Raw genomic sequence first — 110568 nt, 5'->3', positions numbered from 1 at the left:
CAATGAGGGCGATGGTGCGGTTGCCGCCGCTGACGACGATGCCCGTCGCGGAGTCGGCCAGAACACGCGCGTCCTCGCCGAGGATGGCGAGGTCCGAGCGGAGTCCGCTCGAGTGCAGCTTCGCGATCGAGGCGAAGTCGCCCACGTCGTCCCAGGAGAAGTGGCCGGGCACGACGGCCAGCTTGCCCGCGGCCGCGGCCGGCTCGGCGACGGAGTAGTCGATCGCGATCTTCTCCAGGCCCGGCCAGATGCGGTCGACGACCGCGCCGCGCTCCGGGGTGTCCCACGCGGCGGCGAGCTCGAGCAGTCCGGCGAGCAGCTTCGGCTTGGCGCGGCCGAGCTCCTCGAGGAGGCGGTCGGCGCGGGCGATGAACATGCCCGCGTTCCAGAGGTACTGACCGCTGGAGAGGTAGGCGCGCGCGGTGTCGGCGTCGGGCTTCTCGACGAAGGAGTCGACGGCGAGCGTGTGCGTCGCCCCGTCGATCCCGAGGTGCTTCCCCGTGCGGATGTAGCCGAAGCCCACGGCAGGCTCGGTCGGCGTGATGCCGATGGTCGCGATGTAGCCCGCGTCCGCCGCGACGACGGCCTCGGCGACCGCGTCGTGGAACAGCTGCTGACCGCTGATGACGTGGTCGGCGGCGAACGAGCCGATGATCACGCCGGGCTGGCGGCGCTCGAGGATGGCGGCGGCCAGGCCGATCGCGGCGGACGAGTCGCGCGGCTCGCTCTCGAGGACGACGTTGAGGTCCTCGAGGCTCTCGAGCTGCTCCTCGACGGCGGCGCGGTGCGCGCGGCCGGTCACGACCATGATCCGGTCGGCGCCCGAGATGGGCGCGAGGCGGTCCCAGGTGTCGCGGAGGAGGGTCTGTCCCGACCCCGTCAGATCGTGCAGGAACTTCGGGGCGTCGGCCCGGGAGAGCGGCCACAGCCTCGAGCCGATCCCGCCGGCGGGGATCACGCTGTAGAAGCGGTCGAGCGGGGCGCGGCCATCGGTCTCAGGTGATGTCATGTCCGCAGGATACAAGGGAGCCCGAGCGCGACCGTCCGTTCACCCGGGCGCGCGCCGCCGTTCATCCCGCCGCCGTAGCGTCCGGGGCGTGAGAGTCGCGGTCGTCACCGAGAGCTTCCTGCCGTCGTTGAACGGCGTGACCACGAGCGTCCTGCGGGTGCTCGACGAGTTCGCGGAGCGCGGGATCGAGGCGCTCGTCGTCTGCCCGGCCGCGGGGGCGCCGGGCCACTACGCGGGCCACCGCGTCGTGGAGCACCCGGCGATCGCCTACCGCGACTTCCCGGTCGGAATCCCCACGCTCGCCCTCACCCGGGAGCTGGCCGACTTCGAGCCCGACGTGGTGCACGTCGCCTCGCCCTTCCTCCTCGGCGCCCGCGCCATCGCCTCGGCCGGCCGGCTCGGGGTGCCGAGTGTCGCGATGTACCAGACGGACGTCGCGCGATTCGCGGCCCGCTACGGCATCCGCGGCGCCCGCGCCCTCGCCTGGCGGGTGATCCGCCAGATCCACGCCGGGGCGGACCTGACCCTCGCCCCCTCCACCAGCGCCCTCGACGACCTCGCCGCCGCCGGCATCGAGCGCACCGCGCTGTGGGGCCGCGGCGTGCAGAGCGAGCGCTTCCACCCGCGCCGCCGCTCCTCCCCCTACGCGCAGGCCGTCCGAGCCGGACTCGGCGCCGATGACGCGCTCGTCGGCTACATCGGGCGCCTCTCCCCCGAGAAGAGGGTGGAGCGGATGGCGGCACTCGCCTCCCTCCCGCACGCGGAGCTGGTCGTGGGCGGCTACGGCCCCTCCTCCGCCCGGGTCGCCGCCGCCCTCGGCACGGCGGCGCGGATGCTCGGCCGGCTCGACGGCGACCGGCTGCCGGCGGTCTTCGCCGCGCTCGACGTCTTCGTGCACACCGGCACGGAGGAGACGTTCGGCCAGACGGTCCAGGAGGCGCAGGCGTCCGGCACCGCCGTGGTCGCGCCGCACGCGGGCGGCCCCACCGACCTCATCGAGCACGGCGTGGACGGCCTGCTCTACGCGCCCGAGAGCGACTCGGACCTGCGCCGGCAGGTGGAGCGCCTGGTCCGAGATCCCGCACTGCGCGCCCGGCTCGGCGAGGCGGGCCGCCGCCGCGTGCTCCACCGCACCTGGAGCGCGCTCACCGACGAGCTCCTCGCGCACTACGCGACCGCGGGGGCGCCCGCCCTCGCCCTGCCCCGCAGCTAAGGCTCGCCTAAGCCGCGCCCGCCTGCGAGCGCGCTTAGAATCGGAGGGCGAGTTTCTCGTCGCTCCCCGCCCCGTCCCCGTCCACGCGACGTGGGAACAGGTCAGGCCGTCGGAGCACAACCAGGGAGGGTTGTTCGTGTCAGTTCAAGCTGCTCAAACCCTCGCACCCCGGAAGCAGGGGAAGATCCGGCGTCCGGCCGGCACCCTGTACCGCGGTCGCGAAGGCATGTGGTCATGGGTGCTCCACCGGATCACCGGTGTCGCCATCTTCTTCTTCCTCCTCGTCCACGTCCTCGACTCCGCTCTCATCGCCGTGAGCCCCGAGGCGTACAACGCGGTCATCGGCACGTACAAGAACCCGATCATGGGACTCGGCGAGACCGGGCTCGTGGGCGCCATCGCGTTCCACGCGCTGAACGGCCTGCGGATCATCCTGGTCGACTTCTGGAGCTGGGCGACCCGCAACCAGCGCGTCCTCTTCTGGGTCGTCATGGGCCTCTGGGTCGTGCTGATGCTCGGCTTCGCGCCGCGCCACCTGATCAACGTCTTCAGCGAGGGGGGTGCGCATTGAGCACCGTCGCCGCACCGCGGACCCCGCACACCCCGACCCGCTCCTCCGGCACCAACTGGGAGAAGTGGGGCTGGATCTACATGCGCGCCTCCGGCGTCGTGCTGATCGTCCTGATCTTCGGGCACCTCATCTACAACCTGCTGCTGGGCGACGGCATCAAGGCCATCGACTTCGGCTTCGTCGGCGGCAAGCTGGCGAACCCGTTCTGGCAGTGGTGGGACGTCCTCATGCTGTGGCTCGCGCTGATCCACGGCGGCAACGGCATGCGCACGCTGGTCAACGACTACGCGACCTCGCCCCTGCTGGCCAAGGCCTTCAAGGGCGGCATCCTCGTCGCCGTCGTCGCGCTGATCGCGCTCGGCACCTGGGTCGTCTTCGCGTTCGACCCGTGCCCCGCCGGCACCGCCGCGGACCTGCTGCCCTCCTTCTGCGCAGCGTGACCACGGTGCCGCGGATCGGAGAGGGGCCCGCGCCCCTCCCGGTCCGCGGCACCGCGTCCCGGCACCTCCCCCTCCCATCCCCGTACGACGGAGCACCCACCCCGTGAGCACACCAGGCCACTCCCACACCGGCGCCGACCAGAGCGCCTTCGCGCAGACCGTCGGACCCGACGGCGTCCACTACCACCAGTTCGACGTCGTCATCGTCGGCGCCGGCGGTGCCGGGATGCGCGCGGCCATCGAGGCCGGCCCGAAGGCGAAGACGGCCGTGATCTCGAAGCTGTACCCGACCCGCTCCCACACCGGAGCGGCGCAGGGCGGCATGGCCGCCGCCCTCGCGAACGTCGAGGAGGACAGCTGGGAGTGGCACACCTTCGACACCGTCAAGGGCGGCGACTACCTCGTCGACCAGGACGCGGCCGAGATCCTCGCGAAGGAGGCCATCGACGCGGTCATCGACCTCGAGAACATGGGCCTGCCCTTCAACCGCACCGAGGAGGGCAAGATCGACCAGCGCCGCTTCGGCGGCCACACCCGCGACCACGGCAAGGCGCCCGTCCGCCGCGCCTGCTACGCGGCCGACCGCACCGGCCACATGATCCTGCAGACGCTGTTCCAGAACTGCGTCCGGCTCGGCATCAACTTCTACAACGAGTTCTACGTCCTCGACCTGGTGATGACCGAGGTCGACGGAGTGGCCAAGCCCTCCGGCGTCGTCGCCTACGAGCTGGCCACGGGCGAGCTGCACGTCTTCCAGGCGAAGGCGATCATCTTCGCGACCGGCGGCTTCGGCAAGATCTACAAGACCACCTCCAACGCGCACACCCTCACCGGCGACGGCGTCGGCATCATCTGGCGCAAAGGCCTCCCCCTGGAGGACATGGAGTTCTTCCAGTTCCACCCGACCGGCCTCGCCGGCCTCGGCATCCTCCTCACCGAGGGGGCGCGAGGAGAGGGTGCGATCCTCCGCAACGCCTCGGGCGAGCGCTTCATGGAGCGCTACGCCCCCACCATCAAGGACCTCGCGCCGCGCGACATCGTCGCCCGCTGCATGGTCCAGGAGGTGGCGGAGGGCCGCGGCGCCGGACCGCACAAGGACTACGTGCTGCTGGACTGCACCCACCTGGGCGCCGAGGTCCTCGAGACCAAGCTCCCCGACATCACCGAGTTCGCCCGCACCTACCTGGGCGTCGACCCCGTCGTCGAGCCGGTCCCCGTCATGCCGACCGCGCATTACGCGATGGGCGGCATCCCGACCAACGTCAAGGCCGAGGTGCTCTCGGACAACACGACCGTCGTCCCCGGCCTCTACGCCGCCGGCGAGTGCGCGTGCGTCTCGGTGCACGGCTCCAACCGCCTCGGCACCAACTCCCTCCTCGACATCAACGTCTTCGGCAAGCGCAGCGGCAACAACGCCGCCGACTACGCCAAGACGGTCGACTTCACCCCCCTGCCCGCCGACCCGGCCGGCGCGATCCGCGACATGCTCGCCTCGCTCCGCTCCGCGACCGGCACCGAGCGGATCGCCTCGATCCGCAAGGAGCTGCAGGACGAGATGGACAAGAACGCCCAGGTGTTCCGCACCGACGAGTCCCTCGAGGCCGTCACCGGGACCATCCAGCGCCTGCGCGACCGGTTCCGCAACATCTCGGTGCAGGACAAGGGCAAGCGCTTCAACACCGACCTCCTCGAGGCCGTCGAGCTGGGCTTCCTGCTCGACCTCGCCGAGGTCGTCGTCTACTCGGCGCGCAACCGCAAGGAGAGCCGCGGCGGCCACATGCGCGACGACTTCCCGAAGCGCGACGACGAGAACTACATGCAGCACACGATGGCGTACCTCTCCGGTGACGCCCACTCCTCCGACGCCGGTGACCACATCCGGCTCGACTGGAAGCCCGTCGTGATCACCCGGTACCAGCCGATGGAGAGGAAGTACTAGCCATGTCGACCGCTACCCTCGAGCAGCCGCCCGCCGCCCCCGCGGCCCCGGAGGCGTTCACCGTCACGTTCATCATCCGCCGCTTCGACCCCGAGGTGGACGCCGAGCCGCGCTGGCAGGACTTCGACGTCGAGATGTACTCGACCGACCGCGTCCTCGACGCCCTGCACCGCATCAAGTGGGACCAGGACGGATCGCTGACCTTCCGCCGCTCGTGCGCGCACGGCATCTGCGGATCCGACGCGATGCGGATCAACGGCCGCAACCGCCTGGCCTGCAAGACGCTGATCAAGGATCTCGACATCTCGCAGCCGATCTACATCGAGGCGATCAAGGGACTGCCCCTCGAGAAGGACCTCGTCGTCGACATGGAGCCGTTCTTCGCCTCCTACCGCGAGGTGCAGCCGTTCCTGGTCGCCAACACCCCGGCGCCCAAGGGCAAGGAGCGCGTGCAGTCGGTCGCCGACCGCGCCCGCTTCGACGACACCACGAAGTGCATCCTCTGCGCCGCGTGCACGTCGTCCTGCCCCGTGTTCTGGACCGACGGGCAGTACTTCGGCCCCGCGGCGATCGTGAACGCCCACCGCTTCATCTTCGACTCGCGCGACGACGCCGGTGGAGCGCGCCTGGACATCCTCAACGACAAGGAGGGCGTGTGGCGCTGCCGCACGACCTTCAACTGCACGGAGGCGTGCCCGCGCGGCATCCAGATCACGCAGGCGATCGCCGAGGTGAAGCAGGCCGTCATCCGCGGCCGCGCCTGATCCTCCCCCTCGCGAACGCGTCCGGCCCGCCGGGATCCTCGGATCCGGCGGGCCGGACGCGTTCCAGCGTGCAGGCGGGCGCGTGCACGGGAGCGCCGCGAGGCCTCAGTACGCTGGAGGAATGACCGAGGCGGCCGACACTCCCCGCGGGATCCCGGGCCTGTTCGAGCGGGTCATGCGGACGCGGCCGGTGCGGGTGATGCTCCACTACTCCGAGACCGGCGGGCCCCTCTTCGCCTCCGGACTCGCCTTCCAGGCCCTGTTCGCGGTCTTCGCGGCGCTCTTCGTCTTCTTCGCCGTCTTCGGCTTCTGGGTGCGCGACGACTCGGTGCTGCGCGACTCCCTCCTCGACCTGGTGACCCGCTCCGTCCCCGGCCTGATCGGCGGGAAGAACGCCCTCGTGTCGGTCGACGACCTGCTCGACTCGTCGATCCTCGGCTGGACGGGTGCGATCGCGGCCGCCGGCCTGCTCTGGACGGCGCTCAACTTCCTGGGGAGCCTGCGCCAGGCGGTCCGGCTGCTCTTCTCGCTCCCCGGACCCACGACCCTCTTCGTCCTGCTCAAGCTCAAGGACGCGGGGCTCGCCCTGGTCTTCGGGGCGGTGCTGCTGGTCTCGGCCGGTCTCTCCGTGTTCTCGACCTCGCTGGTGGACGTGGCGTTCGGCTTCCTCGGGATCGGCAGCGAGTCGATGCCGGCCCGTCTCGCCGGCAGCGCGGTCGGCCTGCTGATCATGCTCGCCCTGGACACGGGCACCCTGGCCGGCTCCTTCCGCATCCTCTCGGGCATCTCGATCCCCTGGAAGAACCTCTGGGCGGGCTCGCTGCTCGGCGGGATCGCTCTCGGCGCGCTCAAGGTCCTCGGGACGCAGCTGCTGGGCGGCGCCTCCCGCAATCCGCTGCTCGCCTCGTTCGCGGTCCTCATCGGTCTGCTGATCTGGTTCAACCTCGTCTGCCAGGTGATCCTGATCGCCGCGTCGTGGATCTCCGTCGGGATGAGCGACGCCGGGATCTCGGCGCGCAAGCTCACGCCGGAGGAGCGCGAGAAGGAGCGGGAGGAGCAGCTGCGCACCGCCCGCCGCACCCTCGCCGAGGCCGAGCGCGAGCGGCTTCGCGCCGCGCTGCCGGAGGCGTCCCTCCTCAAACGACGGCGCCTGGAGCGCCAGCTCGCGCAGCTCGAGGAGGAGCTCGAGCAGCTCGCCGCCTGACCCGGCGGTCCGCTTCCCGGTCTTCCCGGCGTCGCCGCGCCCGATTCCGCCTGCCGATTCTGTCCGTTTCTGTTGACTTCCCTCCTGAACGGGTCTAAAAAGAGGTAAACGCAGATCCGAGGTCGGAAACGACACCGCGGATCCGGCGCACCACCCACGGCGAGACGACGGAGTCCACATGTACGCACCGGAGCGGCACCAGGCGATCCTGGACCGCGCCCGCACCGACGGGCGCGTCGAGGTCCGCGACCTCGCCCTCTCCCTCGCCGTGACGCCGGAGACGATCCGCCGCGATCTCACCAGCCTCGAGAAGCGGGGCCTGCTGCGCCGTGCGCACGGCGGCGCCATCCCCGTCGAGCGGCTGGGCATCGAGCCCGAGGTCGCCGCCCGCGAGGGACACCTCGCCGGCGAGAAGGACCGCATCGCCACCGCGGCCCTCGCCGAGGTGCCCGACGGCGGCTCGATCGCCATCGACGCCGGCACCACCACGGTGCGGCTGGCGGAGCTGCTCCCCCTGGACCGCCGGCTGACGGTCGTCACCCACTCCCTCCCCGTCGCGATGGCGCTCGTCGGCCGGCCCAACATCGACCTCCACCTCATCGGCGGGCACCTGCGCGGAGTCACGCAGGCCGCCGTCGGGCCGTGGGCCGCCCAGGCCCTCTCCACGGTCTCGGTGGACGTCGCCTTCATCGGCACGAACGGCCTCAGCCTCGAGCGCGGGCTCACCACCCCCGATCTCGACGAGGCCGTCGTCAAGTCCGCGATCATCGCCTCCGCGCGCCGGGTCGTGGTCCTCGCCGACCACTCGAAGTTCGGCCGGCAGGACTTCGGGCACGTCGCTCCGCTGTCCGCGGTCGACACCGTCATCACCGACGCCGATGTCGACGACGAGCTCGCCGACGACATCGAGTCGGCCGGCCCGGAGGTCGTCCGCGCATGATCGTCACCGTCACCGCCAACCCGAGCATCGACGTCACCCTCTCCACGAGCGGCTTCGCCGTCGGCGAGGTCAACCGCGCGCACGACGTGCGGCGCGACCCGGCCGGCAAGGGCGTCAACGTCGCCCGTGCCCTCGCGCGCAACGGCGTCGAGGCGACCGCGGTCTACCCGGCCGACGCCTCCACCGGCGTCGACCTGTCCACGATGCTCCGGGCCGCCGGAGTCCGCTCGGCCAGTGCGGCGATCGCCCACCCGATCCGCACCAACATCACCGTGGTCGACGACCGGACGGGCCGCACCACCAAGATCAACGAGCCCGGCCCCGCCGTCACGGAGGAGGAGGCTCACGCCCTCTCCGAGCTGATCGGCGAGCACGTCTCGGCCTCGCCCCGCTGGCTCGTCGCCTGCGGCAGCGTCCCCCCGGGATTGGGAGCGGACTTCTACCCCGCCCTCGGCCGCCTCGCCCTGCACTTCGGCGTCCCCCTCGCCGTCGACACCTCGGGAGCCCCCCTGACCGCGATCATCGCGGCCGGCACCGCCACCCTGGTGAAGCCCAACCTCGAGGAGCTCGAGGAGCTCCTCGGCCGCTCCCTGACGACGGTCGGAGACGTCGTCGCCGGAGCCCGTGAACTCCTGCAGCTGCCCGACGCGCGAGCGCTCGTCAGCCTCGGAGAGCACGGCGCCCTCCTCGTCACGGCGCACGCGTCGTGGTGGGCGGGCGCCCCCGCCGTCGTGCCCCTCAGCACCGTCGGCGCCGGCGACAGCACGCTCGCCGGCTACCTCTCGGCCGTCGACGCCACGGAGGCGGAGCGCCTCGCGACAGCAGTCGCGTGGGGTACCGCCGCCGTCCAGCTCCCGGGCAGCGAAGCCCCGGGTCCCGACTCCCTCCGCCTCGACGACGTCTCCGTCGTCGAGAACCCCGACCCCACCCTCCCGATTGGAGAACTGAGCGCATGACTGCTCTCACCGAGGCGTCGACGGTCATCGTCGACCTCACCGCCGCCACGAAGGACGAGGCCACCGCGCAGCTCGCGAAGACGCTCGCCGACGCCGGCCGCGTCACCGACCTCGACGGCTTCCTCGCCGACGTCCGCGACCGCGAGTCGCAGATGGCGACCGGCATGCCCGGCGGCATCGGGATCCCCCACGCCCGCTCCTCCCACGTCGTCTCGCCCAGCGTGGCGGTCGGCATCGCGAAGCAGGGCGTCGACTTCGGCGCCCCCGACGGCCCGGCCGACCTGATCTTCCTGATCGCGGCTCCGGACGGCGCCGACCAGGCGCACCTCAAGATCCTCGCCCAGCTCGCCCGCAAGCTGATCCACGAGTCCTTCACCGGTTCCCTCCGCGCCGCCGCCAGCGGCCAGGAGGTCGCGGACATCATCGCCCGAGAGGTCGTCGTCTCATGAGGATCGTCGCCGTCACGAGCTGCATCGCCGGCATCGCGCACACCTACATGGCGGCCGAGGCCCTCGAGCAGGCCGCGAAGAAGAAGGGGTACGAGATCCAGGTCGAGACCCAGGGCGCCGCGGGGTCCGATCCCATGTCGGACCGGACCATCGCCGACGCCGACGTCGTGATCCTCGCCGCCGACCTCGAGGTCCGCGGCAAGGAGCGCTTCGCCGGGAAGCCCACCCTCGAGGTGGGCACGTCGGAGGCGCTCGCGAAGGCGGCGGACGTCATCGACCGCGCCGTCGCGAAGGTGCAGGACGCGCCCGCCGCGAGCCCCGCCTCCGGCCCGCGCTTCGTCGCCGTGACCAGCTGCATCGCGGGCATCGCCCACACCTACATGGCCGCGGAGGCGCTCGAGCAGGCCGCGAAGAAGCGCGGCTACCCGATCCACGTCGAGACCCAGGGCGCGGCCGGCTCGGACGAGATGACCGCGGCCGACATCGCCGCCGCGGACGTCGTCATCCTCGCCGCCGACCTCGAGGTCCGCGGCAAGGACCGCTTCGCCGGCAAGCCGATCCTCCAGGTGGGCGTCGCCGAGGCCCTGTCCAAGCCGGACGAGGTCCTCGACCGCGCTCTGGCCCTCCGCGGCTCCGGCTCCGCCGCGTCCGCCCCCGCCCGCTCGACTCCGGCCGCGGCCCCCGCCGCGCCGAAGAAGGTCGGCGTCGGCACGCGCATCCGCCAGAACCTGATGACCGGCGTCTCCTACATGATCCCGTTCGTCGCGGCGGGCGGTCTGCTGATCGCGCTGTCGTTCCTGTTCGGCGGCTACCGCATCGTCGACTTCACGGCCCAGCAGATCATCGACGACGGCTTCAACGTCGCGAACATCACCGACTGGGCCGGAGTGATGTTCCTCATCGGAAGCGCGACCTTCGCGTTCCTGGTGCCGGTGCTCTCGGGCTTCATCGCCTTCGGCATCGCCGACCGTCCCGGCATCGCGCCGGGCTTCCTCGGCGGCGCGGTCGCGGTCACCGTCGGCGCGGGCTTCCTGGGCGGCCTCGCCTCCGGCTTCATCGCCGGCTACGCGGCCCTCTACATCTCGCGGATCAAGCTCCCCGCGGCGTTCAAGTCGCTGATGCCCGTCGTGATCATCCCCCTGATCGCCACCTTCATCACCGGCTTCCTGATGTTCGTGGTGCTCGGAGCGCCGCTCCGCGCACTGAGCGAGGGCCTGTCGTCCTGGCTCTCGGGCCTCTCGGGCGGCAACCTGATCATCCTGGGGATCATCCTCGGCCTCATGATGGCGTTCGACATGGGCGGTCCGGTCAACAAGGTGGCCTACGCCTTCGCGACCACCGGCCTCGCCTCCGTCCCCGCCGACGGCGACCCGAACTCCGTGCAGTTCAAGGTGATGGCGATCGTCATGGCCGCCGGCATGACCCCGCCGCTGGGTCTGGCCCTCGCCACGACGCTCCGCAAGCGCCTGTTCACCGACGCCGAGCGCCAGAACGGCAAGGCCGCCTACCTGCTGGGCGCGTCCTTCATCTCGGAGGGGGCCATCCCGTTCGCCGCGGTCGACCCGCTGCGCGTGATCCCGTCCGCCATGGTCGGCTCGGCCGTCACGGGTGCGCTCGTCGCGCTCTTCGGCTCCACCCTCCGCGCCCCGCACGGCGGCGTCTGGGTCACCGGGCTCGTCGGGCAGCCGATCCTCTACCTGGTCGCCATCCTGGTGGGCATGGTCGTCACGGCCGTCTGCGTGATCATCGCGAAGAGCATCAAGCGCGCCCCGGTGGTCGCCGAGGTGCCCGAGCCCGCCACCGCGCAGGCCGTCCCCGCCTGATCCCCTCCGACCGACCGTCCTGAGCGGTCCCGCCGGCGGTCGCCTCCGCGCTCCTCCCCCTCTCCGAGGGAGTGGCGCGAGGCGGCCGCCGGCTTCCGCGTTCCGGGGTGCGAGCGCGGCCGGGCGGCCCGCTCCGCGGCTCCGAATAGACTGCTCCGGTGACTCGCAGCACCCTCCGCATCGCCTCCGTCAACGTGAACGGCGTCCGCGCCGCCTACCGCAAGGGGATGGGAGACTGGCTCGCCGCCCGCGACGTCGACGTCCTGGCCCTGCAGGAGGTCCGCGCCTCCACGGACGACCTCACGGGGCTCCTCGGGGACGAGTGGGACGTGCTGCACGACGAGGCGACCGCCAAGGGGCGCGCCGGAGTCGCTCTCGCCTCGCGCAGGCGCGCCACGATCCACCGCGTGACGTTCGGCGCCGACGACTTCGACTCGGCCGGACGCTGGCTCGAGGCCGACTACGAGGTCGGCGGCCGCTCGCTCACCGTCGTCTCCACCTACGTCCACTCCGGCGAGGTCGGCACCCCCAAGCAGGTCGAGAAGTACCGCTTCCTCGACGCGATGGAGGCGCGCCTGCCCGAGATCCAGGCGCACAGCGAGCTCGCCGTGGTGATGGGCGACCTCAACGTCGGCCATCGCACGCTCGACATCAAGAACTGGAAGGGCAACGTCAAGAAGGCCGGCTTCCTCCCGGAGGAGCGCGCCTACGTCGACCGCTTCGTCGGCGCCGAGGGCGACCCGGACTACAACGCCGGTGCCGGACTGGGCTGGGTCGACCTCGGCCGCCGGTTCGCGGGCGAGGTGCCCGGGCCGTACACGTGGTGGTCGCAGCGCGGCCAGGCCTTCGACACCGACACCGGCTGGCGCCTCGACTACCAGCTCGCCACGCCCGCGCTCGCCGACCTCGCCCGCAGCTACGAGGTCGACCGCGCCGCCTCCTACGACACCCGCTGGTCCGACCACTCCCCCGTGGTCGTCGACTACGAGCTCTGACCCTCTCCCCCGCGAACCGACCCCTCGAGGCCACCTATGACTCCCAGCACCCCGGGCGCCAAGCCCGTCATCTTCTCCGGCATGCAGCCCTCCTCCGGGTCGCTGCACCTCGGCAACTACATCGGCGCGCTGACCCAGTGGGTCGCGATGCAGGAGGACTTCGACGCCTACTTCTGCGTCGTCGACCTGCACGCGATCACGGTCCCGCAGGACCCGCAGCAGCTCCGCGAGCGCACCCGCGCGACCGCCGCGCAGTACATCGCCGCGGGCATCGACCCCGCGCGCTCGACCCTCTTCATCCAGTCCCACGTGCCCGCTCACGCCGAGCTCGCCTGGGTCCTCAACACCCTGACCGGCTTCGGCGAGGCCAGCCGGATGACGCAGTTCAAGGACAAGTCGGCGAAGCAGGGCGCTGAGGCCGCCTCGGTGGGCCTGTTCACCTACCCGATCCTGATGGCGGCCGACATCCTGCTGTACCAGACGGACGCGGTGCCGGTCGGCGAGGACCAGCGCCAGCACCTGGAGCTCACCCGCGATCTCGCCGCGCGCTTCAACTCGCGCTTCGGCGAGACCTTCGCCGTGCCGGAGCCCCACATCGTGCGCGAGACCGCGAAGATCTTCGACCTGCAGAACCCGGGCGCCAAGATGTCGAAGTCGGCGGAGTCGGATGCGGGCCTGCTCAGCGTGCTCGACGAGCCGAAGGCGACCGCGAAGAAGATCATGCGCGCCGTGACGGACACCGAGTCGGAGGTGCGCTTCGACCGGGCGGCGAAGCCCGGCGTCTCGAACCTGCTGACGATCTACTCGGTCCTCGCCGACCGCTCCGTCGAGTCGCTGGAGCAGGAGTACGCGGGCCGCGGCTACGGGGACCTCAAGAAGGGCCTCGTCGAGGTGGTCGCCGCCACCTTCGACCCGATCCGAGCGCGGACCGCGGAGCTGCTCGCCGACCCGGCCGAGCTCGACCGGGTCCTCTCCCTCGCGGCCGACCGCGCGTCCGAGACCGCGGAGCGCACGCTCGCCGCCGTCTACGACTCCGTCGGCCTCCTCCGCCGCGTCCGCTGAGGCGGCCGTGCTACGGCTCGCGCTCTTCGACCTCGACGACACCCTCTTCGCCCATGCCCGCGCTGTGCGGGAGGGGATCGTCGCGTACGCCGCCTCGCTCGGCGCCGCCTACGCCGGCGAGCCGGCCGACGTGCAGCGCCGCTGGCACCTGCTCGAGGAGGAGCACTACCACCGCTACCTCGCGGGCGAGCTCGACTACGAGGGCCAGCGCCGGGCGCGCGCCACGGACTTCGCCGCGGAGGCCGGAGTCGGGCTGACTCCCGAGGAGGCGAGCTCCTGGTTCCGCGGGTACCTCGAGCACTACGTCGCCGCCTGGACCCTCCACGACGACGCGCTGCCCGTCCTCGACCGGCTCGACGCCGCCGGAGTCCGCCTCGGCGTCATCACCAACGGCGTGCTCGACTTCCAGCGGGGGAAGATCGAGGGCACGGGCCTCTCCGGTCGCTTCGAGCACGTGATCGCCTCCGGCGACGTCGGCGTCGCCAAGCCGGACGCGCGGATCTTCGCGATCGCCTGCGAGCGGTTCGGGGTCTCTCCGGAGGAGGCCCTCTACGTCGGCGACCGGCTCGGCACCGACGCCGTCGGAGCGGCTGCTGCGGGCCTGCGCGGCGTCTGGCTCGACCGCGTCGGCGGTCCCGAGCACGGCCGCGAGCTGCCGCCCGAGGCGGTCGAGCTGGGCGTGCGCCGGATCGACTCCCTGGACGCGCTGGACGCGCAGCTGGGGCTGTCGGCGGACTGAGGCCCCGCCCGGTCCGGGTCTCGATAAGCCGCCTGCAGCGACTACGCGACCAGCATGCAGGTCCGAATTGCCGGGTCTCGATGAGCCGTCTGCGGCGACCACTCGACCAGCATGGGTGTCCCCGAACCACCCCGTTGCGATTCCCGTTGCGCCGTCGTCGGAACGACGAAGCGCCCCACCCGACCCGAGGGTCGGACAGGGCGCTTCACCGTGAACGGACTCACGCCATCCGCTCGTCGCGCAAGGCGAACGGGGAGGACGCGTGTCAGCGTCGTCCCCTAGCCGGACGCGACCCGCTCCCCGAGACGCGACCACCTCGATGAGCCGACCGCGCCGAGGCAGGCAGGGACTGCCGCGGAGAAAACTACTGCACGTCCTCGTCGATCCAGTCGAAGGTCTTGGTGACGGCCTTCTTCCAGAGGCGGTACTGGCGGGCGGCCTCGTCCTGGTCCATCTGCGGGGTCCAGCGCGAGTCCTCCTGCCAGTTCTGGCGCAGGTCGTCGAGGTTCTCCCAGAACCCGACCGCGAGACCGGCCGCGTAGGCCGCTCCGAGCGCGGTGGTCTCCGCGACGACCGGTCGGACGACCGGGACGCCGAGGATGTCGGCCTGGAACTGCATGAGCAGGTTGTTGGCGATCATGCCGCCGTCGACCTTGAGCTCCTGCAGGGGGACGCCGGAGTCGGCGTTGACCGCGTCCAGGACCTCGCGGGTCTGGAAGGCGGTCGCCTCGAGCGCGGCGCGGGCGATGTGGCCCTTGTTGACGTAGCGGGTGAGGCCGACGAGGGCTCCGCGGGCGTCGGAGCGCCAGTAGGGGGCGAACAGACCCGAGAAGGCGGGGACGAAGTACGCGCCTCCGTTGTCCTCGACCGTGGCGGCCAGCGCCTCGACCTCGGGGGCCGAGCCGATGAGGCCCAGGTTGTCGCGCAGCCACTGGATCAGCGAGCCGGAGACCGCGATCGAGCCCTCGAGCGCGTAGTGCACCTCGCCGTCGCCGAGCTTGTAGCCGATGGTGGTGAGCAGACCGTTCTTCGAGTGGACGATCTCGGTGCCCGTGTTGAAGATCAGGAAGTTGCCGGTGCCGTAGGTGTTCTTCGCCTCGCCCGGGTCGAACGCCGCCTGGCCGAAGGTCGCGGCCTGCTGGTCGCCGAGGATGCCGGCGATCGGGACCTCGCGCAGCAGCGACGACGACTCGACGTGGCCGTAGACCTCGGAGGAGGAGCAGACCTCGGGGAGCATCGACTTCGGGACCCCGAAGGCCTCGAGGATGTCGTCGCGCCACTCGAGGGTCTCGAGGTCGAGGAACAGGGTGCGGGAGGCGTTGGTGACGTCGGTCTTGTGGACGCCGCCGTCGATGCCGCCGGTCAGGTTCCAGAGGACCCAGGTGTCCGTCGTGCCGAAGATCAGGTCGCCCGCCTCGGCCTTCTCGCGAGCACCCTCGACGTTCTCGAGGATCCAGACGATCTTGGTGCCGGAGAAGTAGGTCGCGAGCGGGAGGCCCACGATCGACTTGAAGCGGTCAGCGCCCTCGTCGCCCGCGAGGCGGTCGACGATCGACTGGGTGCGGGTGTCCTGCCAGACGATGGCGTTGTAGACGGGCTTGCCGGTCGTCCTGTCCCAGACGACAGCGGTCTCGCGCTGGTTGGTGATGCCGACGGAGGCGATGTCGTGGCGGGTCAGGTCGGCGCGGGAGAGAGCCTGGCCGATCACCTCGCGGACGTTGTTCCAGATCTCGATCGGGTCGTGCTCGACCCAGCCGGCGCGCGGGAAGATCTGCTCGTGCTCCTTCTGGCCGGTGGAGACGATCGATCCCTTCTTGTCGAAGATGATCGCGCGGGACGACGTGGTCCCCTGGTCGATAGCGATGACGTAGTCAGCCATGAATGATTACTCCTTCGTAACGGGGGTGAAAGGAAGCGCGGCGGTCTAGAGGACCGGGAGCAGCACGAGCGAGGCGAGGCCCGCGAGCACTCCACCGACGATCGGGCCGGCGACGGGCACCCAGGCGTAGCTCCAGTCGCTCGAGCCCTTGCCCTTGATCGGCAGCAGCGCGTGCGCGATGCGGGGGCCGAGGTCGCGGGCGGGGTTGATGGCGTAGCCGGTCGGGCCGCCGAGGGAGGCGCCGATCGCGATCACCAGGATGGCGACGGGCAGCGCGCCGAGCGCGGCCAGACCGCCGTCGCCCTGACGTCCGCCGCCGAAGCCGATGACGACGAAGACGAGGACGAAGGTGCCGATGACCTCGGTGACGAAGTTCCAGCCGTACGAGCGGATCGCCGGGCCGGTCGAGAAGACGCCGAGCTTGTTCGCCGCGTCGGGCTCCTCGTCGAAGTGCTGCTTGTAGGCGAGCCAGCAGAAGACGGCACCGAGGATCGCACCGATCATCTGAGCGAGGATGTAGACGAGGATCGAGACGATGTCGACGGGCACGCCGGATCCGAACTCGGTCGCTCCGCTCGCGACGAGGCCCAGGGTGACCGCGGGGTTGAGGTGCGCCCCCGAGTTGTACGAGACGATCACACCGGCGAAGACCGCGAAGCCCCAGCCGATGTTGACCATGAGGGTTCCGCCGTTGAGACCCTTGCTCTTCACGAGCGCGACGTTGGCGACGACACCGCAGCCGAGGAGCACGAGCATGGCCGTTCCCACGACTTCGGCGAGGAAGACCACTCCGAGATTGTCCACGTTGACCTTTTCCTTTTCGTAAGACGGACGCGCACCGGCGTCCGCGGCGGGCTTCGATGCCCGACGGTGTGAAGTTATCGGCGCCCTGTCCTAGCGACAAGGAACGGCGCGTGCACGTTTGTGCGTTGTCACGACGGAAGCCCCGGTCGAGGTGGTCCTCGGTCCGGGGCTTCCGTCGATCCGCGCCTGATCGCCGATCAGGAGGCGGGCACGGCCGTCGGGGTCTGCACCGAGGTGCCCCCGACGTCGACGCCGTTGTACTCCTTGAGGTGCGCGATGGTCGCGTCGACCTCCGACGCGCGGGCGGCGTCGTCCCAGCCCAGCACGGCGCCCGTGTGCTCGGCGAGCTCCTCGAGGAGCTCGCGGCTCAGGCCGCCCGTGAAGGCGTGGTTGGTGCGGCGCATCACCAGGTCGATGAGGTGCACCACGCTCTCGCGCTGGGCGAGGTAGCGGATCTCACCGGTGGTGAAGTCCTTGTCGAAGTCGAGCGCCTCGTCGTGTCCGTCGGCCAGGGCCTCGATGACCTCCTGCGCGCGGGTGCCGTAGCGCTCGAGCAGCTGGCCCGTGCGGGCCGAGGAGAGCCCGGAGCGGTGCTGGCTGATCCACTGCGCGCGGGACGCGTCGGTGCGCGGGAAGCCCTTGCCGCCTCCGATGGGGGTCTTCACGGTGGAGACGCGACGGGTCACGCCGATCCGCTTGAAGACCTCGTTCGAGAGGTGCTCCGACAGGGCGCGGAACGTCGTCCACTTGCCGCCGACCAGGCTGAGCACGGGCGAGCCGTTGCCGGGGAGCGTCGAGGGCTCGATGCGGTAGTCGCGGGAGACGAAGCCCGGGGCCTCGTCGTCGTGGCGGGGCAGCGGGCGGATGCCGGAGAACTTGAAGACGATCTGCGAGCGGTCCACGCGGATGGCCGGGAAGACGTGGTTGACGAGCTCGAAGAAGTAGTCGATCTCCTCCTCCGTGCACACCGCCGGCTTCGTGGGGTCGGCGTCGATGTCGGTCGTGCCGACCATCACGCGGCCCTTGAGCGGGTAGATGAGGACGATGCGTCCGTCGCTGTGCTCGAAGAACATCTCGCGACCCTCGCAGGCCTCGACCAGCTCGGGGTTGTCGAGCACGATGTGCGAGCCCTTGGTGCCGCCCATGAATTTCGTGGACGTGCCGAGGGCCGTGTTGGTGAAGTCGGTCCACGGTCCGGAGACGTTGACGACGACGTCCGCCGCGAAGGTGAACTCCTCGCCGGACTCGCGGTCGCGGAGGACGACGCCCTTCTCGTCGGCGCCGACGGCCTCGACGTAGTTGGCCGCGCGGGCCTTCCTGCCGCCGATCAGCGCGTCGTGGAGCACGTCGAGCGCGAGGCGCTCGGGCTCGTGCACGGAGGCGTCGAAGTAGGTGGCGGTGTACTTGATCTTCGGGTCGAGCTTGGGGAGCTCGTTCAGCGAGCGCTTGCGCCCGTGGAACTGGTGGCGCGGGACCGTGCCGCCGTCGCGGGAGAAGAAGTCGTACATCGTGAGGCCGACCTTGATCAGCAGCGCACCGCGCTCCTGCGGCTTGCCCGACTTGTGGGTCAGGAAGCGCAGCGGAGCCGCGAGGATGCCCGAGAACGTCGAGTAGATCGGGATCGTCGTCTGCAGCGGCTTCACGTAATGGGGAGCGATCTTCAGCAGGCCGTTGCGCTCGTGCACGCCCTCGTTGACGAGTCGGAACTCGCCGTTCTCGAGGTAGCGGATGCCGCCGTGGATCATGTGGCTCGAGGCGCTCGAGGCACCGGAGACGTAGTCGCCGCGCTCGACGAGGGCGACGTCGACGCCGTTGAGCGCGAGCTCGCGGAAGGTCCCGATGCCGTTGATGCCACCGCCGATGACCAGGACCGTGGCGCGGGGGTTGTCGCGGAGAGCAGCGACGCTCTCGCGCAGAGCGGAGTTTCCGGGAGTTCCGTCGGACTGTGCCACTTCGTACTCGCCTTCGTGTCGTAGGGGTGTCGTCGAGGCCTCCGCACCAGCGTGCACCGGGGAGATGACCGATTGATTTCGCGGAGGAATACAGCCATCCTTGACCCGACAACACATCCGGTCAAGACGGGTGGAAATCCGTGCAGGGAGCGCTATGACCCCGGTGAGACCGGTCGTCGAACTCGACGAGACGACCCACGCGACCCATCCCGACAAGACGCGGGACGCGCTGCGTGCGGCCCAGCTGTACTACATGCAGGATCTGACGATGGACGCGATCGCGCACGAGCTGCACACGTCGCGCTCCTCCGTCTCGCGCCTGCTCTCGCACGCCCGCGCGACCGGCCTGGTCGACATCCAGATCCGCTCCCCCCTCGACCGGGCGAGCGCCCTCTCGGCCGAGGTGCGGTCCCACTTCGACATCACGGCGCACATCGTGCCGGTGCCGGACCACACCAGCGAGATCGACCGGCTCGAGCGGGTCGCCCTGTCCGCAGCGAGGATCCTCGGGCAGTTCATCGACTCGAACATGATCGTCGGCATCGCCTGGGGCTCCACGATGAGCGCGATCAGCCGCCACCTGATCGCCAAGGAGACGCACAACACGCAGATCGTGCAGCTGAACGGCGCCGGCAACACCGAGACCACGGGCATCAACTACTCGAGCGAGATCCTCCGCCGCTTCGGTGACGCCTACGCGGCGAAGGTCCAGCAGTTCCCGGTGCCGGCGTTCTTCGACGACCCGACCACCAAGCAGGCGGTGTGGCGCGAGCGCTCCACCCGACGGGTCCTGGAGCTGCAGCAGCGGATGGACGTGGCGCTGTTCGGGCTCGGGTCGCCGTTCGCGGCGGTCCCCTCGAAGGTCTACATCGGCGGCTACCTGGAGCCGAGCGACTTCACCTCGCTCAGCGGCTCCGGGGTCGTCGGCGACGTCGCGACGGTGTTCTACCGGTCCGACGGCAGCTGGGACGACATCCCCATGAACGAACGTGCAAGCGGTCCGGACCTCTCCACGGTGCGCCGCGCGTCGCGCCGGATCTGCGTCGTGTCGGGCGCCTCGAAGCTGCCGGGCCTGCGCGGCGCCCTGGCGGCCGGCCTCATCACCGACCTCATCCTCGACGAGGGAACGGCCCGCGCCCTCATCTCGGACTGACGACTCCCGCCCTTCCGCGGGCGCGCTCGGGTACGCGGCACGCCGACCCAGGCGCACCGGAGCGGCGTCTCGCGGGAGCGGTCAGGACTCGCGAGCGTGCGCGTCGAGGAACTCGTAGACCTCGGCGTCGTCGATGCCGGGGAAGGTCCCCGACGGCAGCGGCGCGAGCACGTGCGCGTGCAGGCGCGCGCTCGGCCAGGCGTTGCCGTCCCAGCGCGCGGCGAGCTCCGACGGGGCGCGCCGGCAGCAGGACTCGTCGGGGCAGCGGGAGAGCTCGCGGCGGTCGGTGTCGCGGCCTCGGAAGAAGCGGGCCTCGGCGAACGGGACGCCCACGGTGATCGAGAACTCCTCGGTGGCGGTCGTGCCGGTCTGCGACGCCGACCAGAAGGTGCCCGCCGGAGTGTCGACGTACTGGTAGTACTCCGTCGTCCGGTTGGTCCGGGTGAACGCGGAGCGCGCCGACCAGTAGCGGCAGACGACCTGGCCCTCGACGGCCCCGGTGACGTCGGTCGGCAGCGGCAGCCCGTCGTTCTCGTAGGCCTTCTGGATCGAGCCGTCTCCCAGCACCCGCAGGAAGTGCATCCGGATGTCGAGGTGCGAGGTGAGCAGGTTCGTGAAGCGCAGGGCGGCGGCCTCGTGGGTGACGCCGAAGCCGTCGCGGAAGTCCTCCACCGAGATGTCCCGCTCGCGCTTCGCCTCCTGGAGGAACGCGACCGCCGGCTCCAGCGGCATCAGGCACGCGGCGGCGAAGTAGTTGATCTCGAGGCGCTGGCGGAGGAAGTCGGCGTAGGTCACCGGCCGCTCGTGCCCGAGGAGGCGGTGCGCCATCGCCTGCAGCGCCAGCGCCCGCAGGCCGTGCCCCCCGGGGATCGAGGCGGGCGGGAGGTAGATCCTGCCGTTCGCGAGGTCGATCACCGAGCGGGCGGAGTGCGGCAGGTCGCCGACGTGGATGATCTCGAAGCCGAGGTGCCGGGCCATCTTCGAGACGGAGCTGTGGGTCAGTGCTCCTCCGCGGTGCCCGACGGTCCGGAGCATCTCGCCCGCCACCTCCTCGATCTCGGGCAGGTAGGAGCTGCGCTCGCGCAGCTGGAGCCGCTGGGCGGTGTTGGCCCGGCGCGCCTCCTCCGGTGTGGCACTCGCCTCGCTCCGGCGACGGGCGAGCTCGCGGTAGACGCCGAGGAACGCCTCCAGCACGGGCGTGCTCAGCCCCTTGTTGACCTTGAACTCGGGCAGGCCGAGCGAGCGGTACAGCGACCCCTTCTGCACGCGCGCCAGCTCGATCTCGAGCGCGGCCCGCTCGCTCGGCGGCTCGTCCGAGAGCAGCGCCGCCAGCTCGACGCCGAGCGCGGCCGCGAGGCGCTGCAGGAGGGAGAGGCGCGGCTCGCGGCGCCCCGTCTCGATCAGCGAGAGCTGGCTCCCCGACACGTCGACGCGCTCGGCGAGCTGCCCGAGGGTCAGTCCGCGCCGGGTGCGGAAGTGGCGCAGGCGCTGCCCGAGCAGCACGGCGTCGGAGCCCGGGGCGGGCGTCGAGGGATCGGTCACGGCGAGCTCCAGCGATCGGTTGTGACGGAAGCGCAAAAAGGTGGTTTCTTGACCGCCTGAGCGCCGGGAATACCTCCCGATCCTCCTCCATCCTGGCTTCAGGCGCCACTGAGCGCCCCTCCCGGCCCGGCCGGCCTCTTCCCGGCTGCGGCCGGCGACTCCCCACCCCCGTCGACGACGACCACCGAAAGCGGAGCCAGCATGAGCATCTACAGCAACACCGTCCGACTCGAGCCGAGCACCATGACCGCGCCGACGTCCGTCCCCGCGCCCGTCGTGCCGCCGGCGCCCCTCGCCCTCCGCCGCTGGGTGCGCGAGACCGCCGCGATCCTCAAGCCCGACGCGATCGAGTGGAGCGTCGGCTCCCCCGCGGAGTGGTACCGCCTGACCGAGCGGCTCGTCGCCTCCGGCACGCTCCTCCCGCTCAATCCGGAGTGGCGGCCCGGCTCGTTCCTGGCCCGCACCGACCCGGACGACGTCGCCCGGGTCGAGGACCGCACCTTCATCTGCACGACCGACGAGGCCGACGCGGGACCGACCAACAACTGGCGCGAGCCCGCCGCGATGAGGGCCGAGCTCGCTCCCCTCCTCGACGGAGCGATGCGCGGACGGACGATGTACGTCGTCCCGTTCTCGATGGGGCCCGTCGGCGGTCCGCTCTCGCAGCTGGGCGTCCAGGTCACCGACTCGGCCTACGCGGTGCTGAACCTGCGGATCATGGCGCGCGTGGGCTCCGAGCCGCTCGCCGCCTTCACCGAGGAGACCCCGTTCGTCCGCGGCGTGCACACCGTGGGGCTGCCCCTCCGCGACGCGGACGGCGTCTCCCGCGAGGACGTCGCCTGGCCGTGCAGCCCCGTGAAGTACATCACCCAGTTCCCGGAGACGCGCGAGATCGTCTCGTACGGCTCCGGCTACGGCGGCAACGCCCTGCTGGCGAAGAAGTGCTTCGCCCTGCGCATCGCCTCGGCGATGGGGCGCGAGGAGGGCTGGCTCGCCGAGCACATGCTGCTGATCCGCATCGTCTCGCCCGAGGGACGGCGCTACCACGTCGCCGCCGCCTTCCCGAGCGCGTGCGGCAAGACCAACCTCGCGATGATGCAGCCCGCGATCCCCGGCTGGCGGGTCGAGACGCTGGGCGACGACATCACCTGGATGCGCCGCGGGGAGGATGGACGCCTCTGGGCGATGAACCCCGAGACGGGCTTCTTCGGCGTCGCTCCCGGCACCGGGGAGACCTCGAACCCGAACGCCGTGCAGACGCTCTGGGGCAACACGATCTTCACCAACGTCGCGCTCCGCGAGGACGGCGACGTGTGGTGGGAGGGCCTGACCGACGAGGTCCCGGAGCGGCTGACCGACTGGCTCGGGCACCCGTGGACGCCGGCGTCCGGCACGCCTGCCGCGCACCCCAACTCCCGCTTCACCGCGCCGGCCGCGCAGTGCCCGTCGCTCTCCGCCGACTGGGACGCCCACGAGGGCGTGCCGCTGGACGCGATCGTCTTCGGGGGCCGACGGGCGAGCAACGTCCCGCTGGTCACGCAGGCCACCTCGTGGCAGCACGGCGTCTTCCTGGGTGCGACCGTCGCCTCCGAGAAGACCGCGGCCGCGGAGGGCACGGTCGGGGAGCTGCGCCGCGATCCGTTCGCGATGCTCCCCTTCTGCGGCTACAACATGGCCGACTACTTCGCGCACTGGCTCGCGATCGGCGCCGAGCTCGGCGATGCGGCGCCGGCCGTGTTCCAGGTCAACTGGTTCCGGAAGGACGCGGACGGCGAGTTCCTCTGGCCCGGCTTCGGCGAGAACGCGCGGGTGCTGCAGTGGCTCGTCCGCCGCCTGGAGGGGCTGGCGGAGGCGCGGCGGAGCCCCCTCGGCGACCTGCCGGTCGCGATCGACACGCACGGGCTCCGGCTCTCCGCGGCCCAGAAGGAGGAGCTGTTCTCCGTCCCGGTCGAGGCGTGGCTGGAGGAGTGCGCGCTCACGGAGGAGTTCTTCACGCGGTTCGGCGACCGGCTGCCGCCCGAGCTGTCCGCCGAGCTCCAGGCCCTGCGGCTCCGGCTCCTCGCCGAGAAGCTGCCGCTGGCGGCCTGATCCCCCTGACCGAGCCGGCTCCTGCCGGACACCCCTGTGGCCCGCGGGCGGATCATCCCCCTTTCCTCGCACCCCCGCGGGTCCACTCCCCCCTTCCGCTCCCACGACGACGGGCACCATGACCGACCGCATCACGCTCCGCTTCCTCGCCGCCCCGCAGGACGCCACCGCCGACGGCCGCAGTGCCCAGGCCGGCCGCGTCCTCGAGTGGATCGACAAGGCCGGCTACGCCTGCGCCGTGGGCTGGAGCGGCGGCTACTGCGTGACGGCGTACGTCGGCAACGTCCACTTCACCCGGCCCATCTCGGTCGGCAACCTGATCGAGGCGACCGCCCGCGTCATCCACACCGGGCGCACGAGCATGCACGTGCTGGTGCAGGTCGCGCAGGCGGATCCGCGGACCGGCCTCTACGAGGACGCCACGCACTGCCTCCTCGTGTTCGTGGCCGTCGACGACGAGAAGAGGCCGCGGTCGGTCCCGGAGTGGCGGCCCCGCTCGATCGAGGACCTGTCCCTCGCCGAGGGCGCCGCCGCGCGCATCGAGGGCCGCCGGAGGCTGCACGACGTGATGCGCGCCCAGGAGTACACCGAGGAGGGCACCGGTCCGCGGATCGTGTTCCGCTTCCTCGCGGCACCGGGAGACGTCAACTGGGGCGGCAACGCCCACGGCGGGATCGTGATGCGCTGGATCGACGAGGCGGCCGACGCGGTCGCGCAGCGCTGGACCGGCCGCGACTCTGTGGCCGTCTACTCCGGGGGGATCCACTTCTACCGTCCGGTGCGCATCGGGCATCTCGTCGAGGTGGAGGCGCGCCTCATCCACACGAGCGCCCGGAGCATGCACCTGGCGGTGCACGTGCGCTCCGGGGACCCGCGGACCGGCGAGCTGGAGCTGACCACGCGGTGCCGGAGCGTCTTCGTGGTGCGGGGCGCCGACGGGGCGGCCGAGCCGGTCCCGCCTCTCGAGCTGCGGACCGAGGAGGACCGGCATCTGGACGCCCATGCGCGCGAGCTGATCCTCCTGCGCGCGGCGCTGCCGCCGCTCCCGCTCGCGGGGACGGCCGGCGCTAGGGTCGGAGCGTGAAGCTGCCGATCCTCGTCCTCAACGGCCCGAACCTGAACCTGCTCGGCACCCGCGAGCCCGAGCTCTACGGCTCGGACACCCTCGCCGACGCCGAGGCGCTGGCGGCGGAGGCGGCCGAGCGGCACGGCTTCACGGTCGAGACCTTCCAGAGCAGCTCGGAGGGCGCGATCGTCGACCGGCTGCACGCGGCTCGCGGCTCCGTCTCGGGAGTGGTGCTCAACGCCGGGGCGTACACGCACACGTCGATCGCGATCCGCGACGCCGTCCTCGCGACCGAGCTGCCGATGGTCGAGGTGCACGTGAGCAACGTGCACCGGCGTGAGCCGTTCCGGCAGCACTCCTACCTCTCGGACGTCGCGATCGCCGTGATCGTCGGCGCGGGCATCGCCGGCTACGGCTACGCGGTGGACGTGCTCGCGCGAGCGGCGGAGAAGCGATGAGCGGCCTCGGACGCTCCTTCGGCAGCGCGGTCGACGCCTACGACCGCGGGCGGCCCGGCTACCCCGACGACGCCGTCGACTGGATCGTGGGGCACGCCCCCGCGCGGGTGGCGGGCGCCTTCGTCCCGGAGCGGGCCCGCGCGGCGGGAGCCGACGCCTCCGATCGGCTGCGCGCCGTGGACCTCGGCGCGGGAACGGGCAAGTTCACCGCGTCGCTCGCGTCCCGCGGCCTCGACGTGACCGCGGTCGAGCCCGACGCGGAGATGCTCGCGCGTCTCGCCTCGAATCTGCCGGGGGTCCGCCCCGAGGAGGGGACGGCCGAGGCGATCCCCGCCGCGGACGCCTCCGCGGAGCTCGTCACCGCCGCGCAGTCGTGGCACTGGGTCGACGCCGAGCGCGCGGGAGCCGAAGTCGCCCGCGTCCTGGTGCCGGAGGGCGTGCTCGCGCTGGTGTGGAACATCCGCGACGAGTCGATCCCCTGGGTGCGCCGGCTCGGCGAGGTCGCCGGAGCCTCCACCGCCGAGCGCTTCGAGACGCTCCGGCCGCCGCTCGGCTCCGCTCTCGAGCGGGTGGCGTTCGCGGCCTTCGAGTGGTCCTTCGAGCTGGACCGAGCCGGGGTGCGGGACATGTTCGCGTCCCGCAGCTCCGTCATCGCGATGCCCGAGGAGGAGCGCGCCGCGGTCCTCGCGGCGGTCGACGCCGTGGTGGACGAGGAGTCGGGCGGGAGCGGGACCGTCGCGATGCCGTACTCGACGCGCGTGACGATCGCGCGCCGCTCCTCCTCCGCCTGACTCCGCGCCGCGCGCCGCGGACCGCCCCGCCCGCCGACTACCCTCGGAGGGCGCCGCACCGGCGCGAGCACCGAGAGCACGAGGAGAGACGCACGTGAGCATCATCGCCGCCGCAGACGGGTCCGCACTGGGCAACCCCGGCCCCGCCGGCTGGGCCTGGTACGTCGACGACGAGCGCTGGGCCGCGGGCGGCTGGTCGCACGGCACGAACAACATCGGCGAGCTCACCGCGGTGCTCGAGCTGCTGCGCGCGACCGCGCAGGAGGAGGAGCCGCTGCACATCCTCTGCGACAGCCAGTACGCCATCAAGGCCTGCACCGAGTGGCTGCCGGGCTGGAAGCGGAAGGGCTGGCGCAAGGCCGACGGCAAGCCGGTGATGAACGTCGAGATCATCAAGGCGCTCGACGAGGAGCTGCAGGGCCGGGCCGTCACCTTCGAGTGGGTGAAGGGGCACGCCAACCACCGGATGAACGAGGCCGCCGACGTCCGCGCCCGGAGCGCCGCGACCGCCTACCAGCGCCGGCAGCCCGTCGACGCCGGACCCGGATGGCCGACGGCCGCCGCCGCGCCCGCCGCGGCCGCCGCGCCCCCCGTCGAGGACTCCGCCACCCTCTTCTAGCCGCGTTCCCCCTGGGGCAGCCGCAGCAGCCCCGTCGCCACCAGCTCGCGCACCCGCGGCAGCACCGAGTCGGACACCGCCTCCTCCTCGACCTGGAGGAGCGAGGCGACCGCCGCCGCGATCGCCGCCACCGAGAGCTCGCCGTCGCAGGCGCCGACCACGGCGGCGAGCGCCGTTTCGACCTCCTCGACCCGGGCGAACCCGCCGCCCTGGCGCAGCCGCAGCACCGTCGGATCGTCGTTGCCCGGCCAGTAGTGCCGCTCCTCCGTGACGTCTCCGGCGACGACCAGGGCGAGACCCGCCAGAGCGCGATCGTCGATCGACGCGAGGGCCTCGGCCGCGTCGAGGCAGGCGGCGAGGTGGCCGCCCAGGCCCGCGGTCGCGACCGGCGTGGTGATCCGCTCGAGGCGGCGGATCGGCGGGCGGGGCTGCTCGGGCAGGCGGAGCGTGACGTAGCCGAAGCCGACGCCGGTCACCCCGCGCCGCTCGAAGTCGGTCAGCCAGGCGTCGACCAGCGCGTCGAACGCGGGGCCGCGAGTCGTGCCGCCGTCCCGGATCCAGGTCTCGGCGTAGACCGCCGGATCCTGACGCTCGCGCTCCACGACCCAGACGTCCAGAGGAGAGGCGGTCCCGCCCATCCAGGCGTCGAGCCCCTCGGGCCCCGCCTCGAGCGCCTGCTCCAGCGGGCTGCGGGCGTCGGCGAGCCAGTCCGCGATCCGGTCGAAGGCGTCCGCGCCCTCCCGGTACTCCCAGTTCCCCAGGAGCTGCGCGACACCGCCGGGCACCAGGTGCTCGGCTGCTCCGAGGATCACGCGGCGCACGATCTCGTCGCCCTCCAGCCCGCCGTCGCGGTACTCGTAGGAGGGGACGCCCTCGACTCGCGGCGTGATGACGAACGGCGGGTTCGTGACGATGTGGTCGAAGCGCTCCCCCGCGACCGGCTCGTAGAGGCTGCCGAGGCGGAACTCGATGTTCTCGATCCCGTTGAGCGCCGCGGTGAAAGAGGCGAGCGCGAGCGCGCGCTCGGAGATGTCGGTGGCGACCACCTGCTCGGCGTGGCGGGAGGCGTGCAGCGCCTGGATCCCGCAGCCGGTCCCCAGGTCGAGCACGCGGCCGACGGGCCGCTGGATCATCAGGCCGGTCAGCGTGAGGCTCGCGCCGCCGACGCCGAGCACGTGGTCCTCGTCGAGCGCGCGGCCGAGGGCGAGCTCCCCGAGGTCGGAGGCGATCCACCAGGAGGCAGCGCCGCGCTGGTCGACCACGTCGTAGGGGCGCAGGTCGAGGGCCGCGGTGACGACGGCTCCGGCCTCGACGCGCACCAGGCCGAGCTCCACCGCCCCCTCCAGCGCGAGAGCGCCGAACGCCTCGTCCGCGTCGTCGGCCGAGACGGGATCGGCCAGGAGGAACAGGCGGGCGAGGGTGGCCAGCGCGTCGTGGTCGCCGCTGCGCTCGAGGGCGCGGCGGGCGGGGACCCGGTCGCCGCGGTGCAGCGCCTCGGCCGCTTCGTCGCCCCAGAGCCCCCGCACGGCGTCCACGCCGTAGCGGGCGCGGATCAGGTCGTCGCGCAGGAGGGCGATACGGGCTCGGTCGAACGGGTCTGCGGAGAACACCGCTCCATCCTCCTGCACACGGGTCGGCCACCGGGGCCGCCGCGGCCGTACGATCGGAGGCATGCCGCTGACCGGAGAGTACGAACCCAGCACGTCCGAGTGGGCCCGCGAGCAGGCGGAGCTCTACGAGCGGACCGGCGGAGCCGAGGGGAACCTCCTCCGCGGCCGCCCCATCATCGTCCTGACCACCGTCGGCTCGAAGAGCGGGAAGCTCCGCAAGACCGCGCTGATGCGCGTCGAGCACGAGGGCGAGTACGTGGTCGTCGCGTCCAAGGGCGGCGCGCCCGAGCACCCCGTCTGGTACGGCAACATGCTCAAGGAGCCGCACGTCGAGCTGCAGGACGGGCCCGTGAAGAAGGACTACGCCGCGAGCGTGCTCGAGGGCGATCTGCGCGCGGCCTGGTGGGAGCGCGCGGTCGCCGCGTGGCCGGACTACGCCGAGTACCAGACGAAGACCGAGCGGCAGATCCCGCTCGTGCTGCTCACTCCCTGGTCCTGAGCGCGGCGGGCGGCTCGGCCCGTCGCTGAGGCGGCCGTCCTCCGGTCGAGGTCGCGCCGCACGGCAGGCGCCTCACGCGGGCGGCGAGCCCAGCGGATCCGGTCCGGCCTCAGACCCGGGCCGCGATGAGGTCGAGCACCTTCGGGCTCGAGAGCAGCGCGAAGTGGCCGACCACCGAGACCGCGATGTTCTCGTGCGCCCCGGCGAGGCGGCTCCCTCCGGGGATGTACTGGTCGCGCATCCCGTAGATCGACGTGATGCGCGCGTCGGCCTCGCGCTCGGCCAGCAGGGTGCGGATCAGCGGGCGGTGGGGCGCGAACTCCCGGAGCGCCCGCGCCGGGGCGATCCGTGCGAGCGACGAGCCGTTGAACGGGGTCGAGACGGCGATCATCCGCTCGATCCGCCCGTCCTCGCGGTCGTCGACGACCATCATGTGCTTGCCGATCAGGCCGCCCTTGCTGTGCGCGACGACGACGACTCCGCGCAGATCGTGCTCGCGCAGGTAGTCCTGGCCGAGTCCGGCCGACGCGACGATCGGCCGCGTGTTGTAGCCGAGCGCTGGCAGCACGTGGATCGGATGGCCCGCCGCGTGCAGCCTCTCGGCGATGGGCCGGAGGAACTGCCACGTCTCGTAGATCCCGGGGATGAGCAGCACCGGAGCGCCGTCGCCGGACGCGTACCGCGACACGTCCCAGCCCTCCCGCAGGTGCACGAAGCGCGAGCCGTAGGCGTAGCGGTAGTCGCGGAGGTACGCGCGCCGCAGCGAGGTCGAGCGGCGCGGGCGGGCGGAGTCACGCGCCGGCATGGGCCCGCTCCAGCTCCGCGATGTCGAGGCGGCTCATCGCGAGCATCGCCTGCAGAGCGCGCGCGGACGCCTCGGGGTCGGCGCCTCCGAGCAGACGCGGGAGGGCCTCCGGCACGATCTGCCAGGACAGCCCCCAGCGGTCGCGGAGCCAGCCGCACCGGCTCTCCTCGCCGCCGTCCGCGATCAGGGCGTCCCACAGCCGGTCGAGCTCGGACTGGTCGCCGACGGTCACGACGATCGAGACGGCCTCGGTGAACGGGAACCGCGGCCCGGCGTTGATCGCCTGGAACCGCTGCCCGTCGAGCTCGAACGTCACCGACAGCACCTCGCCGGGCGACGGGGCGCCCTCCGGCAGCACCTGGCTTCCGGTGATCCGCGAGTTCGGCACCAGCTCCGTGTAGAAGCGCGCCGCCTCCCCCGCGCCGTCGTCGAACCAGAGGAAGGTGCTGACCGCGCCCATCGGAGTCTCCGTCCTGCGCGGGAGGGTCTCCGCGGCTCCCTCAGTGTGCCGCGGTGGCGCGCTCCCCGCGACGGATCACAGCGGGTTGACGCCGAACGCCGTGGCCAGCTTGTCGATCTTCTTTGCGCGGCCCAGCCGGGGCAGGTCGCTGCCGTCGCGGATGACGCGGCCGCGGGCCTCGAAGTCGTCGAGGAAGTCGCGGGCCCAGGCGACGTCGGACGGCGTCGGGCTGATGACCTCGTTGATCACGGCGAGCTGCTCGGTGTCGAGGCAGAGCTTCCCGGTGAGGCCGAGCGAGACCGTGAGCGCGGACTGCTCGCGCAGCACGGGGTGGCTGTTCGAGACGGTCGGGCCGTCGATCGGGCCGGGCAGGTCGCCGATGCGCGAGGCGACGACCAGGCGCGAGCGCGGGTAGGCCATCGCGAGGTCGTCGGCGCTGGTGCCGGTGTCGCGGCGGTAGTCGCCGCTGCCGAACGCGAGGCGGAAGGTGCCGCGGGCGCGGGCGATCGAGACCGCCTCCTCGATGCCGAGGGCGGACTCGACCAGGGCGAGCACCGGGGTGGAGCCGCCGAGGCGATCGAAGGTCTCGGTGACGTGCTCAGCGGCCTCGGTCTTGGCGAGCATGACGCCGGCGAGGCCGGGCAGGCCCTTCAGCGCGTCGACGTCGTCGGACCAGAACGGGGTGGAGTGGTCGTTGATGCGGACCCAGGCGCGCTTCTCGCCGGTCAGCCACTCCGCGACGTCGGTCCGCGCGTCGGGCTTCGCCTTGGGGTCGACCGCGTCCTCGATGTCGAGGACGATCTGGTCGGCGCGGGACGCGTGCGCGGCGTCGAACGTGTCGGTGCGGGTGGCGTTCACCAGCAGCCAGGAGCGCGCGATCTCGGGGGCGACGTCGCGCCCCTTCCGCTTCGCGATGGCGGTGGTGGTGGTCTCGGGCAACGTCACGTTCGGGTCCTCTCGGTGGCGCGGTCCTCGCTCCGCGGACGCCACCGCTCTGCGACGGCGCCGGGGACAAGGGTAGCGGCTCCCCGTCGGCGGGGCTCCGGGCACTCCGGCGTCTCTCCACTCCGGGGCTGCGACGCCCCGAGCGCTCCGGATCAGCGGCCCTCCGGGCGCTCCCACAGCGTCAGCACCGTCGTCGGCACCCGGATCCGCTCGCGCGCGACGAACCCCGCCTCGGCGAGCACCGTGTCCGCCTCGCCCTCCGGCAGCGCCTGCCAGACCCGGTCCTCCCCGGCGAGCGCGGCGTGCAGCGCCTCGCCCTCCAGCAGGACGTCCGAATACGTGCCCGTCGTCCCGTACGGAGCGGCGAGGGCGACATCGTCCACGCCCGCGAACGCCTCCGGGTAGGCGGCGAGCGCCAGGCGGGGCCGGAGCGAGACCGTCCCGGAGGAGCCGAGGAGGACGGCGTCGCCCGGACGGGCCCGCTCCTCGACGGCGGCCGCCAGACCGCGGAGATCCTGCCCGGCCGGCTTCCCGGTGACCGTGCGCATCTGCACCAGGACCGGCACGGCGGCCACCGCGATCAGGGCGAGGAGGGCGACGCCCGTCCGGGCCCTGAACGAGTCGAGCGCGAGGCCGAGGAGGACCGCGAGGGCCGGCGTGCTCGACGCGAGGTAGCGGGGGGTGAACATCGGCTCGACGAGGAGGGTCCCGAGCACCAGCACCGCCGTCGGCAGCACGATCCAGAGGACGAGGGCCGGCAGGAGCGGCCCGCGCAGGCCGCCCCGCACCGCGGCGACCGCGAGGAGCGCGACGGCGATCCCGGCCAGCCACCACGCGGACCCGAAGAACGGCTCGACCATGACGGTGAACGCGGTCACGGGCTGCGAGCGGAGCCAGCCGACCTGGCCGCTCTGCCCGGCGGCGAGGAGCAGCACCGGCACGGCGCCCAGTGCCGAGAGGGCGCTCGCCGGGAGAGCCCGCACGGCACCCCGGGGCGCCGCGGCCGCGGCGAGCGCGACGAGAGCCGGCAGCACCAGCACGGAGTAGAGGAACACCGCGTCCGCCAGACCCGCGACGGCCGCGAACGCGATCCAGCGCAGGGCTCCTCCGGAGCGGGCCGCCCGCACGACGAGGACCGCCGCTCCCACCACGAGCGCGGTGGCCAGAGCGGAGGATCGCGCCTCGGTCCCCGAGAACGAGGACCGCGGGAGCAGCACGAGCACCGCGGCGGCGAGGAGTGCCGCCCGGGGCCGGTCGAACGATCGCAGCAGGACGACGACGCCCGCCGCCGCCGCTCCCGTGGCGAGAGCGGATGGCGCCCGCACCGCGAGCTCCGACTCCCCGGCGATCGCGATCCAGCCGTGGATCATCAGGCCGTAGACCAGGTGCACCGCGTCCTTCTCCTGCACGAAGGCGAGGAGCTCCCCCACCGGGAGCCGCGCCAGGCGGAGGGTCGCGGCCTCGTCGTTCCAGTAGGAGGGGATCCAGGAGCCGACGAGGGTCAGCGCGGTGGCGAGGGCGAGGACCGCGCTCGCGGGCAGGGTCCGGAGCGCGCGCATCCCGCCAGCGTAGAGGCCGGGCTCAGCGCGCCGAGCGCTCGGCGAGACCCTTCGCATACGCGGCCTGGCCGACGTGCTGCGTGTCGTCGTCGATCACCGAGACCAGCCGCACCCCGAGGGTCACCGGCGGATCCCACTGCTCGTCGACGACGCGCTCGAGGTCCTCGTCGCCGAGCGTGTCGAGGAGGGCGAGCGTCTGCCGGTGCACGGCGTCGGCGTACTCCGCGAGCAGCGCTGCCGGCACCGCGGCGAGCGCCGCCACCTCGGCCGGCTCCTGCCCGTAGCCGGTCTCGTCGGGCCCGAAGGGCAGGCCGGACCGGCCGTGGAAGCCGTCGGCCGTCCACACCTGCTCGTGGCCGGCGAGCGGGGCGAGGTGGTCGTCCTGCACCCGGACGAGATGCCAGACGAGCCAGGCGGGCGAGTTCGAGCGGGCGTCCGCGCGGAACGCGAGCTGATCGGGGGTGCTGTCGTCCAGGACGGCGTGCACGTTCTCGTGCACCCGGCCGAAGGCGTCGCGGAGGAGGTCGATGGCTGCGCTCATGCCGCCAGCCTGCCGCTCCCGCGCCCGGCGCGGCACCCCCTCCGCGCGCCTCGGAGGAAGTGCGGAGGCGGGTGCCCGATACTCGGCCCGTGACCTCCGGATCCTCGAACCTGGCGACGAAGCCGTGGCTGACCTCCTACGCGGAGGGCGTGCCCGCCGAGATCGACCCTCCCACCCAGACCCTCGTCGACCTGCTCGAGGACTCGATCGCGCGGTACCGCCGCGGCACCGCCCTCGAGTTCTTCGGCGCCGAGACCAGCTACGCCGAGCTCGGCGAGCAGGTCGCGCGCGCGGCGGAGGGCCTGCGGCGCCTCGGCGTGCGCGCCGGCGACCGCGTCGCGCTGGTGCTCCCGAACTGCCCGGAGCACGTGGTGGCGTTCTACGCCGCTCTCCGCCTCGGAGCGATCGTGGTCGAGCACAACCCGCTCTACACGCCGCGCGAGCTGCGGCGGCAGTTCGAGGACCACGGCGCCCGGTTCGCGGTCGTGTGGGACAAGATCGCCGACGTCGTCGCGACCATGCCCGCCGACCTGGGCATCGAGCGCGTCGTCTCCGTCGACCTCACCCGCTCCTTCCCGCTCGGCAAGCGCCTGGCGCTGCGGCTCCCCCTGCCGTCGGTGCGCCGGTCGCGCGAGAAGCTGACCGCGACCCCCCGCAGCCGCTCCCTGGTGCCCTTCGCGTCGCTGCTGAAGAACCGCCGCATCGCGCGCTCGCACCCCCGCCCGGTCCTCGGCGACACGGCCCTGCTGCAGTACACGAGCGGCACCACCGGGACGCCCAAGGGCGCGATCCTCTCCCACGCGAACCTCCGCGCGAACGCCCTGCAGGGCCGCGCCTGGGTGCCGGGCCTGCGCGAGGGCGACGAGACGTTCTACGCGGTGCTCCCCCTGTTCCACGCCTACGGCCTGACGCTGTGCCTGACCTTCGCGATCAGCATCGGCGCGAAGGTCGTGCTGTTCCCGACCTTCGACGTCGGCCTCGTGAAGGCGGCCGCGAAGTCGTCGCCGCCCACCTTCCTCCCCGCGGTGCCGCCCGTGTACGACGCGCTGGCCCGCGCCTCCGAGCGCCACGAGCTCGACCTGCGCGGCATCCGCTTCGCGATCTCGGGAGCGATGAGCCTGCCGGTCGCGACGGTCGACCGCTGGGAGCGCGCGAGCCGGGGACTCCTGGTCGAGGGCTACGGCATGACCGAGAGCTCGCCGGTCGCCCTCGGGAACCCGGTCGGCCCGACCCGCCGGCCCGGCACCGTGGGCGTGCCGTTCCCCAGCACGACGATCCGCCTCGTCGACCCCGCCGATCCGTCGGTCGACCGCGGCCCGGGCGAGTCCGGCGAGCTCCTGCTCCGGGGGCCGCAGGTGTTCCAGGGGTACTGGAAGCGGCCGGAGGAGACGGCCGAGGCCCTCCTCCCCGGCGGCTGGCTGCGCACGGGCGACATCGCGACCGTCTCGGCCGACGGCTTCGTGACGATCGTCGACCGGGCCAAGGAGCTCATCATCACCGGCGGCTTCAACGTCTCCCCCTCCGAGGTCGAGGGAGTGCTGGAGTCGCACCCGGACTTGACGCGCGCGGCCGTCGTCGGGCTCCCCCGCGAGGACGGCGGCGAGAGCGTCGCGGCGGCCGTGGTCCTGCGGGCCGGGACGGCCGTGGATCCGGAGGCGCTGCGCGACTTCTGCCGGCTGCACCTGACGCCCTACAAGGTGCCCAAGCGGATCGTCCCGGTGGACGAGCTGCCGACCTCGCTGATCGGCAAGGTGCTGCGCCGCCAGGTGCGCGAGAGTCTGCTGGACTGAGGCGACCGGAGCGGGCGGTGGCCCGCGAGGAGGAGGACGACATGGCGAGGATCGTGCAGTACGAGCGGATCGGCGGGCCCGAGGTGCTCGAGGCCGTCGAGGCGCCGGAGCCCGAGGCGGGGCCCGGCACCGTGGTGGTCGCCGTCCGCGCGGCCGGCGTGAACCCGATCGAGTGGAAGGTGCGCTCCGGCCTGCGCCCGAGCCCGCCGTTCGACGGTCCGCGGAGGCTCGGGTCGGACGGCTCCGGCGTGGTCTCCGCCGTCGGTCCGGGCGTGACCGGTTGGAGCGTCGGAGACCGGGTGATCGTCAGCGGCGCCACCGGCACCTACGCGACCGCCGTCGCGGTCTCCCCCGACTCCCTCGATCCGCTCCCCGACGGACTCGGCTTCGAGGAGGCGGCCGCGCTCGGCATCCCGGTCTCCACCGCCTACCAGGCGGTGGTCTCGCTCGGCGTCGCGGAGGGATCGACGTTCGTGGTCCACGCGGGCGCCGGCGCGGTAGGACGGGCGGCGATCCAGTTCGCCGTCGACCGCGGAGCCCGGGTGATCGCCACGGCGAGCCCGGCGAACCACGAGGCGCTGCGCGCGCTCGGAGCGGTGCCGGTCGCCTACGGGCCCGGGCTGCTCGAGCGGCTGCGCGCCGCAGCGCCCGAGGGCGTCGACCGCGTGCTCGACGCGGCCGGGACGGACGAGGCGCTCGCCGCCTCGCTCGCGCTGGTGGCGGATCCGCAGCACGTCGGAACGGTGGTCGCCGGCCCTCGTGCGGCAGAGCTGGGCATCCGGGCGTGGAGCGGCGGCAGTCCCGTGCCGCTGACCGAAAAGGAGCAGCGCCTCCGCCGCGAGGGCGTGCCGCTCGCCGCCCGGCTGGCGAGCGAGGGGCGCTTCGCGGTCGCGACCGGTCCGCGCCTCCCGCTCGAGCAGGCCGCCGAGGCGCATCGGCTCAGCGAGGACGGCCACGTCCGCGGGAAGATCCTGCTCGTTCCCTGACCCGGGCCGGCATCCGGCATCCGTCTCCCCACCGCTTCCCCCGCTGTCACCGTCGAGAAGGAGTCCCCGTGTCCACTGACGACACCACCCCCGTGATCCTGGGGGGCGCCCGCACCCCGTTCGCCCGCTTCTCCGGGGCCTTCGCGCCGCTCTCGGGCGTCGAGCTCGGCGCCGCTGCCATCCGAGGGGCTCTCGAGCGCTCGGGCGCCTCCGCGGCCGACGTCGACGCGGTCGTGCTCGGCCAGGTGATCCAGGCCGGAGCCGGTCAGGGCCCCGCCCGGCAGGCCGCGGTCCTCGCGGGCCTGGGCTGGGACGTCCCGGCGGTCACGATCAACAAGCTCTGCCTGTCGGGTCTCACCGCGGTGATCGACGCGGCGCGGATGATCCGGCTCGGCGAGGCGCAGGTGGTCGTCGCCGGAGGGCAGGAGTCGATGACCAACGCGCCGCACCTCCTGCTCGGATCCCGCTCGGGCCTGGGTGTCGGTCCGCGTCCGCTCGAGGACGCACTCCTTCACGACGGCCTGCTCGATCCGTTCGACCGCCGCCTGATGGGGAGGGTGACCGACGACGGCAACGCCGCACGGGGCATCCGCCGCGAGCGCCAGGACGCCTTCGCCGCGCTCTCGCACCAGCGGGCCGCCGCGGCACGGTCCACCGGCGTGCTCGCCGAGGAGATCGTGCCGGTCGCGGTGCCGCAGCGGCGCGGACCGGACCTCGTCGTGTCCGCCGACGACGGGATCCGGGAGGACAGCACGGTCGAGACGCTCGCCCGGCTGGCCCCCGCGTTCTCAGCCGAGGGCACGATCACCGCGGGCAGCTCGTCACCGATCACCGACGGTGCCGCCGCGCTGGTCGTCGTGTCCCGCGGCTGGGCCCGCGAGCGGGGACTGCCCTGGCTCGCGACCGTCGCCGAGCACGGGCAGGTCGCCGGACCGGACAACTCCCTCCACTCGCAGCCGTCGGCGGCGATCCTCCAGGCGCTCGGCCGCCGCGGTGCAGCGGTGTCCGACCTGGACCTGATCGAGATCAACGAGGCGTTCGCCTCCGTCGTCCTCCAGTCGGCGGACGATCTCGGCGTCGAGCCCGAGACGGTCAACCTCGACGGCGGGGCGATCGCGCTCGGCCACCCGGTGGGCGCCTCCGGAGCACGGCTGGCCCTGCACCTGGCGCTGGCCCTCCGTCGCCGGGGCGGCGGGCTCGGCGTCGCCGCGCTCTGCGGCGGAGGCGGCCAGGGCGAGGCGCTGATCCTCGAGGACTGACCGGCGGTCCGCCCCCAGGAGCGCGTCGGCGCCTCCGGCTACGCTCGCGGGATGAGCATCCTGAGCGCCGACGGCCTCGCCTTCGTCACCGAGCGCCACCTGGCCACCCTCTCCACCCCCGGCCGCCAGGGCCGCCTGCACGTGGTCGCCGTGGGCTTCACCTACGAGGACGGCGTCGTCCGCGTCATCACCTCTCGCGAGAGCCAGAAGGTGCTCAACGTCCGGCGGGGCGGCACCGCGACGGTCGGGCAGGTCGACGGCATCCGGTGGCTGAGCCTGGGCGGTCCGGCGACGATCGAGGAGGAGCCGGACGCCGTACAGCACGCCGTCGAGCTCTACTCCCAGCGCTACCGCACCCCGCGCCCGAACCCCCTCCGCGTCGCCATCCGCATCGACGTCGACTTCGCCCTCGCCTCCTCCGGCCTGCGCGCGGAGTAGCCGGGTGGCCCGCGGCGACGCGCTGGGCGGGGGCGGTGCCGTCTCCTCCCTCCGCACCTACCGCTACGTCCGCCTCTCCCTGGTGGCGGCCGTGGTGCTCCTCACGGCCGGCCTCGTCCACCAGCTCGTCGTCGGAGGCCCGCTGCGCTCGATCAGCGCCTCGTACTACACCCCGGTCCGCTCCCTCTTCACCGGGGCGCTCTTCGCGGTCGGCGTCGCGCTGGTCGTCCTCGCCGGCAGGAGCGTGCGGCGCTTCCTCCTGCTGCTGGCGGGCATGACGGCGCCGGTCATCGCGATCGTGCCGGTGCCCCTCGCCTCGGAGGAGCTGCAGCGCCTCCAGGGAGCGGTGTGCCCGGCGGGAGGGGCGTCGTGCCTTCCCGCGACGGCCGCGGGTGAGGTCGCCGCCTCCCTGCCCGCCTACCTGGTCACGGCCGCGGCCGTCCTCGTCGCCTCCGTGATCCTGCTCGCCCTCGACCGGGTCCTCGACCGCTGGGCGCTCGTCCGCACCGCGATCGCCGCCGCCCTCCTGATCGCTCTGGCGGCCTGGAGCACGCTCCCGTCGTTCCTGCGGCTCGGCCACTACGCCGCCGCCGGCGTCTTCTTCCTCCTCATCGCCGTCACCGCGGGTCTGCACGCCGTCGCGGTGCGCGAGGAGGGAGCGAGCGGGCCGGGGACGCCGCGCTTCTACTCCCGCTGCTACGCCGTTCTCGCGGTGCTGATCGCCGCGGTCGATGCGGCGCTGGTGCTCCTGCTTCTCACGGGGCGGGGAGCGGAACTTCTCGGCGAGCAGTGGCTCCTGCTCGGCGAGGCCGTCGCGCTGGCCCTCTTCGGGATCTTCTGGGTGCTGCAGACCGTCGAGAACTGGGATCGTCCCGACGTGCTGCTCGTCGCGCGGGGCTGAGGGGGCCGGTGACGGACGGCCCCCTCAGCCGCTCAGCGCTTGAGGGTGATCGAAGAGCTCCGCCCGAGGTTCCCTGCGGCGTCGTAGGCGTGCGCGACGATCGCGTACCGCCCGGCCGGGTAGGAGGAGGCCGAGACAGTCAGGCGCCACGTGCCGTCCGACGCCCTCGTCGCGTCGCCCAGCCGCGTGGCTCCGCTCCAGAAGCTCAGCTTCGTCGTGCCGACGTCGTCCTTGGCGGTGGCGACCAGGGTGACAGAGCCGCGCACCGTCGATCCGCTCGTCGGCGCGGTGATGACGGTCTTCGGAGCCGTCGTGTCGCGCGACGGCGCGGGCGAGCCCGTGGGTGCCGGAGCAGGAGCCGCGGTGGGCGCCGACGTGGGAGTCGGGGTCGGGTTCGGAGCCGGTTCGTCGCCGAGGCCCCAGGCCGTCCACAGCTCCTCCGCGATCATCGCCTGGCCGGCGACGTTCGGGTGGAAGTAGTCGACGTCCGTCGAGAGCTGGTCGAGCGAGATCGGAGCCGCCGTGAGGGCACCGCCGTCCCAGACGCAGTCGTTCGCGGCGGACGCGCAGGCCGATTCCAGTGCCTCGTTGAAGGCGGCCTCCCGGTCCTCCGCCGCCGCGAGCGAGGCGGTGTAGGCCGAGCCGGTCAGCGGGGCTCCGGTCGTGGCGTCGACTCCGCGCTGGGTCCGGCAGACCCCGCCCCAGGCCCAGATCGCGGCGCCCGGCGTCGGCTTCACGGCCTCCCACTCCGACTCGATGTCCGGGACCGAGCCGACGAGCACCGTCGCCTCCGGCCACTCCTCGCCGATCGAGCGCAGGATCCGGGTCGCCGACGCGGCGAAGGAGGCCGCGGGCGTCATCGCGTAGCCGTCGCGGGAGTCGGGCGAGAGGCTCAGCGAGCAGAGGTCGTTGCCGCCGATCAGCAGCGTGACCACGTCCGGCTCCTCCCCGGCCGCGACCGCGGCGTCGATCCGCGACTCGACTCCGCTGATGACCGCACCCGACTTCGCGTAGTTCACCGCGCGGACCGCCGTCCGCGGATCCGCCGCCGCCATCCGGCTCGCGATCGAGTCGACCGCGGGCGCCGATCCCGTCGCCCAGGAGTTCTCGACGCAGTCGCGGTTCACCCCGCAGGTCGTCGCCGCGCGCGTGATCGAGTCGCCGAGCGCGAGCAGCGTCTGCGTCCCGGACGCCTGCGCCGGCGGTGCCGCCAGGAGCCCCGCCAGGAGCGCGATCGCCCCCGCGCCGACCCCTGCCGCTCTCCGCCGTGCCCTGTGTGCTGTGGTCCCCATGTCGTCCCGTCCCCTGGTCGTCCATCGTTCGAGTGCCTCGCGTGCTGCGAGAGCACGAGGGGCGAGCGTACGTCGCCGCGGATCCCCCGACGGACCGGAGGAGAACGGCTCCCGTCCGGCGCGGCCCGGATGGGGGACACGGAGGACGCACGGAGGCGGGCGGCCCACAGCTTCGGGCGCCCGATCGTCAGGACCTGCACGACCGGCCCGCGCGCTCTCCCGCCCGGAGAGCACGTGGACCGACGGCTCCTCCTCGATACTCTGAAGCGATGATCGGCCGTCGCCGTGGAGGGAAGAGGGATCAGCATGGACTACTCGAACGAGGACGATCTCAAGCAGAGGATCGGTATCGACTCTTGGAGGAATCTGTCGAAAGAGAAGTTCATAGCGTTCGCATCCGAGCTGCCGAACATGAGCGAGGAGCTCGCCCTGAAGGTCGTCGAGCAGTTCCCGGATTTCAAGAATCTCGTCCTCGACTCGTTCAGTGAAGTGCGAGATCAGGCGAGTTCAGCCGTTCGAGCCAACTGGAAGAGTCAGAAGAAGGTTCACAGGGCCTTCGCCGAGTACCGCGCCGTCCTGAACCGCGAACTGGATCGTGACACCCTGAGCGCGGCGGACCGCTACTCGGTCCTTCGGCTGTTCAAAGAAGCGATCGACGACGAAGCACTCAAGGATTCGGAGCACAAGGCGTTCGTGCTCCGGGCACTGGGCATCGTCGCGATGGTCGCAGTCGCCGGAGTCTCGACGGGAGTCGCCGTCCTCGGCGGTCGAGCCAGGATCGGCGGAGACGCCTAGTACCGAAGCCGATCCAACGGACCACTCCTCCGCCGACGAGCGCGTCGAGGCCGCGAGGCGGTCGACCCGCCGAACAGGCGAGGTTCCCGATCCGGCCGCCGGGAGAACACGAAAGGCCCGCTCTCTCGAGCGGGCCTTCCGTGGTGGTGGATCCGAGGGGATTCGAACCCCTGACCTCTTCATTGCGAACGAAGCGCGCTACCAACTGCGCCACGGACCCGTGCCTTCCGAGCCGTCACCGGCCCGAACAACTCGTCCACACTAGCACGGACGAGCAGGCGCCTCGCACTCGGGTCAGGCCCCGCGGCGGCGCTGCAGCGCCTGGTCGAGGTCGATCGCGTCGACGCCGTCCACGACGCCCATCGCGGCGAAGCGGGAGGAGGGACGCGGCGCCTCGGGAGCGGGAGCGGCAGCACGCGGGACGCGCAGCGGCGCCACCTCGGGAGCGGTCGCGGCGGCGCGCTGGGCGAGCTCCGCTTCCGCCGCGGCGGTGCGCAGGCGCTCCACGGCGTCGATCGACGCCATCGCGGAGGCGGCGACCGTGCCCCGGGAGAGGTAGAGCGGCTTGGGGAGCGGCTGCGGCGTCCAGCTCGCACGGTCCTCGGCGAGCTCCTCGGAGGCGTCGTCCGCCGCCTCCTCGGCGAGCTCGGCCTCGAAGACCTCGGCGCGCCGGCGCTCGGTCGCGGCGGCCGTCGTCGCTGTTGCGGCCGGAGCGGCCGCGCGCCGGCGACCCGGAGCCAGCAGGATCAGCGTGCCGAGCCCCGCGACGGCGAGGAGCAGGCCGACGAGCGGCACCGCACCCGTGCCGCCGAAGGGCAGCATCACGAGCCCGACCAGCGCGGCGACCGCCCCGACCAGCACGGCCAGCGCGGCGCCCTGGCGCCAGCGCAGGACCGAGGGCCCTGACCGCGTGCTCCGCCGTGCGCTCGCGGTCGCCCGTCGCAGCGCGTCGCGCGCCGCCTTCTCCGCCTGTGCCAGCTCCATCGCCTGTGCCTTCTCTTCGGCTCGTCGTCGTGTCTCGGTCACCCGGAGCCGGCGCTGCTGCAGCGCCACCTCGCGGGCTGTCGCCTCCGCACGCACGTGCTCGGGCACTTCCGCGGTCTCGGCGAGGATCCGCAGCGTCTGCTGCAGCCTCACCGCGTTGCGCTCGGTCGCGTTGTACGACCGCCTGCGCATCCACGTGGGGATCAGGTAGGCGACCCACAGAACGGCGGCGATCGCCCAGACGACGCCCCCGCCCAGCCAGTCGCTACTCATGCGGACAACGCTAGGAGCACCGGGCACTCCCGTCCGTCATTACGGGTAGGTGTGTCCGTGCGGATCGCGGATCAGTCGGGGCCCCGTCGGAGGGACACCGGCGCCGTCGGAGGGTCCGGAGAGACCCGAGCGGCGCGAGGCGCGGAGATCCGCGTCGGTCGGCACGCCGACCTCCGACGGGACCTGCCCGTCGAGGTAGCGGCGGAGCACGCCGCGGGGCACCTCCTCCGCCACGAGGGCGAAGCAGAAGTGGTCGCGCCAGTCGCCGTTGATGTGGATGAAGCGCCGCCGCAGGCCCTCGTAGCGGAAGCCGAGCTTCTCGACCACGCGCAGGCTCGGCCGGTTCTCCGGGCGGATGCAGATCTCGATCCGGTGCAGCCCCAGGTCGAGGAAGGCGTGGTCGGCCGCGAGGGCCACGGCGATCGGAGTGATCCCCCGCCCGGCGTAGCGCTCGGACACCCAGTAGCCGATCGACCCGGAGGAGAGCGAGCCGTACCCGATGTTCGAGATGTTGAGCTGCCCGGCGAGCTCGCCGTCCCAGTCGATGAGGAACGGCACTCCGCCGCCGGCCCGCGCGTTCTGCTGCAGCGAGCGGATGCTGGCGCGCACGTCGAACGCGGCGCCTCCCCGGGGGTCGGACGCCTCCCACTGGCGCAGCCACGACCGGTTCGCGATCAGCTCCCGCTCGAGAGGGCGGGCGTCGCGCACGCGGATGGGGCGGACGGTGACACGACCCTCGGTGAGCGTCGGGATCGGGAGCGGCATGATGCGACCCTACTGCTCCACCGCACTGCGGGAGGGGGACTGGACTCCGCGGCGTTCCGTGCTCTCGGGGAACGGAGGAACGGACGGGATCCCCCGCCTCAGCAGGGGGTCCCGTCCGTTCCGGAGGCGCGCTCGCCGGGGCTCAGAGGCCGGCGACGAAGTCCTTCAACCAGGGCTTGAGGTCCTTGCCGAGGTCGTCGCGGTCGGAGGCGAGCTGCACGATGGCCTTGATGTAGTCGAGCTTGTCGCCGGTGTCGTAGCGGCGGCCGCGGAACACGACGCCGTAGACGCCGCCGAACTCGGCCGGATCCTGGGCCATGCGCTCCAGCGCGTCGGTCAGCTGGATCTCGCCGCCCTTGCCCGGAGCGGTGTGCTCGAGCACGCCGAACACGTCGGGCTTCAGCACGTAGCGGCCGATGATCGCGAGGTTCGAGGGGGCGTCCTCCTTGGAGGGCTTCTCGACCAGGCCGGTGATCCGCACCACATCGTCCTCGTCGGTCGCCTCGACCGCCGCGCAGCCGTAGAGGTGGATCTGGTCGGGGTCGACCTCGAGCAGCGCGACCACCGTGGTGTCGCGCTGCTCGGCGACGTCGATCATACGGGAGAGCAGCGGGTAGCGGGCGTCGATCAGGTCGTCGCCGAGGAGCACGGCGAAGGGCTCGTCGCCGACGTGGCGTTGCGCACGGGAGACCGCGTGGCCGAGGCCCTTCGGCTCGCCCTGACGGACGAAGTGCACGTCGGCGAGGTCGCTGGCGTACTTGACGTGCTCGAGCTTCTTGTCGTCCTTCTTCTGGGACAGGTTCTGCTCGAGCTCGGGCACCGAGTCGAAGTGGTTGGCGAGCGCGTTCTTGTTGCGCCCGATGATCACGAGCACGTCCTGGAGGCCGGCGTCCGCCGCCTCCTCGACCACGTACTGGATCGCCGGCTTGTCGACGACCGGCAGCATCTCCTTGGGGATGGCCTTCGTCGCCGGCAGGAAGCGGGTGCCGAGACCTGCGGCGGGGATGACTGCTTTGCGGATTCGAGTGCCCATGGGGCGCCATCCTAGCGGCGGGGGAAGTCGCGGGAGTTTCGCGCCAGGACCGGCGACGGAAGGCGCCGGACCCCGTTCCGGGGCGGTCCGGGACGAGCGTCCCTCAGGGGCGTCCGCGCGGAGGCCGGCGCGGGGCCCGGTTCTAGACTGAGCGCATGCCAGCCGACATCACGCACGAGAAGCGGGCGCTGCGCGCCGAGCTGCGCGAGCGCCGCCGCACGCAGACCTCGACCGCTCGCGACCAGGCCGCGGAGCAGATCACCGCCCACCTGATCGAGCTCGCCACCCGCGTGGGGGCCCGCTCCCTCGCGTGCTACCTCTCCGCTCCGGACGAGCCGAGCACCCGGCCGTTCCTGGGCTGGGCCGAGAGCCACGGCATCCGCGTCCTCTTCCCCGTCTCGCGCCAGGACGGCCTGCTCGACTGGGCGGTCGGCGACGGCCACACCGAGACCCAGGGCCTGTTCGGCATGCCCGAGCCCGTCGGGCAGCTGCTCGGCCCCATCGCGATCAACGACGTCGACCTCATCGTCGTCCCGGCCGCCACCGTCGACCGGCAGGGGATGCGGATGGGCTGGGGGCGCGGCTACTTCGACAAGACCCTCGGCTCGATGGAGAAGTGCCCGCCGGTCTACGCCGTCGTCTTCGACAGCGAGCTCGTCGACCGGGTGCCCAGCGAGGTCCACGACCAGGCCGTCGACGGAGTCGTCACTCCCTCCGGCATCGTCGACCTGCGCCACTGACCCCGTCCTCCTTCTCCCCCACCCGCCTCCGAGGAGCCCCCTGTGCCCACCTACTCCTACCGCTGCACGCAGTGCGGCAACGCCTTCGACATCCAGCAGAAGTTCACCGACGACACGCTCACCGAGTGCCCGAGCTGCCAGGGGGCGCTGCGCAAGGTGTTCAGCGCGGTCGGCGTGACCTTCAACGGCTCGGGCTTCTACCGCACCGACTCCCGCTCCGGCGGGAAGTCGAGCGAGGGCGGCTCCTCCTCCTCGGGTGCCGGATCGTCCGGCTCGGGCGCATCCGGCTCCGGCTCATCCGACTCGTCGTCGGGCTCCTCGGGATCGGGCGGCTCCTCCTCCGGATCCTCGGGTTCATCGGGCTCGGGCGGCTCCTCGTCCGGCTCGGGGTCCTCGGGCTCCGGATCGTCCTCCTCCTCGTCGTCCTCGGGCTCCTCCGGGTCCTCCTCCTCGGGTTCCTCCTCCGGGAGCTGACCCGCCACCCACCGCTCACGGCAGAAACGGAACGATCATGATCAACGGCTTCAAGGAGTTCATCCTCCGCGGCAACGTCATCGACCTGGCTGTCGCCGTGGTCATCGGCGCCGCTTTCACGACCATCGTCAACGCGATCGTGACGGGGATCTTCAACCCGCTCATCGGCGTGATCTTCGACGCCTCCTCCCTCGAGGCCCTGGTCTGGCCCATCCGACCGGGAGAGAACGGCGAGGACCCGACCGTCATCGCCTACGGCTCGGTCGTCTCGGCCCTGATCCAGTTCGTGATCGTCGCCTTCGTCCTCTACTTCGCGTTCGTCCTGCCGATCAACCACCTCAAGAACGCCGCGTTCGCCAAGAAGGCCGCCGACGCCCCCGCCGCGGAGGACAAGGCCCCCACCGAGCTCGAGCTCCTCGCCGACATCCGCGATCTGCTCGCCAACAACGGCACCGCAACCACCGCGAACTCCGGCAAGCACGTCGACTGAGTCGCTCTGTCTTCTTCCGCCGGAGGCGGAAGAAGACCGCGGTCGGCTTCCCGATGGAGAGCGTTCCGTGGAGCGGTGTGCGAACAGTGCGTTCGAAACGCTGGCACGCGTTTCGGACGACACCTGCACCCTCGGTAGGTCGCCTATCGGGGCCTTCAGCGTCTCCGGCGGGGACTGATCGTTCCTGTGTCCACGCCTTCATCGGACATCGCCGGGCATGAGGCGGAAAGCGGTCGATCAGCTAGGCACCGGACGGACGCGATCGTCCGCAGGCACCGGACGGGAAGCAGCCGGTCACCGTCGCCGGGTCCGACGTGAGCGGTCGCCGGACAGCGGCGTGACGCGTTCGCTCGTCGAGGCGGGGCGCGGCGGGGTGAGGTCCGAGGTCGTCGACGGGTCGAGCGCCGACTCGCGGATCACCGACCGGTCCGGCTGACGTCAGTAGTGCGGGGGGACGTCCTGGCGCAGGCGCGCGTCGTTCGGGCCGGTGTCGGGGCGCGCGGGCGGCGCGGAGGGGTCGGCGATCGGAGCGTCGTGCGGGGACGGATCGGTGCCCGGCTTCGCGGGGAGCGTCGCCCGCCGACCGCCGCGGGTGCGCCGCAACGGGCGGTCGGCACCCGCGGGGGCGTCGGGATACGGCGCCACGATCAGTCGCGGGGCAGCGGCTCGACGGGCTGCGTCTCCCCCGACGCCGGAGCGGCGGCGGCAGCAGGAACGGCAGGAGCAGCAGGAGCCTCGCCGGCGGCGGGAGCAGGGGTCTGCTCCTCCCCCGCGGTCGCACCGATCAGCCCGGCCACCCGCGCGGCCACGGCCTCGGGGTCGGCGAACAGCTCGAAGTTGTGCACCCGCAGGTAGTGCCAGCCCAGCCGGCGCAGCAGCTCCGGACGCAGGCGCAGCGACACGCGCAGGCTCTGCGTGCTCACGTCGCGGTCGGTCTCGACCACCACAGCACGGGTCCCGTGCGCGGCGACGAGCGCCAGCTTGCCCTTGTGCCCGATGTTGACCCGGATTCCGCGGCGCTCGAGGCGCGCGGCGAGATCCACCAGCATCGGCTCCGAGTAGTCGTCGCGGTCGCTCGGCTGGACGCGGTCCTCCGCCTCCTGCAGCACCTGCGCGAGCGCGACCATGCCGTAGCGCATGCGCGACTCGTCGATGTCGCCCGGGCGGAAGCACGAGACGATGTCCATCGAGCGGCGGGCACGGGTCATCCCGACCGCCAGCAGGCGCTCTCCGCCCGGCTCCGCGAGAGCGCCGAAGTTCGACAGCAGGCGGCCGTGGGGCGTCCGGCCGTAGCCGATCGAGAAGATGACGCGGTCGCGGCTCTGCGCGACCGACTGCTCCAGCGTCACGACGGCGAAGGGCTCGGGTCGGTCGCCGAGGATGAAGTCGCTCAGATCGGTGCGCTTGGCGAAGGCCGTCAGCACCGCCTGCTGCACCCGCACGGCGTGGCGAGGACTCGCGGTGATGACCATCAGCGACTCGCGCGGACGGATCACCGCGTGCTCGAGCACCAGCTCGACCACCTTCGCGACCTCGGCGTCGACGGACTCGACGGCTCCGGAGTCGTTCTCGGGCATGCCGTGCCCGCTCGCGATGTAGTGGAAGCGGAGCGAGTCGTGTCCGAGGAACGAGCCGGCCCAGGGCAGCGAGTCGATGCGGCCGCCGTAGAAGCGGCGGTTGACCAGCTCGGCCAGGTCCTCGCCGCCCGCGCGGTAGCTGCGGGTGAGCGTGACGGTGTTGAGCAGCTCGCCGAGTCGGGCGAGCGCCGACTGGGCGTGCAGCGCCTCCACGTCGGTCCGCGAGGCGGTGGAGCCGAACTCCGGCGTCTCGTCGACGCGCAGGCCGAAGGGAGTGGGGGTCTGCGTGACCGGGTCGCCGAACGCGACGACCTGCTTGGCCCGGCGGATCGCTCCGACGTTCTCGGCCAGCGTGGTCGCCCCGGCGTCGACGAGGAACACCGCGTCGAAGGTCGTCTCGGTGCCGATGCGGTGCACCTCGTACGGCGAGGCGAGCCAGGCCGGAGCGAGCACGCGCGAGAGGTGCGGAGCGGCCTTCTGCAGCTCCTGAGGGGTCGTCGCCGCCTCGGTGCGCAGCAGCGCGCGCAGCGCGTCGCGCTCCTGCGGCCAGTCGACGAGCCCGATCTTCCAGGTCTCGGAGAGCTTCCAGGCCAGCAGCTCGGCGCTCGAGGCGGCGTGCGCCTCGTCGACGAGCTTGAAGTCGGCCTCGAGCCGGTCGAGCACGCTCGTGTTGCCGCCGAGCAGCGCACGCTCGTCGGTCAGCATGATCTCGAGCGCCGAGCGCCACCAGGCCAGGTCCAGCTCGCCCGCGACCAGCTCGGCCGGCACGTGGCGGCGCGAGAGGTCGGTGAGCAGCGGGTCCAGGCCCCAGTCGCGGAGGGTGGCGAGGAGGGTCGTCCGCTCCTGGAGGTTGGCCAGCACCTCGCTGTCCTCGGCGAGGCCGGACACCATCGAGGCCAGCTCGGCGAGAGGGAGCGAGGCGAGCTGCAGGTTCGTCCCGCGTCGGCCGAGCGGCTCGTCGAGACGGCTCAGCTGGTCGGTCACCTGCTGGTAGGCCACCTGCACGTCGGCGACGCCGACCGGGACCTCGGGGATCGTGCCGGCGACCGCGTAGCGCTGCCACAGCGTCCGCTGCTGCTGCACCCGGCGGAGCGCCGCGTTGAGGTCGGTGACGTGCGCGCCGGGACGCAGGTACTCGCGGGCGAGCTTCTTCAGGCGCCGGCGGTTGGTGGACGACATCTCGGCGGCCTCGCGGCGCGGCGAGGTGGCGACGATGAGGTCCTGGATCGAGCGGTCGAAGACGGCCGGCTGGAACTTGTCCAGCGTCTCGCGGACGTCTTGCAGCAGGCGCAGGTAGATGCCGAGCTCGGCGACCGACTCGAACGGGCGCATCCGCGTCTGGCCGATGACGTCCTGGGCGCGGTCGAGCAGGCGCGGCAGGTCGCGCAGGTGCAGGCGCTTGGCCAGCTCGTGGGCGATCTCGGCGTCGGCGGTGGAGTCGAACTGGGCCCCGTACCAGGGCGAGTCGCCCGGGCCGTAGCGGAACTCGCCCAGGCGCGCCGACTCGATCAGCATCCGGGTCGCCTCGGGGCGGCTGTGCGCGAGAGCGGTGACGGAGCGGCGGTCGAGGCGGGCGGCGGTCGATGGGGGCGTCCGCAGCTGCGAGAGGCGGGCGAGCTCCTCGAGGGCCTGCAGCGCCGAGACGCCGAAGCTCTCGTCGCGCCGGGAGAGCGCGCCGCGGTAGTCGAGCAGCACCTTCCGCAGCCGGAGCAGGGCGTCGTCGATCTCGCTGACGGAGGGGCGCGCGGCCTTCTCGTTGCGGCCGATCGACTGGATGAGGTCGCGGCGGAGCGTGCGGGGCCCGACCGCGATGCCGCCCAGGCCCGCCGATAGCAGGCGCTGGTGGATGCTGTCGAGGCTCGACCGGCGGGCGCTGACGACCAGCACGCGCTTGTGCTGGGCGGCCAGGGCGCCGATCGCGTTGACGATGGTCTGGGTGCCGCCCGTGCCGGGAAGGGTCTTCACGACGAGCGAGTTGCCGGCCGCGATGTTCGCGATCACCTGCTCCTGCTCGGCGTCCGCGTCGAGGAGGAGGTTGTCGGTCGCCGGAGGACGCTCGTCCTGCGGGATGATCGACGCCACCTTCTGCGACTGCTGCAGCGCCCGCTTGGCGGCCGGGTTCCCGGCGACGGCGTCGAGGACCGGGTGCTCGAGCATCCGGGCGTCGCGGAGCATGTCGCCCGCCACGTCGGCGAAGCTCGAGACCACGAGGCGCGGGTGCACGGCGAACCACGGCAGGTGCGAGGTCAGGCCGCGCAGCTGGTCGATGACCGGCTGCGGCTTGAAGACGCCGTTCTGCACGGCCAGCTCGACGAACTGCTCGGGGTCGATCGTGATGCCGAACTGCTGCTTGAGGGCGCGCGCGAGCTGCGGATTGAAGTAGGGCTGGCCCTTGAGCTTGAGCTCGAAGTCGCGGCCGTAGCGGCGGATGGCGAGCGGGCGCAGGAGCACGGGTGCGGTGAACTCCGTGTCGCCGGCGCGCCACTGGGCGAGGCCGATGGCGAGGTGGACGCCCTCGATGCCGCGGACCGAGCGCAGCTCGATCCCCTTGTCGGTGATCGCACCCGCGGCGTTCTTCGCGGTGCGCAGGGCGAGCTCGTCGCGGATGAGCGAGGAGAGGAGCGTCGTCTTGCCCGAGATGAACGGGGGCAGCCCGCCGGGGTGCGTGGTCGAGAGCTCGATGCGCGTCCGGGGCGAGTCCACGAAGTGGAGCAGGGGCGACGGACCGCCGACCTTGGCGAGCTCGTCGCGCCACGACTGCCACACCGGATCGGCCACGTTGCCGCCCAGGTAGCCGGCCTCGCCGCTCGTCACCTGCACGGGAGAGGTCGCCGTCGGGGAGAGCCGATGCGCGGACGCCTCCCCCTGGTCACCGGATTCGGGTGAGGTCGCCACCGGTCCGGCTCCTGGGAAATCGTCGACTCGTTGCACACGGACACCCTAAACCGGGCACCTCCGAAAGGCCGTAGCGACGCGGGTCGGCGGCACGGCACCTCCGTACGGCTCACCGGGCCGGAGCATCGGAGGAACGCGGAGCCCAGGGTCGGATCGGCGAGCGCGCCCGCCCGATCGGGGCGGGCGGGGGGCTCAGGAGGGCCAGACGGCCAGGGGCGGCGCCGTCTCGACCCGGCGCTCGTCGCCGACCACGCGGATCCGGCTGCTCACGCGGTCGTGCCCGGCGGCAGCGGCGACCGCGGTCATGACGAGCTGAGCGTGGTCGCGCGCGAGATGCCCGAAGGCGCTCCGCAGATCGACGGGACGGCCGGTGGCGAGCGACACGGCGATGCGGGCGACCGCCTCCTCCGAGAGGTCGAGGAGGCACGCCTGCTCGGCGAGGACGGCGAAGTCGATCCGCGGCGCGGCCTCCGTGGCGGCACCGGCCGCCCACGGGTGCTCGGGGCGGAGGCATCCGGCGCGGACGAGGAGCTGCTCCGCGGCCTCGAGGCCGGGCCCGGCGAGGACGGGGATCATGCCGCGGTCCGCTCGGCGCGGCGCCCGGAGGCGCGGACCCCGACGGACACGACGGCCGACAGCAGGCAGGCGACGCCGGCGATCAGCGGCGCGAGCCAGCCGAGGACGCTCACCTCGTCGACGTCCGTGCCGAAGTACTGCCAGTGCGCGATGGCGTAGACGAAGAGGGAGAAGAAGCAGAGCGCGACGCCCGTGAGCGCCGACACCAGGTCCGCCGGACGGACGAGGGGCTCGTGCTCCGCCGAGGCGGCCTGCTCGATCGCGGGCTCGGAGAGGGCGGCGGCCGGGACCTGCGGGAGGGTCGCGGTGGCGGGGTGCTGCGTCATGTCTTCGAGGGAACCAGCCGCGCGGTGTCACGGTCGTCACTCGCTGGCATGACGTCCTGAGCCGAGCGGATGGTGGCGCGGTCGGCCGGTCAGGGAGCGACGGGGACGTCCGCTCGGGCCGGTCGGCGTCCGAGCGACGACTGGAACCGCAGAAGGTACCCGTCCGGATCGGCCACCACCAGCTGACGGACGCCCGCCTCCTCCGCTCCGACCCGGTACCAGCGGGTCTCGAGCGGCGAGAACAGCGGCGTCCCGGCCTCGGCGAGCGCCGCCGCCGTCCGGTCCGCGTCGTCGACGTGCAGCTGCAGGTTCATCCCCCGGCCGAACGGGCGCTCCAGCGGTGCCGCGATCCAGTTGCGGCCCCGCCCCGCCTCTTCGAGCATCACGTGCGCGGAGCCGAGGACCAGGTACGCGAAGCCCTCCTCGGGCCGGGCGTAGTGGATCCGGGACCCGCAGGGACCGCACCAGAATCCCAGGCTCCGGCGAGGTCGGCGACGAGCAGCTCGGGGACGAGATCGGGATCGGCCATCCGCGCGGTCTACGCCTCGGCGCCCTCGGGGCGCTTCGTGCGGCCCGGGAGCAGGAGCAGGCCCGAGACGCCCACGACGATCAGCAGGATGGCCGCGACCGTGACGAAGGAGGCCAGCGCCAGCACGGGCATGATGATCGTCAGGACGCCCGCGATGACCGAGGCGATCCCTGCCGCGATCGGCAGCCACGCGGGGCCGGCGACGGTGCGGCCGCTGGTGATGCTCGAGACGCCGTCGAGGATCCAGCCCGCGCCGATCACGAGGCCCAGGACGCTCAGCGACTCGAACGGGTTCGACAGGCACAGGATGCCCGCGACCAGGATCAGGGCGCCGAGCAGGCCCGCGAGCCAGCGCACCCGGGCATCGAGCCGCGAGGCGGTGAAGGCCAGCAGCAGGCGGAAGACGCCCGCGGCGATCAGGTGGATGCCGAAGACGATGGCGACGGTCAGCAGCGTCGGACCGGGGATCAGGACGGCGATGACGCCGAGCACGATCGCGATCAGCGAGACGGCGATGATCCACCAGCGCTCGACGGAGGTGCGGGACATCGTGGGCGCGGCGGTCTCGGACATGGCGTTCCTTCGCGTCGGGGAGTGCGGACCCCTCGAACGTTAGGGCACCGGGGCGGGGTGGCGCGGGGCCTTGCGCCCGCCCGCCCGAGGACGCAGGTCAGTGGCGCGATCCGGTGCGCGCCGCGGCACGGTGCCGCCGCACGCGGCGCACAACGAGCGCGAGCAGCAGCACGCCGAACGCGCTGTAGATGATCGCGTCGAGCACGCCCGCGTACTGGTCGACGAGCTCGTACTGCGTGCCGAGGGCCGCGCCGAGGCCGATCAGCAGGCCGTTCCAGACGCCGGAGCCGAGGATCGTCAGTCCCGAGAACAGCAGCAGGTTCATCCGCTCGGCCCCCGCGGGGAGCGAGATGAGGCTGCGCACGCCCGGGATGAGGCGACCGAAGAGGACCGCCCAGGTGCCGTGCCGGCGGAACCAGCCGACCGCCTTCTCGAAGTCCTCGCGGTCGACCAGCGGGAGCTTGGAGAGCAGGCGGATCGAGCGCTCCGTGCCGATGCGGTAGCCGAGCGCGTAGAGGATCAGGCCGCCGAGGTAGGCGCCGAGGGTCGCCGTGATCACGACCAGCACCAGGTTCATCCGGCCCTGCTGGGCGAGGAAGCCGGCCAGCGGCAGCACGAGCTCGCTCGGGATCGGCGGGAACACCGTCTCGATCAGCGTCAGCAGGCCGACGCCCGCCTCTCCGAGCGCGGCGATCACCCGCGCGGCGACGCCGACGAGCCCGGAGAGCTCGTCGATGCTGTCGGAGGAGGAGGCGGTCGCCACGGAGGCGGGGGCGAGGGCGAGGGTCGCGATCGTCATGACTGAGAAGCTACTCAGTCCGCCGCGCGCGCACCTGGGAATCCGGCGGCCCGCTCAGGGGCGGCCGGTGAGCACGACGGTGTCCGATCCCTGCAGCCGCACCTCGACCGAGGCGATCTCGGAGAGCGGGAGCCCGGTGGCGAGGCTGGGCTCCATCGTCGTCCCCGGCGCGCTCGTCCACGATCCGACGGCCTCGGTGCCGCCCGAGGTGTCCGTGACGTAGAGGACGTAGCCGGCCGAGCCCGCGTACTGCTCGGCCGTGTCGGCCCAGCTGCAGTCCATGTCGATCCGCGTGCCCCACTGCTGCGGCACGAACCGCACGGAGGCCTCGACGGGGACGCCCGGAGCCGCGGCGAGCGAGACGGTCGAGCCGACGGTCTCGACGGGGGCGAGGGTCGGGCCGATCGCGAGCGGCAGGGCGACGGCGGCGGCGGCCGAGACGCCCGCGGCGGCGAGCACCAGGCCCGCGATGCGCAGCCGCGTCCGGCGGCGGACGGAGTCGGTGGCCGCGGCGAGGCGGGTCAGCAGTGCCGCCGGAGCCGGATCGCCGGCCGCCTCGGGCTCCTCGACCAGGCGCATCGCCTCGTCCTGGGGCAGGTGGGCCAGCAGGCCCGGCAGCGGGACGAACTCGGCGAGGGACTCGCGGCAGCCGGGGCAGGCGCGCAGGTGCAGCTCGTACTCGCGGCGGTCGGCAGCGGTCAGGGATCCGAGGAGGTACGCGGCGTCCCAGTCGCGGAAGGGGTCGTCGTGCCGGTCGTCGGAGGAGGGGTCGCGGCTCACAGCTCCGTCACCCCCCGCTCCTGCAGTGCGAGCTTGAGGGCCCGCATCCCGTAGTGCATCCGCGACTTGACGGTGCCCGGGGCGATCCCCAGCAGCGCGGCGATCTCGGTGACCGTGCGGCCGCCGTAGTAGGCGTGCACGATGACCGCGCGGTGGTCGTGGCTCAGTCCGCTGAGCGCGTCCGAGAGCAGCCAGGCGTCGAGCACCTGGTCGGTGCGGTCGGCGGTCGGGCGCTCGGGGACCTCGTCCGTGCCCAGCTCCCGGGCGTAGCGGGCGCTGCGGCGGTCGTCGATGACGAGGTTCCGGGCCACGGTGTAGAGCCAGGAGCGGGCGGCGGCCTCGCCCTGGGCGAGGATCTCGGGGTGCTTCCAGGCGCGCAGCAGCGCCTCCTGCACGACGTCCTCCGCCATCTGGCGGTCGCCGGTCAGGCGCAGCACGAACCGCCAGAGCGCGCTGGCGTGCTCGTCGTGCAGCGCACGCAGCATCTGGGCCTGATCCTCGGACATCTCCACCTCTTCCTGCACCAACGTAACGGGGGCCCGAACGGTTCAGCCGGTTCGCGCGAGCGGCCGCACTCTGGTACTCCGGAGTCGATGACCTTCCCCGATGCCGACGACGCCGCCCGCGTGCGCTCCTTCCTCCGCGACAACCGCTCGCGGATGCTCGACGACGTCCGGCACCTCGTGATGATCGAGAGCCCCAGCGACTCCCTCGAGGCGCTCGGCGAGCTGCACGCCTTCCTGGTGCACTGGGTGGGAGAGCGGCTCGGGCACGACGCCGACGTGCAGCACCGGCGTGCGCAGGACGCGCCGACCGCGACCAGCTGGACCGTCCCGGCGAGCGGCGGCGCGAGACCGCACCGGGGCACGCGTCCGTTCGTGGCGCTGCTCGGCCACTACGACACGGTGTGGCCCCTGGGCACGACCCGCTCCTGGCCCTTCGCCGTCGACGGCGACCGCCTGAGCGGACCGGGCAGCTACGACATGAAGGCCGGGCTGGTGCAGATGGTGTGGCTGGTGGCCGCGCTCCGCCACGCCGGCGTCCCGCATCCGGCCGTCCGCCTGGTGATGAGCGGGGACGAGGAGATCGGCAGCGCCGCCTCCCGCCCGTTCCTGGAGCGGCAGTGCGCGGGCGCCGACGCGGTCCTGGTGTTCGAGGGCGCGATCGGCGACGCGGTCAAGACGGCGCGCAAGGGCATCGGGCGCTTCGTGATCGACGTGGTCGGGGTCGAGGCGCACGCCGGGGTCGAGCCGGAGAAGGGGGCGAGCGCGATCCACGAGCTCGGCTCGCTGATCCCGCGGGTGCTGGCGATCGCGCGGGAGGAGGAGGGCACCTCGGTCAACATCGGAGTGGTCTCCGGCGGCTCGAGGGTCAACGTGACGACGGCCCGCGTGCGCCTGGAGCTGGAGGCGCGGATCCGCGGATCCGCCGAGGCCGCCCGCGTCGAGGCCGAGCTCGACGCGCTCGCCGCCGCCGACCCGCGCATCCGGCTGGAGGTGCGCGGCTCCTGGGAGCGGCCCGTCTTCGAGCGGACCGCCTCCGTCGCCGCGCTCTACCGCAGGGCCGAGCGGGTCGCGAAGCGGATCGACGTCCCCCTCCGCGAGATCGCGGTCGGCGGGGCGAGCGACGGCAACCTCGTCGCCGCGCTGGGCCTGCCGGTCCTCGACGGGCTCGGCGCCCCGGGCGAGGGTGCGCACGCGCGCAGCGAGGCGATCGGCATCGAGGGCATGCTGGAGCGGACGGCGCTGGCCGCGCTGCTGGTCGCCAGCTTCGGCGACGAGCACTGACCGGCTGCAGAGGAAGGACGAGCGGATGACCCTGTACGAATCGCGCCCCGTGGGCGTCGTGATCGAGGCTCCGGCCGCGGAGGTGTACGCCTTCGTCTCCGACCCGGCGAACCTCCCGCGGTGGGCCGCGGGCCTCGCCTCCGCCGCGCTCGAAGAGGTCGACGGACGCTGGTTCGCCGACTCGCCGATGGGCCGGGTCGAGGTGCGCTTCGCCCCGCAGAACCCGTTCGGCGTCGCGGACCACGAGGTCACGCTCCCCGACGGGACGGTGGTGGACAATCCGCTCCGGGTGCTCGTGAACGGGGACGGCGCCGAGGTGGCCTTCACCGTGCGGCGGCGCCCCGGGATGAGCCTCGACGACTGGGACGAGGACTGCGCGCGGGTCGCGGACGACCTCGAATCGCTCCGGCTGCTGTTCGAGCGCGGGGCGCTGTAGGTTCGTCACAGCTCCGGCGCAGGGCCGGCACCCGTGAGAACGAGGACGCGATGACCTCCCCCGATCGTCCGAGCACCCGCCCCGCAAGCGGCATCGAGCTCAACGGCCTCGACACGATCCAGGAGTCGGAGCGGCACGGCCGCCCTCGCGACCTGTTCTGGCCGTGGTTCGCCGCGAACGTGTCCGTGCTCGGGCTGAGCTACGGCTCCTTCCTCCTCGGCTTCGGCCTCTCCTTCGGGCAGGCGACGCTCGTCAGCGTGATCGGGATCGTCGTCTCGTTCCTCTTCTGCGGTCTGGTCGCCGTCGCCGGCAAGCGCGGCTCCGCCCCCACGATGGTGCTCAGCCGGGCGGCCTTCGGGGTCGACGGCAACCGCCTCGTCTCGGTGATCTCCTGGCTGCTCACGGTGGGCTGGGAGACGGTGCTGGCCTCACTCGCGGTGCTCGCGACGGCGACGGTGTTCGAGGAGTTCGGCTGGGACGGGGGCGTGCTCACCAAGGTGGTCGCGCTGATCGTGGTCGCCGCGCTCATCGTGATCGCCGGGATCGCGGGCTTCCGCCTGATCATGCGGCTCCAGCTCGCGATCACCGTCGCGACCGCCGTGCTGACCGTGGTCTACGTCGTGCTCGTCCTCGACCGGATCGACCTCGCCGCCGTCGGCGCCCTGCCCGCGGGCTCGGCCGCCGCGGTCATCGGCGGGCTCGTGTTCATGATGACCGGCTTCGGGCTGGGCTGGGTGAACGCCGCGGCCGACTACTCCCGCTACCTCCCCCGCGGTGCCCGCACGAGCGGAGTGATCGCGTGGACGACGATCGGCGGAGCGGTCGCGCCCGTCGTGCTGGTGGTCGTCGGCCTGCTGCTGGCCGGCTCCTCGCAGGAGCTCTCGGACGCGATCGCCGCGGACCCGATCGGAGCGCTCGCCGGGATCCTGCCGACCTGGTTCCTGCTCCCCTTCATCGTCGTCGCGCTGCTCGGCCTGATCGGCGGGGCCGTGATGGACATCTACTCCTCGGGCCTGGCGCTGCTCAGCACGGGGCTCAAGGTCTCGCGTCCGGTGGCCGCCGGGATCGACGGCGTGCTGATGGTCCTCGGAGCGGTCTACGTCGTGTTCGTCGCGGGCGACTTCCTCGGCCCGTTCCAGGGCTTCCTGATCACCCTCGGCGTGCCGATCGCGGCCTGGCTCGGCGTGTTCCTCGCCGACCTCCTCCTCCGCCGGCGCGACTACGACCAGGAAGCCCTGTACGACTCCCGCGGCCGCTACGGCAGCGTCTCGGCGGTCCCCGTGGCCCTCGTGCTGATCGGCGCGATCGTCGGCTGGGGCCTGGTGGTCAACTACTCCCCCGGGTTCGAGTGGGAGGGCTACCTCCTCGGCCCGCTCGGCGGCCGCGACGGCGACTGGGCCGGCGCCAACCTCGGCGTCCTCGTGGCGCTCGTGATCGGCTTCGCGGGAACGCTCGCCCTCTCGCGCGGGGCCGTCCGCCGCCAGGAGGCCTCGGCGTGAGCCTGCTCGTCGCGATCGACCTGCAGCACGTCTTCGCCGACGCCGAGTCGCCGTGGGGATCCGGCGGATTCGAGCGCGCGGCCGAGGGGACCCGCCGGCTCCTCCCGGCGTTCGGCGAGCGGGTCGTGACCACCCGCTTCGTCGCCCCGGAGCGGCCCGCCGGCGCGTGGATCCCCTACTACCGCGAGTGGCCGTTCGCGCTCGTCCCCGAGAGCGACCGGCTCTACGAGCTCGCGGCCGGGTTCGAGGGCCACCGCACGATCACCGCCACGACCTTCGGCAAGTGGGGGCCCGAGCTCGAGGCCGAGCTCGACGACTCCCGCGAGCTCGTGCTCACCGGCGTCTCGACCGACTGCTGCGTGCTCTCGACGGCGCTGGCGGCCGCGGACGCCGGAGTGCGGGTCAGGGTCGCCGCGGACGCCTGCGCGGGCGCCTCCGAGGCCGACCACCAGCGCGCGCTCGACGCCATGTCCCTGTACGCGCCGCTGATCGAGATCACGACCGTGGACGCGGTGCTGGCGGACCTGCACGACCGGGGCTGAGACCGCGGTCGGGACGCGAGCCGCTTGCGCCGGTCGGCCCCGCGCGTCGCGGGGCGACCCCGTCACCCGGCATGATGTCGGCATGTCCTCCACCGACGAGCGCGTCAGCCCGGCTTCCCGCACCCTGGTCATCGGCGAGGCGCTGATCGACATCGTCGAGCGCGACGGCAGCGCCACGGAGCACGTCGGCGGCTCCCCGGCCAACGTCGCCCTCACGCTCGCCCGACTCGGGCGGCCCGCGACCCTCGTCACCGACATCGCCGACGACGAGCGCGGCCGCCGCATCAGCGCCCACCTCGAGGCCTCCGGCGTGGAGGTCCGGCACGGCGACTCGGAGCGCACCAGCACCGCTCGGGCGGTCCTCGCCGCGGACGGGTCGGCCCGCTACGTCTTCGACCTCTCCTGGAACCCGCCGGCGGCGGACCCGGAGGGCGCCTCCCACGTCCACACCGGTTCCATCGCGATCTTCCTCGAGCCGGGCGGATCCGCCGTGCTCGAGCTCCTCGAGGCACTGCCCGCCGGAGTGACGGCGAGCGTCGACGCGAACATCCGCCCGGCTCTGGTCGGCGCGCACGCCGAGGCGCTCGCGCGCTTCGAGCGGATCGCCGCCGCGTGCGAGGTCGTGAAGCTCAGCGACGAGGACGCGGAGTGGCTCTACCCGACGATGCAGCTCGACGAGGTCCTCAGCCGGCTGCTCTCCCTCGGGTCGCAGCTCGCGGTCGTCACCCGCGGCGCGGAGGGACTGCTGCTGGCCTCGGCCATGACGCGGGTGACCGTGCCCGCCGCCCGGATCGTGGTGGCGGACACGATCGGCGCCGGCGACTCCGCGATGGGCGCGATCCTCGACGAGGCGTTCCGCCAGGGCCTCGGCGCCGCGAACGGGATGCTCCTCGACGGCCCCGCCCTGCACGCGATCGGCCGCCACGCCGCGCACGTCGCCGGCATCACGACCTCCCGCTCCGGCGCGAACCCGCCCACCCGCGACGAGCTCTGAGGGCCGGGGGCGGAACTTCCGCAGGACGCCCCTGGTGCTCGCGTCGGGACGCGGAGATACTGGGCGCACCTCGACGGAAAGGCGTGCCGTGCCCACTTCACTGAGCCCCTACATCGGCTTCGACGGCTCCGCGCAGGAGGCGATGGAGTTCTACCGGGACGTCCTCGGCGGCGAGCTCAGCTCCAGCCGCTTCGGCGACTTCGGGATGAGCGCGGATCCGGCCGACCAGGACCGGATCATGCACGCCCAGCTCGTCACGCCGAGCGGGATGATCCTGATGGGCTCCGACTCCCCCTCCTCGAGCCCGGCCGAGAGCGGCGCCCGCATCAAGATCGCGCTCTTCGGCGACGACGACGCCGAGCTGAGCGGCTACTGGGACGGCCTGGCCGAGGGCGGCACGGTCGTCGAGCCGCTGGTCGCCTCGCCCTGGGGCGACCGCTTCGGGATGCTGGTCGACCGCTACGGCGTCGGCTGGATGGTGAACATCGCCGCTCCGCCGGCCTGACGCTCCTCCCCAGCGCGGGATCGGGGCACGCCTCCCCCGGGTGCGTCCACCCGTCCCGCCGGGCGCGGCGGCAGGCGCAGAATGGAGGGGCCGCTCCCGCTCCGGGAGCCGTCCCACCTCTCACGAAGGCTGCAGATGACGATCACGCTCGGGTACAAGGCATCGGCGGAGCAGTTCGGCGCCCGGGAGCTCGTCGAGCTCGCGGTCGGCGCCGAGCGGCACGGCTTCGAGACCGCGGTCGTCTCGGACCACTTCCAGCCGTGGCGGCACACGGGCGGGCACGCGCCGTTCTCCCTCGCCTGGCTCGCCGCGGCCGGTGAGCGCACCTCCACCATCACCCTCGGCACCTCCGTCATGACCCCGCACTACCGCTACAACCCCGCCGTCATCGCCCAGGCGTTCGGCACGCTCGGCGTGCTCTACCCCGAGCGGATCATGCTCGGCGTCGGCACCGGCGAGGCGCTGAACGAGGTCGCCACCGGCTATCAGGGCGCGGGCGAGCAGACCTGGCCCGACTTCAAGGAGCGCTTCGCCCGCCTGCGCGAGGCCGTGCGGCTGATGCGCGCGCTGTGGGCGGGCGACCGCGTCACCTTCGACGGCGAGTACTACTCCACGCACGAGGCGTCGATCTACGACAAGCCCGAGAGCGGCGTGCCGGTCTACATCGCGGCGGGCGGCCCCGTCGTCGCCAAGTACGCCGGCCGGGCGGGCGACGGCTTCATCTGCACGTCGGGCAAGGGCATGGAGCTCTACACCGAGAAGCTGCTCCCCGCCGTCGAGGAGGGCGCCGCGGCGGCCGATCGCGACTCCTCGACCATCGACCGCATGATCGAGATCAAGCTCTCCTACGATCCCGATCCGGCGCTCGCGCTCGAGAACACGCGCTTCTGGGCGCCGCTCTCGCTGTCGCCGGAGCAGAAGCACTCGCTGACCGATCCGGTCGACATGGAGCGCGCCGCCGACGAGCTGCCGATCGAGCAGGTCGCGAAGCGCTGGATCGTCGGCTCCGACCCCGAGGAGACGGTCGCGCAGATCAAGCCCTACGTCGACGCGGGCTTCACCCACCTGGTCTTCCACGCCCCGGGCGACGACCAGCAGCGCTTCTTCGACGCCTTCGAGCGCGACCTCGCGCCGCGGCTGCGCGCGCTCTGACCTCCCGCCTCCGCCACGACCCCCTTCGGAAGGGCCGCTCCCGCATGACCACGGCCACCCTGCTCGCCCGGCTCGACCACGGCGAGGCGCTGACGCGCGAGACCGCAGAAGAGCTCCTCGGCGCGCGCGGCGACGACCTCGACCTGCTGCTGGAGGCCGCCGGCCGCCTGCGCGACGACGGACTCGCCCGCCGCGGACGGCCCGGCGTCGTCACCTACTCGCGGAAGGTCTTCGTCCCGCTGACCAAGCTCTGCCGCGACCGGTGCCACTACTGCGTCTTCGTGGAGACACCAGGCGGGCTCGCGGCCAAGCGCGAGTCGACCTTCATGGAGCCGGAGGAGATCCTCGAGGTCGCCCGCGCCGGTGCCGCGCTCGGCTGCAAGGAGGCCCTGTTCACGCTCGGCGACCGCCCGGAGGACCGGTGGCCGGTCGCCCGCGCCTGGCTCGCCGAGCACGGCTACGCCTCGACGCTCGAGTACGTGCGCGCGATGGCCGTCCTGGTGATGAGCGAGACGGGCATGGTCACGCACCTGAACCCCGGCGTGATGTCGTGGGCCGAGCTGCAGCGGCTCCGCCCGGTCGCGCCCTCGATGGGCATGATGCTCGAGACGACCGCCGAGCGCCTCTGGTCCGAGAAGGGCGGCGTGCACTACGGCTCCCCGGACAAGGACCCGGCGCTGCGCCTGCGCGTGCTCGAGGACGCGGGACGCAGCCGCATCCCCTTCACCACCGGCGTGCTGCTGGGCATCGGCGAGAACGCGGCGGAGCGGGCGGACGCCCTCTTCGCGATCCGCGAGTCCCACGAGCGGTGGGGCCATGTGCAGGAGTGCATCGTCCAGAACTTCCGCGCGAAGCCGCGGACGGCCATGCAGAACGAGGTCGACCTCGAGCTGCAGGAGTACGTGGCCAACGTCGCGGTCGCGCGCCTCGTGCTGGGCGCCGAGGCGACGATCCAGGCGCCGCCGAACCTCACCGACGAGCAGGAGCTCGGGCTGCTGCTGCGCGCCGGGGTCGACGACTGGGGCGGTGTCAGCCCGCTCACGGCGGATCACGTGAATCCGGAGCGCCCCTGGCCGAACATCGACGACCTCGCGCGGCTCACCGCGGCGGCCGGCTACAGGCTGCACGAGCGGCTGACCGCCCACCCGCAGTACCTCCGCGACTCGGCCACCTGGATCGATCCGCGTGTCGCTCCCTACGTCGAGGCGCTCGCCGACCGCGGGACCTGGCTCGCCGACGAGGCGGCAGCGGTCCTCCCCCGGCCCTACCGCGACTCGCTCGACGCCCTGCCCCGGCCGGTGGCACCTGCCCTCGGCGCCGTGCTCGCCCGGGCGGAGACAGACCCCGCCGGTCTCGAGGACGCCGACTACCTCGCCCTGCTCGCAGCCGACGGCGACGACCTCGACGCCCTCTCCGCTCTGGCGGACGACCTGCGGCACGACGCCGCCGGCGACGAGGTCTCGGTCGTCGTGAACCGCAACATCGACACCTCGCTCTGGGGAGTCGGCGATCTGACCGTCGAGCGGCTGGAGGAGCTCGCCGACGAGGCGGTCGCGCTCGGCGCCACCGAGCTCTGCCTCCAGGGCGCGATCGGACCGGAGCACCCGGGCGACGATCTGCTGCTGATCGTCCGCACGCTGAAGCAGCGGCAGCCCTCGCTGCACCTGCACGCCTACCGGCCCGGCGAGATCCTCGAGGTCGCCCGGCGTACGGGCCGAACCCTGCCCGAGATGCTCGACGCTCTGCGCGAGGCCGGCGTGGACTCCGTCCCGGGGACCGCCGCCCGCATCCTCGACGACGACGTCCGCGCCGTCCTGAGCGAGGGGACGGACCCGACCGTGGCCGAGTGGCGGGAGGCGATCACGGCCGCGCACCGCAGCGGCCTCCGCTCCACCTCGACCATGGTCTACGGACACGTCGAGACCCCCGAGCAGCAGCTCGCGCACCTGCGCACGCTCGCGGCGATACAGGACGAGACGGGCGGCTTCACCGAGTTCATCGCGATGCCCTTCGTCCCGGCGGAGGCGCCTCCTTCCGTGGTGCGCGCGAGCCGGGGCGGGCCGACCCTCCGCGAGACCCGCGCCGTGCACGCCGTCGCACGGCTCATCCTCCACGGCCGGATCGCCCACGTGCAGACCGCCTGGACCAAGCTCGGACTGCACGCGGCGCAGGTCCTCCTCCGCGGCGGGGCGGACGACCTCGGCGGCCTGCTGCTCGACGGGGCCCTGCGGCCCGAGGCCGGAGCGGAGGCCTACCGCTCGCTCGACATCGCGACCGTCGCCCGGCTGAGCGGCGAGATCGGCCGCGGCTGGCGCCAGCGCACCACGACGTACGGCGTGGTCGCGCCGGAGAGGGCGCTGCGGGCGGAGCCCGTCGCAGCGGCGGGTCCTCAGCGGATGCGCCTCCCGGTCCGCGGGACCCGCCGGGCGTCATGACCCGCTCCGAGTACCTGCGGCGCCAGGCCGAGCTGGTCCGGGAGGAGCGGATCGAGTCGGACAGCGCCACCGTGCGGCTGCTGACCGCGGGCGCCGGGAGCCCGCGCGCGGTCCTGCTGCTGACCGGCGTCGGCCGGGGCGCGCGGAGCGACACCGGGCTGCTGCTGCCGATGCTGGCGCGGCGCCACCGCGTCGCCGCGCTCGAGCTCGCCGATCTCGGCGACCCGTGGCTCGACGGACCCGCCGCGGTCCACGCCTCCCTGGACGCGCTCGGCGCCGAGGAGGCCGTCCTGATCGGCCACTCGCTCGGAGCCGCCGTGGCCCTCGCCGCGGGCGATCGGCGGGTGCGCGCCCTCGCCCTCGTGGCCGGATGGCTGCGCCCGACGGAGCGCCTCCTCCGCACGGCGCGCCTCTGGCCGATGCTGCCGCCCGACGCGCAGGAGGAGGCCGCTCGGCTCCTCGCCGTCCGCTCGGCCACCACCTCCTCCCCGTGGGGCGCCGACGCCGCCAGGATGCTCGCCGCCTCCGCCCGGGCCGACGTCGCTGCGGCCGCTATGGACTGCCGGGTTCCCGCCCTCGTGGTCGGCTGCTCCGCCGATGCCGTCGCAGGAGTCGAGGGCGCCGAGGCCCTGCTCGGCGCGATCGACGACGCCCGCTACGCCGTCCTCGACTCCGGTCACGCGGTGCTCGCCGAGCGGCCCGCCGAGCTCCTCGCCGTCCTCGAGCACTTCCTCGCCGATCCGCACCGCGACCCGGCGGGCAGCGTCCTGGCGAGGACGACGGTCTGATGGACGTCGACGTCGTCGTGATCGGCGCCGGGTTCGCCGGGCTCGGAGCCGCGGTCCGCCTGGAGCGCCGCGGCGGGACCTCGTTCGTCGTGCTGGAGCGCGCCGAGCGGATCGGCGGGACCTGGCGGGACAACGTCTACCCCGGAGTCTCCTGCGACATCCCCTCGCACCTCTACTCCTACTCCTTCGCCCCCGAGGCCGACTGGTCGGCGTTCTACGCCCCCGGGGCCGAGATCCAGTCCTACCTCGAGCGCGTCGTCGAGAAGGAGGGCCTGGCGCCCCGGCTCCGGCTGGGGACCGAGGTGCTCGAGGCGGTCTTCGACGAGGAGGCGCACCGCTGGCGGGTGCGCACCTCCCGGGGCGACTACTCCGCAGCGGTCCTCCTCGTCTGCGCGGGGCGCCTCTCCGAGCCACGCCTCCCGGCCGTACCGGGCCTGGATTCGTTCGCGGGTCCTGCCTTCCACTCCGCCCGCTGGCGGGACGACGTCGATCTCGACGGGAAGCGCGTCGGCATCGTCGGATCGGGAGCCTCCGCCGTGCAGATCGTGCCGCACCTCGCCGAGCGCGCCGCCGAGGTGGTGCTCTTCCAGCGCTCGGCCCCGTACGTCGTCCCCCGCAGGAACCGCGCCTACCCGCCGGAGGAGCGCCGAGCCCTCTCCCGCGCGCCCGGGGCCCTCGCGAGGCTCCGCGAGGAGCTGTTCTGGCGCGCCGAGCTCGGCTTCGCCGGCCGCGTCGCCGTGCCCGAGGCCATCGATCGGCTGCGGGCGGAGGCGCTCGGCCACCTCGAGGCGCAGATCATCGATCCCGCGCTCCGCGCCGTGCTGACTCCGGACTACGAGATCGGCTGCAAGCGCGTGCTCCTCTCGGACGACTACTACCCCGCTCTCGCGCAGCCGCACGTCCGCGTCGTCCCCGGTCCGCTCCGGCGCGTCGAGGAGGGCGCCGCGCTCGGCGACGACGGCGTCCCGCACGGGGTCGACGTGCTCGTCTTCGCGACCGGCTTCCACTCCACGCGGCCGCCCTTCGCCCGGCGCATCCGCGGCCGCGGCGGCGTCCTCCTCGCCGACCGCTGGGCCGACGGCATGGTCGCGTACGAGTCGACCGCGGTCCACGGGTTCCCGAGCCTCTTCGTCGTCAACGGCCCCAACGCGAGCCTCGGCCACAACTCCGCGGTGCACATGATCGAGACGCAGATCGACTACGTGCTCGCCGCGCTCGACCACCTCGCCGTCTCCGGCGCCGACCGGCTCGAGGTCACCGCCGAGGCCGAGGCCGCCTCCGTCGCCCGCCTCGACGCCCTCAGCGCCGACACCGTCTGGACCAACGGCGGCTGCGAGAGCTGGTACCTGGACGACAACCGGCGACTCACCCTGCTCTGGCCCGACTTCGCCTTCGCCTTCCGCGAGGAGCTCGGCCGGTTCGACCCCTCGGCCTACACGACCTGACCGCGGCTCGCTATCGTGACCGCATGACCGACCGCGTGCTCGCTCCCGAACCGCCCGCCGACGGTGCGAAGCCGAAGGGACCGGCCTCGTACTTCCCGAGCATCGGGAAGACCTACGGCCGTCCCGTCCAGGACTGGCTCGAACTCGCCGACGAGCGTCTGCGCTCCGAGCCGCACATGCAGGTCGTCACCTGGCTGAAGACCGAGCACGGCCTGGGCCATGGCCACGCCAACGCGATCGTCGCCTACGTCCGGGCCGCCCGCGCCTGACCGGCCCGCCCGTCGTCCGCACAGGCTAGGCCCGCCGGCCTCCCCGGACCACCCGTCGTCGGCGCCCGCGCCGTGCGGGGATAATCGGGGCATGCGCGAAGACGACGATGTCGATCTGGTGATCGACGCGTGGGCCGGGGCCCTGCCCGACCTCGATCTCGCGCCTCTGGACGTCGTCTCCCGCCTCCGCCGCCTCAGTCCGCGCGTGCAGGAGGTGCGGCGGCAGTCCTTCGCCGTCAGCGATCTCGCCCCGTGGGAGTTCGAGCTCCTCTCGCTGCTGCGGCAGCACGGGGAGGGCGGGATGACGCCCTCGGCCCTGGCCACGAACCTCGCGCTGTCCAGCGGCAACCTCGCCAGCCGCGTCGACCGCCTCGGGGCTCGCGGGCTCGTGGTCCGCGAGCAGAACGCCGCCGACTCGCGCAGCAAGATCGTCTCGCTCACCCCGCGGGGCATGAAGCGGGTCGACGAGGCTATGCGGAATCTCGTCGCCGCCGAGGGCGAGGTGCTCGCCGACCTGGACGCCGCGCAGGTGTCGGTCCTCATCGAGTGCCTGCGGCGGATCAGCGACACCCTCGACCGACTGCAGTGAGGCGCTACGCCCGACGAGCCTGAGAGGTCAAGCCCGTTCGGAGAGACGGGCACCGGACGTAGCGTGAAGCGTGCACGGTCGAGGCGTCAGCCACCCGTGCGGATGATCGCGAAAGCGGAGAGCACCATGACACAGATTTCTTCTATCCAACCCGCGCGATGGAGCCGGAACGGAGTCAGGATCGTCGTCGTTCCCGGGGCGGAGCTGCCCCGGTTCCGGCTCGAGATCGACGCCCGACTGACCACCGCGCCCTCCCTCGTCCCCACCGGACCCTTCTCGACCGTCGAGGAGGCCGAGCGGGCCGCCGAGGTCGCCGCCGGCCTGCTGGGGGCGAAGATCCCGGCCTGAGCGCACACCCGTCGGAACGGTTCGGATCAGCCCGCGAGCTCCGCGAGCGATCCGGTCGGGACCGCGATCCACCCCTCGGCCTCCGCCGCCTCCTGCAGTTCGGGAGGCACCGGCAGGGTCGCGTTCAGTGCGTGGGCGCGGGCGTTGAGAGCGGCGACGACGGCGTCGAACGCGTCGTCGGAGCGGCTCATCAGCGCGAGCGCGGGCGCCGGCACATCGAGCCAGGGCGCGGCCCGTCGCAGCGACTCCACGGCGAGCGCCACGGCCTCCGGTCGCGTCTTGTACCCCGTGGTGTCCACTCCCCAGAGCCGCAGCGCCGCCGCCGGGTACGCCTCGACGAGCCGTCCGCGCCCGGAGCGGTCGACGTCCTCTCCGCTCGCGGCGAAGGCGTCGAGCAGCTCCGCGCAGCGCATCGCGGTCATCCCGAGCCGGTCGGTCGAGACGCTGAGCGGCCACCGACCCGTGACCTCGCGCGCCACCCGGTCCGTCTCGCGGTACGCGAGGCGGCGGCGCCAGTCGCGTCCCGCGAGCGTCCGCGGCGAGACCTCCCGTCGCGTGTGCGCGGAGACGAACGCCGCGAACTCCACCGGCCAGCCGAACGCGCAGTCGATCCCGATGACCGCCGCGTCCCGTGACGCCTCGACGATCGTCGCGTCCTCGGCGCCGAGTACGAGCGAGCGGACGACGGCCCGGCCGCCGGAGAACTCGAGGGCGGCGAGAGCGGTGCGCACCGGCTCCGCAGCGAGGTCGACACCGATCGTGAGCACGGGGACAGGGTAGGCGCTCCGGCGCTACGCTCGAGCGATGACGCCGCCCGCTCCCTCCTCCCGGGCGGAGTCGGCCCGCGTGCCGGTCGCGCTCCTCCGCCTCCTCGTGGCCGCCGCCGTTCTGGTGGCCGTGATCGCGACGGCCGTCGACACCGCCTCTCGGACGCCGCTGAACCCGTTCAACTTCTTCGGCTTCTTCACCATCCAGAGCAACATCGTGCTGGCCGTCGTGCTCGGAGCCACCGCCGTGCTCGCGCTCCGCCCCAGCCCCGCGCCCAGCGGGCTCCTACTGGTGCGGGGTGCCTTCACCGGGTACATCATCGTCGTCGGCCTCGTGTACAACACCCTCCTCACCGATGTGGCGGGCGGAGTGGCGCTGCCGTGGGCCAACACCGTCATGCACGTGCTGTTCCCCGTCTACGGACTGCTCGACTGGCTGCTGCTCGCGGATCGCCCTCCGCTGCCGTGGCGCAGGCTCTGGCTGGTCGTGGTCTACCCGATCGTCTGGCTCGTCGTGGTGCTGATCCGCGGAGCGACGGACGGCTGGGTGCCCTATCCGTTCCTGGATCCCGCGACCGGGTACGGGCAGGTGTCGGTGTTCGTCGTCGGGATCGCGGTCGCGTTCCTCGCGTCGGGGGCGCTGGTCTGGGCGATGAGCCGGCTGCGGATCGTGCCGGTGGCGGGAGGCTGAGAGGACGCTCGCCTTCCAGACGGTTCCGCCCGCCGGACGACCGGATCCGCTGCCGTCGCGCACATCCGGCCCGTTCTGGGGTCACCCGTTCGGGGTCATCCGGGGCGCCGCTCCCCTAGCGTCAGCACCGACGGCTTCCCCACCGTCCTCCCCCTCGAGAACGGTCCCCCATGAGCCTCTCCCTCTCCCGCCCGCCGACCCCGAGCCGCCGCGTCCGCGCCCTCGCCGTCGGAGCCGCGCTCGCCCTCGCCGCCGCGCTGCTCCCGGCGCAGGCCGCCGCCGCCGCCACTCCCGCCACCCTCTCGGTGCTGAGCCTCGGCGACTCCATCACCCAGGCCTACGGGACCTGCGGCTCCTTCGCGGACTGCCCCCGCAACAACTGGTCCACCGGCACCAGCTCCTCGGTGAACTCCTTCGCCTCGCGCCTGCGGACCGCGCGCCCCGGCACCACGGTCACGACCGCGAACTTCGCCACCACCGGCGACGTCGTCGCGCAGGTCCCCTCGCGGATCGACGCCGCGGTCGCCGCCGGCGTGCGGCCGGACGTCGTCACCCTGCTCATCGGCGGCAACGACCTCTGCTCTCCCGACAACCGCGTCGCCTCCGACGGCTACACGATGACGCCGGCGAGCACGTTCCGCACCGGAGCCTCCGCCGCGATCACGAAGATCCGCACCACGTGGCCCTCCGCCCGCATCGTCCTCTCGTCGATGCCGAACGTGGCCTCCGAGTGGTCGGTCGTGAAGACCGGAGTCGGCGCGCTCGTCTGGGCGGGCGGCGACCTCTGCCGGACCACGCGCGGCGTCAGCTCCACCGGCCGCAGGCTCAGCAGCACCGCCGCGGCCGCCTCCGCCGCTGCCGCGAAGACGCGGACGACGCAGTACAACACCGCGCTGCAGACGGCGTGCAGCGCCGCCGGTCAGCTCTGCGACTGGGACGGCGGAGCGCTCACCGCGACCCCCGTCACCAAGGGCCTGATCGGGACCACTGACTACTTCCACCCGAGCGTCGCGGGTCAGGCGAAGATCGCCTCGATCCAGTGGGCGGCGTCGAACTTCTCGAAGTAGCGGCCTCCGAAGCGGCCGCTCACGCGTCGAGCGGCCGCTCACCCTCGCGGCGGCGACGCTGCTCCTCGGCGAGCCGCGCGTAGTGCGCCTCCTCGCGCTCGAGGTCGGCGAGCTGCTCCTCGGTGCTCTTCGGAGCGGGCCGCACCACCACCGTCGGCGGCGCCTGCTTCCGGCGGCGGGGCACTCGGCCGCCCGGCACGAAGGATCCGCCGTCGCCGCGCTTCCAGTCGTGCCCGAGCAGGAACCACAGCGAGACGCCGATGAGCGGGAGGAAGAAGATCAGCAGGATCCACACGATCTTGGGCAGGTTCTTGATGACGTTGTCCGGCTGCCGCACGACGTCGACCAGCGCGAGCACGGTCAGGACGATGATCACCAGCGAGAAGACGAACCCCATGCAGTCGAGGGTACGACGCCGCCGCGCGAGCAGAGTGCTACTCGGAGAGTCGCATCACGACTCCGGCGTCGAACACTCCGCGGTCCGCTCCTTTCCTCTCGCGCACCGCTTCGACCTCGCTCCAGGCCACTCCGAGCTCCGACGCGAGCGCATGCAGGACTTCCGCGACGTCCGCCAGCTCTTCGACGGACGGGGCAGCCAGGACCTCGTCGCATTCCTCCTTCAGCTTCGCCAGGAGCCAGGCCCGCCGCTCGCCGGCATCGACGGATCTGAAGCGCGCGTCGACACCGAGACCCCGGAGCAGTGCCGGTACACCGTCTCGGACGAGCTTCTCCCTCGTCATGTCAGCAGCCGGACGAGCTCTGATGCTGACGCGACGGACCCGCCCGCGTCGACGTCGGGGGCCCGGAGAGCGTCGACTGCACCACGGACATCGCTCCACGGAGGACGGTCTCCGGTCACATCGACGGCCGGGCCCCATCGAGTACCCTCCGCTGAAAGTGGACCGAGCACCTTCCCCCACCCCGACAACTCCACCCGATACCCGTTCGAACGCCTCTCCGGATTGTGACCTGGAAAAATGACGGCTGGCACCCCTGATGCCACGCACGTCGTCGCCATTCCATGTCCTCCGTGATGCACGACGGCAGCCAGCTCCGGAAACACTTCTTCGAGATCCCAGAGAGCCGCGATGTGGATGGCGTCCGGGACATGTCGATACGAATCCGCTGACGCCTGGTCTCCGGTCGCCACATAGATTTCTCCTTCCCAGTTCTCGAAAGCGTGCAGGAACTCCGAGTCGATTCCTCCTACCGTCCGATAGAACAGCAACCCGGATCCATGCAGACCCGCTTTGACCGGTCCGAGAACGCCAGTATTGCGATCAGCCCGCGTTCGAACAGTTCTCGAACATCTCGATCGACCAGGGGAAGCCCTCGCCGCCCAAGAGCCTCGTTGACCGCCATGAGCGGTCCGGTCCAGATCTCGGACACTCCCTCGCCCTGATAGCGGTAGCCGACGAGCTGATTGTCTTGGCATAGCGTGACGATCGGGATGGAGAGCGAAGCGCAAGCTACGATCATCGACAATCGGTTATCGTTGATCACCCGGTCCGGCCTGAACCGCTGGAGCACAGCGACGTCAGCAACGACTGCTTTATCGAACACGCCAGGATCTCCCCATTCTGCCCACGGGTCGATGTCTGCGACACCTTCGCGGTAATAGGCTGTCGTGAAGATTCCCGCCTTCGAGACCAATCGATCGTGCACCGCATTCTGCCGACCGAGTAGAACACAGTCCCAACCCGCGGAGTGAAAAGCCCGACCTATGGCTACCAGGCGCGTGACGTGGCCGTTCCCCCTTCCCCACGAGACATGCAGTACAACGGGGCGCTTCATCGCCCTCGCAAACCGAAAATTCTCAACGAGCGCGACGACAGTCGAATGCGATGCAGCGGCGACCAGGCCCACCTCTTCTCCCGCGAGAGCGAGTTCCCAGTCGGCGAGATCTGGAGTTGCGTTCGCCCGCGCGATCACCGTACGCAGGTGATGCGGAGGAAGAGAGCGCGTCAATGGCGCGACGACCTTTTCGTGCGCATTGCCGATGACAACGTAGCCATCGACATCGCTACCAAGGGCTAGGACGTCTCACCATGATGAGATCTCGATCTCTTGCGCTATTCCTGCATAGCCCCGCAGGTCTAGGGCGCCGGGAATCATGTGGACGTGCATGTGATGACAGAGGCGCTCTCCAGGACGACTTCGAAGACAGTGACCGGTACGCCCGTGCTCGAACAGAACGTAGTCCCCGAACTCTGCACATACGCGCTTACCGAGGTCGGCCTCCAATGCGTCGAGCCGCTCTGCCGCCTGCGCATCCATGTCTGCGGCCGATGGATAGTGCTCGGTTGTGTAGATGAGGAGGTGACCCTGCCGAAGGGGAGCTGGATCAGAACAGACCGCGAGTCCGTCTTCCTCCCACACTCGACGCGGATTCGACCTGCAGAAGACGCATTCGGGGTCCCAGGTGACCGACATTCTTCATCATTTCCTTTCGCTCGAACTCGATGAGATGGACTGGACTGCGGCAAGTGCTAGATCGACCTCATTTGTCGTAGTTCTCGGCCCGAAACTCACCCGGACAGTCCCGCCATCGCCTGTGCCGAGAGTCTCGTGGGCCAGAGGAGAGCAATGCAGTCCGGCGCGAACGAGAATGTCGAAGCGTTCTTCGAGGAGCGAAGCAGCAACACTCGGGGTCACACGGTTCATCCGGAACGACACCACTCCGACAGGTTCTTCGGCGCTGGGCGATTCGATGAGGGTGACCGCGCCACCACCACTGAGACCAGTAACGAATCGTTCTCGCAAATCGGTTGCTCGACGCCGCCTTCTGGCGATCTCGGCCCCGTCCAACAGCCTCAGAGCCGCGCCTAACCCGGCGATTCCGATCCCATTCTGTGTTCCCGCCTCTTGCGACCAGGGCAGCCAGCAGGGATGATCCCGACTTTCAGAACGTCCACCCGATCCGCCGGTGACGAAAGGCGACAACCGGACACCTTCTCCGACAACAGCGCCACCAACACCCAAAGGTCCCCCCAAACCCTTGTGCCCAGCGAACACCAGCACGTCCGCAAGACCCGCGTCGACATCAAGGTACCCAAGCGCCTGCGCCCCATCCACGGCGATGAAAACACCGGCCTCTCTGCAGATTTCAGAGATTTCACGGATCGGAAGCACTGAACCGGAGACGTTGGAGGCCCAGGTGACAATGACCCCGGCGACTCCGCCGGCAAGCAGTTGCTCCTGCAGTCGATCGAGATCGAACGGTCCGCTGGTCGAGGGCGGAATGATCTCATGCCTGACCGAACCCTCCTGCGCCGCTGCATGAAGTGGCCGAACCACTGAATTGTGTTCGAAAGCGGACGTCAGGACGCGGCCCCCGATCGAGCCCAGGTGGTGCACAACCGCATTGAGAGACATCGTTGCATTCAGCGAGAAGGTCACCCGCTCCGGATCGATGCATTTGACCAGATCTGCTAGCGACTCACGAGCTGCCCAGACTTGGCCCTCAGCCCAAGCGGATAGCCGGTGCCCCGACCTGCCTGGGCTTGTTCCACGTTCAGCATAGGATTTCATGGCGTCCACTACATGATGCTCCTTGGGAAAAGACGTGGCCGCAGAATCGAGATAAATCACTCCGCACCTCTTCGTGTGGGTCTTCGTCGGTTCGATGTGATGATGAACATATATCCCACAGCCATCCACGCCGACGACTGGCACGAAATGACACTCGCCGCGCCTGGCTCTGTGAGAGCTGGACAGCGGGCGAGCCTTGGCGCCACGTCTGCGCGTGCGCTTGGTGTTCACGACCCGAGGGGTGCCACGCGCGCCACACTCTGGTCGCCGAAGGGCACAGCCTGCTACGGTCTCGCACATCGAATTGCGAAGTCACAAGCGAACTGACGTGAAGCGATCACTCCTTTACCGCGACATCGCGGAGTGCAGTCCGCAACGTACAATGAGGGCCGGCTCTGCGATGCCTCCAGGTACGCGAGAAAGGATGAAGGCATGTCAGGACCGTTGATCTTCCCGCAGAAAGCAGACGGTGTTTCTCCGGAGGTTTCAGTCGTCGTTCCGACCTATGACCGCCCTGACGAGTTGAGAAGAACTCTGACGACATTAGCGCAACAAGAGGCGTCGTTCACCTATGAGGTCATCGTCGCAGACGACGGCTCTTCGAGCGATACCGTTGCGGTCGTCAAGGCCTTCGAACACGCGATTGACATCTCATACACTCGCCAACGAGACGACGGGTTCCGCCTGAGCGCGGTAAGGAATCTCGGCGCGCGAGCATCTCGGGGCAGAACACTGATCTTCCTCGATTGCGGCACTCTCGCGGGCGAGCACCTGATTCAGTCCCATGCGGCGAACGTGGAAGTCGGTAAACGCAGTACAGCAGGGCCGACCTACGGCTGGGACTTCTCTGGCGAAGATGCCCATGCATTCCGTTCTCTTGTCAGCGGCCCGGACTGACGCACAAGACACATGGAGATGGCTACGCGGCCCGGCTACGCTGATTACAGATCGGACAAGTGGTTGGATGTCGATGTCCGGCGGGTTCCGCTGGCGGTCCCCTGGCGTTTCTACTGGGGACGGAACATTGCAGTGGCGCGATCGGATTTCTTCTCCGCGGGCGGTTTCGACGAGCGCTTCTCAACTTATGGAGTCGAAGATGTGGAGTTCGGCTACAGGCTATGCCGGATGGGCCTTTCTCTTCACTGGATAGAGGACGCGTGGGGCGTAGAACTGCCGAGCATCTCCGAAAATACAGCCGAACAAGCAAGAAGCAATCGAGCTAACCTGGAACAGTGGGCCGATCGATGTGTCGATATGGAAATCGAGTTCTTCATCTGCAACAGGCCCCTGGCGCAATTGGAGCAGCCCGAGTGGGAGCGCGTCGCGAGGTGGGCTCGAGATTCAACGAACAGCCGAGCTGACCTGCAGATCCTTCGTCAGCATCCGAACGACACATCGATGCTTTTCGTCGGACTGATGTCTGAAGTAGCTCATTCACGGTCCGTCGTCGCGCTCGGGCCGGGTTTTCCCATTGCGTCCGAACATCCGAGCGGCTGGTCGACTGCACGGCGACCGGTCAATCTCAACGCGATCGGGATCCGATGCGGTTTCGCCGAACGCGAATTCGACATGGTGTACCTGAGCGATGCGATGGCGCCCCTGGCTGCAGTGTGGGGTGAGCATCTTCTGGCCACGGCCCGGAGGTGCGGGAAGGACCTGTTGCTGGGGCGCGGTCTCGCCGCGACATTTCAATCAGCGGGGATAGGGTCGGACGGCTTTTAGGTGAGAGATATTCAGTGGCGCGCATCAGTTTCGGATCGCAACGACCCGGGCGACATCGAGGATCCACCTTCCTCCGCCCGCGCCAACTAGACCGGTCAGCGACTAAGGAGGAACCACTGTCTGGCGCTCGCGTCCCACAATCCGTCGCCCTGACCCTGCTGAGCAACGCGACCATCGGAGGCCTCACGAGCGTAGCCGTTCCCGTCTCCCTCGACTCGGCCGGTCACTCAAAGGGCGAGATCGCCGTGTTCTTTCTCGTCAACGCGGCCGCCGCCATCGTCTACAACACCCTGCTCGTCCCTACAGTTCGCCATCACGGGTACCCGCGCAGCGCATTGGTCCTGACCTGCGCAGCCGTCCCGGTCGCCCTCCTTGCACTCCGCGCGACCGCAGGTACATTCGTGCTCGTCATGCTGAGCGGCTTTCTCCTGCTCCTCGTCAGCACGATCGTCCCGCAGATCTTCGGCCGCGTCGCCGCGCAGCTGAGTGACGACGAACAGGTCGCCGCGGTCACGCGTCTTCGGCTGATGACGGTCGGCGGATACATCCTCGGCCTCGTCATCTACTCGGCCGTGTCCGCGCTCGGGCTCGATCCTCTCTTGATCGCCTCCGTGTTCGGCGGCATCACGATGATCGGTGCGACCTGCAGACCATTCGCTGGACGCGCGTTCCCGCGCGAGCACGATGGCGGAGAAGTCGGAACGCCTCGAGCGAGAAGCGGAGCGTTCTTCACTGCGCTTGTCCTCGTGGCGCTTCTCAAGTCGGCCGACACCCTTCGGGGGATCTATCTGCCGCTGTTCGCTGTCTCGTCCGGGCTCCGCCCTGCCGAGGTGCCTCCTTTGTTCCTGATATCGGCTCTACTGGAGTTGGCCGCGCTGCCTCTGCTCGGTCGGCTCAGCGCGGCCCGCGGCAGCGCCGTCACCCTCGTCGTGATCGCCCTCTTCGGGGTCGGATCGTTCTCGCTCCTGCTCCTCGCGACCACCTATCCGGTGCTGCTGCTGGCCCAGGTGCTCTACGCCGTAGTGGGCGTCGGCTTTCAGAGCACCGGCCTGGTCCTGCTCGGTCGAACGAGCAGGGGCGGAGTCGGCGCGGGCGCCAGCGCATACACGGCCGTGACGCAGGTCGGGACCGTCCTCGGAGCAGTGCTGCCGCTGATGGTCGAGGGCTACTCGTCCGGGATCTTCGTCATCGCGACCGTCCTGGTGGCGCTGGCCGGGATGCTGGCCGTCGCGCTGCGGGCGGTCGGCGGACGCTGGTGACGGCATCCGATCGCGCCAGCACACCGGCGACTCTTGCGCACCGGATGCTGACTTTCTCGCGAAGCGCTGAATCAGACCGATGCACGCGTCTCAGCCGTAGTTGCGCACCCCCGCCCGGCCCTTCCGCGCTCATGACACCATCGGATGATGACCGAGACGCCGCCCGCCCCCGCCTCGACACCGGTGAAGAAGCGCCTCACGGCCGCCCGTCTCGCCCTGATCGCCGGCCTCGTCCTCGCCGTCGCCGGCCTGGCCGCGCTCGCACTCGTGCCTCTGCAGTACGCGAACATCGACCGTCAGGGCTTCGACTACGTCTGCAGCGTCAGCCTCGGCGGTGTCCCGCCCGAAGCGGGAGAGCTCGTCCGCGGCTTCTGGTCGTGGTGGCCGCTCGGCGCAGCCTGTGAATGGAAGCTCCTCAACGGCACGACGGTCGTCGACCTCCCCGACTGGTCGACGACCGCCGTCGCGATCGTGGGCGCCGTCCTGCTCGTCGTCGGAGCGGCGCTCGCGATCGCGTCGCCGTTCCTCCGCCGCCGGAGCGCTCCGGCCGGGACCGCCTAGCGGTCGAAGAGGTTCCCGAGGTCGCCGAGACCCGGCAGCTGGAAGTCCGAGCCGAACTCGGACACCTGCTCCCCCAGCCCGGACACGTGCTCGCCCGCGCCGGAGACGAACTCGCCCGCGCCGCCCGTGATGTCGCCGAAGTCACCCAGGTCCCCGAATCCGCCGGCCAGGTTCTCGAAGTCCACGCCGAGACCGGACGCCTGCGCGAGCAGAGGACCGGCGACGCTGCTGATCACGGCACCGCCTGCGACCGCCGCGAGCAGTCCGCCCGCCGCGCCGAGCCCGATGCCCGCCGCCGCTCCGACGCCCGCGCCCGCGAGCGTACCGCGCGTCCCCGGCTTCGAGAACATCTTCTTGAGGAATCCCGGGTTGTTCGCCTCTCCCCGCGTCGCCGCACGCGCCAGGTCGTCGGGGGCGGAGGACCGCGGCTGCTCGTTCGCGGGCAGCTCGTCGCGGAGCCGGGCCTCGACCTGGGTGCGCTGCGCCGGCGTCAGCTTCGCGAACGCGTCGCGGTGGACCTGCTCGAGCTGCTCCGGGTCGGCGGTGCGGAGGAGGTAGTCGTAGCGCGCGATCGCCGCGCGGTCCTCCTGCGTGACCACAGGCTGCTGCCCGGGCCGGGCGCCCTGGGGTCGCGCGGAGGGGCGCTGCGGCGAGCCGTACTGCTGGGGCGGCTGAGCCTGCCCGCTCCGCGAGTCGCCCGTCACCTTGTCGGCAGCGGAGCGCACGAGGTCGCGCCAATCGGTCGTCCCGCTCGAGGACGACCCCGAGCCGCTCTTCGAATCGAGCGCCTTCGACGCCATGCCGAGAACGCGCTTGAACATGCTCACAGAGAACCTTCCGTCGAGTACCAGCCTCGATCATGTCGAGTCAGCCTGAACGAAGGCCCGCGGGACGCCCTCAGAAGGCCGTGAGCGGTCGGCCGAAGGCCGTCCGGAGTCGTTCCCGGAGGGCGTCGTCGCAGACGTATACGTACGTGCCGAGCATCCCGCGGGTCAGCAGCACCGCGTAGATGTTGACGATGTACTGCAGGAGCTCGTCGTCGGTGTAATCGCGGCCCATCCGTCCCGGGTTGTTCTCCTTGCCCTTCTTGTCGTGGTAGTCCGAGCGGGAGACCCTCAGCCGGCCCTTCTCGCTGTCCCACCTCAGGTCCGGGCCGATGACAACGCCCGCGTAGTTCAGGTCGTACCCCTGCACGGTGTGGATCGAGCCCATCTCATCGGCGGAGCCGGGCGACGCGATCCAGTCGACCTGCGTGCTGTTCCAGCGGAGCCGCTCTCCCTGGATCTCGATGTCGGCGGCTGACGGGTCCTTCCGCGACGTCCAGCGCCAGGCGTAGCCGGCGACCAGCCGCGCCAGACCGGTCTCCTCCTCCCGCTGCCGCAGGTCGCGCCGCAGGGCTCCGAAGTCGTCGTAGAAGCGGAGGTCGTACTCCCCGAGGTCCGGTCGCAGGGGGAGGTCTGCTGCCGTCGGATCGAGGACGGCGCGCACCCAGCCGACGTAGTCCGTTCCGGCGCGCACCCGCATCTGCGAGGTCAGACGGTGCAGGCGGCCGTCCTCCTGAGCGGATCGGATCAACGCGTCGATCGCGGGCCGCGGAAGGTCTGCCGGTCGGACCGACTGCGCCGCGTCGAGAAGGAGGATCTGGTGATCGCTCTTCGCGCGGATCCAGTCGAGCTGAGTCCGGGCGTGATCGTCGGAGCCGAATAGCGCAGTGGTGATGTCCGTGAACTTCTTGTTGAGGGAGCCCGACGGCTGGTTGGCCCGCTGATTGAGGCGGTGCGACTCGTCGACGACGAGCAGGTCCCAGCGTCCCGGGTCCTCACCGACCTGGAAGGGAGTGAGCACCATCTTCTCGTCGAGCCCTGTGGTCTTGGCGAAGACCTTCTTGATCGAGGAGCGCAGAGACTGCTGCGGCACGACGATCCCAATGCGCAGCCCGCGCAGCAGTTCGCGGGTGTCGGCGAAGAAGAAGTCCGAGAAGACGGAGTCGCCCTCGACGAGGTCGTCCAGCCGGTCCTCGCCGGGAGCCTCCTCGGCTCTGTCGATCCTCTCCGCGAACAGCCGGACGTCCGCGAGGAGCTTGAGGAGGTAGACAGCGACGATCGTCTTGCCCGTCCCCGGCTCCCCCTGAACGATCGACGTGGACTGTGTCTGCTTCCCGAGGTCCTCGACGAGCGCGTCGACGATTCCGACGACCGCCGCCGCCTGCTCGGAGGTGAGCGTCTTGAAGGGCGACAGTTTGAAGAGGTCGCTGTTCTCGATCTCAGCGATGCTCCGCGTGAACAGGCCTTCCAGGCGCAGCTGCTCGAAGATCTCGGCGAAGCGGTCCTGGTAGGCCGCCCGGTCGTAGTAGTCGGAGTCGACGATCCCCTCGTTGCGATTGAGGACGGCGAATCGACCTTCCGCGAAGAGCAGCTTGATCAGGAAGGATTCGAGATCGAGGCAGACCGACTTGTTGAACCTCGGATCGACGATCACGCGCGCCGTCTGGAGATCGACCTTGTCGACCGAGCCCAGGTGCTGCCGCAGCCGGCTCGCGGCGCTCCTCGTCTCTCCGACGTAGACCCGCGGGAGCCGCCTCGCGCGGCGCTTGCTCTCGTCCAGGACGTAGACGACCGGCCAGTTCGAGCGGCGGTCGTCCGTCATCGCCCAGGCCTTGACGGACGGCCCGTCGAAGACGATCCGCTCGATGTCAGAGGGCGTCATACCGGGCGCTGCTTCCCCGAGCCCTGTCCACCGGGTACTTCTCGCGCGTCCGCATGAGCTTCGACCGCACCAGGTCCTCGGGGTCGGCGCCGATCCTGTCGGCGAGCAGCAGGCAATAGGTGAGGACGTCCGCCAGCTCGGATCGGACGGCATCCCGGTCGGCGTCGTGGCCCCACTGGAAGCATTCGAGCAGTTCCCCCGCCTCGATGGCGATGCTCTTCGCCAGATTCTCCTCCGAGTGGAACTGCGCCCACTCCCGCTCGGCGACGAACGCGGCGAGCTCGTCGCGCAACTCACGTGTGGTCATGGAGCGACGCTAGCGCAGGCCCTGCTTCCCGACACGGGCGGCAGCATCGAAGGTAACGGACGGGCGCCGGCCTACACCGAGTGACCAACGTTGACCTTCCAAACATAGAAGTGCTGCAGGGAGGAAGTCGACCCTGAAATACCACGCGGAGGAGGACTGGGCGCGCGGCAGCCAAACTTCCGCAGCCATGGCGAGGCTTCTCGGCGAGAAGGAACGGGATCGAGCGCATCGCTCTTCAGCGCCTGACGAAACCCTGACTCTCGACACCGCGCCGAGCCAGTTCGTAGACTACGCGCACTACGAGATGGGGGCGTTATGGCGAACGACAGAGACCATGACCATGCTGTCGGCCAGGACGGACTGATCGAGTACTCGCGCAGGACGTCCGGCGCTCGCTACGACAGTGGGCGAACAGTTCCTCGGGGGAGCGGCCCAGCTTCGCAGCAGCGATACACCGATCATGCCGGACGACCAACGACTGTCAATGAGTACCCTTCGACGGGGCGCGCTGACGTGATTGTTGGCACAGATCAGCCGCTCTACTGGATCGTTCAAGACGCCCAGAACCTTTCGACGTCAACCGACTGGAAATCTACCGGTGAGCAGTACAAACAACTTCTCACAAAGTGGCAAGGGGCGGCTAAGGCCGCCCCGAGCGCAGCCAACAAGCTATGGCCGAAATTCGACGCTGCCCGCAAGTCATTTTTTGACGCGCGCGAGCAGCATTTCGATAATCTGAAGAAGAATCAGTTCGTCGCCGCGGCAGAAAAACAGCGGATCATCAATCGCGCCGAGTCGCTCACTAATTCTAGTGATCTACGGGCGGCCAGCGAAGAGATGAAGAAGCTCCTCGATGAGTGGAAGCAGGCTGGTCGCTGCGAACGTGCCGAAGAGGATCGCCTTTGGGCCCGCTTTGACCGCGCCCGCAAACAGCTCAACGAACGACGCTCACGAGAATTCGAAAAGCGGAAGGCGGAGTGGACAGCAAACAAGGCCGAAAAAGAACGTATAGTATCGCAGGCCGAAGGACTTGCTGGATCGAACGACTTGAAATCCGCTTCCGAGAAAATGCGCACACTTGGCGATCAGTGGAAGAAAGTTGGTCAATGCGATAAGGCGGATAACGAAAAACTGTGGCAGCGCTTCAACGCCGCTCGAACTCGGCTTAACGATCGCAAGCACCGGCAGTTTGAAGAGCGCAAGCGCGAATGGGAGCGCAACCGCGCAGCTAAGGAGCAGATTGTCGCCCGAGCAGAATCGCTGTCATCTGCGACCGATCTGACTGCCGCCGGAAACGAGATGCGTACTCTCACCGATCGGTGGAAACAAGTCGGGCAATGCGATAAGGCTGACAACGAACAACTGTGGGCGCGCCTCAACGCAGCCAAGACGAAGCTACACGAGCGCAAGCAACAGGACTTCGAGAACCGTAAAGCTGAACGACGTCGCAAAGCCTATGAGTATGTCAGCCGTCTAGAAGCCCAACTCAGCAACGTTGAGATGGCGCTCTACCGGGCACAAGATTCGTACTCGCGCGCCCTGTCAGCGCGCTCGCCCTCGATGCAGAATCCCAACTGGATGTCAATCGTAAACAGCCAGCAACGGCGCCAGTCCGATGCTCGCGACCGGATTGCCTCGATACAGAACCGGCGATCAGAGATTATCTCGAAGCTAATGTCCGCACGTTCTCAGGCTGCGTCGCTCTGAGTTTGTGATAGAGAGGCTGTCCGACTTTCACTTTCTGCATCAGCAATAATCGATGGACTAGAGATTCGCCTGAGTTCCCATTGCGCCGCAAAAAAGGCCATCTCTGCTTTAGAGCACCGATCAGAGTAGTGAGCGGCGAGAAAATATTCGTACGGCTCGTGCGAACCGGTCGCCTGACGCAACGTCAGCACGCCCTCATGCGCCATCGCGAGGGACAAAGGACTCCCCCAGAGAGTTTTAGCTTCGAACACAGATAGATCCTCGCCGCGCACATCAAGGTAGTCAAAGACAGCTGCAGCTAAAACGACTTCAATCCAAATACTTCGCGCATCATCTCGACATAGCCGACAGTTAAATCCAGCATCGAATAGTGCGGCCATCGCATCAGACAGAACGTCGACTGGCTCACCGTCTAGAATAGTCGTTACGCCTTGCAGCCCAAGGCAGAGGCGAAGCAAACTCACCTTGTCATAGATAGAAAGACTGGGTACTTTATTCGATTCCACAAATGCAACCACGTCTCCCTCGTTGCGCGCTTGCGCCAAGCCTTCACCGTAGCTGGCAAGGTGGCGGGCTAGTAGCATTTAAAATGCTTTTCGGATTAAACATCGATGCGGATTTGAATTCATGCAACTATTCTGAGCCAGGACGTTGCCGATGTCGAGCATGCGATCCGGCTCGCCCTCGATGTGACCGCGGAGTGTGCCAGCGCTTACGGTTGGGCTCCCGACCACGTGAAGAGGCTCTTCAATCAGGTCTTCCTCGCGCGTGTTCTCGTTCACGCGGACGAGACCATCACCGTCGAGTTGAACGAGCCGTTCGTCACGATCGTCTCAACCGCCGTTCAGCTCGCAGCACACGAAAAAAGCACCACTCGAAAGAATGGTGCTCGGAACCCCACCAGCTTCCTGGAGGCCGAGATCGGCGCCAATCCGGCGTACTTCTCTGGCAAGGGTTTTAGTAACGACACTGTGGTGCCCCTGGAGGGACTCGAACCCCCAACCTGCTCCTTAGGACGGAGTCGCTCTTCCATTGAGCTACAGAGGCTGGCCGAGCCAGTGTACCCGCCGTGCCCCGCCCCCCGCGAAGCGACGACAGGGCCTCACCACAACGCCAGCGAAGCACGCCGCGGGCCTCGTCGCGCCGACCGAGCGGCACCCGCCTCTTGACACAGCCTCGCGGAGGCTCCATGGTTAGTTACAGCACCAACTAACCACTCAACCCAGCACCGAAGGAGCCCGCGTGGACGACTCCCGCCCGCTCTTCCTGCAGATCGCCGAGCAGATCGAGAACGACATCATCGACGGCGCGCTGCCGGAGGAGTCGCAGGTCCCGTCGACCAACGAGTTCGCCGCGTTCCACCGCATCAATCCGGCCACCGCCGGCAAGGGCGTGAACCTGCTCGTCGACGACGGGGTGCTCTACAAGAAGAGGGGGATCGGCATGTTCGTCGCCGAGGGGGCGCGCGACCGGCTGGTCGAGAAGCGCCGCACGCAGTTCCGCGACCAGTTCGTCGCTCCGCTGCTCGCCGAGGCCGCCAAGCTCGGCCTCAGCACCGAGCAGCTCGCCGACATGATCACAGAAGGGGGATCGCGATGAGCGCGGTCATCGAGGTCCACGACCTCACCAAGCACTACGGACGCATGCGCGCCGTCGACGGCATCGGCTTCGCGCTGGAGGAGAACCGCATCCACGGCCTCCTCGGCCGCAATGGCGCGGGCAAGACGACGCTGATGTCGCTGCTCACCGGCCAGGAGTTCGCCAGCTCGGGCGAGATCCGCGTCTTCGGGCAGTCGCCGGTGGAGAACGCCGCCGTCCTCTCCCGCACCTGCTTCATCAAGGAGAGCCAGAAGTACCCGGACGACTTCAAGGTGAAGCACGTCCTGCGCAGCGCTCCCTGGTTCTTCGACGGCTGGGACGAGGCGTTCGCCCGCGAGCTCGTCGAGGACTTCCGCCTCCCGGTCGACCGCAAGATCAAGAAGCTCTCCCGCGGACAGCTCTCGGCGATCGGAGTGATCGTCGGTCTCGCCTCCCGCGCCCCGCTCACGTTCTTCGACGAGCCGTACCTGGGGCTGGACGCCGTCGCCCGGCAGCTGTTCTACGACCGCCTCCTCCAGGACTTCGCCGAGCACCCGCGCACGGTCGTCCTCTCCACCCACCTCATCGACGAGGTCAGCAGCCTGCTCGAGCACGTCCTCGTCATCGACCAGGGCCGCCTCGTCGTCGACAGTGACGCGGAGGAGCTGCGGGGTGCTGCGGCAACGGTCATCGGACCCCGGCAGGCCGTCGAGTCGTTCACCGCCGGCCGCGAGGTCATCGCCCGCTCCGCTCTCGGCAGCCGCGCCTCTGCCACGCTCCCCCGCCTCGACGACGCCGGCCGCGCCTCCGCCGCCCGCCACGGGCTCGAGCTCGAGTCCGTCCCCCTCCAGCAGCTCGTCGTCCAGCTCACCACCGGGAAGGCCTCGGAATGACCGCCCTCACCGGCGCCCACACGCGCCACGACACCGCCGTCGGCCGCCTCGGCAGCATCGTCCGCCTGCACTTCGCGAACCCCGCCACGATCCTCTACACGCCGCTGATCATCACGGCCGTCATCCTGGCGGGCAACCTGGTCGTCTGGTGGCTGATCCTCCGCGGGCTCGACTCCGGCGAGCGCCTCGAGGCGCAGGAGGGGATGACCTACTCCGGCGCGTCCTTCTTCCTCTTCGTCTACATGATGGTCGTGGCCGTCCAGTCGGTGAACGTCACCTTCGGCCTCGCCCTCGGCTACGGTGCCACCCGCCGCGACTTCTCCCTCGGCACGGCCCTCACCTTCGTCGCCCTCTCGGTCTTCTACACCGGCGTCTTCGTGGTCCTCGGGATCGTGGAGCGCGCGACCGACGGCTGGGGCTTCGGCGGCAGCTTCTTCCGCTCGATCTACTTCGGCGGGGACTCCGTGGGCGAGCAGGCCGTCGCGGTGCTCTGCGCCCTGCTCTTCTTCTTCTTCATCGGAGCGGCGACGGCGGCGGTCTACGTGCGCTGGCGCCAGCGCGGGATGCTGCTCTTCTTCGGGATCCTCGGCGCCCTCCTGCTGGCCGTGATCACCCTCCTCACCCTCACCGAGAACTGGCCCGCCGTCGGCTCCTTCTTCGGCAGCGTCGGATACGCGGGCGGCTACGCCCTCTCGCTCATCCCGACCGCGATCGCTGGAGTCGCGGGCTGGGCGATCCTCCGCCGCGCCACCCCGCGCAGCAGCTGAAACCACCGCCCCCGATCCGAGAGGACCGACCATGACCGCCCCCGCCCGCCGCTCCGCCTCCCCGCGGAGGATCCTCTCCGTTCTGAGGCTCCACCTCGCCCACCCCGGGACGGTCCTCGGCTGGCCGCTGCTCGTCCTGCTCGCCGTCCTCGCCGGCAACCTCGTGATCTGGTGGCTCGTCCTCCGCGGGATCGGGGCCGAGCGGGGCGGCGGCGACTCGGGCATCCTCCTCGTGGGGCCGGGGATGCTGATCGTCGTCTTCCTCTTCATCGGCTCCATCCAGGCCACGACCGCCACCTTCGGACTGGCGCTGAGCTACGGAGCGACCCGACGCGACCACGTCCTCGGCAGCGCCCTCGCCTTCGCGGCACTGTCCGTGCTCTGGTCCGCGATCGTCGTGGCCCTCGGGGCGATCGAGGAGGCGACCGGGGGCTGGTGGCTGGGCGGCGCGCTCTTCCTCGCCTCTCCCCTCGACGGCCCGTGGCTCGAGCGCTTCGTCGTCCTGCTCTGCTCGCTCCTTGCCGCCTTCGCCCTCGGCGGAGCAGCGGGCGCGGTCTTCCTCCGCTGGCGGGAGCGCGGAGTGACGGCCTTCCTCCTCGTCCTCGGAGCGGCGGCACTCGCGGTGGTCGTCGTCGTCACTCTCGCCGGCGGCCGGCCGGTCGTGGTGGACGTCCTCGAGAGCGCGGGCACCGCCGGAGCCGCCGCTCTGCTCCTCGTCCCCGCCGCGCTGCTGACGGTGGTGGGCTCGCTGGTCCTCCGCCGGGCGACGCCGCGCGGCTGACCCCCTCCGGAGCCGGGCCTGCAAGGCCCTTCCGCCCCGGGCGTCCGGATGCCAGCGTGGGCACATGGCCGACTCCCCCGCTCCGTCCCTCCTGCCCGTCCCCGAGCACAGCTGGATCGCGCGACCCGCCGACGCCGAGCTGACCCAGGACACTCTCGACACGGTCGACGCCTGGTGGCGCGCCGCGAACTACCTCGCGGTCGGGCAGATCTACCTGCTCGCGAACCCGCTCCTGAAGACCCCGCTGAGCCGCGAGGACATCAAGCCCCGCCTGCTCGGCCACTGGGGCACCACCCCCGGCCTCAACCTGATCTACGCGCACCTGAACCGCGCGATCCGCGAGCGCCGCCAGCCGACCCTCTACATCACCGGTCCCGGCCACGGCGGACCGGGCATGGTCGCCAACGCCTACCTCGACGGCACCTACAGCGAGATCTACTCGCACATCGACGAGTCGGAGGAGGGGCTGCGCCGCCTCTTCCGCCAGTTCAGCTTCCCCGGGGGCATCCCCAGCCACGCCGCCCCCGAGACCCCGGGCAGCATCCACGAGGGCGGAGAGCTCGGCTACGCGCTGAGCCACGCGTACGGAGCGGCTTTCGACAACCCGGACCTCCTGGTCGCGGCGGTCGTCGGCGACGGCGAGGCCGAGACCGGCCCGCTCGCCACCAGCTGGCACTCCAACAAGTTCGTGAACCCGCTCACCGACGGCGTCGTCCTGCCGATCCTGCACCTCAACGGCTGGAAGATCGCGAACCCGACCGTCCTCGCCCGCATCCCGCAGGAGGAGCTCGACAGCCTCCTCCGGGGCTACGGCCACGAGCCGTTCCTCGTCGAGGGCGGCTTCGACGGCGAGGACCCGATGCGCGTGCACGAGCGGTTCGCCGACGTCCTGGACACGGTGCTCGACCGCATCGCGGCGATCAAGGAGCGCGCCGCCGCCGGCGACCTCTCACGCCCGGCCTGGCCGATGATCGTGCTGAAGACCCCGAAGGGCTGGACCTGTCCGACCGAGATCGACGGCGTCCAGGTGGAGGGCACCTACCGCTCGCACCAGGTTCCGCTGCCCAACGCCCGCGACACCGAGGCGCACACCCGGCTCCTCGAGGACTGGCTCCGCTCCTACCGGCCCGAGGAGCTCTTCACCGAGGAGGGCGGCGTGGTCGACCGCGTCCGCTCGCTGGCCCCCGAGGGCGAGCTGCGGATGAGCGCGACCCCGCACGCGAACGGCGGGCTGCTGCGGCAGACTCTCGACCTGCCCGACTTCCGCCGCTACGAGGTCGTCGTGGAGCAGCCGGGTGGCACCGTCGCGGAGGCGACCAAGGTGCTCGGCGAATGGCTCGCCGACGTCATCCGCGCCAACCCGACCAACTTCCGCCTCTTCGGGCCGGACGAGGTCGCGAGCAACCGGCTGCAGTCCGTCTACGCCGCCACCGACAAGCAGTGGGACGCCGAGCTCAGCCCCCTCGACGACCACCTGGCTCGCGCCGGGCGGGTCATGGAGGTGCTCTCGGAGCACCAGTGCCAGGGGTGGCTGGAGGGCTACCTGCTCACCGGCCGCCACGGGCTCTTCACCTGCTACGAGGCGTTCATCCACATCATCGACTCGATGTTCAACCAGCACGCGAAGTGGCTGGACGGCACCCGCGACATCGAGTGGCGCCGCCCGATCGCGAGCCTCAACTACCTGCTCTCGAGCCACGTCTGGCGCCAGGACCACAACGGCTTCAGCCACCAGGACCCGGGCTTCATCGACCACGTCGTCAATAAGAAGCCCGAGGTCGTGCGCGTCTACCTGCCCTTCGACGCGAACACGCTCCTCTCGACCTACGACCACTGCCTCCGGAGCGTGGACTACGTCAACGTGGTCGTCGCCGGCAAGCAGCCCTCGCCCCAGTGGCTCACGATGGCGGAGGCGGTCGCGCACTGCACGCGGGGCCTCGGCATCCTGGAGTGGGCGAGCAGCGAGCGGCAGGGCGAGTCCCCGGACGTCGTGCTCGCCTGCGCGGGCGACGTGCCGACCCTCGAGACCCTCGCGGCGGTGAGCATCCTCCGCGAGACGCTGCCGGACCTTGCGATCCGCACGGTCAACGTGGTCGATCTGATGCGTCTGATGTCGGAGTCGGAGCACCCGCACGGCCTCTCCGACCGCGAGTTCGATGCGGTCTTCACCCCCGACCGCCCGATCGTGTTCGCGTACCACGGCTATCCGTGGCTGATCCACCGCCTGACCTACAAGCGGACCGGCCACGGCAACCTGCACGTGCGCGGGTACAAGGAGAACGGCACCACCACCACTCCCTTCGACATGGTGATGCTCAACGACCTCGACCGTTACTCGCTGGTGATCGACGTCATCGACCGGACCCCCGGCCTCGGCGCCCGCGCCGCCGGTCTCCGCCAGGAGATGCAGGACGCCCGCATCCGCGCCCGCGCCTACACCCGCGAGCACGGCGAGGACATCCCCGAGGTCGCGAACTGGACCTGGGCCGGCGAGCGCCCCGGCAACGCCAGCGCCAACACCGGCAACGACAACGAGTAACGCTGGGCCGCACCCGACGCCCCTCTCCTGACGGGTCGCGGTCGTGTCGCTGGCAAGGCGGAGGAGGAAGCGATACCGGCGGTATCGCGCCCGACGACAACGCCGCCAGCGGCGCGACCGCGGCCCGTCAGGCGGCGGGAGCCAGGTAGTCGTCCCAGTCGGGCTGCGTCCGCTCCGCGCCGCGCACGAGCCAGGAGCCGGCGCGCGGCATCCGGGGGACGGTGCGCAGACGCCATCCCATCTCGTGCGGGGTGCGGTCGCTCTTGACGTTGTTGCAGCGCTGGCAGCAGGCGACGAGGTTCTCCCACGTGTCCCGGCCCCCGCGCGACTTGGGCTGGATGTGGTCGATCGTCGCCGCGTGCTGACCGCAGTAGCCGCAGCGGTGGTTGTCCCGGCGGAGCACGCCCCGGCGCGATACCGGCACACTCCGGCCGCTCGGGATGCGCACGTACCGGGTCAGCACGATCACCGAGGGCCGCACGTGGTCGCCGTGCGCGCTGTGCACCGGATTGCCCTCGTCCGCGGCGATCACGGTCGCCTTCTCCGTCATCAGCAGGACCAGGGCCCGCTTGAACGACACCACCGCGAGCGGCTCGTAGCCGGCGTTGAGAACCAGAGTGCGCATCAGTGACCTCCGTGCTGTCGCACGCCGTCACGCGAAAGCGCCGCGACCACGAGCAAGGGCGCCGTCGTGATGACGGCGCCCTGCGAGGCCGCGGCGGAGTGCCGCGCGATGACGTGGAGTCGTATCCGCGTGTCGGAGGAGTGCACCGCCGCGGTGAGGACCCGCGCGCGTATCGAATCGGCCGGCCGCACGCGCGAGCGCAGGCCCACGCTGTGGCGCCCGCTCCGCTCGGCCATCCCGGCACTCCGTCCCTCGACGAATCGATCCGCTCGCCACGCGAGCGGACTGGGGTTCAGGTTAACCCTTCACGCCCGGAACACCAGGGGTCGGTCCGGATTCGTCACGCGGCGTTCACACGGCGGGACGACGAGAGCCCGCCCCCTCCAGGAGGGGACGGGCTCTCGAGCGGATCGACCGGGTCAGCCGTTGATGCGCACGATCCGGTAGTCGGAGGTCCACAGCGGCTGCACGCGGACGCTCGCGCCCTCGTACGGCGCGTGCAGGATGTTGCCGTTGCCCGCGTAGAAGCCGTCGTGGCCGTCCATGATGACGAGGTCGCCGGGCTGCGCGTCGGCGAGCGAGACGGGGGTGCCCATGGCGCCCTGGCCCGCAGCCGAGTGCGGCATCGAGATGCCGTACTGGGCGAAGACGTACATCACGAAGCCGGAGCAGTCGAAGCCGCTCGGGTCGGCTCCACCGAAGACGTAGGGCACGCCCTGGTACTGCATCGCCGTATCGAACACCGCCGAGAGGCTGTAGCTGGTGGTCGGGGCGGCGGCCGCGATCTCGCTGGCCGAGGCGCCGGAGTAGGAGTTGAACTCCTCGGCGGTCTCGGCGCGCGCCTCCGCGACGTCGCTCGTGTCGACGACGGGCTCGGCCACCACGACGGGCTCGGGCTCCGGTGCGGGCGGCGGGGGCGCCGCCTCGGCCGAGAAGCCGTCGCGGGCGATCGCGGCCTGCACCACTCCGCCGTCGACGGCGACGGTCTGCGCGGAGCCCTGGCGGAGGAGGTCGGCTCGCGATGCCGCGAACAGGCCGTCGTCCTGGCTGCCCGGAGTGAAGGCGTAGGCGGGGAGCGCCATGGTCGCGACCAGCGCGCCGGCGAAGCCGACCATCGCGACCTTGCCGACGACACGGCCCCGGCGCTTGCGCGGGGTCCCGGCCGGCGACGGCACGAAGTCGGTGATGTCCGCGCGGCGGGCAGGAGCTGAGGGAACGGCGCGACGGGAGACGGGTGCGTCCCCGTGGATCCGGGCGCGGATGACCGGGGGCCGGTTCTCGAAGGTCGCGTCGCCGGAGCGGTCGGGGTGGTTGGAGCGGAACCGGTCGGGTGAGCCGGCGTCCTCGTTCGGGGTGAGGGGGTTCTGGGGCAAGGGGGAGATCCTCCGACGTCCCCTCAGCCCAGGCAGCTGTCCCGTCTCATGCACGAAGCATCGGTGTGCACAGGATCCGAGACGGGTGTGGGGGCGTCGGATCCCGCGCCCTGGGACCGAGGCTCGGCCGCAGGGCTCCACAGAGCGTAAGCGACCGTTACCGATTTGTCACCTTCTCGGCGGGAAGAGACCGCTCTCCCGTTCGCCTCCGGTCACCGGATGCGGTAAGGGCCCGTACGGGCCGCTCCCAGGGAGGCGCGGGTCAGACGACGAGGAAGATGTGCGCCGCGACCTCGTTGGGCAGCTCGATGCCCGCCTCGGCTCCGTCGATGCGAGCGAGCACGTAGCCGTTGAGGGCCGAGAACTCGCCCTCGGCACCGGGGACGACCCCGGCCTGCTTGAGCTGGAGGAGGAGCTCCGGATCGACCTGCGCCGGCTCGCCGAGGCGTCGGACGACGCCGCGGCGGGGCTCGCTCGACCCGGCGACGAAGCGCGGCAGGCTGATGACGCCGTCGGCGAAGCGGGAGGCGGGGGTGTCGCCGAGCTCGTCCAGGCCCGGGATCGGATTGCCGTAGGGCGACTCCGTCGGGTGGTCGAGCATCTCGAGGAGACGGCGCTCGACCTGCTCGCTCATCACGTGCTCCCAGCGGCAGGCCTCCTCGTGCACGAACTCCCAGTCGAGCTTGATGACGTCGTGGAGGAGCCGCTCGGCGAGGCGGTGCTTGCGCATGACGTGGATCGCCTTGCGGCGGCCGTCGGAGGTGAGCTCGAGGTGGCGGTCGCCCGAGACGACGACGAGGCCGTCGCGCTCCATGCGACCGACGGTCTGCGACACGGTCGGCCCGGAGTGGCTGAGCCGCTCCGAGATGCGCGCGCGCAGCGGGATGATGTTCTCCTCCTCGAGCTCGAGGATGGTGCGCAGGTACATCTCGGTGGTGTCGATCAGATCCGTCATCTCAGCCTTCCCGTCTCGGCGCGCTCCACCCTAGTGGTCGCCACGACGCAGCATCGGCGCTGCGGCGCGACGCAGGCCTCCGTCGCTCGGAGGAGGGGTGCGGGCCGGGAACCCTAGTATTAACGCATGCCGGACCTCACCATTCCTCGCGAGCTGCTCCCCCACGACGGACGGTTCGGCTGCGGCCCGTCCAAGGTGCGGCACGACCAGCTCGCCCACCTCGCGACGCAGGGCGCGCACCTCCTCGGGACCTCGCACCGCCAGGCGCCCGTCAAGGACCTCGTCGGGCGCGTGCGCAAGCACCTCGCCACGCTGTTCCGCATCCCCGACGGCTACGAGGTCCTGCTGGGCAACGGCGGCTCGACCGCCTTCTGGGACGCCGCCGCCTTCTCCCTCATCGAGCGCCGCGCCGAGAACCTCACGTTCGGCGAGTTCGGTCAGAAGTTCGCGGCCGCCGCCTCCGCGCCGTTCCTCGAGCCGGCCCACGTCGTCTCCGCCCCAGCGGGGTCCCGGAGCGAGGTCGAGATCGTCGAGGGGATCGACGTGTACGCGTGGCCCCACAACGAGACGAGCACCGGAGTGATGGCCCCGGTCCGCCGGGTCCGCGGCGACGAGGGCGCGCTCACCGTCATCGACGCCACCAGCGCGGCGGGCGGCATCGACGTCGACATCGCCGAGGCCGACGTCTACTACTTCGCCCCGCAGAAGAACTTCGCCTCCGACGGCGGACTCTGGTTCGGCCTGTTCTCCCCCGCCGCGATCGAGCGGATCGAGCGCATCGCGGCGAGCGGCCGCTACATCCCCGAGTTCCTGAGCCTCAAGAACGCCGTCGACAACTCGCGCCTGAACCAGACGCTGAACACTCCGGCGCTCTCGACCCTCCTGCTGATGGAGTCGCAGCTCGAGTGGATGAACGCCTCGGGCGGCCTGGCCTGGGCGTCGGCGCGCACGGCCGAGTCCTCCTCCGCGATCTACGACTGGGCCGAGGCCTCGAGCCTCGCCACCCCGTTCGTCGAGGTGCCCGAGCACCGCTCCCAGGTCGTCGCGACCGTCGACTTCGACGCCTCCGTCGATGCCGCTCTCGTCGCGAAGATCCTCCGCGCGAACGGGATCGTCGACACGGAGCCGTACCGCAAGCTCGGCCGCAACCAGCTGCGCGTGGCGACGTTCGTCGCGATCGAGCCGGACGACGTCCGCTCGCTGCTCGGCTGCATCGACCACGTCCTCGAGCGCCTGGCGGTCTGAGGCACGCCATGCGGCTGTGGCTGCGCGAGGAGGAGCGGCGGCCCGCGCCGCCGCCCTACGCGAGCGACGACGCGACGGCTCTGCTGGTCGGGTGCGTCGTCTGGGCGGTCGCGCTCGTGGCCGTGCTCGTGGCGACGGCCGTCGGAGCCGTCATCGAGCCGGTCGTCCTGTCGACCGTCGTGATCGGACTGGTCCTCGGCACGATCGGGCTGTTCTACAGCCGCAACCGCCGCTAGACCGCGTCGGTCTCCATTCGAAGCCCGGTGCCGTCGGCCTCCGGCTCGAGACGGACGCGCAGGCCGGTGAACTCGCCGAGGCGCTCGACGTGGGTGCCGCCGCACGCGATCGCGGCGTCCCCCGCGGGGAGGGTGCAGCGCCATGTCCGCCGCGTGCTGAGGAGGTCGTCATCGCGCTCGATGCGCACTTCCGCGTCCGAGGCGATCCACTCGGCGAGGAGGGCGTTCACCCGCTCCTGCACCTCGAGGATCTCCGCCAGCAGGCGGGCGGTGTCCATTCCGCTGCGTCGGAGGGACTTGCCGAGGCGGTAGACGTCGGTGGAGCCGGACTCGCGGATCCGCGAGGTCTGGATCGCGGCCTGGTCGAAGTCGGGGTTGCCCAGGGCGTCGGTGCGTGCCGGCTTCGACCAGAACGAGGCCAGAGCGGCGTTGAGGGCGAGGGAGGCGAGGTGGCAGGCGGTGTGCCCGCGGGAGAGCTCGTGCCGGTGGTCCGCGTCGACCTCGACGTCGACCTCGTCGTCCACATGGAGTGAGGAGGCGTCGTCGACGATGTGGACGACGACGAAGCTCCACTCCGGAGTGCCGAGCCGCGCCGGGAGCCGCTCGCCGACGTGCAGCTCGCCGCCCTGCCATGCCCCGATGCGGCAGTCGATGAGGGGAAGCCGCTCCCCCGCCACGACCAGCGCACCGCGGTCGGGCCCCTGGTCGGGCCAGGTCGAGTCGACGGGGTGAGCGGCGGTCGCATCGAGGACGACCGCCCAGCGGCCGTCCTGCAGCCGGCCCACGTGCTGCACGCGCCCGGAGGAGCGCACGGCGCCGTCGGGATAGGAGATGCGGGTGTCGGAGTCGATGCTCATCGGGCGGCGCCGGACCGGATCAGCGACGACGGCGACGGCGACGGGTGGTCGGGGCGGGAGCGGGTTCGGGCTCGACGTCGTCGGAATCCTCGTCGTCGGGGTCGTCGTCCGGGTCGTCGGAGTCGTCCTCGTCCGAGTCCTCGTCGTCCGAGTCGTGGTCGTCGGAATCGTCGTCGTCATCCGAGTCGTCGTCGTCGCCCGCGTCCTCGTCGGAGTCGTCGTCCGACTCGTCGTCGAGGTCGTCTTCCTCGGCGTCCTCGAGCTCGTCGTCGTCCGCGTCCTCGACCTCCTCGCCGAGCGCGTCCTGCGCGGTCTGGTAGTCGGCGAGACGCACGGACCACGGCACCCAGTCCGGAGCGAGGACCGCGCCCTCACCCGGCAGCAGCTCGACCTCCAGGACGTTCACGTCCTCGGTCTCGTCGATCCGGGACAGCGTCGCCGTCCACAGCCAACCCGGGTACCCGCGCATGAGGTTCGCGAACTGCAGCGACACGACGTGCTCGCCCTGCGCCAGAGTCGTGACCAGCTCGCCGATCGTCCCCTCGGGGGTGATCTCGGCGAGCGCGGCGCGCGCGACATCGAGAGACCCGGCAAGCACGGCGTCCGCCTCGTAGACGGGCTCGAGAGCCTCGTCCGCGGCGGCCTCGTCCGCCTCCCCCGTGGAAGCGTCGTCGTCGGCTGACGTCGCGTCCGCCGCCGGTGCGCCATCGGCGTCGGAAGGTTCGTCCATGACGAGGGCGGAATCCTCAGCAGAAGTCGCATCCTCAGCAGGAGCCGAGTCGTCAGCAGGAGCCACGTCCTGAGCAGGAGCCGAGTCCTCAGGTGTTCCCCCGTCGTCAGCAGGAGTCGAGTTGTCAGCAGTGGCCGCGTCCTCAGCAGGAGCCGGCACTGCAGCAGAAGCCGTGCCCGAGCCGGAGACTCCCGCCTCCGCGGCGACGTCGTCGGCCGGAGGAGTCTCCTCCGCAGAGGCGGAGTCCTCGGCAGAAGCCTCGGTCACCGGGAGGGCCGCGTCGCTCTCACCCTCGCCGGAGGGAGCCTCGTCGACAGGAGCCGCCTGGTCAGCGTCGATCTCCTCGTCGGCTCCGCGAGTGTCCTCAGCGGAGGAGTCAGAATCGGCGGGAATCGCGTCCGGCTCGGCGCCGGAGTCGCCCTCTTCCGAGGACTGCTCCACCCGAGCGTCCTCCGTGGTCGGAGCGGCGACGGTCTCCTCGACCGGGCCCTGCTCGTCGGTCGTGCCGTCGGCGTCAGGCATCCAGCTCGTCCGCAACCCGGCGCAGGAGCGCCGCGATCGTGCGCCCGTGCGCCTTGTCGGGGTAGCGGCCGCGCTTGAGCCCGGCGCCGATCCCGTCGAGCAGCTTGACCGTGTCCTCCACGATCACGGACATGTCGTCCGCGGACTTCCGGTTGAGCTTCACCAGGCTCGGCGGGGCGTCGAGGACGCGCGCCGAGAGCGCCTGCGCCCCGCGCTTGCCGTCGGCGATGCCGAACTCGAGGCGGGTGCCGGCCTTGACCGCGGTCCCGGAGGGCAACGCGGAAGCGTGCAGGAAGACCTCCTGGCCGTCATCAGTGCTGATGAAGCCGAAGCCCTTCTCCTCGTCGTAGAACTTGACCTTGCCGGTAGGCATGCAGACCCCTCCTGGAAATGAAGCAGCCATCAGTTTAGTCGACCGGGGCCGCCCTATCCTTGACGAGTGAAGCCACAGGAGCCGGCGGGCGTCGGACGCGCGGAGCGCACGCTCGCCTACATGTTCATCGCGATCATCGTCGTGACGGTCCTCGCGTTCCTCGCGATCCTGGTCGCCCCCGCGCTCGGGATCCGCGAGTACGCCGGCCCGTTCTGGCAGTTCGTCTTCGCTGTGCCGCTGGTGGGCCTGCCCATCGCGTTCCTCATGATGATCGCGATGCTCATCGTGGGGGTCCGGCGCCGCCGCGCGCAGTCCTGATCGGACGCGCTCTCCTCCTGCCGCACCGCCTCCGATCCGGCGTTCCCCGCCGCCGAGCCGGCACCGAGCGCCCGGACAACCGACTCCCAGACTCCGTACAGCCGACGGCCAGATACTGTCCTGCATGGACGGACCCCGCATTCTCATCGTCGACGACGAGCCCAACATCAGAGACCTGCTCACCACGAGCCTCCGCTTCGCCGGCTTCGCCGTGCGTGCGGTCGGCAACGGGGCCCAGGCCATCTCGGCGGTCCTCGAGGAGGAGCCGGACCTGATCATCCTCGACGTGATGCTCCCCGACATGAACGGGTTCGGCGTGACCAAGCGCCTCCGCTCGGCCGGGTACACCTCCCCCATCCTCTTCCTCACGGCGAAGGACGACACCGAGGACAAGATCACGGGCCTCACCGTCGGCGGTGACGACTACGTCACGAAGCCGTTCAGCCTCGACGAGATCGTCGCGCGCATCAAGGCGATCCTCCGCCGCACCATGCACGCCGAGGAGGACGCGGTCATCCGGGCCGGCGAGCTGACGATGGACCAGGACACGCACGAGGTCCTCGTCGGCGACGAGCCGGTGGAGCTCAGCCCCACCGAGTTCAAGCTGCTCCGCTACCTGATGCTCAACCCGAACCGGGTGCTCAGCAAGGCGCAGATCCTCGACCACGTCTGGGAGTACGACTTCAACGGCGATGCGGGCATCGTCGAGTCCTACATCTCGTACCTGCGACGTAAGCTCGACACGCATTCGGAGGAATCGCTCATCCAGACCAAGCGAGGATTCGGATACATGCTGAAGGTCGCGAAGGCCTAGCCTCCGCCACCTCGGCGCCACCTCCCGCCGGAGGCGCGGCGCCCGCCGATCCCGAGGGAGTTCCACCGCCATGCACCAGGGTCTGGCCGAGCGGTGGAACTCCATCTCGTTGCGCACCAAGATCACCGCGGTCACGGTCCTCCTGCTCACGCTGGGACTCCTCGTCTCCGGGATCGGGACGATGACGATGCTGAAGCCGCAGCTCGTCGCCCAGCTCGACGCGCAGCTGGCCGACCAGGTCCAGCGGACGGCGAGCGACCTCTCCGTCAACGACCTCGCCGCGATCGACGAGTCCAAGGCCGACTTCGGCGCCGTCTACGACCAGTACGGCACGCTCGACAACACGAACGCGTCCGGCGCGGCCGACCCCGCCTTCCCGCAGACCTTCACCCTCGAGCAGGCGCTGCAGGGCGGCGACAAGCCGATGGAGATCTGGAGCTCCAACGGCAAGGTCGAGTACCACGTCATGTCGACGGTGTTCACGAGGGGCACCGAGTACCAGACGCTCCTGCTCGCGGTGTCGACCCGCAGCGTCGACGTCATCATGACGACGTACCTCACGATCTTCCTCGGCTTCGGAGTCGCGATCGTCGTGATCGGCGCACTCCTCACCCGCCTGCTGGTCACCACCACCTTCGCCCCGCTGCGCGAGGTCGAGCAGACCGCCGCCGCCATCGCCGACGGCGACTTCAGCCAGCGCCTGGACGGCACGACACCCAACACCGAGGTCGGACGCCTCAACCGCTCCCTGAACGCGATGCTCGGGCGGATCGACTCCGCCTTCCGCGACCGCGCCCGCACGATCGACCAGATGCGCCGCTTCGTCGGCGACGCCAGCCACGAGCTGCGCACCCCGCTGGTCTCCGTCCGCGGCTACGCCGAGCTGTACCGGATGGGCGCTCTGCAGACGCCCGAGGCCGTCGGCCAGGCGATGGAGCGCATCGAGAAGGAGGCGATCCGGATGGGCGGCCTGGTCGAGGACCTTCTCGAGCTCGCCCGCCTCGACGAGACGAAGCCTCTCGCACTCGCGCCCGTCGATCTGATGCCGCTCGCCCGCGACGCCGCGATGGACGCGATGGCCTCCTGGCCCGACCGCGACTTCGGCGTCGAGACCCGCGACGACACCCCCGTGGAGACGCCCGCGCTCGAGCCCGACGAGGCCGGCGCCTCCGCCACGCAGACCATGGAGCTGACGAACCCCGGGCTCACCGGCCCGATCGCCGCTGCAGGAGCGAGGCTCGCCCGATTCCGCCGGCGTCCGCGACGGGTCAACGCCGAGGAGATCGCCGCCGGCACCGCCACCGCCCCCGAGGAGCCGGGCGTGCCGGCGATGGTGATGGCGGAGGAGAACAAGATCCGCCAGGTCCTGACGAACCTGATCGGCAACGCCGTCCGCTACACGCCCGAGGACACTCCGATCGAGATCGGCGTCGCCGTCGACCGCTCCCGCCGCCTCGCACTCCTGGAGGTCATCGATCACGGCGAGGGCATCCCGCCGCAGATCCGCGAGAAGATCTTCCAGCGCTTCTGGCGCGCGGACACGTCGCGGACCCGCGAGACCGGCGGCAGCGGCCTCGGACTGGCGATCGTGTCCTCGATCGTCGCCGCGCACAAGGGCCGCGTGGACGTCGTCGAGACGCCGGGCGGAGGCGCGACCTTCCGCGTCGCGCTGCCGCTGCTCACGGTCGGCCAGAACGGCGAGACCTCCCCCGCCTCGGTCTGATCCGCACCGCGGTCCGTCCTTCCTCGGGGACCCCTTCGGTCCGGGCTCTCCCGTCGACGTCCGCGAGCGGCACGGATCGATCCGGCCGGGGCGACCGTGACCTCGCGCACCCGGCGCTCACGGCCGCGCGCAGCTCACTCTCTCCTCTTGGGGGCCACCGGGCGGCGACCCCGCCCGGACCGCTGGAGATGAGACCCGACGCTCGACGGATGCCGCGTCACCGGATCCTGCGGGATCGCCGTCCGCATCCGTTCGGCCGAAGACTTCTCTGCCTTGACCCGGACGTCGCGACCCGCACCGGCGCCTTCCACGCGCTTCCGGTGCCGGTGTCCGCTGAGGAGACCGAGGCGGCGCGGAGGGCGGTGCCACCGCAGGAGGACCGCCGTTGTGGTCGCGGAGCGGATCCAGGACCACCTGCCGGTGGGGTCGCCCGCTACTCGGTCAGATGCCTCCGGAAACGCGGAAGGCGGCTCCCCCGGAGGGGAACCGCCTTCTGCGTGGTGGGGGGCCTGGACTAGAAGTCCATGCCTCCGGTGGGGTCGCCGCCCGCAGCGACCGGGTTCTTCTCGGGCTTGTCGGCGACGACGGCCTCCGTGGTGAGGAAGAGACCGGCGATCGACGCCGCGTTCTGCAGAGCGGAGCGCGTGACCTTGACCGGGTCGATGATGCCCGCGGCGATGAGGTCGACGTACTCGCCGGTCGCGGCGTTGAGGCCGTGTCCGGTGGGCAGCTCGCGGACCTTCGCAGCGACGACGCCGGGCTCCATGCCCGCGTTGAGGGCGATCTGCTTGAGCGGAGCGTCGATGGCGACCTTGACGATGTTCGCGCCGGTCGCCTCGTCTCCGACGAGCTCGAGCTTCTCGAAGGCGAGCTTGCCGGCCTGGATGAGGGCGACGCCACCACCGGCGACGATGCCCTCCTCGACGGCGGCCTTCGCGTTGCGGACGGCGTCCTCGATGCGGTGCTTGCGCTCCTTGAGCTCGACCTCGGTCGCCGCTCCGGCCTTGATGACCGCGACGCCGCCGGCGAGCTTCGCGAGGCGCTCCTGGAGCTTCTCGCGGTCGTAGTCGCTGTCGGTGTTCTCGATCTCGCCGCGGATCTGCGCGACGCGGCCGGCGATCGCCTCGGCGTCGCCGGCACCCTCGACGATCGTGGTCTCGTCCTTGGTGATGACGACCTTGCGGGCCGAGCCGAGCAGGTCGAGGGTGACGTTCTCGAGCTTGAGGCCGACCTCCTCGGAGATGACCTGGCCGCCGGTGAGGATCGCGATGTCCTGGAGCTGCGCCTTGCGACGGTCGCCGAAGCCGGGAGCCTTGACGGCGACCGACTTGAAGATGCCGCGGATCTTGTTGACGACCAGGGTCGCCAGCGCCTCGCCGTCGACGTCCTCGGCGATGATCAGCAGCTGCTTGCCCGCCTGGATCACCTTGTCGACGACCGGGAGCAGGTCCTTGATGTTCGAGACCTTGGAGTTGACGATGAGGATGTAGGGGTCCTCGAACACCGCCTCCTGGCGGTCGGGGTCGGTCACGAAGTACTGCGACAGGTAGCCCTTGTCGAAGCGCATGCCCTCGGTGAGCTCGAGCTCGGTGCCGAAGGTGTTCGACTCCTCGACGGTGACGACGCCCTCCTTGCCGACCTTGTCGATCGCCTCGGCGATGATCGCGCCGATCTCGGGGTCCGCGGCGGAGATGGAGGCGGTCGCCGCGATCTCCTCCTTGGTCTCGATCGCCTTCGCGCCGGCGATGAGCTCGGCGGTGACGGCCTTGACGGCCTTCTCGATGCCCTTCTTGAGGCTGATCGGGTCGGCGCCGGCCGCGACGTTGCGCAGGCCCTCGCGGACGAGCGCCTGAGCGAGGACGGTCGCGGTGGTGGTTCCGTCGCCGGCGACGTCGTCGGTCTTCTTGGCGACCTCCTTGACGAGCTCGGCGCCGATCTTCTCGTACGGCTCGTCGAGCTCGATCTCCTTGGCGATGGAGACGCCGTCGTTCGTGATCGTGGGAGCGCCCCACTTCTTCTCGAGGACGACGTTGCGGCCGCGCGGGCCGAGGGTCACCTTGACCGCGTCGGCCAGAGTGTTGAGTCCACGCTCGAGGCCGCGGCGGGCTTCTTCGTCAAAAGCAATGATCTTGGCCATGTGTGTTTCTCGTCCCTCCCGGACGTCGTGAAATGTCTGTGCTGGCACTCGACCGGAGCGAGTGCCAAGGTCGATTCTGGCACTCGCGGTGGACGAGTGCAAGCGACCGGCACGCGCTCCGACACGAAGGAGCCGCCGCCCGCACGAGGCGGACGACGGCTCCCGGGAGGCTCGGCGGTCAGGCCGGGCGGACCGATTCGGCCTGGGGGCCCTTCGACCCCGTGCCGACCTCGAACGCGACCTGCTGCCCCTCCTCGAGGACCTTGTACCCCGACATGTCGATCGCGGAGTAGTGGACGAAGACGTCCTGTCCGCCGCCGTCGACCGTGATGAAGCCGTAGCCCTTCTCAGCGTTGAACCACTTGACGGTTCCGTTCGCCATCTCTGTACTCCCCAGTGCTGTGATGCCCGCGGCACGAGCGATGTGCTGGTGCCTGGTCAGGAATACTAATCCGGCTGTCGGCCCCGGGAGGGGCTGGAAAGGGCCTCGCGGGGAAGAGTTGCCCGGGATTCAACACGGAGGAAACGTGCCCGTAACAGAGGGCCCCGATCAGCCCTGCTCGGACGCGTAATCGGCCCCCAGGACCACGACGACGGAGCCCGTCTCGACGAAGTCCTGCGAGAGCAGGACGGTCCCCGTTCCGAGCGAGTCGACGAGACCGAGGGCCGCTCCCTCGAGCGCCGGGTCGGTGAAGTAGACGGTCGTGGCGGCGATGTCCTCGGTGTTCGCGTTCGCGACGGTCGGGACGCTCCAGCCGGCCGTCGTCAGGGCGTCGCCGGCGCTGGCGGCGAGTCCGACGGTGGCGGTGCCGTTGAGGATGGCGATGGCGAGCTCGGGATCGAGCGTCGCGGCAGCGGTCGGAGTCGCCTCCGCGGTCGCGGTGGGCGGAGTGAACACGTCTGTGAACTGCACCCGGTCGTCGATGACCAGCAGCCCGATGAAGCCGAGCAGGACGATGACTCCGGTGGCGAGCGCGGCCCAGGCGAGGGCGACGGCGCGGGCGTGAGGGGCCGGCGGCCGGCGGTGGGCGCCGACGCGCGCCTCCGTCGCCGGGACCTCGTCGAAGCGGTCTCTCGGGTGCGTGTTCGACATCGGGGGTACGGCCGGCCTTCCGTTGGTGGACTCGAGCAGCTCGTCTACTCGAGGCGCCCGAGGCGTCGCGAGGCGCGGGCGCCGGCGCGCTGGTCGCGGATGCGCTGCAGCCGCGTGACGAGCATCGGGTCGTGCGCGAGGGCGGCCGGAGAGGCGAGCACCGCGCTGAGCACCTGATAATAGCGGGCGGCCGACAGTCCGAACTGGGAGCGGATGGCGTCGTCCTTGTCCCCGGAGCGGGCCGTCCACTCGCGCTCGAAGGCGAGCACCCGCAGCTCGCGCTCGGACAGACCGGTGCCCGGCCTCGGGTCCGTCGTCCTGCTCATCCGTCCAGGGTAGGCAGGCCCACGGCCGCCGCCGGGGAGGCGCTCCGAACACCTCGTGACCGTGTCGCGGCATGGAGGCGGGGAGTCTCCTCCACAGCCCGCGGAGGCGGAATGGAGCCGTCGCCCCAGGGGTTGGACCAGGTGGAGGGGCGCGACCGCCCCCGTACACTGACGAGGATTCCGAGGGAGACCCATGTCGTCGTATTCCGTGAACAAGTCCGACGCCGAGTGGCGCGAGGAGCTCGACCGCGACCAGTACGCGGTCCTGCGCGAAGCGGCCACCGAGCGCCCGTGGACCGGCGAGCTGCTCGACGAGCACCGCTCCGGCCTCTACACCTGTGCCGCCTGCAGCGCCGAGCTCTTCAAGAGCGGCACCAAGTTCGACTCCGGCTGCGGCTGGCCGAGCTTCTACGAGTCCGTGAACCCGGACGCGGTCCAGCTGATCGAGGACAGCACCCTCGGCATGGTCCGCACCGAGGTCCGCTGCGCGAACTGCGGATCCCACCTGGGACACGTCTTCCCCGACGGCTTCGGCACGCCCACCGGCGACCGCTACTGCATGAACTCGATCGCCCTGAACTTCCAGGCCGAGGGCGAGTGACCGTGTCCTCCTCCCCCGTGCTCGAGGCCGTCCTCGCGCGCCGATCGCGCTCGAAGGTGACGCCGGAGGCTCCGGGGCACGACGAGATCGCGGCGTTCGTCTCGGCGGCGTCGCGTCTCGCCGATCACAGCTCGCTGCGCCCGTGGCGGGTCATCGAGATCCGCGGCGCCGCCCGCGACCGGGTCGGCCGCAGCTTCGCGGTCGCCTCGGGGGCGAAGAAGGACCCGCGGAAGTACATCGAGAAGACGCACCGCGCCTCCCTGCTGCTGGCCGTCGTGGTCAGCGTCAAGAAGTCGAAGGTGCCGGCCTGGGAGCAGGAGGCCGTCGCCTCGGGCGTCGCCCACCTCCTGAGCCTGCTGCTCGACGAGGCGGGCTGGGGTGTCTTCTGGCGCACCGGCTCCTACACGCGCGACAAGGCCGTGCGGAAGGCGCATCGCCTCGAGAAGGGCGAGGAGCTGCTCGGCTGGCTCTACGTCGGCCGTCCCGACGGGAAGATCGGCGGCCCCAAGCGTCCCGCTCCCGCCGAGCGGCACCTCAGCATCCTCGAACCGTGAGACGCGGCGGGCCCCGATCCGGGCGGATCCGGGGACCGCGATAGGGTGGCCGGGCGCGCGAGCGCACCTGCCGACGTGGCGCAATTGGTAGCGCACCCGACTTGTAATCGGGCGGTTACGGGTTCAAGTCCCGTCGTCGGCTCAGGAGAGAAGAAGGCCCCGACCGCTGTGTGCGGTCGGGGCCTTCTGCATGCGCGGGGTTCTTGCGCGTCCGGGGCTCAGCCCGCGGCGGCCGGAGTGGGCTCGGAGGAGGCCGGAGCCTCGGTGGAGACCGGGGCGTCGCTGGGAGCGGGGGTCTCGGTCGACGCGGGCGTCTCGGTCGACGCGGGGGCCTCGGTCGAGGCGGGCGTGTCGCTCGGCGCCGGGGTCTCGGAGGAGGTGGGCGCGGGAGTCGCCGACGAGTAGGAGTCGGCGGCGGCCGAGAGCACGAAGGAGCTGAAAGCGTCCGGGTCGGTCAGCGAGCCCGAGTACGCCTCGCCGTTGACCAGGACGGTCGGGGTGCCCGTGACTGCGGGCACGTCCGTGCCGGGCAGCGGACCCGAGGTGGCGCGCTCGGTCGCGGCGCGGACCCAGCTCACGAAGCTCTGGTCGTCGATGCAGGTGTTCACGGCCGCCGTGTCCTCGACGCCGGCCTGCGAGGCGTAATCCTTCAACTGGTCGTCCGAGAGTCCGTCGGTCCCCTCCGCCGGCTGGTTGGCGAACAGCAGGGAGTTGAAGTCGAAGAACGAGTCGGGCGAGCGGTCCGCGACGCACGCGGCGGCGTTGGCCGAGCGCTCCGAGTACTTGGTGCCGTTGGAGCGGGTCGTGAGGATGGCGATCGGGTGGATCTCGACCGTCGCGGCACCGCTGGTCACCCACTCCTTGATCTGGTCGCCGTTGGTCTTCTCGAACTGGCCGCAGTAGGGGCAGAGGTAGTCGAGGTAGACCCGGATGTCGACCGTGCCGGCCGAGGTGTCGAGCGCGCTGGGGGTGGGCGTCCCGTCGGCGGCGACGGCGCCGCTCGTCTGCGCGACCATGTTCTCGCCGATGACGACACCGTCGCTCGCCATGTTCGCCGGGCCCGGGCCCGCGGGGCGGATGCTCGAGGTGACGGCGAAGACCACGATCACGACGACCGCGATCACGACGGCGGCGAGCCCGCCCTGCAGGGCGAAGCGGCTCACGCGGTCGCGGCGCTTCTGCTGCTCGCGCAGGCGGCGCGCCTTCTCTCGGGCGGCCTCTCGTCGCTGGTTCTTCGAGAGACGGTCATTGGCTCCGCCGGTGGTCATGACAAGAACGCTCCGAATGAGAGAGGGGGAAGAAGGGGGTCGCCGGGCGCGACTCGCCGGAATCCTACGCGCGAGCCCTGGGAAACCTCCAAACGACGGATACGCGGTGCCCGACCGACGACTGTCGGCCCCGTGGCATACTGTGACGGTTGGTCGGAGTCGCCCACGCGATGATGACCATCACTTCCATTCACTCGGATCGTCCGGCACGTACCTGCCGGTGAAGGAGCAAGAACAATGGCGTCCGTAACTTTCGACCACGCGTCCCGCGTCTACCCCGGGGCCACTCGCGCCTCCGTCGACAAGCTCAACCTCGAGGTGGGCGACGGCGAGTTCCTCGTCCTCGTCGGCCCCTCCGGCTGCGGCAAGTCCACCTCGCTGCGCATGCTCGCCGGCCTCGAAGAGGTCAACGAGGGCCGCATCCTCATCGGCGACCGCAACGTCACGGACGTTCCGCCGAAGGACCGCGACATCGCGATGGTCTTCCAGAACTACGCGCTGTACCCGCACATGTCGGTCGCCGAGAACATGGGCTTCGCGCTCAAGATCGCCGGCGTCAACAAGGACGAGCGCGCCGCGCGGGTCCTCGAGGCCGCGAAGATGCTCGACCTCGAGCCCTACCTGAACCGCAAGCCGAAGGCGCTCTCCGGTGGCCAGCGCCAGCGCGTCGCGATGGGCCGCGCCATCGTCCGCAAGCCCCAGGTCTTCCTCATGGACGAGCCGCTGTCGAACCTCGACGCCAAGCTCCGCGTGTCCACCCGCACCCAGATCGGCACGCTGCAGCGCCGCCTGGGCATCACCACGGTCTACGTCACCCACGACCAGACCGAGGCGCTCACCATGGGCGACCGCATCGCGGTCCTCAAGGACGGCCTCCTCCAGCAGGTCGGCTCGCCCCGCGACCTGTACGAGAACCCGAACAACGTCTTCGTGGCCGGCTTCATCGGCTCGCCCGCGATGAACCTGTTCCACGCGGACGTCACCGACGGCGGCGTCAAGTTCGGCGACACCGTCCTCCCGATCGCCCGCGAGGCGCTCGCGAAGACGAGCCAGAAGGTCGTCACGCTCGGCGTGCGACCCGAGGACGTCACCGTCTCGACCCAGCCCGGCGGACTGCCGATCGAGGTCGACCTCATCGAGGAGCTCGGCTCGGACGGCTACCTCTACGGCCACACCGAGGTCGAGGGCCGCCGCACCGACATCGTCGCGCGCGTCGACGGCCGCGTGCACCCGACCGCGGGCGACCGCGTGTACGTGACCGCGAACCACCGCGTGCACATCTTCGACGCGGAGTCGGGCGAGCGCCTCTCCTGAGCCTCCTCCTGCACCGCACGCTGCCGCCGTCCCCTCCAGGGCGGCGGCAGCGTCGTCTGCGGCTCCCCCACCGTCCGACACGCGACACGAACGGCGCACCATGTCCGGCTCCCTGAACATCACCTCGGCCACCGTCGACCCGGCCCTGCTCGACCTGCCGTGGAACCTGCGGCTCGACGACTGGCCCGACGAGTACATCGCCGCCCTGCCGAAGGGCATCTCGCGGCACACGGTCCGCTTCGCCCACCTCTCCGGACACGTCGTCGCCGTCAAGGAGACGACCGCCGAGATGTCGCGGCGCGAGTACGAGATGCTGAAGACGCTGCAGCGCCTCGACGTGCCGTGCGTGGTGCCGGGCGCCGTGATCACGAACCGCACCGACGACGAGGGCGAGGCCCTGCCCGCCGTGCTGGTCACCCGTCACCTCAAGTTCTCGCTCCCCTATCGGGCGCTCTTCTCGCAGACGCTGCGGCCGGACACGGCGACCCGTCTGGTCGACGCGCTGGCGCTCCTCCTGGTCCGCCTGCACGTGATCGGCTTCTTCTGGGGCGACGTGTCCCTTTCGAACACCCTCTTCCGGCGCGATGCCGGCGCCTTCGCCGCCTACCTGGTCGATGCGGAGACCGGGCAGCTCTACTCGGGCGGCCTCTCGAACGGCCAGCGCGAGAACGATCTGGAGATCGCCCGCGTCAACATCGCCGGCGAGCTGCTCGACCTCGAGGCCGGCGGACGCGTCGACGACGACCTCGATCCGATCACGGTCTCCGACGGCATCGTCGCGGCGTACCGCAGCCTCTGGAAGGAGCTGACCGGTGCCGAGTCGTTCGCGACGTCGGAGCGCTGGCGGATCAACGACCGCGTGAACCGGCTGAACGAGCTGGGCTTCGACATCGAGGAGCTCGCGATCAAGACCGACGAGGCCGGGTCCACGGTGCGGATCCAGCCGAAGGTGGTCGACGCCGGCCACCACCAGCGGCGGCTGCTCCGTCTCACCGGGCTGGACGCGCAGGAGAACCAGGCGCGGCGCCTGCTCAACGACCTCGACTCGTACACGGCGACCTACGACAAGCAGGGCCTGGACGAGGAGATGGTGGCGCACGAGTGGCTGGCGCAGGTGTTCGAGCCGGTCATCCGCTCGATCCCCCGTGATCTCAAGGGCCGCCTGGAGCCGGCCGAGATGTTCCACCAGCTGCTCGAGCACCGATGGTTCATGTCGCAGCAGCAGGCGCGCGACGTCCCCCTGGCAGAGGCGGTCACCGCCTACGTGAACGACATCCTGCGTCACCGCCGCGACGAGGCGACGGTCATCGCTCCTCCCACCGAGGCGCTGACCCTCCCGAACCTCGTCCTCGACGAGTCCGGCGACGCCGAGCTCACCGACGAGGACGCCGACGTCGACTGGACGAAGAACGTCTGACCCCCCACCGCAAGAGGGCCCGCGCTGTCAGCACGGGCCCTCTTCGCATTCCCCCGGCTCGCTCGCCGCAGGCGGCGCCCTCGATCCGCTCGCCGCAGGCGGCGCCCCTGTCCGCTCGCCGAAGGCGGCGCCCCTGACATCCAGACCTGGAGCGCGGGTGCCGGCGCGGTGAGCTGCAAGGCGGAGGAGGAAGCGATACCGGCGGTATCGCGCCCGACGACAACGCCGCAGATCGCCGTGCCGGCGCTCGCGCTGTGAGCTGGAAGGCGGAGGAGGAAGCGATACCGGCGGTATCGCGCCCGGCGACAACGCCGCAGATCGCCGTGCCGGTGCCCGCGCTACTCGGAGGCGGAGCGGAGTTTGGAGATCTCGTAGAGCGCGACCGACGCCGCGATCCCGGCGTTGAGGGATTCGGTGGCGGAGCTGATCGGGATGGAGACGACGGCGTCGCACTGCTCGGTGACGAGGCGGGAGAGGCCCTTGCCCTCGCTGCCGACGACGACGAGGAGCGGCCGGTCGGCGAGTTCGAGGCCGGGCAGCATCACGTCGCCGTCGCCGTCGAGTCCGATGACGAAGACGCCCGCGCGCTTGAAGTCCTTGATCATGGCGGTGAGGTTGGACGCCATCGCGACGGGGATGCGCGCGGCGGCTCCGGCGGAGGTCTTCCAGGCGGCGGAGTTGAGGCCCACGGAGCGGCGCTGCGGGACGATGACGCCCTGGCCGCCGAACGCGGCGACGGAGCGGATGATCGCTCCGAGGTTGCGCGGGTCGGTGATGCCGTCGAGGGCGACGAGGAGGGGGACCGCTCCGCGGGAGACGCTGCGCTCGAGCAGGTCGCTCGGGTGGGCGTACTCGTAGGGCGGCACCTTCAGCACGAGGCCCTGGTGCACGGAGTCGGGGCCGGCGAGGCGGTCGAGCTCCGGGCGCATGACCTCGAGCACGGGAAGGCCGCGGGCGGTGGCGATCTTGAGCGCCTCCTTGACCCGGTCGTCCATCTCGATGCGGGTCGCGAGGTACAGGGTGGTGGCCGGGATGCTGGCGCGCAGCGCCTCGAGGACCGAGTTCCGGCCCGTCACCATCTCGAAGTCGTCGCCGCTCTTGGGCTTGCGCGACGGGGCGGGGCGCCCCTGTCCGCGGGCGGCCGCGGAGAGGGCTCCGCCGGGACGGCCCTTTCCGCCGGCGGCGACGAAGCGCTCGCGCGCGAGCTTCGCCTTGCCTGCGGGGTGGTAGGGCCGGTCCTCGGCCTTGGGCGTGGGCTTCTTGCCCTCGAGGGCCTGACGGCCCTGACCGCCGGAACCGACGGCCTTGCCCTTGCTCTTCTTTCGGACCGCTCCGGGGCGGCCGGGCTTATTCGCCATCGAGACTCCAATGCGCACCCGTCTGGGTGTCTTCGATCGTGATTCCCGCCGCGGCGAGATCGGTTCGGATGCGGTCGGCGCTCGCCCAGTCGCGCTGCTCGCGCGCGGTCTGGCGTTCGGCGACCAGGCGGTCGACCAGCACGCTGAGCGCGCGGTACGAGGGTTCGTCGTCGGAGCGCGCCCACTCGGGCGCCTCCGGGTCGATGCCGAGCACGGCCGCCATCGCGAGCACCTGGGTGCGCAGGGCCGAGACGGAGCCGAGGTCCTCGGCGTCGAGGGCGGCGTTGCCGGCGCGCACGGTCTCGTGCAGGACGCCGATGGCCTGCGGGACGGACAGGTCGTCGTCCATCGCCTCGGCGAACTCCTCCGGAACCACCGGCTCGCCGAGCGCGGCGAACCGCGTGCCGTCGAGGCGGCGGCGGGAGCGCTCGAGGAAGCCCTCGATCCGCTCCAGCGCCGCTTCGGCCTCCTCGAGGGCCCCGTCGTGGAACTCGAGGGTGGAGCGGTAGTGGGCCGAGCCGAGGTAGTAGCGGACGACGAGCGGGCGGGCCGCCTCGAGCAGCTCGGAGGCGAACACCGAGTTGCCGAGCGACTTGCTCATCTTCTGGCCGGTGACGGACACGAGGCCGTTGTGCAGCCAGTAGCTGGCGAAGGCGTGGCCGGCGGCGCTGGACTGGGCGAGCTCGTTCTCGTGGTGGGGGAAGCGCAGGTCGAGCCCGCCGCCGTGGATGTCGAACTGGGTGCCGAGGTACTTCGTCGACATCGCGGAGCACTCGATGTGCCAGCCGGGGCGCCCGGCGCCCCACGGCGAGGCCCAGGCGGCCGACTCGGGCTCCTCCGGCTTGGCGCCCTTCCAGAGAGCGAAGTCGTGCGGGTCGCGCTTGCCGCGCGGGTCGGCGTCGGTCGCCGCCTCCATGCTCTCGAGGCGCTGGTGGGTGAGTGAGCCGTAGTCCGGCCAGGACCGCGTGTCGAAGTAGACGTCGCCGGAGTCGTCGGGCGCCGGGTAGGCGTGACCGCGCTCGATCAGGGTCTGGATGAGCGTGATCATCTCGGCGATGCTCGCGGTCGCGCGCGGCTCGTAGGTCGGCGGGAGGATGCCGAGGGCCGTGTACGCGGCGGTGAACTCGAGCTCCACGCGGTAGGCGAGCGCCCACCACTGCTCGACCGGCGCGCCCTCGGGCGCCCGACGCCGCGCGTCCTCGGCGATGGCGAGGATCTTGTCGTCGATGTCGGTCACGTTGCGCACCAGGGTGACCTGGAAGCCGCGGTACGCCAGCCAGCGGCGCAGCTGGTCGTAGGCGAGGGCGGAGCGCAGGTGCCCGATGTGGGGAGAGGACTGCACGGTGGGTCCGCAGACGTACATCCCGACCTCGTTCTCGCGGAGGGGGACGAAATCGACGAGGGCCTGGGCCTTCGAGTCATGCAGTCGCAGAGTCACGCGGGCGAGTTTACCGGGCGGACCGCTCCCGGCCGGGTCGGCGGCTCCGCCCGGGGACTACCGGGCGACAGCGGGGGTCGGCAGGACGAGTGCCGTCGCGGTCGCGGCGACCCCCTCGCCCCGGCCGGTGAAGCCCAGCGCGTCCGAGGTGGTGGCGGCGACGCTGACCGGTGCGCCGAGCAGCTCCGAGAGCAGCCTCTGCGCCTCCTCGCGCCGCGGCGAGAACTTCGGGCGGTTGCCGATGAGCTGCACCGAGACGTTGCCGATGGCGAAGCCGGCGGCCTCCACCAGCTCGCGGGTCGCGCGGAGGAAGACCTCGCCGTGGGCGTCCGCGAAGCGCGGGTCGGCCGTGCCGAAGCGGGAGCCGATGTCGCCGAGACCCGCCGCCCCCAGGAGCGCGTCGCAGATCGCGTGGGCGACCGGGTCGCCGTCGCTGTGCCCGGACAGGCCCCGCTCCCCCGGCCAGTGCAGCCCGGCGAGCCAGAGCGGCGACGCGTCGTCGAACGCGTGCACGTCCGTGCCGATGCCGACGCGCGGCACGACGACGGCGGGCGGCGGTGCGAGCACCTGCTCGGCGCGGGCCAGGTCCCAGGGGGTGGTGATCTTGAAGGCGAGCGGGTCGCCGGCGACGACGATCGAGGGACTGCCGCGCGAGGCGAGGAGCGCCGCGTCGTCGGTGAAGTCCTCCTCCGCCGAGGCGTAGGCCTCGTCGAGGAGCGCGCGCGGGAAGCCCTGCGGCGTCTGCACCGCGGCGAGCTCGGAGCGGTCCACCGTGCCGAGGATCCCGCCGTCGGCGCGGATGCGCTTGATCGTGTCGGTGACCGGCAGACCCGGGATCACTCCGCCGCCCGTCTCCCGGACCGCCGCGATCACCCGCTCGAACTGGTCGACGGGCGTGAGGGCGCGGGCGGCGTCGTGCACGAGCACCGTCTCGACGGCCGGGCCGAGCGCCCGGAGCCCTCGAGCGACCGACTCCTGGCGGCTGGCGCCTCCGGCGACGACGCTGACGGAGCCGTCCGGGGCTCCGGCGGCGTGCGTCAGAGCGGCCGTCTCCTCGAGGAGGGCGGCGGGAGCCACGACGACGATCTGGACCGGCTCCGCGAGCAGCAGCACCGTGCGCAGGCTGCGCTCGAGGATCGTCCTCCCCGCGCAGTCGACGTAGGCCTTGGGGCGCTCGCGGCCGAGCCTCGTGCCGCTGCCGGCGGCGACGACGACGACGGCCGCGGTCGGCGCGCCGGCCGGACCGTTCAGGATGCGAGGACCTCGTCGAGGAGCACGGAGGCGGCGTCCTCGTCGGTCTTCTCGGCCAGGGCGAGCTCGGAGACGAGGATCTGGCGGGCCTTGGCGAGCATGCTCTTCTCCCCCGCCGAGAGGCCGCGGTCGCGGTCGCGGCGGGTGAGGTCGCGGACGACCTCGGAGACCTTGACGACGTCTCCGGACCCGAGCTTCTCGAGGTTGGCCTTGTAGCGGCGCGACCAGTTGGTCGGCTCCTCGACGACCTCGGCGCGCAGGACCTCGAACACGCGCTCGACGCCCTCGCGGCCGATGACGTCGCGGACGCCGACCAGGTCGACGTTGTCGGCGGGCACCTCGATGACGAGGTCGCCCTGCGCGACGCGGAGCTTCAGGTACGTCTTCTCCTGGCCCTTGATCGTCCGGGTCTTCACCTCGGCGATCGTGGCGGCTCCGTGATGGGGGTAGACGACCGTCTCTCCGACCTCGAACTGCATGCGACGTCCTTTCAGCGGCGGAAAGATTACCATGCGCGCCGAGCGGGACGGGAGTCCGGACGGGCGGAGCCGCGGTGCTCGCTACGCTAGCCTGGTGTCGGCTCGTGCACAGTGAAGTCGCCCTGTCCGGGGCGAGCGGGGCCGACGATCTGGAGGTTCCTGTGAAGGCGCGTATCGCTGCATCCGTCGTTCTCGCGGTCGGCGTCGCCCTCGCTACCGCCGGCTGCAACCTCGTCGCCCCGCAGGCGACGCGCAAGATCTACGACCCGAGCGACGGAGTCGGCGCGACGATCGGCGATCTCGCCATCCGCAACGCGATGATCGTCTCGGACGACGGCGAGGCCGGCACCCTGATCGTGACGCTCGTGAACTCCACCGATGAGGCGCTGAGCGTCGAGGTGCAGTATGAGGGCTCCGCGGGCCGCACCAGCGACACCGTCGACGCCGTCCCCGGCCGTACCGAGGTCCGCCCCGACAGCACCGAGGCCGTCCAGATGGATGACATCGACACGATCCCCGGCGGCCTGCTCCCCGTCTACTTCCAGTACGGCTCCGAGCAGGGCAAGGAGCTCCTCGTCCCCGTCCTGACGAACGCCCTCGAGGCCTACTCGACGCTGACCCCCGCGCCCTCCGCGACGCCGACCGTCACCCCGACGGCCGACCCCGCCCGGACGCCCTTCGCGGCGACCGCCCCGATAGGAGAACACGCGTGACCAGCATCCTGCTCGTCGAGGACGAGAGCGCCC

The 110568-nt window shown here is 71.2% G+C and carries 114 protein-coding genes and 3 tRNA genes (1 of these 117 only partly in view); 66 read left to right on the top strand and 51 right to left on the bottom strand.

What is annotated here, in order from left to right:
• Positions 1 to 1009, bottom strand: the 5' portion of a protein-coding gene (locus tag C5C44_RS09895; protein WP_104223184.1) for a mannose-1-phosphate guanylyltransferase. It extends 125 nt beyond the left edge of the window; the window shows 1009 of its 1134 coding nt (coding positions 1-1009); its start codon is at positions 1007 to 1009; the stop codon falls past the left edge of the window.
• An 88-nt stretch (positions 1010 to 1097) separates the two neighbouring features.
• Between C5C44_RS09895 and C5C44_RS09890 the strand changes: the two genes are divergently transcribed.
• The 13 genes from C5C44_RS09890 (at position 1098) to C5C44_RS09825 (ending at position 14104) form a co-directional block, all read left to right on the top strand.
• The gene (locus tag C5C44_RS09890) at positions 1098 to 2222 is read left to right on the top strand and encodes a glycosyltransferase family 1 protein (protein WP_104335771.1); all 1125 of its coding nucleotides are present in this window, start codon (positions 1098 to 1100) and stop codon (positions 2220 to 2222) included.
• A 184-nt stretch (positions 2223 to 2406) separates the two neighbouring features.
• Positions 2407 to 2793: a succinate dehydrogenase, cytochrome b556 subunit gene (sdhC, locus tag C5C44_RS09885; RefSeq protein ID WP_258059417.1), complete on the top strand. Its 387-nt coding sequence runs from the start codon at positions 2407 to 2409 to the stop codon at positions 2791 to 2793.
• Complete coding sequence (locus C5C44_RS09880) at positions 2790 to 3233, top strand: succinate dehydrogenase hydrophobic membrane anchor subunit (protein ID WP_104223187.1); 444 nt, start codon at positions 2790 to 2792, stop codon at positions 3231 to 3233. Before sdhC ends, C5C44_RS09880 begins: the two co-directional genes overlap by 4 nt.
• A gap of 202 nt (positions 3234 to 3435) precedes the next feature.
• The gene (gene sdhA / locus C5C44_RS09875; protein ID WP_104232891.1) at positions 3436 to 5172 is read left to right on the top strand and encodes a succinate dehydrogenase flavoprotein subunit; all 1737 of its coding nucleotides are present in this window, start codon (positions 3436 to 3438) and stop codon (positions 5170 to 5172) included.
• A gap of 2 nt (positions 5173 to 5174) precedes the next feature.
• Complete coding sequence (locus C5C44_RS09870; protein WP_068254543.1) at positions 5175 to 5936, top strand: succinate dehydrogenase iron-sulfur subunit; 762 nt, start codon at positions 5175 to 5177, stop codon at positions 5934 to 5936.
• Between the two features lie 121 nt (positions 5937 to 6057).
• Positions 6058 to 7140: a YhjD/YihY/BrkB family envelope integrity protein gene (locus C5C44_RS09865; protein WP_104223189.1), complete on the top strand. Its 1083-nt coding sequence runs from the start codon at positions 6058 to 6060 to the stop codon at positions 7138 to 7140.
• Positions 7141 to 7318: 178 nt separating this feature from the next.
• Complete coding sequence (locus C5C44_RS09860) at positions 7319 to 8080, top strand: DeoR/GlpR family DNA-binding transcription regulator (protein ID WP_104226423.1); 762 nt, start codon at positions 7319 to 7321, stop codon at positions 8078 to 8080.
• On the top strand, positions 8077 to 9036 hold the full coding sequence (locus C5C44_RS09855) for a 1-phosphofructokinase family hexose kinase (RefSeq protein WP_104226424.1): 960 nt from the start codon (positions 8077 to 8079) through the stop codon (positions 9034 to 9036). Before C5C44_RS09860 ends, C5C44_RS09855 begins: the two co-directional genes overlap by 4 nt.
• A complete protein-coding gene (locus tag C5C44_RS09850; protein ID WP_097166616.1) occupies positions 9033 to 9485 on the top strand; it encodes a PTS sugar transporter subunit IIA in 453 nt (150 codons plus the stop codon). Before C5C44_RS09855 ends, C5C44_RS09850 begins: the two co-directional genes overlap by 4 nt.
• Complete coding sequence (locus tag C5C44_RS09840; protein WP_104232839.1) at positions 9482 to 11308, top strand: PTS fructose-like transporter subunit IIB; 1827 nt, start codon at positions 9482 to 9484, stop codon at positions 11306 to 11308. The genes C5C44_RS09850 and C5C44_RS09840 overlap by 4 nt, the downstream gene beginning before the upstream one ends.
• Before the next feature lie 158 nt (positions 11309 to 11466).
• Entirely contained in the window at positions 11467 to 12303 is an 837-nt protein-coding gene (locus C5C44_RS09835) for an exodeoxyribonuclease III (protein WP_104223192.1), read from the top strand.
• A gap of 36 nt (positions 12304 to 12339) precedes the next feature.
• A complete protein-coding gene (gene trpS, locus C5C44_RS09830) occupies positions 12340 to 13365 on the top strand; it encodes a tryptophan--tRNA ligase (protein WP_104232840.1) in 1026 nt (341 codons plus the stop codon).
• A gap of 7 nt (positions 13366 to 13372) precedes the next feature.
• Positions 13373 to 14104 (top strand): HAD family hydrolase, encoded by a 732-nt coding sequence (locus C5C44_RS09825; protein ID WP_104335770.1) that lies wholly within the window; start codon positions 13373 to 13375, stop codon positions 14102 to 14104.
• A gap of 364 nt (positions 14105 to 14468) precedes the next feature.
• Here C5C44_RS09825 and glpK read toward each other — a convergent pair whose 3' ends face one another.
• From glpK to C5C44_RS09810, 3 genes are all read right to left on the bottom strand, one after another.
• A complete protein-coding gene (gene glpK / locus C5C44_RS09820) occupies positions 14469 to 15983 on the bottom strand; it encodes a glycerol kinase GlpK (RefSeq protein ID WP_104226427.1) in 1515 nt (504 codons plus the stop codon).
• Positions 15984 to 16028: 45 nt separating this feature from the next.
• Positions 16029 to 16739, bottom strand: a complete 711-nt coding sequence (locus tag C5C44_RS09815; RefSeq protein WP_244230707.1) for an MIP/aquaporin family protein — start codon at positions 16737 to 16739, stop codon at positions 16029 to 16031.
• A 245-nt stretch (positions 16740 to 16984) separates the two neighbouring features.
• The gene (locus C5C44_RS09810; RefSeq protein WP_258061232.1) at positions 16985 to 18739 is read right to left on the bottom strand and encodes a glycerol-3-phosphate dehydrogenase/oxidase; all 1755 of its coding nucleotides are present in this window, start codon (positions 18737 to 18739) and stop codon (positions 16985 to 16987) included.
• Positions 18740 to 18893: 154 nt separating this feature from the next.
• Here C5C44_RS09810 and C5C44_RS09805 point away from each other — a divergent pair, with 154 nt between their 5' ends.
• On the top strand, positions 18894 to 19892 hold the full coding sequence (locus C5C44_RS09805) for a sugar-binding transcriptional regulator (RefSeq protein WP_104223198.1): 999 nt from the start codon (positions 18894 to 18896) through the stop codon (positions 19890 to 19892).
• Between the two features lie 81 nt (positions 19893 to 19973).
• Here the strand turns inward: C5C44_RS09805 and C5C44_RS09800 are convergent, their stop codons facing one another.
• Complete coding sequence (locus C5C44_RS09800; RefSeq protein ID WP_104223199.1) at positions 19974 to 21434, bottom strand: helix-turn-helix domain-containing protein; 1461 nt, start codon at positions 21432 to 21434, stop codon at positions 19974 to 19976.
• 243 nt (positions 21435 to 21677) lie between these two features.
• Between C5C44_RS09800 and C5C44_RS09795 the strand changes: the two genes are divergently transcribed.
• From C5C44_RS09795 to C5C44_RS09775, 5 genes are all read left to right on the top strand, one after another.
• Positions 21678 to 23522, top strand: coding sequence for a phosphoenolpyruvate carboxykinase (GTP) (locus tag C5C44_RS09795; protein WP_104335779.1), 1845 nt, complete (start codon positions 21678 to 21680; stop codon positions 23520 to 23522).
• Positions 23523 to 23640: 118 nt separating this feature from the next.
• Positions 23641 to 24606 (top strand): acyl-CoA thioesterase, encoded by a 966-nt coding sequence (locus tag C5C44_RS09790; RefSeq protein ID WP_104335769.1) that lies wholly within the window; start codon positions 23641 to 23643, stop codon positions 24604 to 24606.
• Complete coding sequence (gene aroQ, locus C5C44_RS09785) at positions 24603 to 25046, top strand: type II 3-dehydroquinate dehydratase (RefSeq protein WP_104238317.1); 444 nt, start codon at positions 24603 to 24605, stop codon at positions 25044 to 25046. Before C5C44_RS09790 ends, aroQ begins: the two co-directional genes overlap by 4 nt.
• Positions 25043 to 25837, top strand: a complete 795-nt coding sequence (locus C5C44_RS09780) for a class I SAM-dependent methyltransferase (RefSeq protein WP_104335768.1) — start codon at positions 25043 to 25045, stop codon at positions 25835 to 25837. The genes aroQ and C5C44_RS09780 overlap by 4 nt, the downstream gene beginning before the upstream one ends.
• A gap of 94 nt (positions 25838 to 25931) precedes the next feature.
• Complete coding sequence (locus C5C44_RS09775; protein ID WP_104223203.1) at positions 25932 to 26456, top strand: ribonuclease H; 525 nt, start codon at positions 25932 to 25934, stop codon at positions 26454 to 26456.
• Here C5C44_RS09775 and C5C44_RS09770 read toward each other — a convergent pair.
• Positions 26453 to 28066, bottom strand: coding sequence for a methyltransferase (locus C5C44_RS09770; protein ID WP_258066709.1), 1614 nt, complete (start codon positions 28064 to 28066; stop codon positions 26453 to 26455). The two genes, C5C44_RS09775 and C5C44_RS09770, sit on opposite strands and share 4 nt — an antisense overlap.
• Positions 28067 to 28127: 61 nt before the next feature.
• On the opposite strand from C5C44_RS09770, the gene C5C44_RS09765 reads away from it, so the two are divergent.
• Entirely contained in the window at positions 28128 to 28565 is a 438-nt protein-coding gene (locus tag C5C44_RS09765) for a nitroreductase family deazaflavin-dependent oxidoreductase (RefSeq protein ID WP_104223205.1), read from the top strand.
• A 109-nt stretch (positions 28566 to 28674) separates the two neighbouring features.
• On the opposite strand, the gene C5C44_RS09760 is transcribed toward C5C44_RS09765, so the two are convergent.
• The 5 genes from C5C44_RS09760 to C5C44_RS09740 all read right to left on the bottom strand — a co-directional run bounded on the left by C5C44_RS09760 (position 28675) and on the right by C5C44_RS09740 (position 32875).
• Positions 28675 to 29370 (bottom strand): triacylglycerol lipase, encoded by a 696-nt coding sequence (locus C5C44_RS09760; RefSeq protein ID WP_104249466.1) that lies wholly within the window; start codon positions 29368 to 29370, stop codon positions 28675 to 28677.
• Complete coding sequence (locus C5C44_RS09755) at positions 29357 to 29830, bottom strand: VOC family protein (RefSeq protein ID WP_104335766.1); 474 nt, start codon at positions 29828 to 29830, stop codon at positions 29357 to 29359. Before C5C44_RS09755 ends, C5C44_RS09760 begins: the two co-directional genes overlap by 14 nt.
• Before the next feature lie 75 nt (positions 29831 to 29905).
• On the bottom strand, positions 29906 to 30769 hold the full coding sequence (locus C5C44_RS09750; protein WP_219814084.1) for a CoA ester lyase: 864 nt from the start codon (positions 30767 to 30769) through the stop codon (positions 29906 to 29908).
• Positions 30770 to 30927: 158 nt separating this feature from the next.
• Positions 30928 to 32334, bottom strand: a complete 1407-nt coding sequence (locus C5C44_RS09745; protein WP_181132788.1) for a glycosyltransferase family 39 protein — start codon at positions 32332 to 32334, stop codon at positions 30928 to 30930.
• Between the two features lie 22 nt (positions 32335 to 32356).
• On the bottom strand, positions 32357 to 32875 hold the full coding sequence (locus C5C44_RS09740; RefSeq protein ID WP_104223209.1) for a DinB family protein: 519 nt from the start codon (positions 32873 to 32875) through the stop codon (positions 32357 to 32359).
• A gap of 89 nt (positions 32876 to 32964) precedes the next feature.
• Between C5C44_RS09740 and C5C44_RS09735 the strand changes: the two genes are divergently transcribed.
• From C5C44_RS09735 to C5C44_RS09715, 5 genes are all read left to right on the top strand, one after another.
• A complete protein-coding gene (locus C5C44_RS09735; RefSeq protein WP_104335764.1) occupies positions 32965 to 34665 on the top strand; it encodes a long-chain-fatty-acid--CoA ligase in 1701 nt (566 codons plus the stop codon).
• 41 nt (positions 34666 to 34706) lie between these two features.
• Complete coding sequence (locus C5C44_RS09730; protein WP_104335778.1) at positions 34707 to 35651, top strand: NADP-dependent oxidoreductase; 945 nt, start codon at positions 34707 to 34709, stop codon at positions 35649 to 35651.
• Positions 35652 to 35719: 68 nt separating this feature from the next.
• Positions 35720 to 36910, top strand: a complete 1191-nt coding sequence (locus C5C44_RS09725) for an acetyl-CoA C-acyltransferase (protein WP_104288098.1) — start codon at positions 35720 to 35722, stop codon at positions 36908 to 36910.
• Positions 36911 to 36961: 51 nt separating this feature from the next.
• Positions 36962 to 37348, top strand: coding sequence for a pyridoxamine 5'-phosphate oxidase family protein (locus C5C44_RS09720; RefSeq protein ID WP_104223212.1), 387 nt, complete (start codon positions 36962 to 36964; stop codon positions 37346 to 37348).
• 4 nt (positions 37349 to 37352) lie between these two features.
• Positions 37353 to 38249 carry a hypothetical protein gene (locus C5C44_RS09715; protein ID WP_104315159.1) on the top strand — a complete coding sequence of 299 codons (897 nt, stop codon included), beginning with the start codon at positions 37353 to 37355 and terminating at the stop codon, positions 38247 to 38249.
• A gap of 32 nt (positions 38250 to 38281) precedes the next feature.
• On the opposite strand, the gene C5C44_RS09710 is transcribed toward C5C44_RS09715, so the two are convergent.
• Positions 38282 to 39541: a GDSL-type esterase/lipase family protein gene (locus C5C44_RS09710; protein ID WP_104335763.1), complete on the bottom strand. Its 1260-nt coding sequence runs from the start codon at positions 39539 to 39541 to the stop codon at positions 38282 to 38284.
• A gap of 306 nt (positions 39542 to 39847) precedes the next feature.
• On the opposite strand from C5C44_RS09710, the gene C5C44_RS09705 reads away from it, so the two are divergent.
• Positions 39848 to 40336: a hypothetical protein gene (locus tag C5C44_RS09705; RefSeq protein WP_104226443.1), complete on the top strand. Its 489-nt coding sequence runs from the start codon at positions 39848 to 39850 to the stop codon at positions 40334 to 40336.
• A 144-nt stretch (positions 40337 to 40480) separates the two neighbouring features.
• Here C5C44_RS09705 and C5C44_RS09700 read toward each other — a convergent pair.
• The 4 genes from C5C44_RS09700 to galU all read right to left on the bottom strand — a co-directional run bounded on the left by C5C44_RS09700 (position 40481) and on the right by galU (position 43391).
• Positions 40481 to 40556, bottom strand: a tRNA-Ala gene (locus C5C44_RS09700).
• A 74-nt stretch (positions 40557 to 40630) separates the two neighbouring features.
• Positions 40631 to 41593 carry a hypothetical protein gene (locus C5C44_RS09695; RefSeq protein WP_104335762.1) on the bottom strand — a complete coding sequence of 321 codons (963 nt, stop codon included), beginning with the start codon at positions 41591 to 41593 and terminating at the stop codon, positions 40631 to 40633.
• 39 nt (positions 41594 to 41632) lie between these two features.
• A complete protein-coding gene (locus tag C5C44_RS09690) occupies positions 41633 to 42358 on the bottom strand; it encodes a GNAT family N-acetyltransferase (RefSeq protein WP_104223217.1) in 726 nt (241 codons plus the stop codon).
• 142 nt (positions 42359 to 42500) lie between these two features.
• On the bottom strand, positions 42501 to 43391 hold the full coding sequence (gene galU, locus C5C44_RS09685) for a UTP--glucose-1-phosphate uridylyltransferase GalU (protein ID WP_104297210.1): 891 nt from the start codon (positions 43389 to 43391) through the stop codon (positions 42501 to 42503).
• A gap of 155 nt (positions 43392 to 43546) precedes the next feature.
• On the opposite strand from galU, the gene C5C44_RS09680 reads away from it, so the two are divergent.
• The 3 genes from C5C44_RS09680 to mscL are packed head-to-tail and all read left to right on the top strand — an operon-like array spanning position 43547 to position 45095.
• Positions 43547 to 44131 (top strand): 5-formyltetrahydrofolate cyclo-ligase, encoded by a 585-nt coding sequence (locus C5C44_RS09680; RefSeq protein ID WP_104223219.1) that lies wholly within the window; start codon positions 43547 to 43549, stop codon positions 44129 to 44131.
• 42 nt (positions 44132 to 44173) lie between these two features.
• Entirely contained in the window at positions 44174 to 44605 is a 432-nt protein-coding gene (locus tag C5C44_RS09675) for an FmdB family zinc ribbon protein (RefSeq protein ID WP_104223220.1), read from the top strand.
• A 37-nt stretch (positions 44606 to 44642) separates the two neighbouring features.
• Positions 44643 to 45095: a large conductance mechanosensitive channel protein MscL gene (gene mscL, locus C5C44_RS09670; RefSeq protein WP_181027096.1), complete on the top strand. Its 453-nt coding sequence runs from the start codon at positions 44643 to 44645 to the stop codon at positions 45093 to 45095.
• A gap of 438 nt (positions 45096 to 45533) precedes the next feature.
• On the opposite strand, the gene C5C44_RS09665 is transcribed toward mscL, so the two are convergent.
• The 9 genes from C5C44_RS09665 to C5C44_RS09625 all read right to left on the bottom strand — a co-directional run bounded on the left by C5C44_RS09665 (position 45534) and on the right by C5C44_RS09625 (position 53656).
• Positions 45534 to 45740: a hypothetical protein gene (locus C5C44_RS09665; RefSeq protein WP_104335761.1), complete on the bottom strand. Its 207-nt coding sequence runs from the start codon at positions 45738 to 45740 to the stop codon at positions 45534 to 45536.
• 2 nt (positions 45741 to 45742) lie between these two features.
• Positions 45743 to 49567, bottom strand: coding sequence for an AAA family ATPase (locus C5C44_RS09660; protein WP_374953971.1), 3825 nt, complete (start codon positions 49565 to 49567; stop codon positions 45743 to 45745).
• A gap of 192 nt (positions 49568 to 49759) precedes the next feature.
• Positions 49760 to 50143: a hypothetical protein gene (locus C5C44_RS09655; protein WP_104238332.1), complete on the bottom strand. Its 384-nt coding sequence runs from the start codon at positions 50141 to 50143 to the stop codon at positions 49760 to 49762.
• A complete protein-coding gene (locus tag C5C44_RS09650) occupies positions 50140 to 50469 on the bottom strand; it encodes a hypothetical protein (protein ID WP_104226447.1) in 330 nt (109 codons plus the stop codon). The genes C5C44_RS09655 and C5C44_RS09650 overlap by 4 nt, the downstream gene beginning before the upstream one ends.
• A gap of 89 nt (positions 50470 to 50558) precedes the next feature.
• Positions 50559 to 50855 (bottom strand): hypothetical protein, encoded by a 297-nt coding sequence (locus C5C44_RS09645; RefSeq protein WP_219827845.1) that lies wholly within the window; start codon positions 50853 to 50855, stop codon positions 50559 to 50561.
• Between the two features lie 152 nt (positions 50856 to 51007).
• Entirely contained in the window at positions 51008 to 51571 is a 564-nt protein-coding gene (locus C5C44_RS09640; protein ID WP_104232862.1) for an HdeD family acid-resistance protein, read from the bottom strand.
• A 97-nt stretch (positions 51572 to 51668) separates the two neighbouring features.
• A complete protein-coding gene (locus C5C44_RS09635) occupies positions 51669 to 52370 on the bottom strand; it encodes a DedA family protein (protein WP_104288086.1) in 702 nt (233 codons plus the stop codon).
• Positions 52371 to 52424: 54 nt separating this feature from the next.
• On the bottom strand, positions 52425 to 53150 hold the full coding sequence (locus C5C44_RS09630; protein WP_104273099.1) for an anti-sigma factor: 726 nt from the start codon (positions 53148 to 53150) through the stop codon (positions 52425 to 52427).
• On the bottom strand, positions 53147 to 53656 hold the full coding sequence (locus C5C44_RS09625) for a sigma-70 family RNA polymerase sigma factor (RefSeq protein WP_104225070.1): 510 nt from the start codon (positions 53654 to 53656) through the stop codon (positions 53147 to 53149). The genes C5C44_RS09630 and C5C44_RS09625 overlap by 4 nt, the downstream gene beginning before the upstream one ends.
• A gap of 87 nt (positions 53657 to 53743) precedes the next feature.
• Between C5C44_RS09625 and C5C44_RS09620 the strand changes: the two genes are divergently transcribed.
• The 13 genes from C5C44_RS09620 (at position 53744) to C5C44_RS09560 (ending at position 65939) form a co-directional block, all read left to right on the top strand.
• The gene (locus C5C44_RS09620; RefSeq protein WP_104225069.1) at positions 53744 to 54937 is read left to right on the top strand and encodes a M20/M25/M40 family metallo-hydrolase; all 1194 of its coding nucleotides are present in this window, start codon (positions 53744 to 53746) and stop codon (positions 54935 to 54937) included.
• A gap of 25 nt (positions 54938 to 54962) precedes the next feature.
• A complete protein-coding gene (locus C5C44_RS09615; RefSeq protein WP_104246714.1) occupies positions 54963 to 55373 on the top strand; it encodes an SRPBCC family protein in 411 nt (136 codons plus the stop codon).
• Between the two features lie 50 nt (positions 55374 to 55423).
• Positions 55424 to 56872, top strand: coding sequence for a cytosine permease (locus tag C5C44_RS09610; protein ID WP_104335760.1), 1449 nt, complete (start codon positions 55424 to 55426; stop codon positions 56870 to 56872).
• A complete protein-coding gene (locus C5C44_RS09605; protein ID WP_104335759.1) occupies positions 56869 to 57414 on the top strand; it encodes a cysteine hydrolase family protein in 546 nt (181 codons plus the stop codon). The genes C5C44_RS09610 and C5C44_RS09605 overlap by 4 nt, the downstream gene beginning before the upstream one ends.
• An 82-nt stretch (positions 57415 to 57496) precedes the next feature.
• Entirely contained in the window at positions 57497 to 58408 is a 912-nt protein-coding gene (locus tag C5C44_RS09600) for a carbohydrate kinase (RefSeq protein WP_104266866.1), read from the top strand.
• Positions 58409 to 58496: 88 nt separating this feature from the next.
• Positions 58497 to 58913 (top strand): VOC family protein, encoded by a 417-nt coding sequence (locus tag C5C44_RS09595; RefSeq protein WP_104335758.1) that lies wholly within the window; start codon positions 58497 to 58499, stop codon positions 58911 to 58913.
• 135 nt (positions 58914 to 59048) lie between these two features.
• Positions 59049 to 60065: a glucose-6-phosphate dehydrogenase (coenzyme-F420) gene (gene fgd / locus C5C44_RS09590; RefSeq protein WP_181067747.1), complete on the top strand. Its 1017-nt coding sequence runs from the start codon at positions 59049 to 59051 to the stop codon at positions 60063 to 60065.
• Between the two features lie 44 nt (positions 60066 to 60109).
• Positions 60110 to 62500: a 7,8-didemethyl-8-hydroxy-5-deazariboflavin synthase CofG gene (cofG, locus tag C5C44_RS09585; RefSeq protein WP_104335757.1), complete on the top strand. Its 2391-nt coding sequence runs from the start codon at positions 60110 to 60112 to the stop codon at positions 62498 to 62500.
• Positions 62497 to 63288 carry an alpha/beta fold hydrolase gene (locus tag C5C44_RS09580; protein WP_104335756.1) on the top strand — a complete coding sequence of 264 codons (792 nt, stop codon included), beginning with the start codon at positions 62497 to 62499 and terminating at the stop codon, positions 63286 to 63288. The genes cofG and C5C44_RS09580 overlap by 4 nt, the downstream gene beginning before the upstream one ends.
• Positions 63288 to 64733 carry an NAD(P)/FAD-dependent oxidoreductase gene (locus C5C44_RS09575; RefSeq protein ID WP_104335755.1) on the top strand — a complete coding sequence of 482 codons (1446 nt, stop codon included), beginning with the start codon at positions 63288 to 63290 and terminating at the stop codon, positions 64731 to 64733. Before C5C44_RS09580 ends, C5C44_RS09575 begins: the two co-directional genes overlap by 1 nt.
• Before the next feature lie 23 nt (positions 64734 to 64756).
• On the top strand, positions 64757 to 65002 hold the full coding sequence (locus C5C44_RS09570; protein ID WP_104335754.1) for a DUF4287 domain-containing protein: 246 nt from the start codon (positions 64757 to 64759) through the stop codon (positions 65000 to 65002).
• Positions 65003 to 65093: 91 nt separating this feature from the next.
• Complete coding sequence (locus C5C44_RS09565; RefSeq protein WP_104335753.1) at positions 65094 to 65591, top strand: MarR family winged helix-turn-helix transcriptional regulator; 498 nt, start codon at positions 65094 to 65096, stop codon at positions 65589 to 65591.
• A 126-nt stretch (positions 65592 to 65717) separates the two neighbouring features.
• Positions 65718 to 65939, top strand: coding sequence for a hypothetical protein (locus C5C44_RS09560; RefSeq protein ID WP_146076606.1), 222 nt, complete (start codon positions 65718 to 65720; stop codon positions 65937 to 65939).
• Between the two features lie 26 nt (positions 65940 to 65965).
• Here the strand turns inward: C5C44_RS09560 and C5C44_RS09555 are convergent, their stop codons facing one another.
• A complete protein-coding gene (locus C5C44_RS09555) occupies positions 65966 to 66706 on the bottom strand; it encodes a DUF429 domain-containing protein (protein ID WP_104335752.1) in 741 nt (246 codons plus the stop codon).
• Positions 66707 to 66743: 37 nt separating this feature from the next.
• On the opposite strand from C5C44_RS09555, the gene C5C44_RS09550 reads away from it, so the two are divergent.
• Positions 66744 to 67397 carry a Pr6Pr family membrane protein gene (locus C5C44_RS09550; protein ID WP_104261112.1) on the top strand — a complete coding sequence of 218 codons (654 nt, stop codon included), beginning with the start codon at positions 66744 to 66746 and terminating at the stop codon, positions 67395 to 67397.
• 170 nt (positions 67398 to 67567) lie between these two features.
• Positions 67568 to 68464, top strand: a complete 897-nt coding sequence (locus tag C5C44_RS09545; protein ID WP_104327087.1) for a GDSL-type esterase/lipase family protein — start codon at positions 67568 to 67570, stop codon at positions 68462 to 68464.
• 19 nt (positions 68465 to 68483) lie between these two features.
• On the opposite strand, the gene C5C44_RS09540 is transcribed toward C5C44_RS09545, so the two are convergent.
• The 4 genes from C5C44_RS09540 to C5C44_RS16720 are packed head-to-tail and all read right to left on the bottom strand — an operon-like array spanning position 68484 to position 70129.
• A complete protein-coding gene (locus C5C44_RS09540; RefSeq protein ID WP_104255426.1) occupies positions 68484 to 68861 on the bottom strand; it encodes a PLD nuclease N-terminal domain-containing protein in 378 nt (125 codons plus the stop codon).
• A 37-nt stretch (positions 68862 to 68898) separates the two neighbouring features.
• Positions 68899 to 69204: a nucleoside triphosphate pyrophosphohydrolase gene (locus C5C44_RS09535; protein WP_104224621.1), complete on the bottom strand. Its 306-nt coding sequence runs from the start codon at positions 69202 to 69204 to the stop codon at positions 68899 to 68901.
• Positions 69201 to 69692: a glycosyltransferase gene (locus tag C5C44_RS17530; RefSeq protein WP_374953970.1), complete on the bottom strand. Its 492-nt coding sequence runs from the start codon at positions 69690 to 69692 to the stop codon at positions 69201 to 69203. The genes C5C44_RS09535 and C5C44_RS17530 overlap by 4 nt, the downstream gene beginning before the upstream one ends.
• Complete coding sequence (locus C5C44_RS16720) at positions 69671 to 70129, bottom strand: hypothetical protein (protein WP_146084331.1); 459 nt, start codon at positions 70127 to 70129, stop codon at positions 69671 to 69673. Before C5C44_RS16720 ends, C5C44_RS17530 begins: the two co-directional genes overlap by 22 nt.
• A 105-nt stretch (positions 70130 to 70234) precedes the next feature.
• Between C5C44_RS16720 and C5C44_RS16715 the strand changes: the two genes are divergently transcribed.
• Entirely contained in the window at positions 70235 to 70501 is a 267-nt protein-coding gene (locus C5C44_RS16715; RefSeq protein ID WP_181132786.1) for a hypothetical protein, read from the top strand.
• Positions 70502 to 70903: 402 nt separating this feature from the next.
• Here C5C44_RS16715 and C5C44_RS09525 read toward each other — a convergent pair whose 3' ends face one another.
• Positions 70904 to 72055, bottom strand: a complete 1152-nt coding sequence (locus C5C44_RS09525; protein WP_181065646.1) for an aminotransferase class V-fold PLP-dependent enzyme — start codon at positions 72053 to 72055, stop codon at positions 70904 to 70906.
• A gap of 372 nt (positions 72056 to 72427) precedes the next feature.
• On the opposite strand from C5C44_RS09525, the gene C5C44_RS09520 reads away from it, so the two are divergent.
• From C5C44_RS09520 to C5C44_RS17025, 4 genes are all read left to right on the top strand, one after another.
• Complete coding sequence (locus C5C44_RS09520; protein WP_104335750.1) at positions 72428 to 72892, top strand: glycosyltransferase; 465 nt, start codon at positions 72428 to 72430, stop codon at positions 72890 to 72892.
• 18 nt (positions 72893 to 72910) lie between these two features.
• A complete protein-coding gene (locus tag C5C44_RS09515) occupies positions 72911 to 73717 on the top strand; it encodes a galactosyltransferase-related protein (RefSeq protein ID WP_181132783.1) in 807 nt (268 codons plus the stop codon).
• A 14-nt stretch (positions 73718 to 73731) separates the two neighbouring features.
• On the top strand, positions 73732 to 74976 hold the full coding sequence (locus tag C5C44_RS09510; protein WP_146085191.1) for a hypothetical protein: 1245 nt from the start codon (positions 73732 to 73734) through the stop codon (positions 74974 to 74976).
• 147 nt (positions 74977 to 75123) lie between these two features.
• Entirely contained in the window at positions 75124 to 75537 is a 414-nt protein-coding gene (locus C5C44_RS17025; RefSeq protein WP_104339898.1) for a hypothetical protein, read from the top strand.
• Here C5C44_RS17025 and C5C44_RS09500 read toward each other — a convergent pair.
• The 3 genes from C5C44_RS09500 to C5C44_RS09490 all read right to left on the bottom strand — a co-directional run bounded on the left by C5C44_RS09500 (position 75534) and on the right by C5C44_RS09490 (position 78550).
• Complete coding sequence (locus C5C44_RS09500; protein WP_258066707.1) at positions 75534 to 76358, bottom strand: hypothetical protein; 825 nt, start codon at positions 76356 to 76358, stop codon at positions 75534 to 75536. The genes C5C44_RS17025 and C5C44_RS09500 overlap by 4 nt on opposite strands.
• 76 nt (positions 76359 to 76434) lie before the next feature.
• Entirely contained in the window at positions 76435 to 78243 is a 1809-nt protein-coding gene (locus C5C44_RS09495; protein WP_104246729.1) for a DUF2075 domain-containing protein, read from the bottom strand.
• Complete coding sequence (locus C5C44_RS09490; RefSeq protein WP_104246730.1) at positions 78230 to 78550, bottom strand: nucleotide pyrophosphohydrolase; 321 nt, start codon at positions 78548 to 78550, stop codon at positions 78230 to 78232. The genes C5C44_RS09495 and C5C44_RS09490 overlap by 14 nt, the downstream gene beginning before the upstream one ends.
• Before the next feature lie 513 nt (positions 78551 to 79063).
• Between C5C44_RS09490 and C5C44_RS09485 the strand changes: the two genes are divergently transcribed.
• Positions 79064 to 80257, top strand: coding sequence for a DUF349 domain-containing protein (locus C5C44_RS09485; protein WP_181027098.1), 1194 nt, complete (start codon positions 79064 to 79066; stop codon positions 80255 to 80257).
• On the opposite strand, the gene C5C44_RS16705 is transcribed toward C5C44_RS09485, so the two are convergent.
• On the bottom strand, positions 80239 to 80841 hold the full coding sequence (locus C5C44_RS16705; RefSeq protein ID WP_146084329.1) for a hypothetical protein: 603 nt from the start codon (positions 80839 to 80841) through the stop codon (positions 80239 to 80241). The two genes, C5C44_RS09485 and C5C44_RS16705, sit on opposite strands and share 19 nt — an antisense overlap.
• A 388-nt stretch (positions 80842 to 81229) precedes the next feature.
• Positions 81230 to 81304 (bottom strand) — tRNA-Arg (locus tag C5C44_RS09480).
• A gap of 195 nt (positions 81305 to 81499) precedes the next feature.
• On the opposite strand from C5C44_RS09480, the gene C5C44_RS09475 reads away from it, so the two are divergent.
• From C5C44_RS09475 to C5C44_RS09455, 5 genes are all read left to right on the top strand, one after another.
• The gene (locus C5C44_RS09475; protein ID WP_104224613.1) at positions 81500 to 81856 is read left to right on the top strand and encodes a GntR family transcriptional regulator; all 357 of its coding nucleotides are present in this window, start codon (positions 81500 to 81502) and stop codon (positions 81854 to 81856) included.
• On the top strand, positions 81853 to 82728 hold the full coding sequence (locus C5C44_RS09470) for an ABC transporter ATP-binding protein (RefSeq protein WP_104224612.1): 876 nt from the start codon (positions 81853 to 81855) through the stop codon (positions 82726 to 82728). The genes C5C44_RS09475 and C5C44_RS09470 overlap by 4 nt, the downstream gene beginning before the upstream one ends.
• Positions 82725 to 83495 carry an ABC transporter permease gene (locus C5C44_RS09465; RefSeq protein ID WP_104335747.1) on the top strand — a complete coding sequence of 257 codons (771 nt, stop codon included), beginning with the start codon at positions 82725 to 82727 and terminating at the stop codon, positions 83493 to 83495. Before C5C44_RS09470 ends, C5C44_RS09465 begins: the two co-directional genes overlap by 4 nt.
• 31 nt (positions 83496 to 83526) lie before the next feature.
• The gene (locus C5C44_RS09460; RefSeq protein ID WP_104335746.1) at positions 83527 to 84276 is read left to right on the top strand and encodes a hypothetical protein; all 750 of its coding nucleotides are present in this window, start codon (positions 83527 to 83529) and stop codon (positions 84274 to 84276) included.
• A gap of 64 nt (positions 84277 to 84340) precedes the next feature.
• Positions 84341 to 86815 carry a phosphoketolase gene (locus C5C44_RS09455; protein ID WP_104335745.1) on the top strand — a complete coding sequence of 825 codons (2475 nt, stop codon included), beginning with the start codon at positions 84341 to 84343 and terminating at the stop codon, positions 86813 to 86815.
• A gap of 127 nt (positions 86816 to 86942) precedes the next feature.
• On the opposite strand, the gene C5C44_RS09450 is transcribed toward C5C44_RS09455, so the two are convergent.
• From C5C44_RS09450 to C5C44_RS09435, 3 genes are all read right to left on the bottom strand, one after another.
• On the bottom strand, positions 86943 to 87440 hold the full coding sequence (locus C5C44_RS09450) for an HNH endonuclease (protein WP_104224608.1): 498 nt from the start codon (positions 87438 to 87440) through the stop codon (positions 86943 to 86945).
• Positions 87441 to 87859: 419 nt separating this feature from the next.
• Entirely contained in the window at positions 87860 to 88813 is a 954-nt protein-coding gene (locus tag C5C44_RS09440) for a C40 family peptidase (protein WP_258066706.1), read from the bottom strand.
• 262 nt (positions 88814 to 89075) lie between these two features.
• The gene (locus tag C5C44_RS09435) at positions 89076 to 89768 is read right to left on the bottom strand and encodes a metal-dependent transcriptional regulator (RefSeq protein WP_104224606.1); all 693 of its coding nucleotides are present in this window, start codon (positions 89766 to 89768) and stop codon (positions 89076 to 89078) included.
• Between the two features lie 126 nt (positions 89769 to 89894).
• On the opposite strand from C5C44_RS09435, the gene serC reads away from it, so the two are divergent.
• Complete coding sequence (gene serC / locus C5C44_RS09430) at positions 89895 to 91013, top strand: phosphoserine transaminase (RefSeq protein WP_104335744.1); 1119 nt, start codon at positions 89895 to 89897, stop codon at positions 91011 to 91013.
• A gap of 8 nt (positions 91014 to 91021) precedes the next feature.
• Complete coding sequence (locus C5C44_RS09425; protein ID WP_104224604.1) at positions 91022 to 91249, top strand: DUF2530 domain-containing protein; 228 nt, start codon at positions 91022 to 91024, stop codon at positions 91247 to 91249.
• On the opposite strand, the gene C5C44_RS09420 is transcribed toward C5C44_RS09425, so the two are convergent.
• The 3 genes from C5C44_RS09420 to C5C44_RS09410 are packed head-to-tail and all read right to left on the bottom strand — an operon-like array spanning position 91246 to position 93731.
• On the bottom strand, positions 91246 to 92106 hold the full coding sequence (locus tag C5C44_RS09420) for a metal-dependent hydrolase (RefSeq protein WP_104335743.1): 861 nt from the start codon (positions 92104 to 92106) through the stop codon (positions 91246 to 91248). The two genes, C5C44_RS09425 and C5C44_RS09420, sit on opposite strands and share 4 nt — an antisense overlap.
• 19 nt (positions 92107 to 92125) lie before the next feature.
• Complete coding sequence (locus C5C44_RS17340) at positions 92126 to 93358, bottom strand: DUF3027 domain-containing protein (RefSeq protein WP_258066705.1); 1233 nt, start codon at positions 93356 to 93358, stop codon at positions 92126 to 92128.
• Positions 93351 to 93731 (bottom strand): cold-shock protein, encoded by a 381-nt coding sequence (locus tag C5C44_RS09410; protein ID WP_104224602.1) that lies wholly within the window; start codon positions 93729 to 93731, stop codon positions 93351 to 93353. Before C5C44_RS09410 ends, C5C44_RS17340 begins: the two co-directional genes overlap by 8 nt.
• Before the next feature lie 66 nt (positions 93732 to 93797).
• Here C5C44_RS09410 and C5C44_RS09405 point away from each other — a divergent pair, with 66 nt between their 5' ends.
• The 3 genes from C5C44_RS09405 (at position 93798) to C5C44_RS09395 (ending at position 96586) form a co-directional block, all read left to right on the top strand.
• On the top strand, positions 93798 to 94049 hold the full coding sequence (locus C5C44_RS09405; RefSeq protein ID WP_244229474.1) for a hypothetical protein: 252 nt from the start codon (positions 93798 to 93800) through the stop codon (positions 94047 to 94049).
• Between the two features lie 124 nt (positions 94050 to 94173).
• Complete coding sequence (locus C5C44_RS09400; RefSeq protein ID WP_055787731.1) at positions 94174 to 94863, top strand: response regulator transcription factor; 690 nt, start codon at positions 94174 to 94176, stop codon at positions 94861 to 94863.
• 70 nt (positions 94864 to 94933) lie between these two features.
• On the top strand, positions 94934 to 96586 hold the full coding sequence (locus tag C5C44_RS09395) for a HAMP domain-containing sensor histidine kinase (RefSeq protein WP_104224601.1): 1653 nt from the start codon (positions 94934 to 94936) through the stop codon (positions 96584 to 96586).
• A gap of 514 nt (positions 96587 to 97100) precedes the next feature.
• On the opposite strand, the gene groL is transcribed toward C5C44_RS09395, so the two are convergent.
• The 4 genes from groL to C5C44_RS09375 all read right to left on the bottom strand — a co-directional run bounded on the left by groL (position 97101) and on the right by C5C44_RS09375 (position 100142).
• On the bottom strand, positions 97101 to 98723 hold the full coding sequence (gene groL, locus C5C44_RS09390; protein ID WP_104224600.1) for a chaperonin GroEL: 1623 nt from the start codon (positions 98721 to 98723) through the stop codon (positions 97101 to 97103).
• Between the two features lie 178 nt (positions 98724 to 98901).
• A complete protein-coding gene (locus tag C5C44_RS09385; protein WP_104224599.1) occupies positions 98902 to 99105 on the bottom strand; it encodes a cold-shock protein in 204 nt (67 codons plus the stop codon).
• 168 nt (positions 99106 to 99273) lie between these two features.
• On the bottom strand, positions 99274 to 99816 hold the full coding sequence (locus C5C44_RS09380; protein ID WP_104335742.1) for a LytR C-terminal domain-containing protein: 543 nt from the start codon (positions 99814 to 99816) through the stop codon (positions 99274 to 99276).
• A 44-nt stretch (positions 99817 to 99860) separates the two neighbouring features.
• Positions 99861 to 100142 (bottom strand): DUF3263 domain-containing protein, encoded by a 282-nt coding sequence (locus C5C44_RS09375; protein WP_104224597.1) that lies wholly within the window; start codon positions 100140 to 100142, stop codon positions 99861 to 99863.
• 193 nt (positions 100143 to 100335) lie between these two features.
• Here C5C44_RS09375 and msrB point away from each other — a divergent pair, with 193 nt between their 5' ends.
• The 3 genes from msrB (at position 100336) to C5C44_RS09360 (ending at position 101439) form a co-directional block, all read left to right on the top strand.
• The gene (msrB, locus tag C5C44_RS09370) at positions 100336 to 100743 is read left to right on the top strand and encodes a peptide-methionine (R)-S-oxide reductase MsrB (protein ID WP_104224596.1); all 408 of its coding nucleotides are present in this window, start codon (positions 100336 to 100338) and stop codon (positions 100741 to 100743) included.
• Positions 100740 to 101297, top strand: a complete 558-nt coding sequence (locus tag C5C44_RS09365) for a nitroreductase family protein (RefSeq protein WP_104226480.1) — start codon at positions 100740 to 100742, stop codon at positions 101295 to 101297. The genes msrB and C5C44_RS09365 overlap by 4 nt, the downstream gene beginning before the upstream one ends.
• Before the next feature lie 69 nt (positions 101298 to 101366).
• A tRNA-Thr gene (locus C5C44_RS09360) sits at positions 101367 to 101439 on the top strand.
• A 76-nt stretch (positions 101440 to 101515) separates the two neighbouring features.
• On the opposite strand, the gene C5C44_RS09355 is transcribed toward C5C44_RS09360, so the two are convergent.
• Positions 101516 to 102565, bottom strand: a complete 1050-nt coding sequence (locus tag C5C44_RS09355; RefSeq protein WP_104224594.1) for a thioredoxin domain-containing protein — start codon at positions 102563 to 102565, stop codon at positions 101516 to 101518.
• A 237-nt stretch (positions 102566 to 102802) separates the two neighbouring features.
• Here C5C44_RS09355 and C5C44_RS09350 point away from each other — a divergent pair, with 237 nt between their 5' ends.
• Together C5C44_RS09350 and C5C44_RS09345 are read left to right on the top strand one after the other, a co-directional pair.
• Complete coding sequence (locus tag C5C44_RS09350; RefSeq protein WP_104224593.1) at positions 102803 to 103879, top strand: ABC transporter ATP-binding protein; 1077 nt, start codon at positions 102803 to 102805, stop codon at positions 103877 to 103879.
• 100 nt (positions 103880 to 103979) lie between these two features.
• On the top strand, positions 103980 to 105296 hold the full coding sequence (locus tag C5C44_RS09345) for a DUF4032 domain-containing protein (RefSeq protein WP_104226481.1): 1317 nt from the start codon (positions 103980 to 103982) through the stop codon (positions 105294 to 105296).
• Between the two features lie 338 nt (positions 105297 to 105634).
• Here the strand turns inward: C5C44_RS09345 and rlmB are convergent, their stop codons facing one another.
• From rlmB to C5C44_RS09325, 4 genes are read right to left on the bottom strand one after another with little or no spacing between them, the layout of a single operon-like run.
• Positions 105635 to 106654: a 23S rRNA (guanosine(2251)-2'-O)-methyltransferase RlmB gene (gene rlmB, locus C5C44_RS09340; RefSeq protein ID WP_104224591.1), complete on the bottom strand. Its 1020-nt coding sequence runs from the start codon at positions 106652 to 106654 to the stop codon at positions 105635 to 105637.
• Positions 106644 to 108092, bottom strand: coding sequence for a cysteine--tRNA ligase (gene cysS, locus C5C44_RS09335; protein WP_104315193.1), 1449 nt, complete (start codon positions 108090 to 108092; stop codon positions 106644 to 106646). The genes rlmB and cysS overlap by 11 nt, the downstream gene beginning before the upstream one ends.
• Positions 108093 to 108149: 57 nt before the next feature.
• Complete coding sequence (gene ispD, locus C5C44_RS09330; RefSeq protein WP_181131429.1) at positions 108150 to 109346, bottom strand: 2-C-methyl-D-erythritol 4-phosphate cytidylyltransferase; 1197 nt, start codon at positions 109344 to 109346, stop codon at positions 108150 to 108152.
• Positions 109340 to 109822, bottom strand: a complete 483-nt coding sequence (locus C5C44_RS09325; RefSeq protein WP_104224589.1) for a CarD family transcriptional regulator — start codon at positions 109820 to 109822, stop codon at positions 109340 to 109342. Before C5C44_RS09325 ends, ispD begins: the two co-directional genes overlap by 7 nt.
• 161 nt (positions 109823 to 109983) lie before the next feature.
• Between C5C44_RS09325 and C5C44_RS17020 the strand changes: the two genes are divergently transcribed.
• Positions 109984 to 110535: a hypothetical protein gene (locus tag C5C44_RS17020; RefSeq protein ID WP_104355311.1), complete on the top strand. Its 552-nt coding sequence runs from the start codon at positions 109984 to 109986 to the stop codon at positions 110533 to 110535.
• The last annotated feature ends 33 nt before the right edge of the window (positions 110536 to 110568 follow it).

It is taken from the genome of Rathayibacter sp. AY1F6, from assembly GCF_002932035.1.
Taxonomy (GTDB): domain Bacteria; phylum Actinomycetota; class Actinomycetes; order Actinomycetales; family Microbacteriaceae; genus Rathayibacter.
The sequence above is the reverse complement of the archived record's forward strand: the minus strand, read 5'-3'. Positions and strand labels throughout refer to the sequence as shown.

Excerpts from the sequence above, each read along its gene's own strand:
- C5C44_RS09870 (WP_068254543.1), top strand. The coding sequence starts at position 5,175 with ATGTCGACCGCTACCCTCGAGCAGCCGCCCGCCGCCCCCGCGGCCCCG.
- C5C44_RS09865 (WP_104223189.1), top strand. The coding sequence starts at position 6,058 with ATGACCGAGGCGGCCGACACTCCCCGCGGGATCCCGGGCCTGTTCGAG.
- C5C44_RS09860 (WP_104226423.1), top strand. The coding sequence starts at position 7,319 with ATGTACGCACCGGAGCGGCACCAGGCGATCCTGGACCGCGCCCGCACC.
- C5C44_RS09855 (WP_104226424.1), top strand. The coding sequence starts at position 8,077 with ATGATCGTCACCGTCACCGCCAACCCGAGCATCGACGTCACCCTCTCC.
- C5C44_RS09850 (WP_097166616.1), top strand. The coding sequence starts at position 9,033 with ATGACTGCTCTCACCGAGGCGTCGACGGTCATCGTCGACCTCACCGCC.
- C5C44_RS09840 (WP_104232839.1), top strand. The coding sequence starts at position 9,482 with ATGAGGATCGTCGCCGTCACGAGCTGCATCGCCGGCATCGCGCACACC.
- trpS (WP_104232840.1), top strand. The coding sequence starts at position 12,340 with ATGACTCCCAGCACCCCGGGCGCCAAGCCCGTCATCTTCTCCGGCATG.
- glpK (WP_104226427.1), bottom strand. The coding sequence starts at position 15,983 with ATGGCTGACTACGTCATCGCTATCGACCAGGGGACCACGTCGTCCCGC.
- C5C44_RS09815 (WP_244230707.1), bottom strand. The coding sequence starts at position 16,739 with ATGCTCGTGCTCCTCGGCTGCGGTGTCGTCGCCAACGTCGCGCTCGTG.
- C5C44_RS09805 (WP_104223198.1), top strand. The coding sequence starts at position 18,894 with ATGACCCCGGTGAGACCGGTCGTCGAACTCGACGAGACGACCCACGCG.
- C5C44_RS09795 (WP_104335779.1), top strand. The coding sequence starts at position 21,678 with ATGACCGCGCCGACGTCCGTCCCCGCGCCCGTCGTGCCGCCGGCGCCC.
- C5C44_RS09790 (WP_104335769.1), top strand. The coding sequence starts at position 23,641 with ATGACCGACCGCATCACGCTCCGCTTCCTCGCCGCCCCGCAGGACGCC.
- C5C44_RS09780 (WP_104335768.1), top strand. The coding sequence starts at position 25,043 with ATGAGCGGCCTCGGACGCTCCTTCGGCAGCGCGGTCGACGCCTACGAC.
- C5C44_RS09765 (WP_104223205.1), top strand. The coding sequence starts at position 28,128 with ATGCCGCTGACCGGAGAGTACGAACCCAGCACGTCCGAGTGGGCCCGC.
- C5C44_RS09760 (WP_104249466.1), bottom strand. The coding sequence starts at position 29,370 with ATGCCGGCGCGTGACTCCGCCCGCCCGCGCCGCTCGACCTCGCTGCGG.
- C5C44_RS09755 (WP_104335766.1), bottom strand. The coding sequence starts at position 29,830 with ATGGGCGCGGTCAGCACCTTCCTCTGGTTCGACGACGGCGCGGGGGAG.
- C5C44_RS09745 (WP_181132788.1), bottom strand. The coding sequence starts at position 32,334 with ATGCGCGCGCTCCGGACCCTGCCCGCGAGCGCGGTCCTCGCCCTCGCC.
- C5C44_RS09740 (WP_104223209.1), bottom strand. The coding sequence starts at position 32,875 with ATGAGCGCAGCCATCGACCTCCTCCGCGACGCCTTCGGCCGGGTGCAC.
- C5C44_RS09730 (WP_104335778.1), top strand. The coding sequence starts at position 34,707 with ATGGCGAGGATCGTGCAGTACGAGCGGATCGGCGGGCCCGAGGTGCTC.
- C5C44_RS09720 (WP_104223212.1), top strand. The coding sequence starts at position 36,962 with ATGAGCATCCTGAGCGCCGACGGCCTCGCCTTCGTCACCGAGCGCCAC.
- C5C44_RS09710 (WP_104335763.1), bottom strand. The coding sequence starts at position 39,541 with ATGGGGACCACAGCACACAGGGCACGGCGGAGAGCGGCAGGGGTCGGC.
- C5C44_RS09705 (WP_104226443.1), top strand. The coding sequence starts at position 39,848 with ATGGACTACTCGAACGAGGACGATCTCAAGCAGAGGATCGGTATCGAC.
- C5C44_RS09695 (WP_104335762.1), bottom strand. The coding sequence starts at position 41,593 with ATGAGTAGCGACTGGCTGGGCGGGGGCGTCGTCTGGGCGATCGCCGCC.
- C5C44_RS09690 (WP_104223217.1), bottom strand. The coding sequence starts at position 42,358 with ATGCCGCTCCCGATCCCGACGCTCACCGAGGGTCGTGTCACCGTCCGC.
- galU (WP_104297210.1), bottom strand. The coding sequence starts at position 43,391 with ATGGGCACTCGAATCCGCAAAGCAGTCATCCCCGCCGCAGGTCTCGGC.
- C5C44_RS09680 (WP_104223219.1), top strand. The coding sequence starts at position 43,547 with ATGCCAGCCGACATCACGCACGAGAAGCGGGCGCTGCGCGCCGAGCTG.
- mscL (WP_181027096.1), top strand. The coding sequence starts at position 44,643 with ATGATCAACGGCTTCAAGGAGTTCATCCTCCGCGGCAACGTCATCGAC.
- C5C44_RS09655 (WP_104238332.1), bottom strand. The coding sequence starts at position 50,143 with ATGATCCCCGTCCTCGCCGGGCCCGGCCTCGAGGCCGCGGAGCAGCTC.
- C5C44_RS09650 (WP_104226447.1), bottom strand. The coding sequence starts at position 50,469 with ATGACGCAGCACCCCGCCACCGCGACCCTCCCGCAGGTCCCGGCCGCC.
- C5C44_RS09640 (WP_104232862.1), bottom strand. The coding sequence starts at position 51,571 with ATGTCCGAGACCGCCGCGCCCACGATGTCCCGCACCTCCGTCGAGCGC.
- C5C44_RS09635 (WP_104288086.1), bottom strand. The coding sequence starts at position 52,370 with ATGACGATCGCGACCCTCGCCCTCGCCCCCGCCTCCGTGGCGACCGCC.
- C5C44_RS09625 (WP_104225070.1), bottom strand. The coding sequence starts at position 53,656 with ATGTCCGAGGATCAGGCCCAGATGCTGCGTGCGCTGCACGACGAGCAC.
- C5C44_RS09620 (WP_104225069.1), top strand. The coding sequence starts at position 53,744 with ATGACCTTCCCCGATGCCGACGACGCCGCCCGCGTGCGCTCCTTCCTC.
- C5C44_RS09615 (WP_104246714.1), top strand. The coding sequence starts at position 54,963 with ATGACCCTGTACGAATCGCGCCCCGTGGGCGTCGTGATCGAGGCTCCG.
- C5C44_RS09610 (WP_104335760.1), top strand. The coding sequence starts at position 55,424 with ATGACCTCCCCCGATCGTCCGAGCACCCGCCCCGCAAGCGGCATCGAG.
- C5C44_RS09600 (WP_104266866.1), top strand. The coding sequence starts at position 57,497 with ATGTCCTCCACCGACGAGCGCGTCAGCCCGGCTTCCCGCACCCTGGTC.
- fgd (WP_181067747.1), top strand. The coding sequence starts at position 59,049 with ATGACGATCACGCTCGGGTACAAGGCATCGGCGGAGCAGTTCGGCGCC.
- cofG (WP_104335757.1), top strand. The coding sequence starts at position 60,110 with ATGACCACGGCCACCCTGCTCGCCCGGCTCGACCACGGCGAGGCGCTG.
- C5C44_RS09580 (WP_104335756.1), top strand. The coding sequence starts at position 62,497 with ATGACCCGCTCCGAGTACCTGCGGCGCCAGGCCGAGCTGGTCCGGGAG.
- C5C44_RS09575 (WP_104335755.1), top strand. The coding sequence starts at position 63,288 with ATGGACGTCGACGTCGTCGTGATCGGCGCCGGGTTCGCCGGGCTCGGA.
- C5C44_RS09570 (WP_104335754.1), top strand. The coding sequence starts at position 64,757 with ATGACCGACCGCGTGCTCGCTCCCGAACCGCCCGCCGACGGTGCGAAG.
- C5C44_RS09565 (WP_104335753.1), top strand. The coding sequence starts at position 65,094 with ATGCGCGAAGACGACGATGTCGATCTGGTGATCGACGCGTGGGCCGGG.
- C5C44_RS09560 (WP_146076606.1), top strand. The coding sequence starts at position 65,718 with ATGACACAGATTTCTTCTATCCAACCCGCGCGATGGAGCCGGAACGGA.
- C5C44_RS09550 (WP_104261112.1), top strand. The coding sequence starts at position 66,744 with ATGACGCCGCCCGCTCCCTCCTCCCGGGCGGAGTCGGCCCGCGTGCCG.
- C5C44_RS09545 (WP_104327087.1), top strand. The coding sequence starts at position 67,568 with ATGAGCCTCTCCCTCTCCCGCCCGCCGACCCCGAGCCGCCGCGTCCGC.
- C5C44_RS09540 (WP_104255426.1), bottom strand. The coding sequence starts at position 68,861 with ATGGGGTTCGTCTTCTCGCTGGTGATCATCGTCCTGACCGTGCTCGCG.
- C5C44_RS09535 (WP_104224621.1), bottom strand. The coding sequence starts at position 69,204 with ATGACGAGGGAGAAGCTCGTCCGAGACGGTGTACCGGCACTGCTCCGG.
- C5C44_RS16715 (WP_181132786.1), top strand. The coding sequence starts at position 70,235 with ATGCAGTACAACGGGGCGCTTCATCGCCCTCGCAAACCGAAAATTCTC.
- C5C44_RS09520 (WP_104335750.1), top strand. The coding sequence starts at position 72,428 with ATGTCAGGACCGTTGATCTTCCCGCAGAAAGCAGACGGTGTTTCTCCG.
- C5C44_RS09515 (WP_181132783.1), top strand. The coding sequence starts at position 72,911 with ATGGCTACGCGGCCCGGCTACGCTGATTACAGATCGGACAAGTGGTTG.
- C5C44_RS17025 (WP_104339898.1), top strand. The coding sequence starts at position 75,124 with ATGACCGAGACGCCGCCCGCCCCCGCCTCGACACCGGTGAAGAAGCGC.
- C5C44_RS09500 (WP_258066707.1), bottom strand. The coding sequence starts at position 76,358 with ATGTTCAAGCGCGTTCTCGGCATGGCGTCGAAGGCGCTCGATTCGAAG.
- C5C44_RS09495 (WP_104246729.1), bottom strand. The coding sequence starts at position 78,243 with ATGACGCCCTCTGACATCGAGCGGATCGTCTTCGACGGGCCGTCCGTC.
- C5C44_RS09490 (WP_104246730.1), bottom strand. The coding sequence starts at position 78,550 with ATGACCACACGTGAGTTGCGCGACGAGCTCGCCGCGTTCGTCGCCGAG.
- C5C44_RS16705 (WP_146084329.1), bottom strand. The coding sequence starts at position 80,841 with ATGCTACTAGCCCGCCACCTTGCCAGCTACGGTGAAGGCTTGGCGCAA.
- C5C44_RS09470 (WP_104224612.1), top strand. The coding sequence starts at position 81,853 with ATGAGCGCGGTCATCGAGGTCCACGACCTCACCAAGCACTACGGACGC.
- C5C44_RS09465 (WP_104335747.1), top strand. The coding sequence starts at position 82,725 with ATGACCGCCCTCACCGGCGCCCACACGCGCCACGACACCGCCGTCGGC.
- C5C44_RS09460 (WP_104335746.1), top strand. The coding sequence starts at position 83,527 with ATGACCGCCCCCGCCCGCCGCTCCGCCTCCCCGCGGAGGATCCTCTCC.
- C5C44_RS09455 (WP_104335745.1), top strand. The coding sequence starts at position 84,341 with ATGGCCGACTCCCCCGCTCCGTCCCTCCTGCCCGTCCCCGAGCACAGC.
- C5C44_RS09450 (WP_104224608.1), bottom strand. The coding sequence starts at position 87,440 with ATGCGCACTCTGGTTCTCAACGCCGGCTACGAGCCGCTCGCGGTGGTG.
- C5C44_RS09435 (WP_104224606.1), bottom strand. The coding sequence starts at position 89,768 with ATGACGGATCTGATCGACACCACCGAGATGTACCTGCGCACCATCCTC.
- serC (WP_104335744.1), top strand. The coding sequence starts at position 89,895 with ATGCCGGACCTCACCATTCCTCGCGAGCTGCTCCCCCACGACGGACGG.
- C5C44_RS09425 (WP_104224604.1), top strand. The coding sequence starts at position 91,022 with ATGCGGCTGTGGCTGCGCGAGGAGGAGCGGCGGCCCGCGCCGCCGCCC.
- C5C44_RS09420 (WP_104335743.1), bottom strand. The coding sequence starts at position 92,106 with ATGAGCATCGACTCCGACACCCGCATCTCCTATCCCGACGGCGCCGTG.
- C5C44_RS17340 (WP_258066705.1), bottom strand. The coding sequence starts at position 93,358 with ATGCCTGACGCCGACGGCACGACCGACGAGCAGGGCCCGGTCGAGGAG.
- C5C44_RS09410 (WP_104224602.1), bottom strand. The coding sequence starts at position 93,731 with ATGCCTACCGGCAAGGTCAAGTTCTACGACGAGGAGAAGGGCTTCGGC.
- C5C44_RS09400 (WP_055787731.1), top strand. The coding sequence starts at position 94,174 with ATGGACGGACCCCGCATTCTCATCGTCGACGACGAGCCCAACATCAGA.
- C5C44_RS09395 (WP_104224601.1), top strand. The coding sequence starts at position 94,934 with ATGCACCAGGGTCTGGCCGAGCGGTGGAACTCCATCTCGTTGCGCACC.
- groL (WP_104224600.1), bottom strand. The coding sequence starts at position 98,723 with ATGGCCAAGATCATTGCTTTTGACGAAGAAGCCCGCCGCGGCCTCGAG.
- C5C44_RS09385 (WP_104224599.1), bottom strand. The coding sequence starts at position 99,105 with ATGGCGAACGGAACCGTCAAGTGGTTCAACGCTGAGAAGGGCTACGGC.
- C5C44_RS09380 (WP_104335742.1), bottom strand. The coding sequence starts at position 99,816 with ATGTCGAACACGCACCCGAGAGACCGCTTCGACGAGGTCCCGGCGACG.
- C5C44_RS09375 (WP_104224597.1), bottom strand. The coding sequence starts at position 100,142 with ATGAGCAGGACGACGGACCCGAGGCCGGGCACCGGTCTGTCCGAGCGC.
- msrB (WP_104224596.1), top strand. The coding sequence starts at position 100,336 with ATGTCGTCGTATTCCGTGAACAAGTCCGACGCCGAGTGGCGCGAGGAG.
- C5C44_RS09355 (WP_104224594.1), bottom strand. The coding sequence starts at position 102,565 with ATGACCACCGGCGGAGCCAATGACCGTCTCTCGAAGAACCAGCGACGA.
- C5C44_RS09350 (WP_104224593.1), top strand. The coding sequence starts at position 102,803 with ATGGCGTCCGTAACTTTCGACCACGCGTCCCGCGTCTACCCCGGGGCC.
- C5C44_RS09345 (WP_104226481.1), top strand. The coding sequence starts at position 103,980 with ATGTCCGGCTCCCTGAACATCACCTCGGCCACCGTCGACCCGGCCCTG.
- rlmB (WP_104224591.1), bottom strand. The coding sequence starts at position 106,654 with ATGGCGAATAAGCCCGGCCGCCCCGGAGCGGTCCGAAAGAAGAGCAAG.
- C5C44_RS09325 (WP_104224589.1), bottom strand. The coding sequence starts at position 109,822 with ATGCAGTTCGAGGTCGGAGAGACGGTCGTCTACCCCCATCACGGAGCC.